Source organism: Streptoverticillium olivoreticuli subsp. olivoreticuli, assembly GCF_003391135.1.
Lineage (GTDB): Bacteria > Actinomycetota > Actinomycetes > Streptomycetales > Streptomycetaceae > Streptomyces > Streptomyces blastmyceticus.
The window spans coordinates 455,086-568,806 of record NZ_CP031455.1 but is presented as its reverse complement, the minus strand read 5'-3'; the positions used below and the strand labels follow the sequence as shown (position 1 = coordinate 568,806).

The following is a 113,721-nucleotide window of genomic DNA, read 5'->3' as shown; positions in this document are numbered from 1 at the left end:
GTTCTGGTGACGATATTGGTGTAGGTGACGCCGGGCTCGGTGTCACCCTTGGCGTACAGCCGCTGGAGCACTGGGGAGCCGATCGTCTGGTCCTTGGCCGCGGGACTGTCGAGGCCGAGCGGCTTGCCGGCATGCCCCGCTACGTCAAGTACCGCATCGAGGAGGTGGATCAGGCCGGTTGCGGTGGTGCCGTGACTGCTGGGGTTGATGCCCACCAGCTGGTGTACTTTCGCGGCGCCGCCGTCGAAGCGCAGGTACCACTGGGGCATCAGCCCGCCGCCTTGGGAGTGGCCCACGAGGTCGACCTTCTCCGCCCCTGTGGCGGCCAGTACCTTGTCGACATAGGCGGCCAGTTCTCCGGCCGAGGCGGGGACCGGGCCGACCGCCTTCATCAGGGCGTGAGGTTTGGTCTCGCCGTAGTTGAGAGCGAAGACGCAGTAGCCGGCGTCCCGCAGTACCGGGGCGAGCCCGCTCCAGTTGTCGAAGGCGTTCTCGAAGGTGCCGTGGACCAGTACCACCGGGTAGGGGTGGGCAGCCGTCGGCTCGCAGGTGAAGTCGTTGGCGCCGGCAGGGGAGCGGTCGGGGTCGGGCGCGGAGGCGATCAGGGCCGTGCCGAAGCTGGCCGCCCCCAGGTCGCCGGACGCGTTGGCGGACGGCGCGAGCGGGGCCGCGGCGGCGTACCTCGGCGTGGGGGTCGCGGCGGAAGCGGTCTGGACGACGGCGGCCATGCAGACTGCTGCGGCCAGGGCAACACCTGAGGTCTTCAGGAGCAGGGCGACGGCAGCGGTACGCCGCAGTCTGCGGAAGGTGGTCACGCCCTGACCAACGGGGGCGGGAGGCCCGGGGTGCGCGAAACCACCCGGTGGGGTTGCGCAGCTCCGGTGCACCTTGCTGCAGGTTGACCTCGACGCCGACCCGGTTCACGCAACGTGGTCCAGGCTGTCCTGCCGGTCCCTCTCGGCGCGACGGCTGGACCGGTTCGGCGACACCCCGTCGGTGCCGGTGAAGGCGAGCAGGCGGTAGCCGTCGTACTTCGGCTCGAGCACTGTCCCCCCTCCGTGCAGTGCGCCTGGTCCGGGTAGCCGGGTGATCGCCCGGGCGGGCATCGGCTCCACGGGAGGAGGGCATCGGCTCCACGGGAGGAGTGAGGGGCGCCCGGGGTCTATATCAACTCAAACTGGATCTTTTGCCTGATGTTCGAACGTTTGAGCGAATGGATGGGCTAGGGTGAATATCGAGCCAGGAATGGCGAGATTCGGCCAGGGGGTGGCGAGGAGCGGAAGGTAGGTGCGCGATGTCCATGGCCGTGCATCTGCACGTGGCCTCCGGCTACTCCGCCCGCTACGGCGCCTCACACCCCATTGACCTGGTGAAACGTGCCGCCGAACGCGGCATGGACACACTCGCCCTCACCGACCGCGACACCGTTGCCGGCACGGTCCGCTTCGTGAAGGCCTGCGCGGACCACGGGGTACGGCCGGTCCTCGGCGTCGACATCGCCGTCGCGCCGCACACCCCCGCTCCCGAGCAGGCCCGGCACCGGACGCCGGTCCGCGGTGGCGCCCGCGTCGTCGAGCCCCCGCTGCGCGTCACGCTGCTCGCACGGACTCGGACCGGATGGGCTCACCTGTGCCGGCTGGTCTCGGCCGGACACGCGGCAGCCGCCGGCGGGCCGCCCGTGATCTCCTGGCCCGCCCTGAACCAGTACGCGGGGGAAGACCTCACCGTCCTCCTCGGACCGCTCTCCGAACCCGTCCGCGCGCTGTCCGCCGGACGCCCCGACCTCGCCGAGCAACTCCTGGCCCCCTGGCGCGAGCTCGCCGGAACGTCCCTGCGACTGGAAGTCCTGTGGCACGGGCGCGCCGGTACCGGGCCGGGATCACTGCGGCTGGCCGCCCACACCCTCACCCTCGCCGACCGCCTCCACATCCCCGCGGTCGTCACGAACGCCGTGCGCTACGCCGACCCCGGCCAGCACCGCCTCGCCGACGTCCTGGACGCTGCCCGCCTGCTGCGCCCCATCGACCGGCGCCACCTGGATGCGGGGGAGCGCTGGCTCAAGGACCCGGCCACCTTGTCCGCGGCCGCCGAGCGCATCGCCGCGGCCGCCGGCGCCGGGAGGGGCCGGGCGCTGCGCCTGATGGCGGAGACCGTACGGACCGCCGAGCAGTGCACCCTCGATCCGGTGGCCGACCTGGGGGTGGGGGCGGGGATCCCGTACTTCCCCGAGCCCGACGTCGTGGGCGCCGACCCCGGTCCGGGCGGCGCGGCGCGGCTGCTGCGCGAGCGCTGCGAGGCCGGGATGATCCGCCGCGGCCTGGACCGCGACCCGGGCGCCGTCGCGCGCCTGGACGAGGAACTCGCCGTCATCAGCCGGCTGGGCTTCGACAGTTACTTCCTCACCGTCGCCCAGGTCGTCGCGGACATCCGGGAGATGGGGATCCGGGTGGCGGCCCGAGGCTCGGGCGCCGGCAGCATGGTCAACCACGCCCTGGACGTCGCCCGGGCCAACCCCATGCAGTTCGGGCTGCTCTTCGAACGCTTCATCAGTGAGCGACGCCGGAGCTTGCCCGACATCGACATCGACGTGGAGTCCGCCCGCCGCCTGGAGGTCTACGACCGCATCTTCGAACGGTTCGGCTCCTCGAGAGTGGCGGTCACCGGCATGCCCGAGACCTACCGCGCCCGGCACGCCCTGCGCGACACCGGCCTGGCGCTGGGCATCGCCCCACAGACGGTCGACCGGATCGCCAAGAGCTTCCCGCACATCCGGGCCTGCGACATCCCCTCCGCACTCGCCGAACTGCCGGAGCTGCGCCGGCTCGCCGCCGAGGCCCGGACCTTCGGGCCGCTGTGGGAGCTCGCCGCGGGTCTGGACGCCCTTCCCCGCGGCTACGCGATGCACCCGTGCGGGGTGATCCTCAGCGACGCCGGCCTGCTGGACCGCCTGCCCGTTCAGCCCACGCCCGGCGGCAGTTATCCCATGGTCCAGGCCGACAAGGAGGACGTGGAGGATCTCGGCCTGCTCAAGCTGGACGTGCTGGGCGTGCGCATGCAGTCCGCGATGGCGCATGCCGTTGCGGAGATCAGCCGCACCACCGGCAAGGACATCGTCCTCGACGAGGTCCTGCTGGACGACTTCTTCGCCTTCAAGATGATCCAGGCCTCCGACACCATAGGGATGTTCCAGCTCGAGAGCCCAGGCCAGCAAGATCTTCTCGGCCGGCTCCAGCCCCGCGACGTCGCCGATGTCATCGCCGACATCTCCCTCTTCCGGCCCGGCCCGGTGGCAGGCGGCATGCCCGAGCAGTACGTCGCCGCCCGCCACGGTGCCGCCCCCGCCTACCTTCACCCCGACCTCGAACCCGTGCTCCGCGACACCTACGGCGTCACCATCTGGCACGAGCAGATCATCGAAATGCTCTCGGTCCTGACCGGCTGCGACCGGGCGCTGGCCGAGGTCGCCCGCCGCGGCCTGGCCGACGCCGACCGCCTGCCGCGCCTCCACTCCTGGTTCCGGCGCAGCGCCGCCGCCCGCGGCTACGACCCCGAGACCCTGGAGAAGATCTGGGAGGTCATCGCCTCCTTCGGCGCCTATGGCTTCTGCCGGGCCCACGCGGTCGCCTTCGCCGTCCCCGCCCTGCAATCGGCCTGGCTCAAGGCCCACCACCCCGCCGCCCTCTACGCCGGCCTGCTCGAGCACGACCCGGGCATGTGGCCCAAGCGCGTGATCACTGCCGACGCCCGGCGCCACGACGTCCCCGTCCTCGGCGTCGACATCAACCGCTCCCGCGCCGCCCACATCGTCGAGAACACCCCCGACGGAACCCAGGGAGTGCGCCTGGCGCTGTCCGCGGTCAAAGGCATCCACGCCGAGGAAGTCGAACGGATCGTCACCGGCCGGCCCTACACCACCCTGCAGGACTTCTGGCAGCGCGCGCACCCCTCCCGCCCCACCGCCGAACACCTCGCGGAGATCGGTGCCTTGGACCAGCTGCGCGACGGCCGGCTCACCCGCCGCGACCTGCTCCTGCAGATAGCCGAACTCCACCGCCACGCCCACGCCCGCACCACCGACGGCCAGCTGCCCCTCGACGACACCCCCCTGACCGCCCAGCCCAGCGGACTGCCGGAGATGACCAACCGGGAAGTCCTCGGAGCCGAACTCGACGTCCTCTCCATCGACGTATCCCACCACCTCATGGAGCACCATCACCGCCTCCTGAAAGAGATCGGTGCCACCGACGCAGCCCACCTCACCACGCTGCTCCCCGGGCAGAGGGTGCTGGTCGCGGGCGTACGCGCCTCCACCCAGACACCGCCGATCCCCTCTGGCCGCCGCATCATCTTCGTCACCCTCGAAGACGGCTCCGGCTTCGTCGACCTCGCCTTCTTCGAGGACTCCCACGAAGCCTGCGCCCACACGATCTTCCATTCTGGGCTGCTGCTGGTCCGCGGCACCGTCCAGGCCCGCGGCCCGCGCCGCACCGTCGTCGGCACGATGGTCTGGGACTTGGAAGAGATCGCCGCCGCCCGCCGCGACCACGGCCCCGAAGCAGCCCTGCGCCTCCTGGGCGCCGCCCGCCTCCGGCCCACCCCGGCCCAGCAGCCACAACGGACCCTCCCCAACGGCACGGGCGGAGCCGAACTGCACCCCTGGGCCGACCTCCAGCCCGCCGGCACCCGGACCGCCGACCTCACCAAACTCGGCCACACCAGCCCCGGAAGCGCGGGGTGAGAACCATGAACCAGCCTCAGCGGACCATCCTCCACGTCCACTTCGACTCGCCCGCCGACGACTCCGACGTGTATCAGCAGCTCCTCAGCCTCCTCGAGGGCATCACCCCACGCGTCCAGGCACTGCCCCCCGACGCGGCAGATCTCGACCTGAGCGGGGCCGGCCGGTACTGGGGAAGGGACGCCCGCGGCCTCGCGCAACTGATCAAACTGCGCGTCCTCGCGCACTACGGCATCCACACCACGATGGCAGCCGCGCCCAACCGGCTCCTCGCCTCCATGGCCACCGACGCCACCGAGCCGGGCGGCATCGCAGTGATCGATCCACACCCGGACGCCATCCGCAGCTTCCTCAGACCGCGCCCCGTCGCCGCGCTCCACGGGGTGGGCCCCGCCACGGTCAAGGTCCTCACCCGCCACGGCATCCACACCATCGGCGACCTCGCCGACACCCCACCGCTCACCCTGCAACGCCTCTTCGGCACCGCCACCGGCCGCAACCTGCACGAACGCGCACACGGACGCGACGCCCGGCCCGTCGTCCCGCAAGCACCCGCCCGCACGATCAGCACCGAGCACCGCTTCGCGCACGACGAACTCGACGCGGCAGAACACCGGTGCGCCCTGCTGGCACTGGCCGAGCAGCTCGGCATCCGGCTGCGCAGCGAAGAGCAAGTGGCCGGCGCGGTGACCATCACCGTCCGGTACGCGGATCGCTCCACCACTACACGCAGCCGCACGCTGCCCGAACCCACCGCTCACTCCGCCACTCTCACCAGCACCGCATACGTCCTCTACGATTCCCTGGGCCTTCAGCGGGCGCGCGTACGGACCATCGCCGTGCGAGCCGAGGCCTTGTCACCGGCCGAACATGCCCCGCGCCAGCTGACGCTCGATCCCGCCGACGACAAGGCCCGCCGCATCGAGGCCGCCGCTGACGCCGCCCGTCGCCGCTTCGGGCCGACAGCCGTCAAACCCGCCAGCCTGGCCATCCTCGGGGGTACGGGCGGCGGCACCCCATGACGAAGGCCCCACAGGCAGCAGGGGGCGTACCTTCCATCGGTGCGTAGGCCGGGCCCACCAGCACGCCGCTGGTGCGCCGAAAGAAGGGGATCTGCAAAAGGAGCCGCCCGGCGGCATTGCGGTAGAGCCGACCGATCACGGTCCCGGACGTTCCCGGGGTGGGCTGACCACCAAGATCCACCTCGCTGTCGAGCAGGGGCAGAAGCCGCTGTCGGTGCTGATCACAGCCGGGCGGCGGGGTGATTACCCGCAGTTCGAGCCGGTCCTGGAGGCGATTCCGGTCCCCCGGCTGGGGCGCGGGCGGCCCCGCAGGCGCCCGGACCGGGTCCGGGCCGACAAGGCGTATGACTCTCGCCGCAACCGGGCCTACTTCCGCAGACGGGGGATCAGGGCAACCATCCCGGTCCCCGAGGACCGAGTCCGCAACCGCCAGAAGCTCGGCTCCCGAGGCGGTCGGCCACCGAAGTCCGGCAAGAACGAACACCGCGAGCGCCATGCCGTCGAGTGCGGGATCAATCGCCTCAAGTGCCACCGGGCCGTGGCCACGAGATACGACAAGCCTGCCGTCCGCTACGAGGCGACCGTGCTGGTCGCAGTCCTCAGCGAGTGGCTCTGACCAGCACGGATCCGATACGTCCTAAGGCGTGTCCGACAGGTCGGGCGACTGGCCGACCGTCAGCTCCGGGTCGGCCGAGATCCGACCGGAAGGGAAGGAACGGCGGCGCTATGCAGCATCCTGTTTGAGGGCCAAACGCTTGTGCTCGCGCCAGCGCCGTACATCTTGTTCGCGGCCCAGCGTCCGGTGCAGGTCCATGACGAGGTCGTAGATCCGGCCTTCGGGCAACGCGTAGAGGTAGAACAGCCGTAGAAGGCGATTCTCGGCGCCGGAGATGTCCCCGCCCTCGGCGAGCCTTCGGGCGGTGATCTTCGCCTCGGCAAGTTGATCAGCGGTGATGTCCGGAAGCTGCTCAACGTCGCCGTCGAGGAGCTCGGCAGTCGCGGCGCGGCTTCGGTAGGCGTCGTCGGCGTAGCAGTCCAGGAGCAGGTGGATGCGGTCCGGGCCGTCGAGGTTGCACACCCCGTGCTGGTGGGTCGGGGTAAGCCGCCACATGTGACCCGCGTACATGTGCACCTTCGCTCCGCGTGTCACCAGATAGGCGGACGGATTCGTATGGAGCGGGATATGCAGCCGGTGGCGTTCGGCCTCGCTGAGATTGCCGTAGTCCCGGTGCTCCCACAGGAAGGACTTGGCCTCCAGTCGCGCGAGCCGTGCCCACATATAGTGCAGTCCCAGCGATTCAAGCAACGTCCGGGTGGCAGGCATGCGTTCGAGCAAGGTCGTGGGGGCCGGGTCGCAGTCCTGAAGCGTCACATCGCGCGGGTCTCCGGAGGCGTTGAGCAGCGAGCAGGTCCACCAGCCTCCCGACTGGTGTTCGCCGGAGTCCAGCACCCAGTCCTGCGGCTGGGGCAGGGTCATGACCTCTTGGGCCACGGCCTCAGTGGGCTGTGCGCCCAGTCGGCCGATTCGGGCGACCTGGCCCTCGATGGCCTTGACGCGATTGCTTGTCTTGCCCATGGATCTTCACCTCACCAGTGACCGGGCCAGGAGTGGGCGGCTTCGGCAGGCGGGTCCGCGCGTAGCAGGGCCGCCGTTTGTTCCAACAGGTTCCGGTCGGGAGCGACGGGGTCGCTCTGTCCTGTGGCACGGACCAGGGATTCGAGGGGCACCTGGTAGGCATGTGCCACCTCGCGTGCGAGGTCAAGGCGCTCGGAGTGGAACCGGCCTTCCCCCATGGCGATGTCCAGGAACGAGACGCCACGGTCACGGAGCCTGCGCTCGGCGATGAGTTCCTCCGAGAGGCGGCACAGCGCGTCGCCGTCCACTTCGGTCAGGGAGCCGTGCTGCTGAGCAGCTTTGACCAGCACTTCCAGCTGGGCATTGCCTGCGCTGCGGCCGATGCCCCTGAGCGTTCCGTCCGCAGCGATCGCGCCGGCGTCGAGGGCCGCCAGGGAATTCGCCACCGCGAGGGCCAGGTTGTCGTGTCCGTGGAAACCGACCTGGATGCCGAGGTCGTGGAGTGCGGCCGTGCGTCGGTGCACAGTACGAGGCAGCATGGAGCCTGCGGAGTCCACCAGGTAGAAGACGTGGGCGCCTGCGGCTGTGACATCTTTGGCGATGGACAGCAACTGTTGCTGCTCGACTGCGTAGCACTTGATGGCATTGAACGTCACCGGGACGTTCCAGTCGGCGACCGCCTCGATGAGCGGCAGCGCCGTGGTCGAGTCGGTGACCGCCGCGGCAACTCTGATGAAGCCCGCCCCCGCGTCCACCACCCGGCGCAGGTCGTCGACCGTCGTCGAGGAGGCGCCGGCTATGACGCCCACTCGGGTGCCCGGGGCCGCGGCGGCGACCGTACGGATCTGGTCGATGTCGTCAACTTGCGGGTTGGTGCCCAGTCCGGTCTCGGCACCCACCTCGATATGGGTGATACCGGACTGCTGGAGCTGCTTGGCGATGATGGCCATCTCCTCGGAGCCGAATCGGCATTCATAAGGGCCTTCGCGCAAAGTGCAGTCGAGCAGGGTGGGCACGCGGCTGGTCCACTTCGGGCTCATAGCGCACGCAATCCTTTCTCCAATCGGGACAGACCTTCGATCAGGTCCGTAGTGTTCGTGGAGAACGAGATCCGCAGATGGTGCTCTCCGCCTGGGCCGTCAAAGGCACCGGCTCGCACGCATACGCCGTACCGCAGCAAATGCCGGACCATTTCCACGGATCCGATGGGGTGCGGATAATGGGGGTAGGCGTAGAACGTGCCTTCCGGGACTCGCCCGCGGAGCAACCCGGTCTGCCGCATCCAGTCCACGACCAGGTCACGACGGTGCTGGTACTCCTGGAGCATGGGCATCACCAGCGATGTCCCAGTCCGCAAAGCGAACAGCCCGGCCCGCTGAACCGCCGAGTTCACACCGCAGTTGTAGATGAGGTGGATCCGCCGAATCACCTTCGCCAGTTCGGGCGGCGCGATCAGGTATCCCAGCCGCCAGCCGGCCATGGCATAGGTCTTGGAGAAACTACGGCAGTTCACCAGGCGCGGGCGCAGTTCGGGGATACCCATGGTGGAGATGTAGGGCCGGTGGTCGTAGACGATGTCCGCGTGGGCCTCGTCGGCGAGGACGATGGTGTCGCTTCCTTCGAGCACAGCGGCGAGCCCGCGCAGATCCGCTTCGGAAAACACTGCGCCGGTGGGGTTGGACGGATGGCACAGCACGAGGAGGCGGGCGCCCACGACGGATTCCTGCAGTGCCTCCAGGTGCAGGCCGCCGTCCTCTCGGAACGGCACGCGCACCACAGTGGCACCGGCCAGCGCGGCCTGCTCGGCGTACGCGGGGTAAGTCGGGTCGAACAGTACTATCCGGTCGCCTGGCCCGGCAATGGCGTAGATGGCAGTGGCCAGACCGGCCGTCGAACCAGGTGTGATGAGGACCTGCGAGTCGTCGTATCTGTCACCCGTATACGCGCTGGCTCGCTCTGCTATGTATGCGCGGAGTTCGGGATCTCCGTTGAGGTCTCCGTAATGCGTGTAGCCGTCTCGCAGAGCCCGGTCCATGGCATCGACGATGGGGGCAGGGGTGGAAAAGTCCGGGTCCCCGCGATCCAGTGAAACCACGTCCTGGGTTGGGACGCCACCACTGATGCGCACTGGAAGCCGACCGAGCCGAGCTGCCGCCTGGGATATTCGCTCCACCTCAGTCCCACCTTCCCGGCAAACCCAAGCGCCCTACGGCGGCCGGGCCTGACTGGGGTAACGATCGACCGGTACTCTCAAATCGGATCTACTAAGCCAAACCGCTATCGCCGAAACGGGCAACCCGGCGAGGTCCGTATGAACCCTGCCTGGGAACTGTTTGGAAAGTCATGAGCGAAGCCATAGGCGAAGGGCAGCAACGATGACGGTGCTGTGGAAGATATACGCCCTTTTGTCGAAGCGGGTGGCTATGGCGCGGAAGCCCTTGAGGGCGTTGATCGTTCGCCTGGCTTCGTTGCGGCGTTTGTAGATCGTCTTGTCGAAGCCGGTGGGACGGCCGCCCGCGCTGCCGCGGCGCCGGGCGGTTGGCCCGCTGGTCCTTGCGTTCGGGGATGGTGTGCTTGATCTGTCGGCGCCGTAGGTACCGGCGGTTCTGTCGGGACGGGTACGCTTTGTCGCCGCCCAGGTGATCGGGGCGGGTGCGCGGATGACCGCCGCCGGGCCGTGGGACGCGGATGCGTTCGAGGACCGGGATCAGTTGCGGGGCGTCGCCCCACTGGCCTGGTGTGATGACGGACGCGGGCGGACGTCGGCCGCCCTCACCGGCGAGGTGGATCTTGCGGGTGAGCCCGCCACGGGAGCGGCCCGGGGCCTCGTCCGGACGATGCTGAACAGGCTGGCCGCGTTGTCCAGGGGTACGCGGCGCGCCGGTGCGGGCGCCCGCGGCGTGCTGATGGGCACGGCCCGAGGCCCCATGCTCCAGTCGATCCGGCCTTCCGCATCGGCATCGGCCTGGACAGCCCGCAGGACCCTCTCCCACGCGCCGTCCGCCGACCACCTGCGATGCCTGTCGTGCACGGCCTTCCATATCCCGAACCGTGCCGGCGGACCACGCCACGGGACACCGGTCCGCTGCCGGAAGAGAATGCCATTGATCACCCCGCGATGACTCTTCCAACGACCGCCCCGCCCCACCTTCCTCGGCAAGTACGGCTCCAGCCGAGCCCACTCCCGATCCGACAGATCGCCCGCCCCACCCTGCCCCACACCGAGCGGAACGACATGAACGCCAGCCGGTCACACGACCTATCGGACAGTGCCTAGCCGTCGATGTCGAGCGCCGTTCCGTACAGCCGGCTCACCTTCAACCGGATGACCACCCGGCGCTCGGCGACCAGCTGCTCCAGAAACGCACGTTCATCGTCAGGTTTCGCGGCCTGCGGGATCATCTCCAGCAGTTCCCGGCCAACCCCGTCGCCTGGAACCGTCGTGATCTCTGAGACTTCGGCCTCGCCTTCGGCGACAGCGAACGACCATACGTCGCCGCCCTGCACATGCAGCGTCGCACGTGGGTCGCGCCGCAGGTGCCCGACCTTGATGCGATCGGCCGTCGTCGAGAACCGCAAAATGCGGGCCTCGGGGTCCCAGTTGTACAGCATGGTCGTCAGGTGGGGGTGGCCACTGCGCTTGACGGTGGCGAGCGTGCCGAACTGCTGCTTCCCGAGCAGCCCGGAGAGGGCTTCGTCGGACAGTGGGCGAGGCGCTGGTCCTTGGGTCATGGCGTGATCAACGCCCTTGGCCGCCCAATAATTTCATGGATACCGAGTCCAACCCCCACTCTCGCAGCGGACCCTGGCCCAACCGCGTCCTTCCCGAAGCCTCCTGCGCGCGTAGGTGCTGCCGGGGGAGGGGCCGCCGGAGCCAGTCTCGCGAGGCGTCGGCGTCGACCATCGCAGCCGCTGGGTCGGCCCCGCTCCGACAGCTGGGACAAGGAGCAGCATCCGAGCAGGTGACGTGCGCTGTCAGGACTCGGAGGGGTTGTTCTCGATGTCGGAGATGAGCTTGGTGGCCAGGTCGCTCTGCACCGCCAGTTGGCTGTGCCCGGCGCCTGGGCCGGTGCCCCAGGTGAGCGTGACCGTGGTGAAAAGGTGCCCGGCACCGGAATCGTGGTAGCGGACTTCCCAGCCAGTGGGCACGTCCTGGGCGCGCAGGACGCCGTCGGCGTGGTTGGTCTCCTCCCAGGCGGCCAAACGCTGCCGGAGGTCTTCTGTGAGGTAATGGGCGCGGAGATGCTCGGCCAGGTCATCGGTGCCGTCGGAGACGGCATCGATGTAGGCCCCGTAGAAGTCGGCCACGCGGTCGACTGCGGAATCCGGGCTCCCGCTGCGAACAACTCCGTCATATACCGAGTTCGGCTGGTTGTTCGACATGAATCCCCCCTGAGGTGAATATCGTTCAGTTCACGTCCTTAGTTCCAATCTGCCCTGTCCTGCTGAAGACAGTCCTGGATCCCGACTCTCGCCACCATCCGGGACAAGGCGGCGCCGAGGGCGTCGCCAGGTCCGGGTCCCGCCGCGCCGATCTGACGTGCCGGACACGGAGGCCGGCGGTGCGTCTTTGGGGCGTCCCGGGCCGGGGCGGGGCAGGGCCGGAGTGTGTATCCGCAGCTGAACTGGCCGTGTTGGTGGAGTGCGGGACGCATGTGGTGTGCGTTTCACGAGCAACAGTTGGTGCCTGGTCCGCGAGTGCGAGGGCCGCAACGCGAAACCTTCCCCCTGCGTCCTGGACTCCCAGATCATCAAGATCTCCGCCAACGTGCCGTTGTCCGGCCCGTGATGGTGCGGTCATGGCCCCATGACCGTGAGTCCACGCAATCTCCCGCGCAGTGCGCGGGGTGGGCGGGGGGTGCCGACGGCGGGGCCGGCCAGCCAGAGCAGCCAGTCGGCGAGGCCGACCAGGTGGCGTACCGAAGCGGTTGTGCCGGGAAGGGTGGGTTCCGCGCGGGCGAGATCCGTCAGCGCATTGGCCGTCACGTGTGCGACGACATCACAGAAGGCGCTCCGGCGCTCGTCCCGCATGCCCAGCAGCCCCAGGACGAGGCCCCGTTGGCCGGGGTCGCGCCGCCAGAGATCGAGGGCCGCCCGGCGCAGGAGCAGGGATGCGGGGTCGGCCCCGGTCAGGGTGCGGTGGAGTGCCGCGCCGAGGCGTTCGGCGGCCCAGGAACGGGCGGTCCGTTCGGTGGCGTAGGCGTGGATGTCCGGGCTCCGGCGGGCCAGGCACTCGCTGTCCAGCAGCGCGAGGCTCATGCCCAGCGCGGCCAGTGGGTGCCCGTGTCCGACCGCGTCACCGACCAGGGCGCAGCGTCCTCGGCCGTAGAAGGACCGCCTGCGGAACCGGGCGGCCGCCCACTGGATCTTGCCGCCGGTCAGCACGTCGGCGAAGGCCGGGCGCAGCTCGGCGGGTAGGGCGGTTGTGTAGCCGTGCAGCAAGTAGCCCCGGATTTCGGAGGGCGTGGGGCGGGGGACGGGGACGTCGAGGCAGAGGCGGACGGTGTCCGGTGCCACTTGATAGGCGAGTACCGGGCCCGGGCCGCCGAGGAAGACATGGCCGTATCCGCCCCGGGGCAGCCGGACGCCGTGCAGCAGCAGCCCGGCGGTGTGGGACAGCGGTGCGGGTGCCGGTTCGCCGGGGCGGAGCAGGCGGCGCACTGTGGAGGCGCGGCCGTCCGCGCCGACGATCAGGCCGGCGCGTATCTCTTCGCAGGTGGTGTGGGCTCGTCCGGCTGTGGCGACAGCGGTCACCCGGTCGCCTTGGCGGAGTGTGATGCCGGGATCGGCGCGGACCGTGCGGAGCAGCAGGGTGCTGAGGACGTGGTGGTACATGCTCAGGGCCACGCCGTCGGGGTACGGGCAGTGCAGCGGCGGGTTTCCGTCGCCGGTGTGCAGTTGGAAGCCGTGGTTCGTCGTGAACTCCCGGTCGGCCGGGGTGATTCCCATGCGGCGCAGTGCCGTCACCCCGGCCGGATGGAGCCACTCGCCGGCGAGCCGTCGCGTGGGTTCCGTGCCCGGTTCCACGACCAGGACCGTGGCGCCCTGCCGGGCGAAGGCCAGCGCGGTCATGCAGCCCGCCGGTCCCGCTCCCGCCACCAGCACGTCCACGGTCTGCACGGAATCCCCCTCGAGGTCCCCGTCGTTGCGTCCCTGGGCATCTACTGCTCACGTTGCGGAGCCGCTAAACTACTATATGTGCATGTGATCGCATATTCATGACGCCCGTGGGAGGGCTCATGAAGGGGGCGGAGATGATCCTTGTCACGGGCGCCACCGGGCATCTGGGAGCCAATCTCGTACGCGGGCTGCTGGCCGAAGGCCGAGAGGTGCGTGTGCTGGTCAGAGGAGAGGCCGGCCCCGCGCTCGACGGCCTGGCGGTGCACCGGGTGCCGGGCGATCTGAGGGACCCGGAAGCGGTGGGGCGCGCCGTCACCGGCTGTGAGGAGGTCTACCACTGCGCCGCACAGGTCTCGACGGCGAACGGTGGGAAGCGTGAGATCTACGAGGTCAATGTGCTGGGCAGTCATCATGTGCTGGCCGCCGCATGGCGGGCGGACGTCCGGCGGGTCGTGGTCACCGGGTCGTTGAGCGCGACCGGTTGGCGGCGCGGTGTTCCGAGCACGGAGGAGGACCTCTTCTACCCGTTCGGGCAGCACACCCCGTACACCGTCAGCAAGGTGCTGATGGAGCACGAGTGCGCCAAGGCTGCTGCCCGGGGACTCGACGTCGTCGTCGCGACGTCCACCGCGATCATCGGGCCGCACGACTATCTGCCGTCCCGGATGGGCCGGCTGTTGCTGGACTTCGCGAACGGACGGCTGCTGGCCTACGTCCCGGGTGGTTTCGAGTTCGTCTCCGCCACGGATGTCGTCGCGGGCCACCTGCTGGCCATGCGGCATGGATCCGCCGGGCGGAAGTATCTGCTGTCCACTCAGTACCACACGGTGGACGAGATGCTCGACCTCTACGGCGAGGTCTGCGACCGCCCCCGGCCACGGCTGCGGGTGCCGCCCGCGGTGATGTCGGGCGTCGCCCGGGCCGTCGCCCCCGCATTGTCCCTGCTGGTCCCGCATCATGAGCCCCGGTTGACCCCTGCGGCGGTCGGTTTCCTCCGCTCCCAGCGGCGCGCGGACTGTTCCCGGGCCGTCAGCGAGCTGGGCTACCGGCCGACGAGTGTCGCCCGCGCCGTCGAGCAGGCCTACGCCTGCTTCGCCCGGCGGGGGCTGATCGGCCGCCGCCGGGCCGTCGTTCCGCCACCGCTCCGCGCCCGGCTGCCCCGACGGCGCCCGACGGGGCCGTCATGACCGGCCCGCCCGGCTTCGGACAGGCGCGAGGCAGGCGCCAGAAGGTCCTGGCGACGGGCATGGACCCCGATTACTGGTACCCCGTCGAGTACGACAGGGGCCTGCACCCCGGGAAGGCCCTCGCCACATCCTTCTGGGGCCACCCGATCGTGGTCTGGCGTGGTCGCGACGGCTTGCTGCGCGCGCTGGAGGACCGCTGCGCGCACCGCCAGCTGCGACTGTCCGCGGGCGTGGTCAACGGCTGCCACCTCACCTGCGAGTACCACGGCTGGACCTATGGCGGGGACGGCCGCGTGGTGCACTACGCCCACGATCTCTTCGGCCGCGCCGAACCCGAAGTGAAGGTGCGCGACTACCCGGTGGCGTCCCGCCACGGCATCATCTGGGTCTTCCCGGGCGATCCTGCCCGGGCGACCGAGCGGGACGTCCCCGGCATCCCCGAACTGACGGGTCCCCGGCCCTGGCCCCGGATGGACATCTCCTACGTCTGGCACGCCCACCATTCCATGATCATGGACAACACGAACGACTTCACCCACGCCTACCTGCATCGCCGTTACCGTCCCTTCTGGGACGCCAGGCTGACCCACCACGGTATGACGGAGGACGGGGAGGGCGTGGAAATCTCCTACGACGCCTTCATCGGAGGCGGCCGCTTCGTCCGGCACCTCGTGGACCGCAGCCGGGCCGACACCACCTCCATCGACCTCGCCTACCGCTACCCCTACCAATGCTCGGACACCGGCGGCTTCATCAAGCACTGGCTTTTCCTGCTGCCCATGGACCGCCGCACCACACGGGTCTTCTTCATCTTCTACTTCAACGCCGGCGGGATCCGGATCCCCGGCATCAACCGGACCGCCCCTTACCGGCTGACGGGCCCCCTCATGCGCGCGGTCAGCGCACTCACCGCCCGCCCGACGCTGTCCCAGGACGGCGCGGCCGTGGAGGAAGAACAGCGGGGGTACGAGCGGCACTTCGCGACCACCACCGTGGAACTCAACCCGGCCGTCCGGCTCTGCCAGGATCTCACCGTCCGCAAGTGGGAGGAGCACCTTGCCCGCGACGCACACGCCCGACGAGACCCCGGCTCCCCACCCGGTCGTCAGCCCGGCACTGGCGCACCGCAAGGCCCTTGACCGGCTGCTGTCACTCCAGCACGAGGCGGGTTGCTGGGAGGGCGAGATGGTGTGGAACACCATGATCCTTTCCCAGTACGTCATCGTGTGCCGCATCGTCGGGCGGACCCTGCCGGAGCCGACCCGTGCGGCGATGACGCGGCACTACGGCTCCACGGTCACCCCCGAGGGCGGCTGGGGCCTGCACGCGGAGTCCGGCCCGTCCCCGTATTGCACGGTCCTCGCCCACATCGCGCTCCGGCTGCTCGGCAACCGCGCCGACGATCCGCTGTGCGCCGACTCGGCGGCCTGGTTGCGCTCGCAGCCGGGCGGAGCGCGGGCGGTGCCCACCTGGGGCAAGCTCTGGCTGGCCGTCGCAGGGCTCCACGACTACCGGGCCATCAATCCGCTCCCCCCGGAACTCTTCCTGCTGCCTCGCCGTCTCCCTGTCCACCCCGACCGGCTCTACTGCCACACCCGCTCCATCTACCAGGCCATGGCCTACCTCTACGGGATCCGCTTCTCCGGGGACCTCGGCCACCCGCTCACCGACGAATTGCGCCGGGACCTGCTGGGGGAGAGCCGGCCGGGAGCGCGCCCGCCGTGCCGCTCGGACCGTCGGCTGCTCGGCGCCGACGCCCAGGTGCCACCGGGCCGTGCGCTGCGTGCCGCGTTCGACGTGCTGGCGGTGTACGAGCGTCACCCCCTGCGCCGGACGCGCGCCCGCGCGCTCGCCCGATGCCTTGCACGCGTTACCCATGAGCAGGAGGTGACGCGCGAGTTCGGCCTCTCCCCGGTAAGTTCGCTGTTGAACGTCCTGGTGCTGCACGCCTCCGGGGCGGCCCCGACCGCCGTGGACCGGGCCCTGACGGCCGTCGACCACTGGCGCTGGACAGACCAGGAGCGCGGCATCCGCTACGCGGGTGCCCGGTCGCAGACCTGGGACACCGCGTTCGCCGTCGAAGCCCTGCTCGCCCACGGGCCCACCGACACCGGTGACCCCACCGACGCGGCCGTACTCACCGCTCTCCGCCGAGGCTGCGGATTTCTGCGCGACGCCCAAGTCACCGACGAGGTCCCGCACCCCGAGGTCACCGCCCGCGCCCCGGCCGCCGGAGGCTGGTGCTTCTCGGACGGCGCCCACCGCTGGCCGGTCAGCGACTGCACGGCCGAGGCGGCAGCCACGCTCCTGCACGCCCGTCACCTCCTGCCGGAAACAACCGTCCCCGACGAGGGGCGGCTGCGGCAGGCGACGGCGTTCCTGCTGCACCGGCAGAACCGGGACGGCGGATTCGGATCGTACGAACCACGCCGGGGCAGCCGCTTGCTGGAGGCGGCGAACCCCTCCGAGATGTTCTCCGACTGCATGGTGGAGGGCTCCTACACCGAATGCACCGGCTCCGCACTCGTCGCCTTCACCGCGCTCGCGCGACCGGAAGACCCGGAGCACCGCGAGGAGATGGACCGGGCCATTCGGCACGGCGCCCACTTCCTGCTTCGGAGGCAGTGCAAGGACGGCTCCTGGCCCGCCGCATGGGGAGTGAACCGTATCTACGGAACCCTCTTCGCCGTCCGGGGACTGCGCGCCACCGGAATGCCACCGACGCATCCCCGGCTGGCCCGGGCCGCACGCTGGCTGGAGTCCGTGCAGCGCGCCGACGGCGGCTGGGGCGAACACCACCAGGGCTGCACCGAGAATCGCTACGTCGAACATCCGGACAGCCAGCCCGTGATGACCGCCTGGGCGCTGCTCGCGCTGCTGGACATCACCGGTCCCGGATCGGCGTCCGTGCGCGACGGCGTCCGCTGGCTGTGCGAGCGCCAGGCCGACGACGGCTCCTGGCACCAGAAGGCGGTGACCGGCGTGTTCTTCGGCACCGCCATGCTCGACTACCGCTTCTACGCCGAGTACTTCCCCCTCTGGGCGCTCGGTGCCCACCTCGCAGCCCTCGGCCGGGCCGGCTGACGGCGATGCGGCCCCTTCACCCCGTACACCCCTGTCGCGCCAGTGCCTCGACCACACTCGCCGTCTCCTGCCCCGCGGGCACCGGCGGCAGGAAGACCCGGCCCCGCGACGCCTGGCGTTCGAGGGCCTCGGCCAGCTCCGCGGGGGTGCGGGGCCAAGGGGCGAGCCCGGCGCGGGCGAGGGTGGCGGCGTTCTCCCTGCCATGGCCCCCCAGCATCTCGTAACTGACCGCAGGCAGCCCTGCGACCAGTGCCTCGGTCATCGACAGGCCCCCCGCGTTGTGGACCAGGACATCGGCCGTGGCCATCAGGCGCGGCACGTCGTCGCGCCAGCCGAGCGCGATCACGCCCCGCTGGGCCGCGGCCCTCCGCCGCAGACGGTCGTTGCGACCGCACAGGACGACCGCGACGGTGCCGGGCACCTGCCGTACTGCCGCGATGCCCGCCATCACGTTGCCGATCCCCAGCGCACCGCCCGTCAGCAGCACCATCCGTCGACCCGGCGGCACACCCAGTTCGGTGCGTAACGCTTCGCGGGCGGCCTTGTCCACCGGTTCACGGAACGCGGCGGCCACCAGTGGCCCGCCGACCGCCATCGCGACCCCGTAACGCTCTGCGGCCTCCACCACAGTGGCCTGAGTAACCGTCAGGTACAGATCGATGCCGGGGTGCAACCACAGCCGGGTCGGCGCCGGGTCGCTCAGACAGCAGACCGCGCGCACGCCCAGAGCACCGTCCCGCCGGAGCATGCCCAGGGTCTGCGACGCGAGGGGAAAGGTGGTGACGACGACGCCGTATCCCCCCGCCGCCCACCGTGCCACCTCGCGACGAGCCACTCGGCATATGCGAAGCGTCAGCCTGCGGACGACCGAGTCGCGCTCCTCACTGCGGGCCATCCAGTCGAACACCCTGGGGGTGTGGCGGATGGTGAACGCATGCTCGGCTCTCAGCAGTTGCCGGTACGAGCGCGGCAACGCGTCGAGAAAATCACGGAAGTCGGCTCCCACTGCGCGTTCCCGCAGCTGGTGGATGAGCCCTCTCGCGGCACCGTCGTGACCCGCTCCCATACTGCCCGAGATCACCAGCACGCGCGGCGGCCCTTCGGCTGCGTCCGTCGCCATCAGGCGGCGCCGAGTGCGGCGAGGAGGTCGATTTCGTGGGCGAAGGCGTCCGCCAGGTCGCGGGCGTCACCGGGGAGACGGTGGGTAGTGACGGCGATGGCGGAAGTGTCGGCATAGCCGCTGAGGACGAAGGCGCAGCCTCCGGCGGGCTGTACGACGGGGAACGCGACGACCCGGGACAGGGGATGCCCGCCGAGAGTGAGCTGAGCACGCCCCCAGGGCAAGGCCGTGCAGCCGACGGCCACGAATGGGGGTCCCCCGGCACGGGCGAGGACGGCGTCCATGGCTCGTGGCCCCAGAAGTGACACGAGCCGGGCGAGCAGCTCGGGCACCGCCAGCGCGCGGGGGCCGAAGGCGTCCACGAGACCGCGGCACGCCATGAGGCGTGCCGCGGGTGTGTCGGTATGGAGAGGGAGGGGTACGCGGACGGTACTCGTGATGTTGCCCAGTTCATCCATGGTGTCGGCGGTGCGGAGGCTCACCGGGATATAGGTGAAGACCTGGCCCCGGCTCCGGGTATGCCTCAAGGACCGTCCGGCCGGGTCGCCGAAGCAGGAGCGCAGTGCGCCGGCTGCGGCCGCCATCACCGTTTCCGTGGTGGTCGCCGTGTGCCCGGGCAGGGCCTGGCGTGCCGCCCGGAACCTGTCGGCGTCGATCGGTGACCAGGCATGGCCCGGCTGGGCACGGTGGCCGGTAGGCAGCGGAATGGCCAGCCCGGACCCCAGGTGGCTCTCCAGAACGCGGCGCGGGTTACTGCGGTTGGGGCGTCGGCGGGACTTCGCGACCGCGGGCGACGGTCCGTCGAGGAGCAGACGTATCAGTGCGACCGCTGATTCCCCATCGAGAAGGGCGTGATGCAAGCGCAGCAGGAGCCAGTATCCCCCCTCCGCCGGAGAGGGCATGAGGTGGAGCTGCCACGGTGGCCGGTCCGATGGCAGCGGGCGCAGCAAAAGGTCGGACGCCCAGGCCTCGAGGGTGGGTTGGGGCGGATCCTGGACGACATGATGTTCCGCGGAGAAGGCGGTCTGCACCGCCCAGTGGTGCCGGCCTCCACGGGACGCCGCAGGGGGCGGTATGAGCACCCACCGAAGGCGCGCCAGATGGCCCCACCTCGCCGACACACGGTGCCGAAGGTCGTCCAAGACGGGCGGGCTGCCAGAGAGGAGGAGAGTCACGCACCCGACGGGTGGCACACGGGTCCGCCGGGCCACGAACTCATCTGTCACCGAGAGGGGGAAGGAACTGCTCATCGACCTGATACTGCCTAAGCGGCGGGCCCGCGAAACGTCGACTACCGGATACAATAAGCCGAAACTGTTAGGTTCCTGCTGGATCGTGCAACAGATGCCGCTTACCTTTGTAGTTGCAACATCCTGATTGTTCTGAGCAGCAGTGTGGCGGTTCTGCTGGTAGAGATGCGATGGGCCTTCTGCACCGCGAGGACGCCTACGAGAAGGGCTCCCCTCGCGCGGGCGAGGCGGACCTCCTCGTGACCAAACACCGCAACGGCCCCACCAGCCACCATGACCGTCGCTTTTCAAAGCCACTACAGCCGTTTCGTGGACATGGCATAGACGACGTGCAGGTCGTACCTGTGTACCTCGTTCGGATGGAAACGCCGACGTCTGGAAGGTCGGGCGGCCGTGGCGGGAACAGCCGGTCCGGCCGCAGCTGTTGCATCGACGAAGGGACCGGCGCCGCACGGGCGGGGGACACGGAGACCGTAAGGTCGTCCGCCCTGGCAGGATCCGGGCCCGGGGATCGCGGTACGCCCGCCGCGCTCCCGGACCGAGACGATTTCTGCAGGAGGACTGTTTCATGACTGACCGGCCCTTGACGCTCATGGCAGTGCACGCCCACCCCGACGACGAGGCCACCGGTACCGGAGGGATCCTCGCGCGGTACGCGGCGGAAGGCATCCGCACGGTTCTCGTGACGTGTACCGACGGCGGTTGCGGTGACGGACCGGGGGGTGTCAAGCCGGGCGATCCCGGGCACGATCCGGCGGCCGTCGCCTTGATGCGCCGTCAAGAACTCAAGGCGAGCTGTGACGTCCTGAAGGTCGGCGATCTGGAGATGCTGGACTATGCCGACTCCGGGATGACGGGCTGGCCGAGCAACGACACCCCCGGATCCTTCTGGCGGACCCCCGTGGAGGAAGGCGCCGCCCGACTCGCGCAACTCATGCGGCACTACCGGCCCGATGTGGTCGTCACTTACGACGAGAATGGTTTCTACGGCCACCCCGACCACATCCAGGCCCACCGCATCACGATGGCGGCGCTGGAGATGACCGCGCTGACACCGAAGGTGTACTGGACGACGATGCCCCGCTCGATGATGCAGCGGTTCGGTGAGGCCATGCGCGAGTTTCATGAGGACATGCCGGAGCCGGATCCTGCCGAGGCCGCCGCGATGGCCGAGATCGGCCTCCCCGACGACGAGATCACCACGTGGGTGGACACCACCGCATTCAGCGGTCAGAAGTTCGACGCGCTGGCCGCGCACGCCAGCCAGGGCGAGAGCATCTTCTTCCTCAAGATGGGCAAGGAGAGGTTCGGCGAGCTGATGGGCACGGAGACCTTCCTACGTGTCCAGGACACCACCGGCGCGGCCGTACCCGAGAACGACCTCTTCGCCGGACTGCGCTGACCCGCCCGTCCGCCTGGGGCCCGACGCCGTGAGGCTGGGGGAGAAGCCGCAGGCCACGAGGACGGTCTTCGACAGTAGCCGCGAGACCCTGCAATTCCGCCGCCGATTGATGGCGGCGGAACACAAGTCGTTCACATGCCCATCATGTAGGGATCCGTAGCTGTTTCCAGCATGACGAGGGTATTTCCGTTGCAGCTGCTGCCGATGGTGCAGTCGTAGTGCTCGCAGCCCGGCCCTTCCAGCGTGCCGCTGGACACATGGCTGCCCGGCGGGCCGCCCGTCGCGGTGAAGGTGACGGGGGTGTCGGCCATCTGGTAGCGGACTACGGCTGTGCTGGACTCCCAGGGGAAGCCGGACTCCCCGAGGAAGTGGACCGAGGTGACCCGGAAGGTGTCCGATTCCCGGGGACGGAGGACGTGTCCTTCGTCCGGGGCTTCGTCGAACGCCCCGGACACGGCCTTTGACGTCAGTACCAGCGCATGCGTCGACTGGTTGCTCACGGTGATCTCATAGTGCTCACGCCCCAGCATGGGAGTTCCGGTCGCGACGGCTGTATCCCTGGGCTCCTTGGCGAATTCCTTGTTCATGACCTCCAGCGTGCGCGCGGGAGCGTGCACGCAGGGTCACCCGACCGTCGGGATGAGCGGGGGAGCACCGGTCCCCTGATCAGTGGGTGAGTGCCCGCTTCCGGCCTGGGGAACTCCGGGTCGAAGGTCATCCGTATGGGCGTACTGCTCTGTATCCGGGGTGCCGCCGGCCTGGGGGTACGTGACGCTGTCGGAGGCATGGCCTGCGCGACAGCAGTCCCGGGATCGCGAGGCTGGCCACGCAATGCCTTCGACAGCGGCAGGAGGTCCGCCATGGTGAAGAAGGTCTACACCATCACCCGACCACTCCACGTGGAGGCAGGCACCTGGCACTACGTGAAGTGGCACTGGATTTCGGAAGACGTCGCCCACAAGGAGATCGATCAGGGCTTCGCAGATGTTTTCCAGGGCACGCCGGAGCAGCGGCGCTGGTTTGCGGCGGCTGTGGCCTCGGGGCGGAGCATTCCTTCGCTCTACGTGGCGAAGACGGGGAAGGTCTACTTCCTGCACGGCGACACGTATGTGCGGTGCACGCAGGAGACGCTGACCGTCGATGAGGGCTTCCCGAAGTCGATCGGTTCGTACTGGCCGGGGCTGAAGGCCGTGGGCTTCGACAGCGGGATCGACTCGATCCTGTCGTGGGACGAGAAGACGGTCTACCTCTTCAAGGGCCTCCAGTACGTGCGCTACAACCTCGAAACCAACAAGGTCGACGACGGCTACCCCAAAACGATCGCCGTCTACTGGCCGGGGTTCAAGGAAGCGGGCTTCGACAGCGGCATCGACGCCTTCGTCCGCTGGGACACCGACCGGGCCTACGCCTTCAAGGACGACCAGTACATCCGCTTCCACATCCCCACCAACAGGACCGACCAGGCACCCAGGAAGACGATCAGCTACTGGAACCCGCTCGCCAGCCTGGGTCCGAGCCGTCTCATGGCCATGTACCTGACGGGCGAGGTTGGGTGAGACGGTCCCGCGCCCCCTGGTGTGCGCGCCCGTCCATTCACTTGCACGGCGCTTTGAGTTTCTTGGCGAGGAAGACAACGGCCCGGCTCAGCGCCCGGCATGTACGGGCGAGAGTGTCCGGGGCGGCTCGGACGCTCTGGAGCGCGGCGAGCGTGCTGTCGAGCCCGTCCGCCAGGTCGGTGACGGCCAGGTAGGCGTCGAGGGCGCGGGCTTGCGTCGTGGGTTTCGGTGCGTTGGTCATTGCGGCGAGTCCGTGTAGGTGACCAGCGCGTCGTCGCGGGCCTGCACGACAAGCTCCTGGAAGCCGTTGAGGGCGGTCATCGCCCACATGCCGTTGTCCGCGCTGTATCGGCGGTGGTCGGCTACCAGGCGGTCATGGGCAGGGCTGAGCAGCTGGTCGGCGCGCTGTAGGTGGGAGCCGGCCGACGTTCTCCGCAAGGACCCATTTCAGGAATTCGCGGGCGAAATTGTTGTCGGCTAAACCATGCCTTTCGATGTTAAAGTCACCTTTACTAACGCTTGACCTAGCGATAATGGACGCGGGAGTGCAGTGCAGGTGCCGGCCGGTGCGGCCGGCACCTGCGCGTTGGTGTCCCCGTGTGCGGGTTGCTGCCCGGGCTTCCCTGGCAGCCTTTCCGCCCTTTTCGCGGTCTCGCATCCCCTCATGAGTATTCCCGTCACGCGGGTGATGCCGCCTCCTGTTCTGGAGAGGCAGGTGGCATTGGCTGTCGGTGTGACGGATCCGAGAGAAATAGATGAGAACGGTTTTTAAGAGATCGACGCGAGTGTCACTGGTGGCGCTCGTCACAGCCGCCCTTCTGGGAGCCGCCGCCCCCGCAACGCTGGCCGCACCACCTTCCGCGCCCCGGCCCGTAGCCGGCCTGCCGGCTGCAGGCCAGACCATTGCGGGCCATGAAGTCATCAAGGTCAGAGGGATGGGAGGGGTGGAGCTCAGAGCGGTCCGCATACCGATTCCCGGCTCGGAGGTGGCGTCCAGTATCGCGGTCGCCGTGGACCGGCACAGCCTCGAGGGGCATGCGATGCCCTACGAGAAGGAAGCCGGCGGGGCGGAGAAGGCCGAGGCGTTCGTCAGGCGGATCGAGGAAAACCTCGAAAAGCTCGCCGCCTTCCCCAAGGGAAAGGATTTGCTGAAGGGCATCAGCCGGATGCGCCCACTGGACGTAGCGACCGGAAAAGCGGGCCCGGCAACGGGACGCACGGATATCAACACTATATTCTTCCGAGGCCTTCCTGGGGACCGGAAGGCCTGGCCGGATGACATCAGGAAGGATTTCGAGAAGCGCTCCCAGAAGCAGCAGCTTGAAGACGGCTTCGCGTTTGTCATGGACGGCCCTATGGCGGTACCTATCGATACGGAAACGGACCGCAAAAGCGACGGGAACGGCTCCGAGAGCATGATCGGGATGCCGGACGACCCCATTGTGGTGATTGGCCGCCAGCCGGACACAAGCCGATTCGCTCTTGATGAATCTCTCGCGGTCGGGCACGAGCTGATCCACGCCGCCCACAACCTGCAGGGCGCGGATGCCACCTTGCCGGACGCTGGAAAACTCCCGGTGGAGGTGCCGTACAAGGATCCCAGCGGCAAGTCCAGGACCGAAACCGCCTATATCGACGCCGAAGAGGTATCGACACTGGGCGGGAAAGACCGCAAACGCTATCTCACCAGCGTGACATCCGAATCCGGCAAGGGCCGGTTCGGATACAAGCACATGAACAACTCATGGAAGCTCCTCAAGGAGGCCGAGGAGGCAGCTAAGAAGACTTCAGCAGCGGATCGGAAGGCCCTGCTGAAGGAAGTGCGGAAGGGGCGCGAGAAGACATTCGACATCACCGAAACCGACCTGGCCAAGGAGCGTGGTGTGCCGGCCCGACAACACTATGCGCTCCCCTATGAGTTCGAGAACGACTGGGGCAAGCAGCTGGGGAAGATTGAGGACCTGTTCACAGTTCCGCCGGGCCTGGCTGTCACCGACAAGGATCTCAAGAATCCAGACCGTCTCATGGAAAGGCTCCAGCAGGCGGAAACGGCCGCCCTGCACTCCTGCTCGCCGGGCAGGCGCTCGATGATATGCCGCCCCAGCGGTCGGCCTGAGGATGTGTCGGAGGAGACGAAGCAACGGATCGAGGAGGCCGGCCGGGTGCTGGAGGAGCAGCCGGACACACCGGTCTGGCTGCCCTGGGAGGAGGACGCCGCCGCGGAGCGGCAGCAGGCGCGTTCCGAGGCGGAGGCTGCGGGCAAGCAGCTGGAGAAGCGTCTCGGGGAGCGGGCGAAGGAGCTGTGCGCGGCGTCCGGTGAGGCGGCGTGCCTGGGGAAGGTGGACTGGGAGAAGGCCCGCAAGGAGCTGCGTGCGGACGCCGAGGAGCTGGTGGAGAAGAAGCTCCTGGCGGTGGAGAACGTCAAGGACATCAAGCTCGACAAGGACTTCGCGGCGGCGCTGGGGGATGCGTCCGGCTTCTATCTGCCGTATGACAAAACACGCGAGGCGGTCTCCGGGCACACCGGAGAAGGCGGCGACCACACGGGCATCAACGCCTCGAAGCTGGCGGACAAGGCGGGCAAGGCGATGTGGCTCGCCGGCATCGCCCAGGCGTTCGTGGCCGACAGCAGCAACCTGGACAAGGCTGCTGCCGTCACCGCGATGATGCCCGCGGTGGGCAACCTGATGCAGCTGTCCGCCGATGCGGTCAAGCAGGACTGGACCCACCTCGGCTTCGACGCGGCCTTCGTGCTGCTGGAAGGTGCCGAGTTCCTGGGCCTGGAAGCGGCCGGCCCCGCCGGATGGGCCGTGATGGGGATCGAGCTCATCGTGGACCAGTTCATCAACTTCGCCAAGAAGGAGGCCGAGAAGGGCGCGATGCTGGACACCATGGCCAAGCAGGCGCATGACGGCGCCCTGCGCGCCGTCTCGGACACCAGCAGTAAGGGATGGATGGCCCACGGCGGTTCCACGACGGTCCTCCAGATGGCCCTCGCCATGATGCAGACGGTCGAGGTCCAGCGGGCCAGCGTCAAGGGCGTGGCCCGTGCCATCGGCGCCGCCGACTCTTCCTCGACCGTCCCCGACGGCACGGACCTCCGCAAGGAGACCTGGGCCGCGGACAAGCAGTTCGCCGATGCCGATGCCAAGGCCGACGCTCTTGCCACGCAGTCTCTCGCCGAGATCCGCAAGGCGGTGGCCCGCCGTCTTGCGGACCAGCTGAACAAGCTCTGGGACGATGAGAAGACCCAGAAGAAATTCGTGGAGCCTTACGCGTCGAGGTACGCCGAGCTCGAGTACGGAGACGGGTACACCGGCGAATACAGCCGCGGCAGCAAGGTCCTCGCCTGCGCGGGTCGCGACTCTTCCTGGCCCAACGAGACGCTCTGCGGCATCTGGAACTTCAAGCCGAAGCCGGTCGACGCCGCCGAGGTCGAGGAAATCCTCAAGGCAATGGGCCTGCCCGGCACCGCGGCACCGCAGCGGGACACCGTACTCGCCGGCCTTCTCACCGCACAGGGAGCCTCGGGACAGGTGGACGCCGTCATGCCCGTCCCCGGAGCGGACCGGGAGTACTGGGCGTTCTCCGGCGGGCAGTACGTGAGAATGCGCCTGGACGACAAGGCCGACGGCAGGAAGCTCGCCGCGACACTCACCGGCAAGGGCGGACCCGCTCCGGTCAAGAGCAACTGGCGGTCACTGGAGGCGCTGCTTGCCGTGTCGAAGACCGGCAGGATCGATGCGGCCATGCCCGTTCCCGGTGCCGACCGGGACCTATACGTCTTCTCCGGCGACCAGTACACCCGTATTCGCCTCGACGGCGACCTCAAGGACACCGCGGTGGGCGGGTACGACAAGCCGCGGAGCCTGCCGGAGAAATGGTCTTCGCTGGAGGACCTGTTCGCCAAGTCCGGAGCCCAGCGGGTGGATGCCGTGCAGGCTGTTCCGGGCAACAACACCGAGTATTACGTGTTCTCCGGCTCCTGGTACACGACGATCCGCCTCGACGACAACCTCAAGGACTGGCAGATGGTGGGCTCCCGGCGGATCTCCAGCGGATGGCCCATGCTCGTCGGCGAATCCGGACAGGACCAGGTCCAGGGCCTGATGCCGGTCCCCGGCACCGACCGGGACTTCTACGTGTTCACCAATGGCGGCTACGCCAGGGCCAACGCCAAGACCCTCAGACTGCAGACTCCCAACGCCGCGGCCAGCGCATGGGTGATGTCGAAGCAGGCTCAGATCTTCTGGAGCAACGGCGCAGACCTCCCCGCGGACGCGAAACTGATAGCCCGGGAACAAGGCAGCGACGAGGAACACTCCTACCCGGCGCGGGATGGCAAGAGCGACTACTGGACGGCGCCGACGGTGAATCTCTGGGAGTCCGGCAAGCAACGGGTCATTGACGTCCACTACCGGTACACGCACCCGGACGGAACCGTTGAGTGGTCCCCCAGCTCGACGGTCAAATTCGAGTGCTCGCCCGCCGTGTGCAAGGGCATCCCCCAACACTGATCCCCACCCGGCCGGGTGTACCGCGCTTGCCCTGTCCTGAGCCCGGCCATCCCTGAGTGAACCCGGCAGTGGTGAACAAGGTCCTGTCCCGGTCCCGACGGACCGGGACAGGACCTTCGTTGCTCCGGGCCGGCCCGCCACCGTTCCGGCTGGCGTACCAGGCACACCGATCGGCACGCTGTGCCAGACCTGGTCGGCGTACACCGCTACGAGTACGTGATGCCTGCTTCACCAGCGTGCCGGCTTCCGACCCCACGTCGCACTGGACACGGCGGCACGGGCAGCCCGCGCCCCGGTCGAAGAGCCGAGCGGGAGGTGAGGGAGGTTTCATATTCCTGGTTTGCGTAGGATCGTCGTTATGAGTGGTGAGACGGACCTGCAGAAGCTGCTGAGTGGTATGAGCCCGGAGCTGAGGCCGGGCCGCTATGTGTTCACCGTCGTCGAGGCCGGTATCCCGCCAGGTCTCACGCCCGTCGTCACGGTCGCCGAGCAGGAGGGTCTGACTTTGGTCCTGCGGCTTGAGGACGCCGATGCGGCAGGGCTCGCTTATGACTACGTGGCGGCCTGGATCACGCTGCGCGTCCATTCCTCCCTGGATGCCGTCGGACTCACTGCCGCTGTTGCGCAGGAGCTCGCTGCGGCGGGCCTGAGCTGCAACGTCGTGGCCGGTTTCCATCACGACCACCTTTTCATTCCCTATGAGCGCGCGGCCGAGGCAGTCGTGTTGCTGGAAGACCTCACGCAACGGTCCGTCTGACCTCGGCAACCGGCCTGGCCACAGCCATTCGTTGATAGCTGAGACGAGAACGGTCGTTTTGTATCGGACGGCGAGTTTCTCGTATCGGGTGGCGACCGTCCGGTGTCTCTTGAGGCAGTTGATGCCGCACTCGACGGCATGCCGCTCGCGGTAGTCGGCCTTGTCGAACTTCGGCGGACGGCCCCAGTTCTCGGGGTGCTCACGCTGGTCGTGGGCGGCAGCCTGCGGAGTGGATCGCCTGTCAGCCGTGTCTGGTTCTTGCGTGACAACCGGCGTCGTGCCACAGCCAGGCCGGGGCGGGGACTATCTGACCTTCGGCAGTGGCCAGAAAAGGTACGTCCTGTTGCTCCGTCAGGATTCCTTCGCGATGATCATCTCCGATTTCTCGGTCATCCGACATTTCAAGGAGGCACTTCATGGCGGTCGGGATTGCTGGTACGGGCTATGCGCTCGGGTCGGACATAGTCGACAGCACCAAGCTGGCCCTTTCCCACGGCCTGGAGCCTGACTGGTTCGTGCGCCGGACCGGTACGCGGCAGCGGCGCGTCTACGCCGAGGGCGAGAGCCTGCTTTCCCTGGCGGCTGACGCGATCGGCAAGGCCTGCGCGGATGCGGGGGTTGCCCCGCAGGAGATCGGCAGCGAGACCCTGCTGATCTTCCCCCAGGTCGGCATCCCCACGTATCTGGTTCCCTCCCAGGCGGTCCTGCTGGCCGAGCGCGCAGGCATCCGGTGCGCGAAAACGATGAGTGTGGACGGCTCGTGTGCCGAGGTGATCCCCGCGCTGGAGACGGCGATCACCATGCTGGAGGCGGGCCGCTGCGAGCGTGCGATCGTCGTGGCCGGCCAGGACGCGGTCAACCTCTCGAGCCACGAGGACCTCAGCCTGGCCGGCCTCTTCGGGGCCGGCGCCGCAGCCGTCGTCCTTTCCCGCGACGCGTACCATGGGACGCGGCTGGACGTGCGCGGCAGCCACTGGGAGACCCACCCGCAGCACTGGGAACTCGGCACCCAGCCCGTCCACTCCAACCGCAGGTCCGACGAGGGCTTCGAGGTCAGCATCGGCTACTACACGATGCAGGGCACCGAGATCGTCCAGGCCTCCCGCAGGCTCGTCCCCCCGGTCGTGCACACTGTCCTCACCCAGGCCGGCTGGACCACCGATGACCTCGACGCGGTCTTCGTCCACCAGCCCAACACCCGGTTCCTGCAGATCGTCATGAAGGCCTGCAAGATCAGCATGGACATCGTCCCCAACCCGTGTGCCGACATCGGCAACCTCGGCCCCGCCAACGTCCTGGCCACCCTCGCCATGGCCCGGGAAGAAGGCACCCTGCAGCCGGGCACTCGGGCCCTGCTCTTGTCCTTTGGTGTCGGCTTCTCCTGCGGAGCCATCGCCGCCATTCTGTAGAACCGCATGCCCGCACCGGCACCGCTGGGCCACACCGCATCAGATCCTCGACACAGACACCCCTGCGGTCGCAGGCTGCGGACGACACACGCGATCGAACCGGAACAAAAGCGGCCCATCGGATGACGGGCTGACCGATGCGGTCCCGCCTCAGCCGATCTTGCCGGTAGCCGAGCCTGTGAACAGCGGTGATGCGAGGTCGGATGAGACGCGTCTTCGGCGGAGTCTCAGTTGATGTTGCCGGTCGGGTTCTAGACACGACGGCTTCTCCGGCCTGATGTGCCATGGTCGGCTCGTCGCGCCGCAGCCATGCGAGCGCTTCCTCCCGCTCCATGCGGGGTGCCCCCATGGACCACTCTTCGCGGGGCCCCCAACTCTGGTCGCCGCCCAGTCGAGCATGCGCTGTACTGGCTCCGTATCGCCCGGGTTGGGCACCGCGAGGGAGCTGATGCCTGCCTCCCAGGTCGTCCCGAGCACGACGGCGGTGCTGTCCAGGGAGAGCATCGCGAACTCCGTTCGTCCGGCGCGTGAGCCGAGCAAGTGCTCAGGGTAGCCGTGCTCGCTCATCCCCAGGCGGATCGCGCATGCGGCGCCCATGACGTCCCAGTTGTCGAGCAGGCGGACTCGGCGCCAGAGGGAACGCCGGTGTCGGGAGGCTGCCTTCGCGCTGTAGCGGTTGGCGGGCAGGGCGAGCAGGAACTCGCGGTCGGTGCCGAACAGGCCAGAGGATGTCGCCAGCTCGTACCATGCGTGGTTGGCGCGCTCGACGAGGTTCGGGGAGTCGTAGTCGAAGTAGGCGTCCCGTCGGCCCGTCTCGGGGCTGCAGCTGATTGCCGCGCCCACCGCGAACGCCGGCAACGGAGTCTCCGGAGCCCCTCCTTCGAGCACCTCCAGGCCCGCCCTCCGCAGCGGTGCATAGACCTTGCGTCGCATCTCCAGCCTTACAGCCGGGGCGCCCCGGCCTGTGGCCAGCGGACCTGCACGTTGGTGCCGGACTCCCATCTGGGCGCCAGTTTTTCGATCAACTCGCCGAGATTGCTCGAGAGAGGCCCAATCAGGGCAGGACGGGAACAGACCGCACGGGCCCAGCCAGTCTTCACAACCTGCTGAACCTGTGCGGCCGTTGCCCAGTTGCGGTCACCGCACCTGTTCCTCCCGGGGTTGCCGCCGATCGGTGTCCTCCCATGGGAACGGGATGAGGTCGGGCTCAACCCAGCCAGTCCTTGCCTGTGAGCCGGCCAGCGTCGCAGGACGGTAGAACCGGGTCAGAAGGCGCTTGTCGAGCAGGACGGGGTGGTTGTCGGCGAACGCGGTGAAGTCGTCGTCGCCGTGTTCGGCCGCGTGGTGGGCTATCAGTTCCACCCAGGCCCGGCTGACGGTCGCGTGGTACTTCTGGGGTGCGCCCGCGTAGCGGGCGGTGCGCTGGATGCCGTCGCTGACCAGGCCGACCGCTGCGGGCATGCCGAACCGTCGCACGGCCAGCCACGTCAGTTGTACGTGCTCTCGGTGGCCGAACATCCCCGAGGCCGCGGTCACTTCGGCCATCAGCGTGTTGAAGTCAGCGGGCTGGGCGGTCATCAGGACACCTCGGTCAGGGCTTGCAGCGCAGCGCGCAGGCAGGCGATTGCGTCGGTCGGCAGGCCGTGGAGTGCGCGGCGCTCCAGGTCGGTGATGGCCTGGCGGATCGTGGCGGCGGCCACGCGGCCGGAGGCGGTGAGTTCGATGAGCACCGCGCGGCGGTCTCCCGGGCGGGTGCCGCGGGTGATGTGGCCGCGTCGTTCCAGGCGGTCCAGCACGCTGGTCAGCGTGGTGGGGCGGGTGCCCACGGCCGCGCCGAGCTCGGAGACGGTCCGGCCCTGGCCGTCGGCAAGATTGGCCAGCGCGTTGATCTCGGAGGGGGTCAGGTCCAGGTCGACGAGCTCCGCGGCGAGTACTTGCAGGGTGGCGTGGGTAGCCCGCTGCAGCGCGAGCAGGGCCGACCATTCAGATGGCACGGATTCGAACTTCACGATTTGGGATTATACGAATTCGTACGACCTGCTGCAAGTCGGACCCCGGCTGCGGCCGACCTCAATCGCTCCCCACGTCGTCGGCATCGGGAAGGGGCGGTTGGGCAGGGCGCGGTAGTAGCGCTCTTCCTCGATCCAGCGGACGAGCGGGTCCGCGACACCGGTGCCCTCGTATCGGTGGGCCGGGTGCGGTTCATGTTCGGACGTCGCGGATGAATCGGCCGAAGTCCTGAGGGCTGCCGGTGAAGGGGAGGTTGCGGAGCTCGGGCGAGGCCAGGAGAGCGCTCAGAGCCACGATGTCGGGGTAGGCGTCGGCGATGAGGTGGGGGTCTTCGCGGTAGGTGCCAGCTCCTGACAGGATGAAGTGCCGCAGTCCGCGGTCGCGCTGTTTCCGGAACCTCCGGCTGTCCCACCATCGCCAGCACCAGTCGGCAGCTTGGCGCATGGCGAGCACAGCGGTCTGCCAGCTGTGTTCGCAGGCCAGGCGGTGGTGGTCGCGCTGGGCCTGGACGATCTCCGGAAGCGGCCGGATAAGGGGTGTGTTCCGTTCGTGAGAATATCCATGATCATTGAGAGCGCCTGACCACCCTCGGCAGCCGCACTGCACGCGAAGGAGCACCCATGGGCCGGGTCACCGTCGTCGAGGACCTCGCCTTCGGGGAAATCACCATCACCCTGGACACCGCCGAGGGCTTCGTTGAAGTCAACGGTGGCTGGCTGCCCCGGACGATGCTGCGCCGCGATCCCGGCAAAGAGCCCACGGCATGGCCTCCTATAGGCACCAGTGACCCTGACGCGCTCACCCTCACCCTCGACGGCGAGGGTGGGTCGCCGACCTTGGGCAGGGGGTACGTGAACCGCCGCACGTACACAGTGCGGTTCCCCGACGGCGGCCGGACGTACCGTCTCGTCCCCTACGACGAGACGCAGAGCTGCCTCATGCGGGACAAGGACCGTCTCGGTAAGCTCCTTGTCTCTCCCGGAGGCGGGCACGTCGCCCCGGCCACGTGGCGGAGCGCCTCCAAGGTCCTCCCCGTCGAGGCGGCCCTCGGCTATGCCTGGCGGTGGCCCTCAGTACGGGAGGAAAAGCGGCCCTCGGTTCGGGCGGAAAACGGTCCGAAGGCAGCGGCGGCTCAGCGGTGGAATCGGTACTCGACATACTCTCGGCCTGGCCGTAACGGCCGGACGGCGGGAGTTGAAGCAGGTTTCCTGGCTTTCGACCATGTGCTGGCGAAAGTGGCCAAGGACCCGCGGTGGCGGGAGACCTACGACATCCTCCGGGGCGTCGTCGGCCGCGTCGTACGGGACGTAGAAACCGGATATGCAATCGCGCCCCGGGGCCTCGTCCCCCGCCTTACTGAAGCGTTCGCCCGGCATGACGTGGGCAAGCAGCTGGACCTTCGAGGCCGGTGAGCGTTCCGAGCAGGGGCACAGCTCGGCCGATGGAGGCCGCGCTCAATGCGCAGGAAGCGGCGCAGGCGCTGGAGAAGCAGCGCGAGGTAGTCGGCCGCGAGTGCTGACTGCGCTCGGTATCTTCCAGCGCGCCACCCGTGGCTCTTCCTCCGGCCAAGTTCGAAGAGCCCCTTTGCCAGTCCCGGTGGTCGGCAGATGATCGACGCGGTCAACGCAGGGAGCGGATCGCTGGGCTCGCGGCGACCAGGCCGGCGCACGCCAAGACGGCGCTGCCACAGGTCAGAAACAGCGTCGTCGTGCCGTATGGGAGCATGACGCCGGCGACCACGTAGGAGAACGGATCGAGCGCCAACGTGGCCAGCACGACGAGGCTCATCACTCGGCCCAGCAGTTGCTTGGGCACTCGCTCCTGCAGAGTGGCCACGACGACCACTCCGAGAAACGCGGACCCGAGGCCGATGAGTGAGACGACCGCAGTTGCGGCGATGACATGGGTGACGGCGGCGAGTCCGGCCGTGCCTGCGCCGATCGCCGCGACCCCGCCGACCACGGTCCAGCCGCGCCGGGCGGGCGGCCGCCAGCCGGCCATGAGTGAGCCGGCCAGTGAGCCGGCACCGAAACCGGAGAGCACGATGCCCAGAGATCCCGCGCCACCGAGGCGTTGATCGGCGAGCACCGCGCCGCCCACGAGCACGGGGCCCACGACCGCAATGTTGATCAGGGCGATGGCTGCCAGCATCCCTCGCACCAGCGGGTCATGCCAGGCGTATGTCAAGCCCGCGCCGAGGGCACGCGCACTGCTGAGCTGCTCACCGTCGATGGCGTCCGGACCGGCGTCGTCCCCGGCACCTTCGCCACGTCGTACGACGCGGATGGGCGCGCTGAGGGCGACGGCGGCCAACGCGGACATCGCCGCGATCCCACCGAGCGTCGCGTCGAAGCCGACTGCGGCGATGACTCCGGCGGCCACCGCCGGGCCGACCAGATCGCCCCCCGATTCCGCGCCCTGCACCAGCGCGTTGACCCGGGGGAGCTTCTCGGCCGGCACGACGGCGGGCAGCAACGCCAGAGCCGCCGGGAAGTATGCGGCGTCGGCGGCGCCGAGCAGCCCGGCGAGCAGCGCGACCGTCGTCACCGATGGTGAGGTGAATGTGACCAGGGCGCCGAGGGCGAGCAGGACGGCGACCCGGAGCCAGGAGGCGCTGGCCGCGACACGTGCGGGACCGAGGCGGTCGACCAGTACTCCCGCAGGAAGCAGGAGCGCCGCTCGCGGCAGCGCCGCGGCCACGAGAACGAACCCTGCGATCCCGGGTTCCGACAGCTCGAGCACGAAGAGCGTGAGCCATATCAGGAACAGCGCATCGACCACGGCCGCCAACCCTTGGCCCACGATCAGGCGGCGCAGATGCGGATCGCCGAGCGGTTCGCGCGGAAGGGAACGGGCCGTCGGTTCCGTCGTCATCGCCGGCTCCCCAGGGCGCCGAGGATCTGCCCGCGGCCGACGCCTCCTGGGTCCTGCCCCCTGGAACACGGACGGGTGATCGCGTTGAGCAGTTGCAACGCCTGCGAGCCCGAGCCCGGTGATGCGGTGCACGTCCGCAGCACCGATGAAGTGAGCGCGCCTTCTGCGCCGTTGAGGGACAGCTGGGATCGGCAGGGTTCGGTATCGTCAATGTCGGCATGAGTGGCCAGGCCAACTACGCGGCATCCAAGACCGGACTTGTCGGGCTCGCTCGCACGCTGACCCACGAGTTCGGTACTCGCAATGTCACCGCCACCGTGGTTGCGCCCGGTTGCACCGAGACGGACGTGACCGCATTGCTCACTGATCATCAACATGAACACCTCCGCTCGCTGCGTGTCACTATGCGATGTGCGTGCCCCCGTCGACCGTCAGGGTGGTGCCGGTGATGTAGGACGCCGCGTCGGAGACGAGGAAGACCAAAGCCGCAGCGAGCTCCTCGGGTTGCCCGATGCGGCCTGAGAGCACCCGCGGCATCATCGCCTCGAGGTAGCCCTCGGCGTAGCCGTCGGTCATCGCGGAGGTGAAAAGGCCCGGCGCGAGGGCGTTCACGCGGATGCCCTTGCTGGGGGTCCACTGCTGAGCGAGGTCGCGGGTGAGCCCGAGGAGCCCGGCCTTCGACGCGGAGTAGGCGGCCTGCGGCAGGCCGCCCGTGACCAGCGCGAGGATGCTCGAGACGTTGACGATGGCACTGCCGGGCAGCATCACCGCGCCCGCGGCTTGGGCCATCCAATAGGAGCCGTTGAGATTGATGTCGATGACCTCGCGGAACTGCTCCGGTGTCTCCTCCGTCGCGGGTTGTTCACTGCTGATTCCGGCGTTGTTGACAAGAATGTCCACCCGCCCGAATGCGTGCACAGCCGCGTCGACCAGCGCGCGGCAGTCCTCCGGCTTGGCAACGTCGGTACGCACGGCGACGGCACGGCGGCCGAGCTTCTCGACGGCCGTGCGCGTAGCCTCCAGTCTTTCGGCGCGCCGTGCCCCGAGCACGACATCGGCGCCGGCCTCGGCTATCGCGGTGGCGAAGGCGATACCCAGACCGGAGGAGGCGCCGGTGACCACGGCGACGCGGCCGTCGAGCCGGAAGCGATCGAGGACGCTCATGGCCGCCCGACCCTACGGGGAGCGATTCTGGGCACGGTGTATCTCCCGAAGTGAGTCTTGTTCGGTGCGGGGGAACGGTCCTGTGACTGATCGAGCCCCCGTTGATCACTTATGCGCCCCGCGCATCGTGCTTCGCGGACGGCGAGGACAGGTGACCAGCCGACGACGGCCGGCACGAGCCGAGCAGTGCCACGGCTGGGCGATCCGGCAGCAGTCACCGGTGGTTGGCGATGTAGCTCACTATGTCGCCGACGGTTGTCAACTCCGCGACCCGGTCGTCGGGGATCTTCGCCTCGAACCTGTCCTCGACCGCCACGGTGATCTCCACCATCGACAGGGAGTCGATGTCGAGATCGTCGGTGAAAGACTTCTCGGTGGTCACCTCGGCGGAGTCGACGCCGGTGACCTCTTCGACAATCTTGGCAAGGGCGTTGAGGATGTCGGTGTTGCTTGCCACGGGGTTTCTCCTTATTGGGAGTTGGCGTGAGTCGGCCACCGCGCGTGTTCCGCGAGGATGCCTACCGGGGTCAGTGGGCCGGCTCGGTCGGTCATGCCGGTCGGTCATCGGTCGGTGTGGCGAGCCTCGGTGGGGATGTCAGATCCCGAGGCGCCGTCGATAGGTGAGGAGGGTGCGCAGGAAGCCGTCCATCTGCTCCTCGGTGTGGCCCGCGTGCGGGAACAGGCGCAGTAGCGCCTGGTTGCGTGAGACGGCCGGGTAGGAGAAGACGGGTACGAGGTAGCCGTCCTCGACGAACCACTCCCGCATCTGCAGGGCGGCGGCGTCGTTCCCGATCGGCACCGAGAGCATGTACGACTCGGTCGGCGTCGTCGGCGTGTCGGCCTCGTGCATCTGTCGGCGAAGGCGGGCGGCATGAGCCAAGTAGTCGTCGACGATCGCCGGATTGCAGGCGAGGGCGTCGATCGTGCGCTCGGCGGTGTAAGCGGTGGGTGGCTGGATGGCGGCCGTGAACATCGAGGTGCCGGAGAGCAGTTCGAAGGCGTCGATGGCCACCGCCGGACCGGCGATCGCGCCGCCTTCCAGACCGATGGCTTTCGACAGTGACACCATGACGAAGTCGGCCCGCTCCCGGATCGCAGCCGCCTCCCGGGCGTACGGACGGTTCTCGGGCCCGTAGACCATGAAGCCGTTCGCGTCGTCGATCATGCTGATGGCGCCGTGACGGTCGCACTCATCGAGAATCTCCACGATCGGCCCCATGGTGCCGTCGGCCGAATAGATGCTCTCGGCGATCACCACGGTCTTACGGGCCCGGACCCGGTCCAGGACGCGTGCCAGGTCGGAGACGTCGTTATGCCGGAACGCGTGGACCTTGCGGCCGTAACAAAGCCCCTCGAGGCCCTTCCAGATACTCCAGTGGACGTCACGGTCGACTACGAAAACCGTGTCGCGATTACGCACCTCGATCCCGGCGTCGAAGCGCGCGGAATTGCTCATGGCGTGGACGAACCCGATGTTGGCCAGTAGCCCCGTGGCGAAGCTGATGGCTCGCTCCTTGCCGGTGTGGCGGGCGATCGTCTCCTCCAGCACTTGGTGCGGGCGGCAAATCCCCTGGGTCATCCTGGATCCACTGGTGCTCAAGCCGTGGGCGCGCGCCCCCTCTGCGAAATGACGTCGTACCGGAATGTGGCGCTCCAGATCGAGAAAGCTGATGCTGGCGAAGTTCACCAGCTCGCGGCCGTCGCGGACGATGGTCGGCCCGACGGGACCGTCCACCACCGGCGGGCGGTACGCCGTGTCGTGAGTGTTCGCCTCGACGAAAGCGGCGAAGGCCCACGGGGCCAGACGGTCCACGGGCGGCGCAGGGGTGTGGGACGCGGTCATGGTGAGGTGTCTCCTCCACGGTGGGCGCGGGGCGGTAAGGGCTCCAGGGCTGCGGCAAGGTGGCCGAGCGAGGCCGTTCCGGCCAGTTCGTCCGACGCGATCCCGGTGAAGCCGGACCGGTGGAGCAGCGCCAGTAGACGAGGGATGGCGATCAGGGTGACTCCGTGGTCGGCGAGGCACCGGTTCATGTCCACAGCGTCAGGGCTGTCGAAGGAGCCGGTCGGCGGACCGCCGGGTCCGACAGCGGCCACGGCGGCGGCCAGAGCCCGTTCGGCGTCCGTCGCGGGCGGGCGCGATGGGACCCGCAGGGTTCCCGTGCCGCCGGTGGTGGTGCGGGACCGGTCGGACAGACGGCCGGATTCGAGGCCGGCCGGGGACAGGACGTAGCGGCCCGGGGTCAGGACACCGGGCACTTCGCCGAGGTGGTCCAGGACGTGGCGGTGCAAGTCGTCGGGGGTGACATCAGGGGCGACGCGGGCGTGCGCGACAAGGTGTGGTTCGTCGCCTTCCCCTGCGGCGTCCCCGCTGGGCGCCACCGTCACGTCGAGCACGCCGGGATGGCCGCGTAACACGTCTTCGACCTTGGTCAAGCACACCCATCCCTGCGGGGCGCGCCACCATCCGGAGGCGGCCGGTGCGAGCGAGCGTGCTGGAACCGGGCACTCGGCGCCGTCGGCGAGCGCGCGCAGGAGACCGCACAAACGGACGGGCAATGCCGCGGCCTGCCCGGCGTCGAGCAGGTGATCCCCGACGGTGACATCGAGGGTGACGACCCCCGCGTCGCGGCTGAGGTCGACGTAGAGCGTGTCGCAGGGCTCGTCGGGCGCGCTGCTGATCCAGGTGGCGGACCCGTCCGGGGGAGTGTTCTGCGCGGGGACCAGGTAGTCGCGTGGCCACGAGTAGCAGTTGTACTCGATGGTGGGTACGGTCACGACACCGCGGCGACGGTCCATGCGCGCCTGGGCGGCGACCAGCTCCGCGGGGCGCCACTGCCCGTGCCGGTAGGCGGCGGCGGAGGCGGCGGCGACCGAGGCGACCACCTCGCCGAACGCCGCGCCCGGGCGGAGATCGATCTGTACCGGAACCGTCAGGGCCCGGACGCCGATGCTGCTTTGCAGAACGGCCCGGGCCCGGTTGGAGACCACCACTGACGCGAGGAATCGGTGTTCGCCGGTGCGGGTGGCGACGTCGTGGGCCAGCGCCGCGAGCACAGCGACCTCCGGGCTGACCCGATAACGCCGGGCGACGCGGTCGAGGTCGTCGTACGCGTCCGCCGAGCGGTGCTGGAGGCGGTGGCGCCCCTCGCCGTTGTCGGTCCCGCCGAACGGGGCCAGTACGCCGGTCGGGTTGCTCGCGAGGCGCATGAGCCACTCACGCTCCGCTGCGCGGGCGCGTTCCGGGGGCTGGGCGGCGACCATGTCGAGCGGGTGCACGGATGCCTCCGCCGGTGCGTCGTCGCCGCGCAGTTGATAGTGCAGTTGGTTGATCAGTACCGCCAGCCCCCATCCGTCGATCACAACATGGTGGGCGGCCATCAGGACCGCACGCGGCTTTCCTGCCTCGATCAGAACCCTGGCGAGCCAGGGCGGATTTCGCTCGGGATCGATCGGGCGGGCGGCCAGCGCTGCTGTGGCAGCCTCCAGGGTGTCGGCATCGGTGGCGGGGACGTCGACGTAGTCGACCGGCAGCGGGGCCCAGTCCGCGCGGTGGACGTGTTGTATCGGGTGGAGCGGGTCGACAGTGGTGCGCAGCGCCTCGTGGCGGGCGGTGAGGGACGCGAGCGCCACGTGAATGTCGGCGACGGTTGCCGGGGGCGGGACGTGGCAGTGGTCGGCGAGCGGCGTCGGGTTCACCCGCCGTGGTGAGGGAATGGTGCGTTCGAACCAGTGCCACTGCTGGACCCAGGTCAGCGGCCCGCTGCGGGTGACGGTGGTGGGGCTCGGGGTCGGTTCCGGAAGGTGATTCACGGCCGGGACCTCATACTGCTCGGACCACGAGAGCGGCATTGTGGCCGCCGAAGCCGAACGAGTTGCTCAGAGCGATCCGTATACGCTCGTGGTGCTGCGTCCGGTGCGGTACGAAGTTGATGTCCGGGTCGATCGGCTCGTCGCAGTTGATGGTCGGCGGGACGTCTCCCGTGCGGAGGACCTGGATCGAAGCCACGAGCTCCACCGCTCCGGCGGCACCGATCATGTGCCCGGTCATCGACTTGGTGGAGCTGACGGGGATCCGGGTGACACGATCACCCAGCACCTTGTGCAGGACGGCCGTCTCGATGGCGTCGTTCAGCAGCGTTCCGGTGCCGTGCGCGTTGATGTAGTCCACGTCCGCCCCTGTTATCCCCGCGTCGCGCAGCGCTGCCTCGACGGCAAGGCACGCGCCCCGTCCCTCCGGGTGCGGGGCGGTCCAGTGATGGGCGTCGGAACTCGCTCCGTATCCCGTGAGTTCGGCCAGGGCCGTCGCCCCTCGCCTGTCGGCCACCTCGGCGGCCTCCAACACCATCACGGCGGCTCCCTCACTCATCACGAACCCGTCGCGATGCACATCGAACGGCCGGCACGCCGCGGTCGGATCGTCGTTGCGTTTGGACAGCGCGCGGGCGTTGCCGCTGCCTGCGAGGTCGACGGCGGTGACGCAGGCGTCGGCGCCGCCGGCGAGGACGATGTCGGCCTCCCCATTGCTGATCATGCGCATCCCCGCGCCCACCGCGTCGGCGCCGCTGGCGCACGCCGTGCTCTGGGCACGGCTGGGCCCCTGTGTGCCGAGACGCATGCTGATCTCGCCGGCAGCGCTGTCCATGGCGGTCGTGACCTGGGTGAACGGGCTGATGGCCCGTGGCCCTTTATCGCGCAGCGTGTTCGCGGCGCGGTAGATCGACCCCACCGGGCCGTAGCCACTTCCGATGATCACGGCGACCCGCGGCGCCAGGCGGTCGTCAACGACGAGTCCGGCGTGCTCGCAAGCCTCCAGTGCCGCGGCGAGGGCGTACTGCGCGTACGGGTCGGCGCGACGGCTGACCATCGGGGGCATGTAGCGGCTGGGTGTGAATCCGCGGACCTGGCCGCCGATCCGGACTCCGAGATCGGTCACGTCGATCGCGTCCACGGTGTCGATGCCGCTGCGCCCGGCCAGCATCGCCGTCCATGTCTCGTCGACACTGTGGCCCAGCGGCGTTACCGCCCCGTACCCGGTGACCATCACCCTGCGCCTGGCGTCCTCTCGCTCTCGTGCATCTGTCACTGGGGGACCACCCCGGCGTCGCGGAGGGGCGGGGCGATGTCGTCGGGGGCGACCGGCACCATGAGCACGGCTGTGCCTCCCTGTGAGCAGAACCGTCGTGCGGCAAGAACCTCATTGGTCAGCGCGGCCTTGTCGCGCAGCACCCGGTAGCGGATGTCCGACCCGTCCACTACGGGCGGCGGCGCGCCCGGGCGGGTGAAGGGGTGGCGTTCGGCGTCGAGGCCGAGGCGGGCGCGTTGGGCGTCCAGCCAGCCGTAGCCGCCGTTGCACAGCACCACGTACAGAACGCCGCCGTGGGCCGGGGCGGTGACGGCGATGTCCGCGCGGGCCGCGAGGAATGCTCCGTCCCCGATGAACGCGGTGACCTCGTGGTCCGGGGCGGCCCGCTTGACCCCGATGGCCGCGGCCGCTCCGAAGCCCAAGGGGGTTTGTTCCGACGGCACGATGGACCCGCCACCGACGTGGAAGGGGAAGCAGTAGGACCACATGTCCTGCAGCCCGTTCTCCTGGACCAGCACGCGGGGCTCGCCGGCGGTGGCGTCGAGCGCGGCGAGCAGCTCGGCGATGCGGATCCCCGGCAGCGTCGCCGCGCGGGCCAATTCCGCTTCCACCTCGAGCGACATGGCCTTACGGGCGATGGCGATCTTGTTCGCCCACACCTCGGTCGCGTCTGCGTGCTCGGCCTCGCAGTCTTCATCCAGCGCCCGCGACCAGCCGAGCACGGCGTGCCGGGCGTCCCCGAGCACGCGCGGGCCCGAGAACTCGGCCGACAGCCCGCCCGGATCGATGTTGACCTGCACCACCGCGACCGGGGGCCACGGAGTTCCGCCTTCGACGGCTGTCTCCTCGAGTCGCCCGGCGAGCGACACCACCAGGTCACAGGATGACCACAGCTCACGGGCGGGGGCCGCGGCGTAGAGGCCTGCCAGGCCGCAGAACAGCGGGTGGCGCTCGTCGACGGCACCGCGGCCGGACGCGGTGGTGAAGAGCGCCGCGCCGACGCGTTCGGCGAAGCGCTCGACCACACCATCAGCGTTGCGGTGCCGCATTCCGCCGCCCACCAGCACCACCGGACGCCGGCTCGCGCGGATCGCCGCCAGTGCCGGTCCCGGTGTCACGGGGACGGACTCAAGGACCAGTGGTTCGGGCAGAGTTGGCTGCGGTCCGGTGACGAGGATCTCCGCCGTGCGGACGTCATCGGGTATTTCCAGGTACACGGGTCCGGGCGGCGGCCCCACAGCTCGGGTCAGCGCCGTCACCGTCGCGGGGACGACCCGGTCCGGATGCCCCACCCGGTGTGCCCACCGCACGAGGGGCGCTGTCACGGCGACCTGGTCGAGTTCCTGGAATCCGCCGCTGCCCCGGCGCCGTTCGGGCACGCCGGCGGCGAGAACGAGGACCGGTGCACCGGATTCCCGTGCCTCGAGCAGCCCCGTGGCCGCGTGCGTGACAGCCGGCCCTTTGCCCAGTGCGCATACGGCGAGTCGGCCTGACTGCAGTGCGTAGCCGGTCGCCATGTACATCGCGTTGCGCTGGTCACGGCACGGCACGAGGTCCAGGCCGGCGGCGTCGAGGGCGCGAAGCAACTCCAGATCATCGCCGGGTAGCCCGAAGCAGGTGTCCACATCGTTCGCCACCAGCAAGTCGACGATCGCGGACCACGCGTCGGCATACCGTTTGCTCACCGGGGTCACTTCCCACCCACCGCGACAGGAGCAGCCGTCGGGAGATTCTGCGCCACGGCCTGCGACATGAGCAGTGGTTCGGCGTGCCGTTCGCCGCCGTAGGAGATGTAGTTCGCCATCATCCCGAATCCGCCGAACGGGCGGTTGCCGTCCTCGGCGTCGAGCAGTGTGTGGTTGACACAGGTTTGGTGACGCTTGGACAGAACGTTCACCGTCTCCGGATCGTTTCCGTAGACCATCGCTCCCAGCGCGCGTTCGCTGAAGTAGGGGTTTGACAACCGTTCACGCAACCGCCTCGCACTGGGATAGGCCACGACGTTGAACACCGGGGCGAACATCTCGTCAAGGGGGATTTTGTCGTCGAAGTCCCACAGCAGCACGGTCGGCTCGATCCTGCGGGCCGGCAGGTCGATGCGCCCGCCGTGGCGGATGCGACTCACATGACGCACCAGGTAGTCCGAGCAGTTCACCAGCGCCGAGGCGTAGTAGATCGGACCGTAGTCGACGGCAGGGTCGTTATTCTGCCCGAAACGCAGCGAAGCCAGTTTGGCGGACAACAGGTCGATGAATTCCTCGGTGCGGCCCTGCGGTACGAACACGACGTCGGGACCGAAACAGTCTTGGCCCGAATTGTAGAGCCGGATCCTCGTGACATCGTGTGCGGCGCGCGTAAGGTCGGCGTCGGGTGCGATCACGAAGGGGTTGATTCCGCAACCGAAGAAGAGGAAGAGTTGGTCTTCCGACAGCCCTTCGCGGATGGTCTCGGCATTGAGGTAATTGCCGGTGAAGACGATGAGGTCCGCCTCGCGTACCGGTCCCGTCACGAACTTGCGCTGGCTGAGTTCGGAAAGCTTGATGGGTAAGCCGTGAACCGGCGCCAGCAGGGCGTGCAAGCGTTGCATCTGGCTTTTTATCTCGGAGGACGGGCGAAAGGTGATGCTGTCGCTGTAGAGGGACGCCACGAGCGTGTAAAGCGCGTAGGAATACAGCGGGATGTTGGAGGGCATGAAGACGGCGGCCAGAGGCACGCGGCCGGGCCGGACCCGGCGGATCTCCTCCTCCGCTCCGTCGAGGGTGGTGAGGAACGAACGTATCTCCGCACTGGCGGTGTGATGGGGAGAGATTTCGGTCAGAATCCCCGTCACCGCGTCTTCGTTGTCGGCCACATACCGGCGCACTGCGCGCAGGGCATCGACGCGGTTGGCGAAGGGAATGCGGTAGTCGGTCGCACTGACGGTCGAGCCGGATGCGGTTGCGTCGGTGTTCGTGTTCTGCGACGCGGGCAGCGCGGTCATGGCGATCTTCTCCAGAACGGCCAGGTTGGGCTTTCCGGTGCTGGTGAGAGGCAACGTGGGAAGCACGACAATGTGGTCGGGCTGCTCATAGCGGGCGAGCACAGAGCGCAGTATCCGTTTCCAGTGCGCAGGCTCGTGATCGTCCGGGTCCGCGATCACGAACACCAGGCGACAGCCCAGACGTTCGTCGGGGACGGCGACGACCTCCGTCTGTGCGCCGGCCGACTCGGCCCGCTCGGCGAGGTGGTCGGGGTAGAGCGTGTGGCCGTCACGGTGCACGGCGTGCTTGCGCCCGACCGGGAAGACGCGGCCGGCGTCGTCGAGCAGGCCGATGTCGCCGGTGCGGTGAACGGGGCCCGAAACCGGAACAATCTCACCGTCATCGCCCAGATGGCCGGTCATCATGCCGTCGCTGCGTACGACGAGCTCGCCGAGTCGGCCGTTGGGAAGCGGCCTGCCGTGGTCGTCGTGGACTTCGACGACCACGCCGGGCAGCGGCGTGCCGCACCCGACCGGATCGGCATGGGACGCCAGCGCGATGTTTCCCACCTCGGTCGCCCCGTAGCCGTCGAGCAAGTGCCGGCCTGTGCGGGCGTGGAACCGGGCTGCCAGGTTGCGCCCCAGCGGCGCGCCGCCCACGCACCAGGCTCGTACCGTCTCCAGCGCGTCTGCGAGAGCGGGACGACGGTCGAGCAAGTTCAGCAGGCCGTAATAGGTCGACGGGGCCCCGTCCACGATGGAGAGGCCGTGGTCCACGCCGACCGCAAGCGCACGGTCCAGGCGCGTGGTCGGCCCGTAGACCACAAGCGTGCCTCCGCCCAGCCACCAGCAGAGGACCAGCGACAGACCATATTGGTGGGAGTACGGCAGGACGGGCAGGAAGACGTCGTCAGGCCGGTACCCCATTCGTTCCGCGCTGAGTGCGAGGTTGTCCAGAATCGAACGACCGGAGCGAACAATGCCTTTGGGGCTGCCTGTCGTACCCGACGACCACGAGATCGCGGCGTCCTGGCGCCGTGCCCAGGCCGCCACATCGGGCACGGCCGCCGTGTTCGAGGAGGGCCGTGGCGCCGCGGTGTCGCCCGTACCGTCGCTGATTTCGAGCACCACGCGCGCCCGAGCGCGGATCTGCGATCGCTGTGACGGGGTGGCTCGATGATCGGCCAAGACCACCGAAGCGTCGAGGTGAATGAGCGCGAGCAAGTCAACGACCCATTCCGGGGAATTGGCCCCGCTCATCATCACCCGCGAACCGGATTCGATGCCGCGGTGTGCAAGAAGTTCGGTGGCACCGAATATGCGGGCCGCTATTTCTTCTGTCTCCCAGATGTGCCCCTCGGGCGAGATTAAGCGCCTGGAAATGGGCAACTCGTGCTCCTTAATGCCAGGGGGTGTCTTCAACTTCCTGGACGTACACGTTTGTAAACCCGAAATCCCGCGATAGCATCTGCTTCTGTTTAACACGATACATCTAAACGACTATCCCATACCTGTAGAACGGTGTCGAGTACGGCAACGACACTCCGTGACATGTGTGGGGTCGTTGAGTATGCAGTGACGGAAGAGATATGTGACGAGTGGCCAGTTCTGATCGGTGAATTCGTGACGAGGTTGTTGTCCGCGTACAATCGAACGTCGCCCCCGGTCGAGTACGGATCTTGTGCTCCACCAAGTGCAGGCATTCGTACTCAACTTCTGTCCGGAACTGGTGCCGCCGCGGGATATCGACGTGGGCGTGGGGTTGGATTTCCCGCGAGGCTCCACCGACGCCGTCCGTGTCGCCACGATGTTCTGAAGCTCCGTGAACCGCCGCGACCTTCTGGCCGGATCCGGCTTCGCCGCCTCCGTCACCAGAGTGTGTCCGGCGGATCGTGTCGGCGGGCGACAGGGGGTGTTGCTGAGGGTCCGATTCGGACGGTGAGGGATCCTGTGACCTGAATCAGTACAGATATAGGGAGGTCACAGGTGGCGACCCCGCCGTGGTGGGAGGAACTGGTCGGTGTCAGCGAGGTTCTGTCGGGTGCCGACTGCGCCGAGGTCGAGGGCTGGCGAGGCCCTGCGGCGAACATCGTTGAGGAGGACGAGGATGACGTTCCGCCGCTGACGGTTCGGCTGGGAACTCTCGGGAGGGTCTTTGGTGAACAGTCGGCCGAGTTCACTCCGGAGCAGAGCCGGCGGGTGCTCCGACTCTTGGAGCTGATTCAGGCGGAGGGCAGTGATGAAGACGGGACGGCTGTTGCTACCGGGTTCTTCGAGGCACTTCTGAACGCCTGGGACAAGGGGTTTGACCTCCGCTCCATCTGGGCGGACGTGGGCCCGAAGTCCCGTGCCCACTGCCGTGCCTGGAATGACTTCACGGGTGTCGAAACACCTGGCTGGATGCGCTGAGCTTGTCGGGCGGTCATGCTCGGAACCAGAGCCGGGTGGCTGCGACGGTGACGGTGCTGTGGAACACATAGGCACGCTCGTCGCATCCCGTAGTCACGGCACGGAAGCCCTTGAGCTTATTTATGGTGCGTTCAACTTCATTCCGGCGTTTGTGCGCGGCGCGGTCAAAAAACAAGAGGGGCACCGATCCAGCCGTGACCAGCTGAGGCACTGTCATCAGCTGCCGCCGATACCGTTCAGGGCCGACGGTCCAGGGGCTGCACGAGTACCTCCGTGCATCGTGTTCGCCGAGGCCGGTCCCGTGAGACGGTCCGTGACGCACCTGGTCGGACGGGCAGGTGTGAGCTGCATAGGCTGTGTGCATGTCACGCACTCGCACCACCGTCCTCGCCGTTGTTCTCGGCGCCACCGCTCTGACCGCCTGTTCCTCCGGCGACTCCGATGAAGCGGGCAAGCCGATCACGAAACAACTCGAGCAGGGGGACCTCACCCAGGCCCTGCCGGGCAACAACGAGATGCCCAACGGCTGGAACCTGCGCCACGACAAGGGCGTGTCCAAGTCGGGTGAGTACTGCGCTGGAGGAGAAAGCGATAAGTCTCCCGAGGGCTGGACGCGGGGCGGCTCCACCATGTACGAGTTCAACGGGTCGACGGACAACATGATGTTCGTTGAAATCTGCCAGTTCGACAGCCCTGAGCACGCGAAGAACGCCTACGCGTCGTGGAAGCGAGGCAAGGGCGGCGACGACCAGAAGGAACAGGCCACCAAGGCCAAGGTGGGCGAGGAGTCCACTGTGGTCCTCCGCGAGCCTTCCGCCTACGCTTACAGCCGCTCCGGCACCGTCAATATCGAGGTCAAGGTCGAGGAGTCCAAGGGGGACACGACCGGCGTCGAGGACACACTCGCCGCAATCGTCAAGCGCTTGCAGCAGGTCCAGGACGGCAAGCGCGCCACGGCCACGGCCGGTGAAGAAGCGGCCAAGGCCGCTAAGAAGTAGACGACGCTCGCCCCCGGCCCACCCGCGGCCGCCGGAGCGGTTCCGCCTGCCCCTGCGAGAACTGCCGACTGGCCAGTCCAAGCCAGGAGTCGTCGGGGCCGCTGGCGCGCTGACGATGACGTGCGGCATTCTGCCGATGTCCCTTCGGTGACCGGCCTCACCCCGGGACGGCACCCCGGGAACAGGACTCCGGAGCAACGGTCGGCCCGCCCTCGGTGTGAACAGCGAGGGCGGCCAGGTTTGTTGACGGATCGCAGCCCGCCGGCCGAAGCCAGGCACCGGGTGACGGGCGGCCGTCACCTCCTACGAGCTCAAGCCTTCGGTGCTGTGGGCGACCGGCATGCTTCCCGACAGGGGGTGTGCGCCTCGCGGAGCAGGCGACAGAATGCCGGAAGCGTGACTCTGTGCCTGCACCTGGCGATGCGCAGTGCTACCGCTGAGAGGTCGGTGCCGGTCACGGTATAGCCGTCGGTGTGCAACTTCCGGTGCCCTCGCCGTACCAGTCGTCTCAGTGCGCAGCCGGCACTGGCGTGCCAGCCGTCTTCCGCGCGACATCTTCAAGGCTGGGGGAGAAGGACCTTCCCGGTGGTCGGAGCGGGTCCATGACAGCAAGCTCCTCTGCTTGACGACCAAGTGGCGTGTCCTTGGGGTCGTCCCTGGCGCGGTGCCATGCCCGTGTACGCGGTGTGTGTGGGCCGCTTACCCGCGTCAGGGACGCACGTGGTCTCGGGGGTCTCCCTCCGACCGGCGGAGCTCTCCCGGTGACGTCCGACCTGCTGCTCCGGCTGGCAGCTGCGCTCAATGTCGCGGTCGATGTTCACCTCGCACCGGCCGGGAGCGGCGGTCACCTTCGAAGCGGATGCCGCGTAATCCATGGCACGACAAACGGAGGAAGACCCTCCGGGAACTGGCCCAGCTGCCGCTCCGACTGCCTAGCTAGGCCGTCTCTTCCGGATCTTTGTTCGGAGGAGTCCGCATGCGGCCTGCCCGCACATATATTGGCGAGGTGGACGAAGTCGAAGCGAGCGGTCAGGTGTGGAGGGACGAGGTTCGCGTGCGTCCGACGGCTGAGCAGGATCGGGACGCGTTGGCACAGCTTGTCGAGGTGGACGCAGACCCTTTCGAAGTCGAGTTGTACGAGCGCGCGGCAGATCCCCAAGTGCTTTTGATCGATCGAGCTCAGAGGTCGCGGGCCGGGCAGTACGCCAGGCATGTGCAGCGGCTTCGAGAGCGTCAGCAGCGCCAAGGCCGTTGAGCAGTACCCTTCGGATCATCTGATCGTTGGTCGGGTGTGTCGTTGACTGACGCGCAGTGGGCGCGCATCGAGCCGTTACTGCCGGAGCGGACGCCGAAGCGGGGTGGTCGGTGGCGTGATCACCGGCAGGTGATCGACGCGATCGCGTTCAAGTACCGGACGGGCACGCCGTGGATGGACCTGCCCGAGCGGCTCGGGTCCTGGAAGGGCGCCCACAATCGGCTGCGGAAGTGGGCTGCCGACGGGACCTGGGAAAAGGTCTTCACCGCTCTGCTCGCTCAGGCCGACGCCGAAGGCGACCTTGAATGGGTCGTCGCGGTCGATTCCACCGTCGTCAGGGCCCACCAGCACGCCGCCGGGGCCCGTCAAAAAGGGCCCCGGCCGGCGAGCCGCACGATCATGCCCTCGGGCGCTCCCGTGGCGGACTGACCACAAAGATCCACCTCGCCGCCGACAGTCGCTGCCGGCCCCTGGCCTTCGTGATCACACCTGGACAGGCTGGTGACGCACCCGCGTTCCACCAGGTCATGGCCCGCTTACGGGTTCCGCGACCGGTCGGCGGGCCGAGAGTGACACCGGACGTGGTCCTGGCCGACAAGGCCTGTTCGTCCCGCGCGATCCGCTCGCAGCTACGCCGACGCGGGATCCGGGCGGTGATCCCACAGCCCTCCGACCAGGCTGCCCACCGCAAACGTCTCGGCAACCGTGGCGGCAGGCCACCGGCCTTCGACCGCGACGTATACAAACAACGGCACACCGTCGAGCGCTGCATAAACAAGCTCAAGCAGTGGCGCGGCCTCGCCACCCGCTACGACAAGTCCGCCACCATCTACCTCGCCGGACTCCACCTCGCCGCCATCTAGATCTGGTCAGCGAGGTGATCCAAAGGAAACGGCCTAGGTGATCCTCTGCCAAGGGAGTTGTTTCGACGATGACTTCGAGCTCAGGCCCCACCCGTCGCAAGGTGCTCGGCACGGCAGCGGCAGGTGCCCTCGGCGTTGGGCTGGCCAGTGTCCCAACCGCTGCTTCGGCTGGGCAGCGCGAGCGGGTCCGCGTGGTCATTCTGCTCTACGACGGCTTCACCGCACTGGATGCCGTCGGCCCGTACGAGGCACTGTGCCGGGTCCCGGGCGTGCGCGTGGTCATGGTCGGCCGCAAGGCCGGTCCCGTACGCACGGACACCGGGCAGCTGGCACTCACCGCCGAGCGGGCCATGGCGGATGTGCCGCACGCGGACGTCCTCCTGATACCCGGCGGCGGCAACCGCGGCACGATCGCGACGATGAACGACTCGTCCGTACTGGCCTGGGTGCGCCGCATCCACCAGCACTCGGCGTGGACCACGTCCGTCTGCACCGGCGCCCTCGTCCTCGGCTCCGCCGGCCTCCTGCGCGGCGTCCCGGCCACCACGTACTGGGCCTCGCGGCCCTACCTCGCGGAGAAGTTCGGCGCGGTCATCACGCCGGGCCGCTTCGTCGAGTCGGGCAAAATCATCACGGCGGCAGGCGTATCCGCCGGCATCGACATGGGCCTGCACCTGGCCGCTCGCCTCTCTGACGACAAGGTCGGCCAGGCCATGCAACTGGCCATCGAATACGACCCCAAGCCGCCGTATGACACGGGTAGCCCAGGAAAGGCGGACGAGGCCACCAAACGACTGGCCCTCGAGCTCGTCGCCGACGCGGCGGTCTGAGCAGGCGAGTGTGGATGTCCGGTGCGAGAACCAGACTGCCTGACGTGGCTCCCAGTTGCGCGCCTTGACCTCCAGAAGCTGAAAACGATCTCTCGCCACTGCGCTCAACCACAGGTCAGTGCAGGCTGGCCCTTCCCTCCAGAGGAGCTACACCCAAGCAGGAAAGGGGGCCAGCTGGACAGACATCCCATGAGCCGGCGTGCCAAACGGCGAGTGCGTGGTGCGCCGGGACCAGCTGGTCGCCTTGTCGCACAGCTGCCGGTCGCTCAGCCCGGACGCCACCGGCCCGTCGGTGCACAGCACCGGCTGCCTCGGCGCGAGTTGAGCGTGGCTCAAGCCCTCCTCCTGGCGGACCAGTCGGAACAGGTTCTCGGGTTGTGGGGTGCTCGGTCACGCCGGATGCGCTGTTCGGCTGCTACCACGCTATCCCGCGTTGCGCGGCGAAAGCCGCCGTGTAATCCGGTCGAACAGCTCCGTCAGCGGCTCGCCGACGTCCCGACCGAACTCGGTCAGCCCGTAGGTGACCTGGGGCGGTGTCGTCGGTTCGACCTCCCGCCAGACCAAGCCGTCCTGGACCAGCGCGCGCAGGGTCTGGGCGAGCATCTTCTCGCTGACGCCCTGGATGCTCTCGCGCAGCTCGTAGAACCGGAGGTCGTTGCTCCGCAAGGAGATCAACACCCAGATGCCCCACCTGCTGGTCACGTGGTCGACCACATCGCGCGCGGGGCAGTCGGTGTGAAACACCTCATACGGCTCTCCCGCCTCGGCCCGTATGTGCTGCACGCTTCCCGTCACGTGATGAGCTTACCTAAAGGTATGTCCTTATCAAGAGTTAGCCCGGCTCCTAGCGTGAAGGCCACAGAAGACATACGACAAGGAGCTGAACATGATTGTGGTGACCGGGGCTACCGGGAATGTGGGCCGGCCGTTGACGCGGGCGTTGGCCGAGGCGGGTCAGCAGGTGACGGCGGTGTCACGGCACGCGGCGGCGGTGCCGGACGGCGTCCGCCACCTGGCGGTCGACCTGACTGAGCCGACAGGCCTTGAGCCTGCGCTGACCGGGGCGAAAGCTCTGTTCCTGCTGCTGTCCGGCGACTTGCACGCCGCCGGAGCCGGCCCGGCCGACATCATCGGCGCAGCCAAGGCCGGCGGGGTCCGCCGGGTCGTCCTGCTCTCCACGCAGGGCGTGGCGACCAGGCCCTTCGGCGCAACGCGGATCGCGATGCGCGCGCTGGAGGATGTGCTGCGGGAGTCCGGCCTGGAGTGGGCCATCCTGCGGCCGGGCGGCTTCGCCTCCAACGCCCTGTGGTGGGCCGAGTCCGTCCGCGCGCAGCGGGTCGTCGCCGCTCCCTTCGGCGACGTCGGGGTGCCGGTCATCGACCCGGCGGACATCGCAGAGGTCGCGGCGGCCTGCCTGCTGGACGACCGGCACACCGGCGGCGTGTACGAGCTGACCGGCCCGGAGGTGATCACGCCGCGCCGGCAAGCGGAGGCCATCGCCGCCGCGTTGGGCTCGCCAGTGCGGTTCCACGACCTCACCCGCGACGAGGCCAAGGCCGCCATGGCCCGGAGTATGCCGGCGGAGCTCGCCGAGGACACCCTGACCATCCTCGGTTCCCCGAACCCGGCCGAACTGCGCGTCAGCCCGGATGTCCGGCAGGTCCTCGGCCGCGCCCCGCGCCCGTTCGCCGACTGGGCCGCCCGCAATATCGCCGCGTTCCGCTGAAACCGCTCCGCCGCCTCGGCGATCAGACCCCCGGCAGGGCCTCGAAGACACCGGTGTCCCGCCACTGCCGGAAGCGGTTGTGGACGGTCCGGACTCCTTCGGCCTCGCCCGCCGCTGCCCGCCTGCCTTGAACTGCCGGATCACGCACCCTCGAACTGCTGCCGGAGCGGCTCGGGGTACGGGCCGTACCTGCTGATCGGCAGGTACGGCCCGACGAACTCCCATTCGTTGTCTCTCAGTTGAACTCGCGTCACGCAAGAAGGTCCGGCATCCTCGCGTGAGATCTCCCCACGGCGAATGCCCCGGGTCTTGAATAGCTCTCGGAGCGGGTAAGGCCCCGGCCGCCAAGGAGAGGAGCGGCGAGCCGGGGCCCGGAGTGCGGACCGCGGTCTGCATGAGACCGTCTGCGGGCTTCAGCCTTCTGCAGCGTGTGCCGCGCCCCTTCGGATGCGCTGGCTGAGGAAGAGAGCGGCGCGATCCAGTGCCTCGTCGGCCTCGTCCAGGGTGTCGGCGAATGCCTGGAAGACATGTGGAACGTCAGCGGTGATGTCGAGGATGACGTCCACTCCGGCTTCCCTCGCGCGGGTGGCCATGCGTGTGGAGTCGTCAAGGAGCATCTCGTTGGTGCCCGCCTGCAGGAGCATCGGGGGGAAGCCGGTCAGATCGGCGAGGGTGGCGGGGCTGAGCATGGGCTGGTGCGGGTCCTGTCCCGCGAGGTACATGGCCCCGGTGTGTTCCAGGCCCTCGCGCGTGAAGAACGGGTCGGTGGCCGCCTTGGTGTCCATGCTCTCGCCTGTCCGGGTCATGTCGAGTCCGGGGGAGAACGCCACGATCGCGGCGGGCATGGGCAGGCCCGCGTCGCGGGCGGCGAGGCAGGCGGTGACAGCGAGTCCGCCGCCGGCGGAGTCCCCGGCGAACGCGATCGCCGAAGGGGCTTCACCGCTGTCGAGGAGTGCGCGGTAGGCGCTCAGACTGTCCTCGATCGCGGCCGGGAACGGGTGCTCAGGGGCGAGCCGGTAGTCCAGCGAGAACGCCCTGAACCCGGTTCTGGTCACCAGATTCCCCGTCAGCGACATCGCCGTCTCCGGTGAGCCGACCACGTAGGAGCCGCCGTGAAAGTAGAGGACCGTCCCGGCCTTCGGAGTGCCGGCTGTCTCGACCAGTACCGCGGGCCGGCCACCGAGCGTCGTAGCCCGGGTGCGGATCCCGGCCGGAACGATCATTTTGGCCATCATTGCCCTGAACCCGGCGCGGAGCTCCTCCACTGACCGAGGACCCTCGGGCCGGGGCCGCCGGATCATCGCGTCGATTTCCGTGCGCTGTTGCCTGCTCATGTGTTTCCTCCATCGAAAGTGCATGTCAAGGAACTATATGCTCAGGCATGTATATTAGGATAGATGCCATGGCATCCAAGTCAAGCGGTGGCCGGGCACATCTCCCGGGCTTCTTCGCCGATCTCGTCCGCTGCGAGACGCGCCTCTACAACGCACTGAACGACCGTCTTCGCGAACGGCACGGGATCGTCACCTCACAGTTCGAGTTCCTGTGCTTCCTGCGCGACCACCCCGGGTCCCGGGTGGCGGACCTCGCCGCCGAGTTCGCCGTCGGGATCGGCGCAACCAGCAAGGGCATCGACCGCCTGGAGAAGCAGGCATGGGTCATACGGCGAACCAACCCGTCGGATCGCCGCTCATCACTGCTCGACCTGACCGATGACGGCCTGCGACTCGTCGGGGCGGCGGAGGCGACCTTCACCGAAACGCTGACCGAGCTGACCGCGGGCACCCTCGACGGCCCCTCAGGGCTCGCCGCCGTACAGGCCCTTTCCGCACTGCGCTCCGTGCTCGAACGCGACCGGATCGGCCTGCCCACAGGCTGACCGGCATGCGCATCCATCGCGACTGACCGTTGACCGTGTGACCAGCCTTTGTTGCGAGGGTGAATCCCGCAGACTGGATCACGACTCAATACACCTGGCTGCTCAGCCAGCGCATATGAGGTGCTCGGACTTGGCGCTTGAGAACGCGCAAGTCCCGGTCTCTGGCGGCGAAATGAAGCGCAGACGCAGGCTGGGCCCCGCAGCGGTCCCTGCCGTCCGCTGTCTGTACCGACCCGAACAGTTCCGGCTGCGGTTCTGGACAATCGGGAGCTCGGACCGCTCTTCGTGCGAACTGTTCGCGCTCAGGCGGGTGCCGCGGGCAGTCGGTACTCGGTAACGGCCGCCGGAATGCGGACGCCGGTGGCCCGCAGGTGGCCGGTCCGCGTCTGGTAGGCGGCTCCGCGCATCAGGTGCCCCATCACCACCGCGACCTCGCGGCAGGCGGGCGCCGCCAGGGCCGTGCCGGTGGTCCAGGCGTTGAACGCTCCCATTGCCGGGCCGCACCAGACCTGCCAGTCCCCTGCGCGGTCCGGTGCACCGGTGGCGGCCCACCGGGAGGTCATGCCGAGGTACCAGCGGAACACCAGGGCCATACGGTGCTTCGGATCGTGCTCGGCCCGGGCCAGCCAGTCCGGATGGTGCTCCCTCAGGTAGGCGGCCGTCTCCTCCCACGTCCGGTCCAGCGATCGGCGCAGCACACGCTCCTCCAGGCGCCGCCGCTCGGCGTCCGGCAACTCGTCGAGGCCGCCGTGCTCGTGGTAGAGGCGATACAGAAGGCCGGCCCGGGCGGGAAACATTGTGCCGCGCCCCAACACCTGCACCTGGATGCCCTGTTCGAACATGTCGGCGGCAGGGGCCATGACGCAGTCGGCGATCCCCGCTTCTGCCAGCAGCCGCTTGACCGCCGCCGCCGTGTCCGCCTCCACCGCGGCCTGGTTCACGGAGCCGGTGACCACGTAGTCGGCGCCGAGGGCGAAGGCCCCCGCCACCGCGTGCGGCGAGCCGATACCGCCGGCCGCCCCCAGGTGCACCGGCGGCACCTCGTCACCGTACTCTCGCGCGACCCGCGTACGCACCCTTGCCAGCGCGGGCAACAGCACGGCCAGCGGCCTGCGGTCCGTGTGGCCTCCCGAGTCGGACTCGACCGTGACAGCGTCGGCCATCGGCACCGCACGGGCCAGCTCTGCCTGCTCGGCGGTCACCCGCCCCTGCTCCCGGAGCGCGCGGACCAGCGTCTGCGGCGCCGGCCGCAGGAACATCTCCGCCGTCTCCTCCCGGGACACCTTGCCGATGACGCGGTGCTCCGCGCACACCCCGCCCATCCGGTCGCGCCGCAGCCCGGTGAGGCGGTAGCGCACCAGCTCCGGCGTGAGCTGGATGAACGCCGACGCCTCCACGCACCGCACCCGGTGTCGCAGGCACAGGTCCACCACGATCCGTTCCAGGTGCGGTACCGCCGGGCTGTGGATGAGGTTGCACGCGTACGGCCCGTCGCCCAGCTCCCGCGCCAGCTCGCCCAGCGCCGCGTCGATCCGCGCCTCCGGCAGTCCCGCCGCGCCGAACGCCGCGAGAGCGCCGGCCCGGGACAGGGCGGCCACCAGACGAGTACCGGCGATACCCCCGGCCATGGCCCCCGCCATGTACGGCAGGCGCACGCCGTGCCGGCGCAGGAAGCCGGGGGAGCCGAGCCGCTCGGGCGGCATCGCTCCCGCGGTGGCCAGCACCTCCGCTCCCCGCGGCGGCACATGGCACATGCCCAACCTGCCCCCGCTGCGCACCAGGTGGCAGGGCACCTCCAGCGACGACAGCACCCGGTACACGCCCTCCGGGTCGCTGTGCACGTCAGTCGTGCGGTCCATCAGGCACCGCCCTTGCGGTCCGTCGACCGGTTTCCGAGGACGATGTTCCGCACCTGGTAGATCCGCAGGTCGTCGCGCCACACGCTGCCGTCCGCGCGGATCAGCAGCCGGTCCCGCTTCCGGGTCACCTTGCGGATGTGCACCTCACCGCGGACCTGTTGGTGCTCACGCAGGATCTGCGCGCCGTAGTTCCAGCTCAGCCGCTCCCCGGCGACCAGCCCGAGCTCCGGGTCCGGCAGGTCGTCGATGAGCCCGGTGTGCAGCGCGAACGCGTGCACCGCCTGGAACAGCATCTGCACGCCGGCCGAGCCCGGCATCACCGGGTCGCGGAAGAAGTGGTGGTCGAAGTACCAGTCGTCCGGGCGCACCGGTTTGGTGCACAGCGCGTACCCCGCCCCGTGTTCACCACCGCCGGGCACCAGGACCAGGTCCTCCAGCAGCGCCAGCCGTCCGGTGCCCAGCCGTGCGTCGCCCCGCGCGTCCAGTCGGCGCAGCCCGGCCGGCGTCGCCTCCTGCCGGTCCAGCCACGGCGGGACGCAACGGCCTTTGTCCATGCCTTGCTGGAGATCCAGCACCCCTTGGGTGAGGTAGCCGTGCAGCGCCTCGCCCGCGTAGAACACCTCGCCGCCGGTGCTCAGTTCAAAGCGGTAGCGGTGCAGCGTCGCACCGGGCAGGTCGGTGACCGACAGGACGGTGATGCGTTGGGTGACGGTCGTGCCGCGGGGGTCGGCGTCGCGCAGTAGCGTCGCCTTGCCGTTGAGGTTGCGGCACACGTAGGGCTCGTCGGGATGCTGGAGCGCCACTCCCAGGGCAATGGCGCTCAGCAGGCCCGCCGGTTGCAGCGAGATCTCCATCAGCGCCAGCGCCGGTACCGACCGCGTTCCGTTCTCCCGGCAGTACCACGGGGCGTGCGGCATGTCGTACTCGGTGACCCCGCACGCACCGGTCCGGTCCGACGCCGTTCCCTCCGCCACCTCCACAGCACGGTCGATCATCAGGAAGTCGCCCCTGGGCAGGCGAGGGCGTACCGGGCACAGTGAGGCGTCGTACTTCCCACTCGCGGCGGCCAGCAGCGCCATGTCCCCCTCGGACGCGTGTGCCATGTGCAGTTCGGTGAAGTACGCCGGGCTGCCGCCGGAGGTCAGCCGGATGTCCGCGTCGTCGATGTGGAGCCGGGGGTCGAGCTCGGGCCTGCCGTACAGCGCCACGCCCACGTCCCGCAGCCGGGCCACCACCTCTCCGTCCGCGGACGTGACTTCCGCGTCGGCGGTCACGAAGGGGCGCGGGATCCAGCCCGCGCGGGTGACCTCCGCTCGCAGTCCCAGCGGTCCGCCGAACGGGCCGAGCAGCTCCACGTGGGCCGTGCCGCCCGGCAGGGGGACCGCGTGTGCTCCCGGCAGGCACAGATGGACGCCCCGGTGGAAGAGATACACCCGCAGCGTCTCGGTGACGGCCTCCAGCAGGAAGGGCCAGGTGTCCCAGTCACCGGTCGGCAGGGTGGTGGCGGTCATTAGTCCTTGCCCCCAGCGTCCGCCGCTCGGCGCGATCCCGCCCACCTCCTCCAGCAGCCGTTCGGGCCACGGTGCGGGCCGGAGCTCCGGCGCCACGTGCTGCTGGCCGAAGGAACTGCCGAGGACCGCCGCCACCTCACCGCGTGCCAGCGCGTCGAGGTCACCGGCCGACAGCCGGCTTACGGGCGTATGGGCCGGTGGCTTGAACTCCCGTGGGTGGCAGGGGACGTCGGTCTGGTCCACCGGGCCGCCGCTCACCGCGCCGGCGGACACGGTCAGGAGCGTGCGGTTGTCCCCGTCACGTACGTCGCAATGTGCCGGGCTGCCGTTCCAGCCGGGGCGGCACAACGCGCGCAGGGGCATCGGACCGGAGGGCGGCAGCCTGTGCCAGGTGACCTCCACGTGCCCGGACGTCAGGGGCCCGGCCTCGCGCAGCCGCGCCGCCGCCGCCCGCATGACGACGGCCGGTCCGCCGAGGCGGGACCAGTCGGAGGGGGACGGGGTGAGGGCGGCGTGAGGAGGGGCCACGGGTTCCGAACTCCGTGCGCTGCTGTTCGCGTTGGCCGTCCGCTCCGCCTTCAGGTCGCTCAGGACGCGGCCGAGATCCAGGCCGCCGCGGACCTGTGACGGCGGCGCGGGGTGCTTCGGTGCCTGCCGGGGCACCGCAGGCGGGAGAGCGGCCCGGGGCGGTGCCTCCTCCGGTGCCGGCTCCCGGGGCGCGGTGTACGGCGCGGGAGAGGCCACGCGTCGCACCTGCCAGGCGCTGATCGCCCGATGGGCTTCCACGACGGCCGCGTGCGCCCGCTGCACCTGCTGCGCCATGCGTACGGCGAGGGCGTCCGGGGCCACGAAGTCGCCGCTGACCCGCCCGTCCGGTTCGGGTGCCGGTGTACCGGTGTACGCGGGCGTGGCAGGGGTGATGGGCTCGGGCACGCGGCCCACGGGCGTGCCCTCGAAGCCGAGTTCGTCCATGACGGCTGCCTCACCCGGTTCCCGTACGGCCGGGCGCCGCCGGAGTGGAGGTGGAGATGTAGGTGGTGAGCAGGCGGACCGCCTGGACCTCGTTCACGTCCAGCATCCGCAGTCCGGTCCACTTCTGCAGGACCCGGCCGCCGGGTTCGCACGCGGTGACGGTGCAGTACGTGTCCAGCACGGACGTCCTGCCGGCCTCGGCGACGACCACGAACGACTCGTCGTCGGGCAGGGGTGCGTACAGGTCGACGCGCTCGGCGCTCACCGGGATTCCGCCGCAGCCCTTGATTCCGTGGGTGACCAGCGCGGCTCCCTGCAGCAGGAGGTCGGAGAGCGCGGGGCTGAACAGCTGTCCGGCATACGCCCCGGAGGCGAACGCCGGGTCGCGCAGCCGCGCGGACAGCACGAGACGTTCCGCGTCCTCGTCGAGGACGTCCCGCAACCCGGCCAGGGACGGCCCATGGAAGATGGTCCGTTCCGTGTAGCAGGGGTGGGGTGTGCCGGTGGGCTCGTAGCGGGGGAGGTCGAGGCGCGGTGCTTCCCCGGGCTCCTCGGCACACACCATGAGGGCCTCGAAGTGCGTCTGGCCCTCGTTCCCGTCCGCGTGATGCATCCGGACCCGGACGGTGTCGCCCTGTTCGTCCGGCACCAGGTGGAGGCCCACGGCTCGCGGGTGATGGCCGTCCAAGTACAGGCCGCGAGCGATGCGGAGGTTCTGGCACCGTACGACCGGCAGGCCGCTGCCCCGGGCACGCTCCACGGTGTGCAGGACCGCTCCGAGCAGACCGGTCATCGGCATCAATGGATGGCCCGCCACGCGGTGGTCGCGCAGCATCGGCTCGTCCTCCAGGCCCGTGAGCGAGCGCACGGCGGTCAGCCCCTTCGCGGGCAGGCTGTCGGTCCTGCGCAGCCAAGGAGCCACGGGGCCCACCACGGTCACCTCGCCGGCCGGGTGCTCCGGTCCCATCAGGCCGCGGAAGTAAGCCGTCCCGGCCTCGCGGGAGAGCACGGGCACGCCGGCCTCGGTGAACAGCCGGTGCACGCCCTCGGCCATGCCGCCCTCCCACGGCCCCCAGACGACGGGGGTCACCCGCAGAGCCGGGTACGCCGCCTGCGTCGCGCAGACGTGGCGGACCATGGCCTCGCTGGCGAGGGCGTAGTCGGCCTGCCGTACGTTGCCCCACAGGCCCGCCACCGAGGCGAACACCACCAGGTGCCGCAGCCGCTCCGGGCCGAGGGCGTCGAGCACATGCTGCAGGCCGGAGAGCTTCGTTGCGATCACTGGTGCCGCGGACTCGGCCGTCATCTCGGCCAGTGGCCGGTCACCCAGCACACCGGCCGCGTGCAGCACGCCCGTGATGCGGTCCGCATGCGGTGCCAGTGCCGCCCGTACGGCGGTGGCGTCCCGCACGTCGGCGCTGACGTAGTCGGCTTGGACGCCGCGCGAGCGCAGCGCCTCCAGCGCCGACCGGACACCGTCGTCCTCCCCGGGCCGTCGGCCCATGAGCACGTACCCGCACCGGTGGTCCTCTGCCAGGGCCTCCAGGCACCACGCCGTGATGCCGTTCGCGCCGCCCGTGACCAGCAGCGTGTCGTCCTCAGTGAGACGGGGCGGGCCGCCGGGGGCGTGCGGCAGGAGCCGCTGCGGGGCGTCCGACAGGGTCGGAGTGCGCCGGTGCTGTCCGTCCCGGCCCACCTCCAGTACGTCGGTGGCCACGTCCGCGATCTCCTCCAGCAGTGCCTCTCCTGCCGCGTCCGGCGGCATGTCCGGGGCGAGGTCGAGTGCACGGCAGAAGACCGGGGACGCCTCCAGGGCGAAGGACTTGATCAGGCCCGCGAGACCTCCGGCGAGTGCGGCCACGGGCTCTCTGCCTGCGCCTGCGTACCCCGAGAACCCGTCGAGCTGCGTCACCGTGACGAACGCCGCCCGGCGGCCCGTCCGTGCGGTGTCCAGCAGCAGCGCCCTGGCGCGCTTGGCGAACAGGAGGCCGTGGGTCAGTCGGCCGACAGCCTCGTCGGTGTTCGTGATGCGTGAGCGGCTCAGCGGCAGCAGGCACAGGTCGATGCGGGATGCCTTGCTGAGGGCCTCGGCGACGCGGTCGCGCAGCTCACCGTCCGACCAGCTGTCCAGTGGCTGGGTGTCCGGGCCGCCGGCGGGCACGCCGGGCACGGTCAGGCGCAGCACGCTCCAGCCGCGGCCGGTCAGGGCTTGCCCGAGGGCGGCGCAGAGTTCGCCGCCGTCGTCGAGCATCAGGGCGCGCGGCTGTTCGTGGTGGACGCCGGTGAGGACGTCCACGGGCGGCAGGGTCCGCAGCGAGACGTACGCCCGGCCGAGCGGCACTCCGCCGGTGTGCCGCAGGCCGGACCGCGGGGAGCTGAACAACTCCTTGAGCATCGTGCTGAGGTCGCCGACCGTACGGGCCTCGCTGAAGCGGAAGAGCTCCTCGCGTTTGATCACCGGGTACCGGCGCCATACCTCGGCACCGATCTCCACCTGTTTGAGGGAGTCGATGCCCAGGTCCTCCTGGATGTACATGTCCGGTTCCAGCATGCCGACGTCGTAACCGGTCTTGTCCGCGACGATCTGGCGAAGGGCCTGCTCCACTTCCATCGGGTCGATGTCCGAGAGATCCTGGACGGGGCGGTGGAGCATCCTGTCGTCGGCCATCAGCGCGGCCAGGGCCGACCGCTCGTTCTCCTCCGGGCCCGTGCCGGGCCTGCCGTCGACGGCAGGCGCCCGTTCCGCAGCATTCGTCGCATCCACGGTATCCGTGACAAGGGGCGGTGCGCCGGGGACCGGTACCGCGCCGGGGGCGGGGGCGGCATCCGCCTGGCCGTTCGTCATCGGCCGTACGGGTGGCGCCCCTGCTGCCGCGCCCGTTCCGCCCAGCAGCTCGGCCACCACCTCGCCCGCCCGGGTGTGGGCCTCGCCCACGGCCAGGCTGTGCTCGGTGATCGCGCCCACCGCCGCGGCCAGGGCCGCGTCGGGGCCCTGCCCGTTGCTCGTCCGGGAGCGCAGCAGCTCCACCAGCTCCCGCTGGGTCGCCAACTGCCCGTCGAGGTAGCGGACGTGGGCGGCGAGGTGGTCGGCGGCGGCTCGGGCCAGCGGGTCCGGGCCGTTCCCCGCGGGGGCCGGCACGCCGTCGGCTGGGGATATGAGCAGCTCGGCGGCGGGCGCGCCGGCCCGGCTCTCCCCTTGCCGGAACCGCTCCTGGCGGGCCTTGAGCGCGAAGTTCGGCCCCTCCAGCAGCCTGGCTACTGCCGACGGGGCCGGGCATTCCTCAGGCGCCGGGGCGTCGTACCGGTTGATGCCGACGACCGGCAGTCCCAGCACGGCCAGGCGCAGGGCCGCCTCCTTGAGCACGGCGGCGCTGTCGGGGCCGTTCTCGCCCCGGTCGCAGGGGACCGCCACCACCGCGTCGGCGCCGAGCGTGCGCTTCACCAGGCGGGTCAGCGTGCTGCCGGGCCCGAACTCGACGAAGACCCCGAAGCCGTCGGCCCGCATCTGCCGCAAGCGCTCGGCGAAGTCCACCGGCCGCAGCAGCTGTCCGACCAGGGTGAGCCGGTCTGCCTCCGGTCCCTGCCCGTAGCGCGCACCCGCCGCACCGGCGAACACGGGCACCTCGGGTGCGGCGAAGTCCACCTGCGCACAGGCGTCGGTGAACGGGCGGGTCGCGTGCTCGACGAGCGGCGTGTGGAACGCGGCGGCCACCGGCAGCCGCTTCGCCGGGACGCCCTCCCGCAGGCAGTGGGTCACGAAGCGTTCGACGGCATCGGTGCGACCGCCCACGACCTGCTCGTCGGGGGCGTTCCGATGACACACCGACAACTCCGGGTGGGCTGCCAGAATGCCGGCGACCGTTTCGTCCGCAGCCCGGACGACGGCCATCGCCCCCGGGTCCGACCCCGCCTCCGGCCGTTCCTCCATCGCCCGCCCCCGGGCCCGTGCCAGGGTCCGGAACGCGTCGTCGTCCAGCGCGCCGGCCGCCCACAGCGCCGTCAGCTCACCGAAACTGTGCCCCAGGACGCCGTCCGGGGCGAACCCCAGCTCCCGCAGGAACCGGTACTGCCCGACCGCCAGGGCCCCGATGGCCGGCTGGGCATAGGAGGTACGGTTCAGCCGCTCGCGGGCCGCGTGGGCGGTGTCCTTGTCGCCCGGGGGCGGGAACACCGTACGGGCCAGCGTATCCCCGGGCGGGGACAGGGCGTTGGCCTCGTCGAAGGCCGCACGCAGGGGCGGTACCGCCAGCAGCGCCCGCAGCCCCATCTCCGGGTACTGGTTGCCCTGCCCTGTGAACAGCGCCGCCACCTTGGTACCGGCCGGCAGCGCCGTACGGCGGTAATGCACGTCTTCGGGGAGCTCCCACGACTCCTCCTGCGCGCCGCCCGTGCGGAGCCGCTCGATCGCGGTGGCCAGTAGGCGCTCCCGGTGCTCCTCGTCCGCCGCGATGAATCCCAGCCGGGCGTGCTCCGGGGGTACACCGCTGCCCTCGGCGGGCTCCGTGCCGGCTTCGAGGAGCGACAGCAGCTCCCTGGGGTCCGGGGCGTGCCACAGACAGGCCCGCGGCACGGGGTGCAGCACGCGCTCCTGCGGTATGCCGGCGTGGTGTTCCTCCAGCACGGCGTGGTAGTTCACCCCGCCGAACCCGAAGGCGGACACGCCCGCGCGCCGCACCGAGCGGCCGGGGTCGCGCACCCACGGCCGGGCAGTGGTGTTGACGTAGACGGCACCGTGCGGAGTGACGGCCGGCGCGGGTGATGCCACATTGATGGTGGGCGGCAGCACCTTGTGGTGCAGGGCCAGCGCCGCCTTGATCAGTCCTGCCGCACCCGCCGCTGCCTTAGCGTGGCCCATCTGCGACTTGATGCTGCCCACGGCCACGTGCCGGCTGTCCCCGGGCACGCCCATGATCTCGTTGAGCGCCGTGACCTCCACCTCATCGCCGGTGGGGGTGCCCGTGCCGTGCGCCTCCACCAGCTCCACCGAGTCCGGCGGGCACCCGGCGTCGTCGTACGCACGCCGGAGCGCCGTCAACTGGCCGTCCTTGCTGGGCGCGTAGATGCTCTTGGCCACGCCGTCACTCGAACTTCCGAGCCCGCGCAGCACCGCGTAGACGCGATCCCCGTCGTGCCGGGCGTCGGCCAGCCTCTTGAGCGCCAGCATCCCGATGCCCTCGCCGATCAGCGTGCCGTCGGCCTCGGCGTCGAAGGGACGCACCCGGCCACTGAAGGACAACGCCGGTGTCTTGCTGAAGCACATGAACGAGATGATGGAGTTGTCGGCATCACAGCCGCCGGTGATCATCAAGTCGGCGCGGCGGCAGACCAGTTCGTCGACCGCGGCCCGGACGGCAGCCAGCGAACTGGCGCAGGCGGCGTCGACGGTGTGGTTGGCCGCCCGCAGGTCCAGGCGGTTGGCGACCCGTCCGGAGACGACGTTCCCCAGGATCCCGGGGAACGAGTCCTCCGTCCACGGCGGAAGCTCCCGCACGTAATCGCACGCGGCCTGCCGCGCATCCTCCTCAGCGGTGCCGCGGGCCCGCATCGCCTTGACCAGAAGGGGCGCGAGCAGCCGGGCCGCGAGCGGCATGAGCGTGGTGTTGGTGCCGCACACGCCCAGCACCACGCCCGTACGGCGCGGGTCGTACCAGCCGTCGCGACCTCGCGCACCGTCGCGCAGCACCTCGCGCGCCACCACAAGACTCAGCAACTGCACGAGCCCGGTGGAGTCGAGAGACTTCGGCGGCAGGCCGAACTCCATCGGGTCGAACCTCACCGGGGTGAGGAAGCCACCGCGCCGACCGTACGTCCTGTCGGGAGCGAAGGGGTCGGGGTCGTAGTGGTCCTCCAGCTCCCACCAGGCGGAGGGAACCTCCTCGGTGCAGTCACGGCCCGCCACGATGTTGCCCCAGAACGCGCGGAGGTCAGGGGCCTTGGGGAACATCCCGGCCATGCCCACGATTGCCACGGGGTCCCGGGAAAGGCGACGGTCGGGTTCCTCCAACATGACGCGATCCCCTGTCTCCCGACAGTCCCGTACTACCGCCGTAAGACTGCCCGCCCGTCAGCACGAAGAAGCCATCCCCACCCTTGTGAGTGAAGGCCCGGGCCTCCTTCGGACTGTCGAGCATCTCGGACTTCACACGGGCGCCAGAAAGCACCGTTCGTCTCAGTCGATCTCCAGGACGCGGGAGCGGCCGGCGGACTGGCCGTTGTCGAACACGAGGACTGTTCTGCCTGGGCGCGCGGAGGGCTGGTGCTGTCCGGACAGTTCCCCCCCCGGGCCCCAGAACCAGCGCACCGCGTGGCCTTGCAGGTCGAGAACGGCGATGAGGTCGAGGCTGCGGAGGGAGACAAGAACGTTGCCCTGCCTCCAGAGCCCCTGGGGGTGGCCGTTAAGAAGTTCGACGGTGTTGGCGTGGAGGACATCACAGGGGGAGCCAGGCATCTCCCGCAGCAGGCGGGAGCCCCTCCGGCCCGCGCATCGTCAGCGCGGCGGACCCGTTCCGCCGTTGAACATTGGGGGTGGAGAAGACGGATTCGTTGTTGATCGCCCGGCGCGCGTCCGCCCAGGAACGCGACGTACTGCTTGAAGATCGCCTTCCTGGGCAACGACGCCGCGTCATCAGCCGCCGAACCGGTCATCGAGTTCCTTGTGAAAGTCGAATCCCACGAGTTGGGAGAACTCGTCGTAGGTGTGCTGCGGCGGACCGCCCGCGGGGGTGCCGGCTGACCGAAGATGCGTGAAAGCGTCGGCGACGGCGCGGGTCGCGGTGAAAAGGGCCGTCACCGCGTAGAAGGCAAGGGAGAATCCCAGCTCTTGGAGGTCGGAAGCCGTCAGCGCGGTCGTCTCGTTCCCGTCCACAATGGATACCGCTTTGAGGCCTTCGACACCCGCCGCGACCGCCTCTAGTTCCTCGATCCTTTTGATGCCGTCGACGAAGACCAGGTCGGCACCGGCGTCCTGGTAGAGGCGGGCTCGTCGGATCGCCTCCGTAATACCTTCCGCAGGCAGGGCATCCGTGCGCCCGATGACCAACAGGTCGGCGGACCCACGTGCCCGGATGGCGCATCGCAGGCGCTTGACGCTGCTGTCCGTGTCCATCAGCCGCACACCACTCATCTGTCCGCACCGCTTCGGCGCGACCTGGTCCTCGAGATGGATCGCTGCCACACCGGCCTGGAGGTACTCGCGGACGGTGCGGTCGATGTTGCTCGGTCCCCCGTATCCGGTGTCGGCATCCGCGACCACCGGGATCGACACCGCGCGCGTCATATTCCGCGCATGCTCGGTCATCTCCGTCTGGCTGAGCAGACCGATGTCCGGCATGCCCAACCGGCTGGCCGTCGCACCGAATCCCGTCATATAGACAGCGGGAAAGCCCGCCGCTTCGACCAGGCGAGCAGTGACCGAATCGGCCGCGCCCGGCGCCAGGACAATCTCCGGGGCCTCGAGAAGACTCTTCAGGGAATCGCGGTGGGCCAACAACGGAACCTCCGATGACAAATGACGAGTGAGCGCTGCCAACGGTACCGAGCCTGTAAAGATCTACTCTCCACAGGCTCGGAAGTAACGCTGAATTTCCTTAGAGGCTGTCTCACGTGGTGCTACAGCTACTCGACCGTGCTCGTGAGAAACGTGTGGAACTCAGCGGCGAGGTTTCGCATCTCCTCGCCAGCCGCGTGCACGGTGGTGGTCTCGAAGTGCCACTCCTCGGACAGAGGCCGGTCGTGGATGCCCCATGTCAGGTGGACGTAGCCGCCTGGGCGGTGTTCCGCTGAGATCGTCAGGTCGCGTTCCAGGGAGCGCCAGGCGCGCGCTCCTTCCCAGCCGGGGAAGTCCTCGGCCAGCGAGGCGAGGAAGGTGTCGAGGCCGTCGCCGTCCCAGGTCCGCACCAGGGTCTCGACGTTCACCCATTGCCCGCGAGCTTTCACGAGGAAGTCGAGCATGGGGTCGTCCCCGAACGGTCTTGCCGGCTTGGAGAAGAGCAGGTGGACCGGTCGTGGTCCGGGCTCTCCCACGCGTACCGCGGGATCATCTTCGATCATTTGAGCAGGTTAGAAGTCATGAGCCTCGATGACCAACTGCCATCCTCACAGAGCCCGGGCACGGGCCGCAGGCGCCGCTTGAAGCATGTTCGTCCACTATGGCTGTGGATCTTGCGCGGAAACTGGTACCCGATGGGCTGTGGAAGGTAGCCGCGCCGCTGATACCGCCGTTCCGGCCCAGGCAGCAGGGTGGCGGGACGGCGCCGGTGGCGGACCGGAAGGTGTTCACGGCGGTGGTGTACGTGCTGACCGGCGGTTGCGCCTGGCGCTACCTGCCGCCGACGTTCGGCACCTCGCCTGCCACTGCGCACCGCCGGTTCACGACGTGGACCAAGGCCGGACTGTGGCGCCGGCTACACGGGCCGTCCTGGACGAACTCGGTGCCAAGGGCGAGCTGGACTGGACCTCAGCGATCATCGACGCCGCGTCCGTCCGTGCGAAAAGGGGGGGCGCGCTGACCGGACCGAACCCGGTCGATCGCGGCAAGAAGGGCAGCAAACTGCATGTGCTGTCCGAAGCCCAGGGCATCCCGCTTGCCGTCGCGGTCTCCGGCGCGAATGTGCACGACAGCCAGGCGTTCAAGCCGCTGCTCCTGGGCCTTCCCGCCATACGCTCTCGGCGCGGGCCACGACGACGGCGACCGGTCAAGGTCCGCGCCGACAAGGCGTACTTCTCCGCCGAACACCTCGCCTGGCTCCGCGCACGAGGGCTCATCCCGCGTATCGCGCGCCCGGGTGTCGAGTCCGGCGAGCGGCTCGGCCGACACCGCTGGAAGATCGAAAGATCGATCGCCTGGCTGTTCGGCTACCGCCGTCTCACCGTCCGCTATGAACGCAAGGGCAGCCACTTCCTCGCCTTCCTGGGCCTCGCCGCTGCTCTCGTCTGCTACAAGAAACTCGCGAAACTCACCACGTGAGACAGTCTCTTAGTACTCCAGTTGTAGTTCGCTATTCCTGCTGGTCAGGAGCCTGTTTCTGGGTGTGGTGAGCTGATTGGCCGTCATGTGGCAGGAGTTCGTGACCGGCGTAGAGTGATCGTTGTTGTACTGATCGTGGGAGATGGGGCTCTCCCCAAGGCCGGGTAGTTAGCATATTTCCGCTGGCGGCAAGGGGGTTGGTGGGGTTCTCGGGCTGCTGCATGTGGCGGGTCTGGTCTTGGTGATGAGTCCGTGTGCGGCCCACCTGTCGAGTTGGCGGTACATGGTGCTGAGGGTGATGTCGCCGAGGTGGCGGGCGAGGTCGCGGGTGTGCCACTGGCGGTCGGGATCTGCGTGGAGGAGGTCCAGGACGCGCTGTCGACGCCGGTCGGCGGGCGGTGTGTACCAGTCGTCGTAGGAGACGGTCGGCAGGTCGGGATCGGGTTCGAGGATGGTGACGTCGAGGCCGGTGACCAGGCGGCTGATGTCGGGGCGGCCGTCGTCCTGGTGTTCGGTGTAGCGGGAGACCGATGACCTGACTTTTCGGGTGCTGATGCGGGGCGCCGGTGCGGGAGGAGCCCGGCCAGGATCCGGTTGCCGATGACGCCGGTGGTGTCGACGCCCGGGGCGCCGGGCTTGATGACGTCGGCGGCCTGGATTTACGAGGTCGCGGGCAGTCTGGATGGCTATGGTGAAGCCGCAGCGGTCCGGGTCGATGCCCGGCCGGGACTCGGCGGCCTCCACCATCACGGTCCGAAGTGTCTGGTAGAGGGTGAGCAGGGACCACATTTCCTGCGCGTCCCTGCCAGGGGCCTCCGGTCACCGCCGGCCCGGGCTGTCGAACTGTGCATCGATGTGTCCGACGCGGACGGTGACCCGGCTCGGTACGACCGCTGCCACGGGGGCACCAGCCTGACCGGCGACGTCTCACCGGCAACGGCCTGACATGGACCGTACACCAAGGGGGTCGGAGACCGGAGCCGTCCTGACAGGCGTTGATGACCTCACCGTCGCTGCGTCTCCGGCGCGACCGTGATGGACGCCATCGCCCGTCGGGTGTTCCAGGAGCCGTCCGGGCCCGTCGACATGATCCGCGAGTCCGTCTAGGGCGCGCTCGCCGAGCACCAGGGCGACGTCGAAGCTGCCACCGCGGCATTGCTGAGTCACCCCAGCTCATGCCGCTGCCGGATGCTGTACCACGCATCCGCGCTCTGTACGGCCGGCCCCGCCACCGCCCTCGGCGGATCTTCGCCGACCGCGGCTGCGGCTACGGCTTCGACAAGTGTCGGCTGTTCATCCGGGTCCGCGGGATCACATCCAAGATCGCCCGCCGCGGCAAACCGCACGTCTCCGGCGCGGGCAGGACCCGCCGGGTCCTCGGGCGCATCTTTGCCTGGCTCCACCAGTTCAAACGACTCCGCATCCGCTACGGGATACGCGCCGACCTGCACCTCGTCCTGCTCCAACTCGCTTGCAGCACCATCTGCTTGAGACGAGTCCGAATCTCATTTTGAAGCGATCAGTCAGTCCCAACCGGTGGGGGTGACCCTCGGTGACCGGTCGGCGTCGTTGTCGGCTGCGAGGGGAAGGACGAGCTGATCGTGTCGAGCATGCGGAGGCGATCCGCTGAGTCGGTTCCGGGAGCAGCGCCCTGGAAGATGATGCGCTGGCCCGGGTCGTCGGACACGCGCAGGCTTTCTTCGTGCAATTCGAGGGGGCCGACGAGGGGGTGGTGGTAGTGGCGTGTGGAGTGTCCACATTCGGCGACGGGCTGGGTGGCCCATATGCGGGCGAACTCGGGACTTTTGATGCTGAGTTCGCCGACGAGGTCGGCGAGCATGGGATCGTCGGGCATGTCGCCGGTGGCCATGCGCAGGTAGGCGGCGGTGTGGACGGCCTCGGTGTGCCAGTTCGGCATCAGGTCGGCCATGGCCGGGTCCAGGAACATCAGCTTGGCCAGGTTGGTCGGCCGGCCGGGGGTGAGGCCGTAGAGCGCATAGCCGAGCCGGTTGGCGCCGAGCAGGTCGAAGTAGCGGCCCACGACGATCGCCGCCTGGTCGATGGTGCTCTCCACCAGCGCGAGCACGGACGGGCGCAGATGTTCGGGGCCGTAGGGGTGGCGTGTCTGCCGGGCCTGGGCGGGGCGGGCGAGGCGGAGCAGGTGGGCCCGCTCGTCCACAGTCAGCTGAAGCGCGGTGCCCAGCGCTTGGAGCACGGAGTCCGACACCTGGTGGCTCTCGCCCTGTTCCAGGCGCGTGTAGTAGTTCACGCTGATGCCGGCCAGGCGGGCCACCTCGTCGCGGCGCAGCCCCGGCACTCGGCGCGGCGTCCCGTACGTCGGCACGCCACTGTCCTCGGGGGCCAGCGCGGCACGGCGGGCCCGTAGGAACTCGCCCAACTCCTCAGCCATGTACTCATTGTCGCCCCGCGGGCCGACGCGCTGCCACCCCCTGCCATGGGTACCCGGCGCAGGGGCACGCGCGAGGGGAGAAAAAGTGTCAGCGTGGAGGAATGAGCGAACACAAGACCATTGCAGTGGTGGGCGCGACCGGTGCGCAGGGCGGCGGCCTGGTGCGCGCGATCCTCGACGCCCCCGACAGCGGTTTCACGGTCCGGGCCCTCACGCGGGACGCCGACTCTCCGAAGGCGCGTGCGCTGGCCGAACGCGGTGCGGAGGTGGTCCGGGCCGACCTCGACGACGAGGCCTCAGCGCACCGGGCCTTCGCGGGCGCCTACGGCGCGTTCGTGGTCACCAACTTCTGGGCGCCGCTCACACCGGAGCAGGAAGCGGCCCGCGACCGTGCCCGGATGGAGATCGACCAGGCCCACGTCGCCGCCCGTGCCGCGAAGGCGAACGGCCTGCGGCACGTGGTGTGGTCCACCCTGGAGGACACCCGGCCGTACTTCGCCCACCTCGGCCGTACGGTGCCGACGCCGCTCGGCGCGTACGCGGTGCCGCACTTCGACGCCAAAGCGGAGGCCAATGCCGCCTTCACGACGCTCGGCGTGCCGACGACCTTCCTGCAGACCACCTTCTACTACGAGGCGTTCACCCAAGGGCAGGGCCCGCACCGCGACGCCGACGGCAAACTCGTCCTGGCCACTCCCATGGCGGCCAACCCGCTGGCCATGATCGCCGCCGATGACATCGGCCGCACCGCACTGGGCGTCCTGCGACGAGGCGTGGAGTTCGTCGGCCGCACCGTCAGCATCGCCGGTGAGCATGCCACGGGCGATGAACTGGCGGCCAAGTTCACTGAGCTCCTCGGCGAGCAGGTGACCTACCGGCCGCAGACCTATACACAGGCGCGCGCCGCCGGATACCCGAGCGCGGTGGAGGTGGCGAACATGTTCGAGTTCTACTCCGAGGCGTCCGCCTACTTCACCGGCGCGCGCGACCTGGACCTGGTGCGCCGGCTCAACCCGAGCCTGGAGCCGCTGGACGGCTGGCTGGCGCGGCACCGTGCCGAGATCGTGGAGGCGATCTGAGATGAAGTTCGGTGTGCACAGCTTGATGACCGACGAGGGCATTCGCCCGGACCGGCTGGCCAAGGCGTTGGAGGAACGCGGATTCGACGCGATGTTCGTCCCCGAGCACACACATATCCCGGTGCACTCGGAGGTCGAATTTCCGCAGGGCGGCCCGCCGCCCCGGTCGCTCCTGCGGATCTACGACCCGTTCGTCGCGCTGTCGATGGCCGCGGCGGTCACCGAGAAGCTGCTGCTGGGCACCGGCATCGCCATCCTGCCGCAGCGGGACGTGTTCCAGACGGCGAAGGAGGCGGCCAGCCTCGACCGGCTGTCGGGCGGCCGGTTCCTGTTCGGCGTCGGCGCGGGCTGGCACACCGACGAGATGCGCGACCACGGCGTCGACCCCCGCACACGCGGTGCCCGTCTCACCGAGCAGCTGGCCGCGCTCAAGGAGATCTGGACCGAGGGCGAGGCCGAGTTCCACGGCGAACACATCGACTTCGCCCCGGTCTACTCCTGGCCCAAGCCCCTGCGTACGCCCCCGATCTACCACGGCGGGGAGGGGCCCCGCGTGCTGGCCAGGGTACGGACGTACGGCGATGTGTGGATGCCCACGGCCGTCGCGGACCCCGCCGACGTCCCGGCGCAACTGGCCGCCGCCGACGGCGTACCGGTGTCGGTCTACAAGGTCCCGGGAGACGACGAGCGCCTCATCGACGCCTACGTGGAAGTCGGCGTCGAACGGCTGACCCTCTTTCTCGACGAACTTCCCGAAGACCGGATCCTCACCAGACTGGACAACCTGACGAAGCTGATCGGGCGCTACCCCGACTGACCGTGAGGCCCCGCCTCCTCGACCACGGCTTCGGCCACCAGCTTGTCGGGCCAGCGATAGCAGAGCTGTCCGGCGAGCTTCAGGACCCGGCACGTCACCGTGCCACCTGGGAGATCAATGTCGACTCCACCGTCTGCCGGGGTCCACCAGCGCGCCGCCGGGGCCAGGAAAATACATCCGATGCAGCCATGCGCGAAGATGACGGCCCGGCTGATCGGGCGAGCTGCTGTACCTGGCTTCCCGGTGGCGCCTGGCCCGCAGGAAGTCGGCTTTCTCGGCCTGGTCGCCGTCCTGGTCGCCGCCCTGGTTGTCCTGGGCCCGTGACCGGCATGTGGCCCAGGCCTGCCGACGGAAGGTCACCGGTCCCCGCTCTCGTACGCCCGGCTGACTCCTGCCCGTCGGCTCGTCGTAGGCCCTGCCTGCCAGCGGTGCGCGCGTTCCGCCGCCCCTCCGGCCGTGAGGACGGAACCACCCGCCCCACCGGACCATCTGTTTGATCAACGGGGACCTCGGCAAGGCGCACCGCGCACACGCAAGGGCATCAAAGGGGCGGAATCGGCATGGCCATCGGCAGGCGCACACTTCTGGCAGCGGGTACCGGACTGGCGGCGACCGCCGCCTGGGGCATCACGACCACGACGAGCAAAGCGGGCACAGCGGGGGCAGCCGCGAAAAAGGCCGGCAACAGCGGCTGGACCGCCCTGGGCAAGGGCCTCTCCGGCGGCCTCGTACGTCCCGACGACGCCGACTACACAGCTGCCCGTCGGCTCTACAACACCCGCTTCGACGCGCTGCGCCCGGCCGCGATCGCGTACGTCGCCGGCACCCCGGACATCGCCGCGGCTCTGGCGTTCGCCCGCCGCTTCTCCATACCCGTTTCCATAAGGAACGGCGGTCACAGCTACGCCGGGTGGTCCAGCGGCAACGGCCGACTCGTCATCGACGTCTCGCGGCTGAAGAGCGTCCGCACCCCGTCGGCGTCCACCGCCGTCATCGGCGCCGGCGCCAAACTCATCGACGTCTACACCGGCCTTGCCGCGCACGGCGTGACCATCCCGGCGGGTTCTTGTCCCACCGTCGGCGTCTCCGGGCTCACTCTGGGCGGTGGGCACGGCATCCTCTCCCGTGCCTACGGCCTCACCTGCGACAGCCTCACCGGCGCCACCGTCGTCACCGCCGACGGCAGGAGCGTCGACTGTGACGCCGCCCGCAACCCCGAGCTGTTCTGGGCCCTGCGCGGTGCGGGCAACGGCAACTTCGGTGTCGTCACCGAACTCCGCTTCCGCACCCACGCCGTGGGCGAAGGGACGACCGGTTACCTCTCGTTCCCCTGGTCCAAGGCCGCGGCCGTCGTGCAGGCGTGGCAGGAGTGGGGGCCGAGCCGGCCGGACGAGATCTGGTCCGCGTGCGACCTGTCCGCCGCGACAGGCGGCACCCCCCGAATATCCGTCGCCGCGTTCTCGATCGGCTCGCGGCAAGACCTGGAGAACGCCTACGACGAACTGACCGGCAAAGTGGCCAAAGCAAGCGGCGGCAGCGCAGGCATCGGGACTGTCAGCCTGCGGCGCCACTCCTACCTCGACACCGTCCGCGCCTACGCCGGCTGCGGTCAGAAGTCCGCCGAGCAGTGCCACCTCCCCGGTAGGACACCCGGCCGCGAGCCCTCGGGACAGCTGGAGCGTGAGACGTACGCGGCCCGCTCGGACTTCTTCGACCGCCCGCTGGACGCGGCGGGCACCCGGGCCCTGCTCGACCAGCTGGAACGCTTCGGGCGGGGAGTCAAGGGCGGCGGTGCCTCGGTGCAGCTGACGGCCCTGGGCGGCGCGGTCAACCGCGTACAGCCCCTGGCGACGGCCTTCGTCCACCGGCGCCACCGCGTGCTGGCGCAGTACCTGACGTCGTGGGCGGCGGGTGGGACGGGCCAGGCGCAGACCGCCTGGCTCGAGGGCATGCACGCGGCCATGCGCGGCCACGCCTCGGGAGCCGCGTATCAGAACTACACGGACCCGGGTCTGAAGGATTGGCGCACCGCGTACTACGGGGACGCGGCCGGCCGACTGGCGAAGCTGAAGCGGCAGTACGACCCCCAGCGCGTCTTCGACTTCCCTCAGGCGCTGTGACGCCTGCCCGTCAACTTGACCCGGCCCTGAAGGGCCGAGTTTGGAGGTAGCGACCAACTGGCTGCTGGGTGGAACTCTTCCGTCCTGCCACCCCTATGGGGTGGCAGGGACGCGTGACTCACGCCCCGCGATCCACACAGCCTCGCCCTTACAGCCGATGTTATGGGACGCATTGTCGTCCGCGTGCATCATGACGCCGCAGGCGCGGCACGCGAACGTTGCCTGACCGGCACGGTTCTTCCGGTCGGTGTGACCGCACGCGGAGTATTGCCGGCTGGTGTACGCCGGATCGACGTACACCAGCGGTACTCCGGCCCGCTTCGCTTTGTACTCGGTGAAGGCGGCGAGCCGGTGAAAGCTCCACGAGTGCAAAGAGGTCCGCTGGTCCTTGCGGAGCCGTACCCGGTCACGAATCCCGCTCAGGTCTTCGAGTGCGATGCCCTGACCGGTGCATTCAGCGGTAGTGACGATCTTCTTGGAGACGATGTGGTTGACGTTGGCGGCGTGACGCTGTTCGCGCCAGCTGCGCTCCCGAGGTCGTGAATCAGCTTCCGTGCGGCGGGCAAGGGCTCCTCCGGGGCGTTCGGACGCAGAGCGATCGAGAACGACGCGTCCGGGTTGTCCAGGGTCGGAATCATTAGCCCCACCCCCACGAAGGGGGTGTCCTGCGGCAGCTGTTCAGCCAGGCGAGCTGCCCAGATATGGGGTGGCCGGATCCAGGCCATACCAGTTCGAGCCGCGTCGACGAGGAGGATTGTCGGCATGGCATGGGCTTGCCGAACCTTCTGCTCGTCGGTGAGAACCGCCAGGACCTTGGCCTCGACATCCTGGAGGTGTCCAGACAGGGTCCAGCCGCTGGAGACCTGTACCGCAGGGGTGTCGGTGAGGGCCACCCCTTTACCGTCTTCGGTCTTGAACATATCCCGCTGGTCGCTGATGCTGATCTCGACTGCTACCTGAGCCGTTGCCGCCCAGGGTTGATCCAACTGGGTGACGAAGGAACCGAACTCGCCGTTTTGGATCCGGTTGAGTATCGCCTCGACGATGGTGTCGCGAGAGGCCGCCTTGGTCGTCAAGGGGCGCTCGTCGCACGAGACGTTGACGATGGGAGGAAGCTCCAAGTCGGCCAGAGCTGATTCCAGCTGCTTCTCGAGATCGTTCAGGGCGTCCAAGCGGCGAGCCTTGACCTCGATGCCCAGGTTGGCCTCGCGGAGAATCAAGTCCGGCTGCGGAGTCGTGCCGCGCATGCCGAAGTCGAACCCAACTCTGGCCTTCGACAGCTTCGCGCCGGCCACGAGCTCCGCTCGGACGATCATCAGATCGTCCTGCGTCCTGGCCTGCTGGAAGTCCCCGCGCACGCTGTCGAGCCGGAGGGGCTGGCCTCCTTCAATACCCCGATCAAGCTCTCGAAGGCTCCGAGAGTGGTCCGGCGGAAGCTGTTGGGATCGTTGGTGTCCGCCGCTGCGGCAAGCAACCCGCGAAGGGGATGGGCCGCGTTCGCGCGGGCCATACAGCTAGCCAGGCGAGGAAAGAGACTCATAGGTTGCCCTTCGGAATCACGTCGGAGGTTGGAACCACTTCGCGACGGCTCCGCAAGACTATCTCCCGGCCCGGACGATCCCCCCCCCGTTTTCCAGCCCCGCGTGGACCACTCACTTACCCTGATCCGCCGATCCCCAGGGGTTAATTCCGTAACTTCGAATTTCCGGGCTTCCCAGTAGAGGCCATCGTTATTCCTCGCAGTTCATCGCGGCTCGTGCGAATCGAGTGTGGTTCACACCCACGCATACGTCTCGTCGGTGACAGCAGGTAGGGCCGCATCACGCACTACAGCAAGGGGGCTGGACAGCCCTGCGAGTGCCGGGCCGATCGGCGGGAAGATGGGCAGCTGGCTCGTCTTGCGGTAGTCCACCCACTCGATGACTCCGACCTCGTGGGAACCGTCTTCCAGCTCGTCGTGCTCCTCGGTGGCCAGGGTCGCCCGGACGTCCTCACGGATGTGAAGCCGGTAGAGCAGGTGGAGCTTGCGCGGGGGCGGGGTGGACCCGGGGCGGGAAACGCGCTGGTCGACAACCCACAGCAGCTCCGGCTCACTTGCCTGGACGATGTCAAGATGGAGCTCTTCGAGGAGCTCGCGCCCTAGGGCAACGACCAAGTCCTCGCCGGGCTCGACGTTGCCGCCGGGCGGGGTGTAGTGGACGGAGTCAGCGCGGTCGCGGCGGATAAGGGCAACGTCGTTGCCGCAGAAGATGATGGCGCCGGTTCGGATTTTGAGGCGGGAGAACGGTGCTGAGGTCGTCATAAGGGCAGTATTGCGGCGGGGCGGCTGGTGCCGGGCGGAAACCGGGCAGGATCCCGCCCAAGAGCGCCGACCGCCCCGCGGAGGGCTGATCAGGCTGTCGCCAGGCCGGGCAGGGCAAAGTCCTTCTGTCCCTGCTTCAGGCCGACGTGCTCGATTGTGTTGCTGGGCAGGGTGAGAACGTGGCGGCGCAGACGGCAGCCGGTTGTACGCATCACCGGGGAAAGGTGGCAGGGGTCGAGTTCTTCGACCAGCAGGCTCGGCTCCGCCGTGGCAGGGTTCTTCTTCCCCGTCACGGCGAGGGGCAGGCGGCCGTCCGGGACGAGGGGCAGCGGGGTGATGCGCCAGATGGGGCCGCGGGCCGTGGACAGGCTGACCTGCCCGAAGCCGCGCTCCTCGCGGGGGGTCATCGGCTCACCGTTGGTGGCGGCGAGCCCGCGGAAGAGCCTTTGGGCGCGACCTTGATTGACGATCTGTCCGGTGTCGATGGTGAAGCGACGAGAGAAGAACATGCATGGCGGGTATCCCGCGCGCTCCAACGCTGCCGCATAGGCGGCGACCTGCGGGTAGACGTGCCCGCGCAGGTGGGCGGTGGCCCGGCGGTCCACACGTTCCAGGGCGTCGGCCTGGTCGGTGAGCGCGCCGAGGACCGCGTCGACGTCTGCGCCGGTGGCGGTCTGGTCTTCGTCGCGTCGACCGAGGCCGCGCCGGGCTTTGTGGGCGAGCGTGACGTTGAGGAACCAGCGGGTGGCGTCGGTGTAGCCGGAGGTCTTCCGCGCGTCGGTCTTGGGGTACAGGTGCAGGGCGGTGAAGGTGCCGTCGGGGTGGAAGTCGGGGTCGGCGGCGTAGTACGGGCCGTCGGCGTTGGCGAACTGATGCAACCGCACCATACGGGCCCGGTGCGGCACCGTCAGTTCCCCGGCGAGCGCCGCTCGGGCCACCGCAGCGGTCGGCTCGGCGGCGTCTGCGGTGACGTGCAGATACGTGGCGCCGGAGCGGGAGAAGACCGGCTGTGTGTTCTCGTCCAGCCGTTCGATGACCGTTTCCGGCAACGGCACTTCGCCGTCCTGTTGGTGGGCGATGAGCAGGTGCGGGCCGCAGTGCAGGACGTGCCGGCCGTCGATGACGGTGTCCGTCAGCTCCCTGGTGCCCAGCAGCGGGGCGAAGCGCAGCTCGCAGGCGGCGCTGGCGGCGCCATGGCCGAGCCGGTCCAGCAGCGGCCGGTACGTGGCCAGCGCCGCGGCGAGATCCTCGACGTACGCCTCCCTCGACATCCCCGGCCCTTGCTCGGTGAAGCCGAGGGCGTAGGGGGTGATGGAGAAGCGGATGCCGTCGAAGACGGCGCCGTGCTCGGCGACCAGGCGCCGGTGCATGGCGGTCAGATGCGGCGAGCGGGAGGAGTAGCCGACGGTCGAGACGCGCAGCTTGACCTGCAAGACGTCGCGGGCGAGCTGGGCGTAGGTGTCCAGGTGCGGGTAGGAGCCGATGTCGTTGTCCAGGTAGGGGAAGATCACGCCCGGTCGGTGGATGCGCCCGCCCGCGATGGTCAGTCCTCGCTCGGTAGCGACGTCGGCCAGGGTGGTGAGGACGGTGACGAGCCCGGTCCGGGTCAGCTGCCACACGTCGCGGCCGGCGGACTGGGAGCAGAAGGCGCACCGGTTGAAGCAGCCGATGGCCGGGGCCAGGTATTGGAGGCGGGCGAAGGCGTCGTCGGGCAGGGCGCGCAGTTGATCGCGTAGCCCGGGGGTAACGGTGGTTGCGGGCACGGAGGGTTCACCTCGCTGTGGTGGGTTCGGTTGCAGGTTCGAGCTGGTGGCTGAGGGCGTTCAGGACGCTGCGGCCGAAGGACGACAGGGCGTGCGGTCCGGCGAACGGCGAGCCGTATCCGGTGGTCAGGGCCTCGGCGGTGCCGAGTTCGGCGCCGGGCAGGCACACCACGCGCTCGTCGGGGAGGCTGGCCAGCAGCACCTCGCCGACATCGGCGTCCGCGTCCGCCGGGTGCGCCCCGGACCGGGCCCAGGCCAGGCGCCCACTGGTGAACCGGTAGACCCCGGGGCCGTGCAGCCCGCCCACGCGGACAGGCGTGTGCCCGCGGTGGCGCAGCTTGAGGTAGTAAGGGCCCGGCACGCTCCGCCTGGCCGTGGCGATCGTCGCCGCGTTGAACTCGTCTGCGTCGGGTAGCCAGTTGGCCCGGCCGCCCAGCAGCACCGTCAGGTGTGCCACGACGAAGGGTGGCAGGCCCCGCAGCTGCTGGTTGACGCCGGAGACCTCGGTGGTGCCCTGGTTGCGCAGGTTGATCTCGTTGAACATCACGGCGCCGTCACCGGTGAGAATCGCGTCCAGGCCGAACAGACCGGCCACCCGGTGCTCACGCCAGAGGAACTCGCCGACCCGCACCGCGGCGTCCACCAGGTCGGTCGCTGCGCGGGCAGGCCACGGCCTCGACCAGTCGTTGCCCGCGCTCTTGCCCGGCCCGATCCCCGCCTCCGCCACCCCGACCGCCTTGTGCGACGGGCGGTCGACGTAGACGGCGACCCCGCGGCCGGTCGGGACGGACAGGACGGTGGTGTTCGACGACCAGCCGACCACGAACGCCGCCACCTTGTACGGGCCTGGCAGCCGCGCGGCCCTCTCCAGGTCGGCGCCGGTCGTGACGAAGGTGGTGCCGCGCCCGCCGGAGTCGGCCCCGCACTGCACGACCAGCCGCTGCGAGCCGACCATGCGCTGCAGTTCGGCGAGCGCGGGCAGCGCCCCATCGACGCGGACGGCGGGAATGCGCATACGCTGCGGCACCCCGGCGGCTGTCAGCAGCACGGTGAAAGCGGCCTTGCCCTCAACACGGGCCCGCAGCGGTCCATCGATGGCCGCCACCGTCCCGCCCAGGCCTGCCCAGGCACGGAGCTGGTCGGTGGCATACCAGGCGGAGATCACCGGCGGCCGGGCGAGTCCGGCCAGCAGCGCACGGGCCGGGCCGTCGAGCGCATCCGCCCAGAATCGGCGCTGCTCCGGGCCCCGCACGCCGGTGCGCTCCTCAGCGGCGAGCACCGAACCCGGTGCCGCTGCCGTCCACGCCGGGTAGCAGCCAATCGCCATCACGGGCCGGGCGGCCTCGACCGGGCCAGGCCCGGCGTAGGCGGTACGCAGGGAGCCGCAGAACCGTTCGGCACTCACCAGCGGCCGGCCCGCCAGCGCATCGCGCAACGCGTGGTCCGCAGCCGATACGACACCTGCCTCGATCAGGACCTGAGCGGCCATCAGGCGGCCCTGCCCCACTCGGCCGGGACCACGGTGTCCTGCGGAGACGGCGGCGTCGCGCCGAGAGCGGCCTGTACGACCTGAGTGGCCATCTCGTGGGGGGTGTGGCGGGAGGTGTCGAAGACCAGCAGGTTGTGGTGCCTGCGCCCCATGCCGCGGACCAGCATGGCGGTGAACGTGGCGGCGAAAGCCGGGTCCTCGACGCCGCGGATGTCCATCGCGTCCGGCTTCTCCCGCGTCGCCAGGCGCTCGCGGCGCACTTCGACGGGGGCGTGCAAGTAGACCGCGACGTCGAACGTGGCGAAGATGCGGGGCCAGCGCAGGGCGAGGGCGGCGCCCAGGTAAGGGCCGCCGGCCATGCCGAACGCCACGGTCCGGTCGACGTACCCGTCCTGCACGATGACCGCGTCCGCAGGCCGGGGAGGGTCGTGCTCGACCAGGGCGGCGTCCAGCACGTACCCGGCCAGCAGGTAGGCGCTGGTGACGAAGGCGCTGTCGGGCTGGCGCACCAGCGGCAGCTTCTTCAGCAGGCGCCGGGCTGGGTGATGCTCGGCGAGCAGGCCCCGGTGCCGCACCGCACGGTGACCGCGGCCAGAGAACTCTTCGACGAGCGCACCGACCAGGCTGGTCTTGCCGGACAGGTCCAAGCCGTCGACGAGAATGCGCATGGGCGTTCCCTTCTTGGTGTTCCTACGGTGCCGGACGCCCCGGCGGGCGTGCCGACCGGTCGCTCATGAGCAGACACCCGGGTTCCGTGGCGCTTCGAGCCGTTGCCTGGCGCGGTTACGGGCGGATGCCACAGACCGATCCCTGTGGCGTGCCGTGGCGTGCTGTGGCGAAGAGCGCGCATTCCTCGTGCAGTTGGCGGCCCGGCAGTAGGCTGGCTGGTGCGCCACTGTCCATCGACCGCCCACGCACCCTTGAGCGAAGGGGGCCCTGGTGACGGGACGACCGGCACGCCGCCGCAACGTCGCCCTCGCCTACTGGGTAGACGTCGCCGACGTCACCTACGAGGAACTCGGCGAGGAAGTCACCAAGACAGCACGTGCCCACGGGTTTCACGACATCGAGCCAGACCGGTCCCGCGTCGGGAAATGGATCAAATACAGCGAGCAGCCGCGCAGGCCCCTACCCGCCTTGATCGCTGAGACCCTGACTCGCTTGTGCCACCGCCCCCGGCCGCTGACCCCCGCCGACCTTGGACTGCACAGCCCCCCGGGAACAGGGCCCACCGGATCGTGGAAGGCGGAAGCCGTCGTTGCAGCCATCATCGACACCGCACGGAGCGACGCAGTGACCGACGAGACCGGCCCCTCCACCGCCCGGATGCTGACCGGCTCCGAGCTGATCAGCGCCGTCCAGCCCTGGCTGCACCTTCCCGACGAACCGCTGCCCAGCCCCATCCGGCCCGGCCGCCTGGGCATGAACGACGTCCAGAACATCATGGCCACCACCGACGCCTTCCGCGGACTCGACAGTGCCCATGGCGGCGGCCTCTCTCGCCGCGCCGTCGTCGGCCAGCTCCACGACGTCACGCTCCTGGCCACCCACGGCCGCACCAGCGACAACGTCGGGCGCGCTCTGTTCGTTGCCATCGCCGACCTCGCCTCCGTCGCCGGCTGGATGAACCACGACGTCGGCCGCCACAGCGAGGCACAGCACTACTTCCTCCTCGGACTGCAGGCCGCCAAGCAGGCGGGCCGGGACGGCGCCGGGATCGCTGGACACCTGCTCAACTGCCTGAGCCGCCAGGCCAACCACCTCGGCCGCGCCGAAGACGCCCTCGACCTCGTCCAGGCCGCCCAGTACGGCACCCGTAAACACCCGCCCGGCCAGCTGCGGGCCTTCCTCTCCACCCTCGAAGCCCGCTGCCACGCCGTGCTCGGGCACCTCCCCGAAGCCGAGCGCGCCCTGGGCACTGCCGACGACGCCCTCACCGCCGACCACGGCGAACCGGTTCCTAGCTGGGCCGCATGGTTCGACGAGGCCGAGTACCACGTCACCGCCGGAGTCTGCGAGTCCATCGCAGCCACCCACGACCCACGCCGCGCCGTCCGGGCCATCGAGCTGATCACCACGGGAACCGCCCAGCGACCGGCCGAACGGGTCCGTTCCCGTGCCTTCGACCACATCGCGCTCGCTCGCGCCCAAGTCCAGGCAGACCAGCTCGAAGCAGCCGACCACACCACCGCCACCGCGCTCGACCTGCTCGGGCGGGTGACCTCGACACGGGTCACCGACCGCCTCCGGGAACTCGACACCGAACTCGCGGCGTCATCCGCCACGGCCACAGCCGAAACCCGCGACCGCATCCGGACCGCACTCACATGACCCGGCGCCCACGAGGTAAAGGACGGGCCAGGCAGGCCCGTCGACCTCTCGGCCCAGGCGCGGTCACCATTGGGCCCGGCGCCGCGGGCCGAAACGGACGCCGGCTTGTGCCTGCTCGCCATATCCCGTCAGTGCGTGACCTCCCTGCCTACGCAGCCTGAGCCCGAGGTGCCGACCACCGGGACATCGAGCAGTCGATCAGGCTGCCGCTGCCCGAGGACCCGGAAGGCGGGGCCGCCGCCTTGGCCTGACGACTGGATCGGTCAGGGGGCCAGCAGAGGACCGAACGTCTGCTGCGCCACGTCCAGAGCCTGCCCTTGATCGATGACACGGCCAGGCACCTGTGGGTGCTCCTTCGCCCAGGTGCGGGCGGAAGCGTCGCTGGTGAAGAAGTTCAGCGCGTCGCAGCATGTCGTGGCCGCGGGGCCGCCGCCGGGGCGCTGTCCGACGAACACCACTGCGTTCTTCGGCTCCCAGATCATTGCCTTGCCCTGAACAGCGACGGTGAGCGCCTCGCGGGTCACCGGGTCCGTGGAGGAGATCACCACGTTGCGGCCGAGCATCGGGGCGATGCCGAGTGCGTCGATGGCGCACATCGACCACACCTCGGTGCCGCCCTCGATCCGTACCCGGTGCCGGGTCGGCACGGCGGAGAAGGGGTAGGCCGCGCGAATGCGTCCCTGCTCGTCCAGGGTCAGGAAGTCCTCGGCGGCGAGTTCGTCCAGCACCTCCCGGGCCGTCCGGCCCGCCTCGGCCGCGACCGGCTCCAGCACGGCGGGTTCCGGAGCGGCCCCGCTGGCGGCGAAGTGGCGCAGCACGGCCTGGTGCACCGCCCGCAGTCCCCGCTCGGCGGGCGCCCTGCGGCCCCGGCCACCCCGGCCGACCACATCGAGCGCATCGGCATCGCAGCAGCCTCCCGGCATGGCGGGCCGCGGCAGGGTCGCGCCTGCGAGCGCCTCGCGCAGGGCGGCCACGCTCGGGGCACCGGACACCGTGCCGTCCGCCTCCCGGTACAGGCGGCAGGACACGCTCGGCGCCGCGCCTTCGGGTGTGAAGGGGTCAACGCCGTCGAACAGGATCGTCGGCGAGCCGGTCATGCCCCAGCGCGCGGCCTCCGCCTCATCCCGCACCTCGACCAGCTCCACGTCGGCCGCCCGGCCCTCCAGCGCGGCGGCGATCCGTTCCTGCACGAGGGGCACGTTCGGGCAGTCAGGGACTGTCAGTACGGTGATGCGCATGTCGTGGCCTTTCAGCTCAGGGTCTGTGCACCCGACACTAGAGATTCCAGTGCACTGGAAGGTCAAGGCGTAGCCTGGAGCCATGCGCATCGGGGACCTCGCCACCGCCAGCGGACTGACCACCAAGACCATCCGCTTCTACGAGCAGGCAGGACTCCTGCCCGAGCCGCCCCGCACGCCGGCCGGATACCGCGACTACACCGGCGACGCCACGAACCGGCTCGCCTTCATCCGTGACGCCCAGGGCGCCGGCCTCACCCTCGCCGAGATCCGCTCCGTCCTGGCCCTGCGTGATGGCGGCGAATCCCCCTGCGGGCATGTCACAGAACTGATCAGCCAGCACCTCGCCGACATCGAACGGCGCCTGGCCGAACTCCGCAAAACCCGCACCGCACTGCGTGAGCTGGCCCAGCGGGCGTCCCGGACCAACCCGGACACCTGCGGAGAGAACGGAATCTGCACCATCCTGTCGCCGCACTGACGATGCCGGACGCCCGCTCGCACAAATGACCATCTGTGCGAGTTCTGCAACCGCCCTGGAGCATGATCCGTGGATCTGACGCCCGATCAAGCCGCAAACGAGGTAGAACGCAACGACTGTCCCAAGTACGAGGTCCCCGCCGGGAGCGCCTGCCGAACGTGCGGCGGGAAGACCGTGACGAAGTACCACACGCCGCGCTTCGTCCTCATCGCCGCGCTGCGCGAGGAACTTGAAGTCCTCGTCCCCGCCGACCGCTCACCCGGCCGCCCCTGGAAGCAGGGACCGGCCCCCGCCGCGGTGCCCGCGCAGCGCACCGCGAAGCCCATCCGCATCGGGTACGCGAGGACATCGACGGCTCGCCAGGAACTGGCGAGCCAGCTCGAAGCCCTCCACGCGGCCGACTGCCACAAGATCTTCTCCGAGTAGATCAGCACCCGGATCAAGGTGCGGCCCGAGCTGGAGGCCGCGCTCAAGCTGGCCCACCAGTTCAAGGAGGCCGCCGTTGAATACGAGAGCCCACCAGAGAAGGCCATGCTCTAGCAGAGGCGGGCCAGCAAGTGGGCGTCGAGGAAGCCCCGCTCGGAGGCCGGGTCGTGGAGCAGCCGGGCGAACGTGACGAGCCCGGCCTGGGTCAGCAGCTCGGCGAACCGGTCGGCCGGCCAGCTATAGGCGGGCGTCACCTTGTGGTCGAAGCGGACCGGCTCGGGCGCGTCGGTCGCGAAGAACGAGGCCAGGAGCAGGCCCCCTGGTGCCAGGACGCGCGCCTGCTCGGCGAGCAGCGCGGGGAGTTCCCCGGGAGGGGTGTGGATCATCGAGTAGTGGGCCAGCACGCCGCCGAGCGCGCCGTCCTCGACCGGGAGGGCCTCCATCCGCGCCTCGTCGAACCGCAGCGCCGGATGAGCCCGCCGGGCGTGGTCGACCATGGCCGGGGAGAGGTCGAGCCCGAAGGCGTCCAGCCCCAGGTCGTGCAGCATGGCCGTCAGATGTCCGGGCCCGCAGCCGACATCGGCTGCCTGCAGGTTCCCCGTCCCGCGCACCAGCTCGGCAAAGATGCCGATCATGTTCCGTGAGAACGGCTGCGTCTCCAGCCGATCAGCGAACATCGACGCATACAGCTCGACGACCCCGTCGTAGGCCGCCCTGGTCTCGTTCTGATGCTCCACCACGGGAAGGAAGTTAACACCCGCCGTTCGCAGCTGTTCTCCCGCCCCGTGCCGAATCCCGCGCCCATCGCCGCGGACGCTTTCGGCTACCACGACAAGACCACCACCCCGCTCCGCAACGAGGCCGGTGGGACCCGGAGCCGATACGCCGCCGGCGACCACAGTCGGTCACCGGCTGGCTGGGTTCCTCCGGGAACCGGCGACAGTTGATCAGGCGATCACACCAGTAGAGGCCGGCTCCCTGATCGGGACCATTTCCCGCACGGCGCACTGGGTGGAGCGGTGGCGGCGCCCCCGACTGACCCCCGGCCCGCCGCGAGGCCAGCGCTGGCGGGCCCCGCGGCGGTCACGGGTGATGTCATATCAGGCGGTGCGCCCGGAGATCGGCCACGTACTTGGTGATCAGGTCCGGTGACAGACGGGGGATGTCGTTGTCGTCGTCGAGGGCTGCGGCCCGGACCGCCGCGCGGAACCGGTCCGCCGGCAGGGCGGATCCGGCGAGTGGCTGTGCCGGCTTGGCGAAGGCGTGCAGCAGCGGGAGCAGCGAATGCTGCTTCCGGCGGTCGGGCAGGCCGCGCAGGGCGGTCTCGAAGCGGTCGGTCCACTCGGCGTGGCCTGGACACGTGTCAGGGGATGTCCGGCTGCCATCAGCCAGTCGACGACCGTGTCGAGTGAGATGCCGTTCTCGTGCGGGTTGACCACGTTGTAGGTTCGGTAACCCTCTCGTGCGTCGTCACCGAGCGCGGTGATGGCTCGCGCGGTGAAGTCCACCGGGAGTGCGTCGAAGTGTCCGTGGCCGTCGCCGGTGCCCCGGGCGTAAGACAGTTCGAGCTCTGCGCGGGACTGCGGCACGGACCTTCCCCAGGCGCGCTGGGCGCGGCACCCCGAGGGCATGGCGCTGTGGCAGTCCACCGGCAGGTTGTGGTCGCTGACCGAATGGGCGGCCGACGCCGAGTGGCGGTCACCGGCCATTCCGGAGCGGGTGCTGTTCTCCGTGCACCTCGCGGATCTGAACTGACGTCCGCGTTCCGAGGGGTGAGGGGTGTCGACGTGACGTGGAACGGATGTCTCTCGATACGGTCTCGCCGGCCGATCGGAATACGGATCGGCAGCGAGCGGCCTTGGCATCGGGCTCTACGCGGTGCCGGGCGGGAGCACCCGCTCCGCAGGCGTGCTCGGGGCCGGCGGTTGGCCTGATCGGTGCGCTCGGCGCGCGCCCCGTCTTCCCCTCGCAGCGCGGTCCTGACCGAATGAGAGCATCACCTCTCGCTCGTCGTCGCCTCGCCCGGAGGTCTTCTGCCATGCGGCTCGCCTGTCTGCACCACGGAAACGTTCCCGCCGTCCCTGCCGAGAGGGTGCGTGTCATACGGATGCGCGATGTCGTCGCCGCGCGCGCCGCCGCCGGGCGGCCGTGATGCGCGCGGTCGTGACCGGCGCGGCCGGCTTCATAGGCTCTCACCTGTGCGAGCACCTTCTGGCGGCCGGCGACACCGTCGTGGGCATCGACTCCTTCACCGACTTCTACGACCCGGCCCTCAAGGAACGCAACCTGCGCGGCCTCACCCGTCGGCCCGGCTTCACCCTCCACCGCGCCGACCTGCTGGAGGCGGACCCCGGCCCGCTCCTCGACGGCGCGGACGCCGTCTACCACCTCGCGGGCCAGCCCGGGGTGCGGCCCTCCTGGGGAGCGGAGTTCCCGGTCTACAACGCCCGGAACGTGCTGGCCACCCAGGCTGTGCTGGAGGCCGTACGCGCCCGGCCGGTCGGCCGTTTCGTGTATGCCTCCAGTTCCTCGGTCTACGGCGACGCGCGGAGCTGTCCCACCCCCGAGGCCGCCTGCCCGCGGCCCGTCTCCCCCTACGGGGTCACCAAACTCGCCGGCGAACACCTCTGCGAGGTCTACCGTGCCGCCTACGGCCTTCCCGTCGCGTGCCTGCGGCTGTTCACTGTCTACGGGCCCCGGCAACGCCCCGACATGGCCTTCGCCCGTCTTCTCGACGCCGCGTCCGGGGGAGCTCCCTTCCCGCTGTACGGCGACGGGGAGCAGACCCGCGACTTCACGTACGTCCTTGACGCCGTCGCCGGCATCCGGGACGCGGCGTGCTCCGGATTCACGGGCCTCGCCAACCTCGGCGGTGGCTCCCCGGTGTCCATGAAGCAGGCCATCGCCGCCGTCGAGTGCACGGTGGGGCCGGTGCGCGTCGTCCCGCGCGCCGCAAGGCCCGGCGACGCACGCCACACGGGAGCCGACATCACGGTCGCCTCGCGCGCGTTCGGCTTCCGCCCCCGCACGCCGCTGCACGATGGGATCGTGGCCATGGCCGGAGAGCGCCGGTGAACGTCCTCGACGACCGCCGCACCGGCCCGGGCGCGGCACAGCCGGTCCAAGGTGCGTGCTGTGGCCCTGAGTTCGAACGCGGTGGCCGCCCGGGATGGCCATGGGCGCGGGCAGGCGTACGGGCCAGGGTCCGTTTCTCGGCCAACCTTGCCGCCGGCCGCCCTGCCGGATGAGCTCGAAGAGAGGCTTGTGTGCCACGAGTGAGGGGGACGGCGAGAGGGGGGAGACGCCGTCACCACGATCGAGCCGGCCCTGGCTGCACCGGCCTGCTGCGACAGGCCGGAGCCAGGGGTTGCCCCACCCCCGCCCGGGAATTGAGACGCTTCGCGGAGCGCCGACGCACTGTTGAACGAGTCCCGGCGATTGGGCACGGTGGCAGCAGCCGAACCGGCCCAGGACGTGCCGGAGCCGTGTGCCTTGTTCCGTCCGCCGAGGAGATCTGACCGTGACAGCCGACGGCACAGAACGGCCTTACCCCGCACGCACCGCCGCGTCCCTCTCGCGCCGCACGAAGCCGAAAGTCTTCGGCATCGGCCTCTCGTGCACCGGCACCACCTCTCTCACCAGCGCCCTGCACACCCTGGGCTTCGACGTCGCCCGCTACCCCTCCGACCCCACCACCTACACGACGCTGCTGGCCGGCACCGCCCGCTTCCCGCTGCTCGACCGGTACGACGGGATCACCGACATCACCGCCGTACCCGGCTACCAGGAACTGGATCTCCTGTGGCCGGGCGCGAAGTTCGTCCTCACGGTCAGCGAGGAAGAGAGCCGGCTGCGCTCCTGCCGGAAGCACTGGGAGCGGCCCGTCGACAGCAAAGTCGACAGCAAAGCGGACCACGGACAGACCTGCCTGGACCTCCAGCGCTTCCTGCGGGGCGCGGTCTACGGCTACTACGCCTTCCACCCGGAACGGTTCCGCCGGATCGCCCGGCAGCACGCCGCCGAAGTCGCACGCCACTTCGCCGGCCGGGACAACCTACTGGTCCTCGATATCGCCGCCGGCCAGGGATACGAGCGGCTCGCTCCCTTCCTCGGCCTGCCCGTCCCCGGCGAGCCCTTCCCACGCCACAACCGCGGAGCCACCGCCGAGAACACCCCCTGGACATGACCGACAGGAAAGGACCACCGTGGTACTCCCCACGCCCTCCGGCGGGCCCGCGAAACCCGCCGACGCGGAAGGCGACGTCTACGTCATCTCGTTCCCCAAGTGCGGCCGCACCTGGCTGCGGGTGCTCATGGCCAAGGCCATCTCCACGGCGCGCGGAATCCCCATGGAGGTCTGCCGGGACCTGGCGCTGACCGAATTCAGCGCGGTGGACTCCACCGTCCCGCGCGTCGTCTTCTGGCACGACGACCGGGTCCCCTGGCGAACCCCGGCCGGACTGTCCTGGAACAAGGCTTTCTACCGCGACCGCAAAGTGGTCCTCCTGGTCCGCGACATCCGGGACGCCGCCGTATCCCGCTATTTCCAGGTGCGCCACCGCGGTCTCCTCCCGTACACCGCGGGAATCGGGGACTTCCTGACCGAGGAAGAAGGCAGCGTCAGGACCTGCCTGACCTTCTGGAACATCTGGCACGCCCGGCAGGACATACCCGCCTCGTTCCTGCTCACCTCGTACGAGCGGCTGACCGCCGACACTGCCGGCGAACTCGCGCGCGTGCTCGACTTCTGCGGACTGCCTCCGACCGGCCAGGAGGCGCTGCGCACCGCGGTCGACTTCGCAGACTTCAAAGCCATGCGTGTCATGGAACTCTCCGACGCGCTGGACACGGACAGGCTGCGCCCCGCCGTTCCCGGAAACCCCGACTCCTACAAGACCCGCCGCGGCGTCATCGGCGGGTTCCGCGACTACCTCACGTCCGGGCAGATCGACTACGTGAACGACGCCACGCGTCGGATCCTCGCACCGCCGTGGCAGCCCGCGGCCTTCGCGGCGGACGCCGCCCCGCACCGCCCCGACCGGACACTATGACGGGCCTGCCCAGCAGCCGTACCTCCGGCAGCAGCACCACCAATACGGCGATCAGTGCCGCGCCCAGGCCCAGCACATGGGCGGCGGGGGACGCCGCGAGATAGTCGAGCGGCAGCGTCACCGACTGGCCGAAAGCCGTATCCGCTGTCACGCGGTCCAGGGGGATCACCTCCTGCAACCACCCCGTCATCGACAGCGACACCGCGGCCCCTGTCGATGCGGTCGTCACCACGAGACCGGTCGCCCCCGTGTGCAGTGCCATCGTCGCAGGCGGAGCCGCCATCGCCCCCGTGCCCGCGCACCCCACGATCCCGACGCCGCGCGGCCGCCACCACAGCGCCGCGTCGGCACCGCTGACCAGGCCCGCCGCGAAGGCGGACATTACCGTGCCCCAGGCACTGGCGCCGCCCAGCACACGCTGCCCATACAGCGGCCCCAGGAGCTGGTGGCCGGCCATCCTCACAGGGACGGCCAGAGCGGCCTGCCGGGTCATGATCGCCAGCCGACGCCGTGATCGGAAGCCCGCCCACCCGTCGCGCAGTTGGTGCCGGAACTCCGGCTGACGTGTCACAGTGGCACCGCGGACCGTGAGCCGTGAGAGCAGCACGGCCGACCCGGCGAACGACAAGGCGTCCCAGGCGATGCCCCATGGCGGGCCGACGACCGCCACCAACGCCGCGCCGGCCGCCGGGCCGCCCACCTTCACCGCGGTCTGCCCGAACCGCAGCAGTGCGTTCGCCGCCGACCGCGTCTCCGCCGGAACGATGTCCGTAAGGATGTCCGAGGACGCCGGCATGAAGAACGTCGAGGCCGCCCCGCACACTGCGCGAGCAGCGCCAGCTGCACCGGTGAGGAGGCCGAGACCGGATCGCAAGTCCGCATCACGGCGCTGCTCGACCCGCCGATCTCGTTCGTCGCCAACCGCCCGCGCCGCGAGGTCTACGAGAAGTGTCTGCGGGCGGCCGGATTCGGCGAGGTTGCCTGGGTACTGCTGGAGGTTTCCGACGCCGGTGTACGCGAGTTCGGTACGGACTTCTACGCCCCCCGCTGGAGATGCTCCACTGCCGTATCAGGAGCGTGCCTCCGGCGGTGCGGTCCGTGGTGTCGGCTCCCGGGCCCGGACGAAGTGGATCGCCTCCATCGGGCACAGGGCCGCGGCGTCCTGTGCCCGGTCGTCGGCGGGCGGTGCGTCGGGCCGGGCGCGGGAGCGCGCGTCCATGGTCGGTTCGAAGTGGCGCGGGGCGGTGGCGAGGCAGATGCCGGAGCCGACGCAGAGCTCCGGGTCGATGTGGGCGCGGAGCGTCCCGTCCGAGGCCGTGGCGGGGTCGTCGCCGCTGGGCATGGCCGGGTCACCAGGTGACGGGCAGGGTGCGGGGGGCCCGGGTCTTGAGGCCGGTCTTCCAGCGCGGTGGTGCCGCGGCGCGCAGGTCGGGCAGGCGGTGGACGAGTCCGGCCAGGGCTTCCTGGAGCTGGACACGGGCGATTTGCGCGCCGACGCAGTGGTGGACGCCGTAGCCGAAGCTCAAGTGGGGGTTGTGGGCACGGTCGAGGTCGAGCCGTCCGGGGTCCTCGAAGACCGTTTCGTCGTGGTTGGCCGACGAGTTGACGGCCATCACGGCTTCGCCTTCGGCGATCGTGACACCGCCGAGTTCGACGTCCTCGGTGGCGACGCGGAGGTTCGCCTGCACATTGGTCTGGGCGTAGCGGAGGAGTTCCTCGGCGGCCCGGGGGATCGTGTCCGGTGCGCGGCACAGACGGCGATAGCGGCCGGGTTCGTCGAGCAGGAGGTGGACCATGCCGGCGAGGCGGTCCGCCGTGGTGCCGTACCCGCCGACGAGCAGCACGAGGCAGAAGGAGATCAGCTCTTCCTGGGTGAGCCGTTCGCCGTCGTCGTGTGCGGCGATCAGGGTGCTCACGACGTCGTCGGCGGGGTGGCGGCGTTTGGCGGCAACGAGCGCGGCGAGATAGCCCGTCATCTCGTCGACCGCGGCGGTGACCGCGGCGTCGGGGGCCGCGGTGAGGTTGCGCAGGGTGTCGCACCAGGCGTCGAGCCGGTCGCCGTCCTGCCGGGGCGTGCCGAGCAGGTCGCAGATGACCGCCAGGGGGAGGGGCCGGGTGAACAGCGGGACGAGGTCGGCCGGCCGGTCGTGCGCGGTGAGCGCGTCCAGGAGGCCGGAGACCAGTCGCGCCATGTCCCGTCGCATGGCCTGGGCGCGGCGGGCGGTGAAGGCCGGGGCGATGAGCTTGCGCAGCCGGGTGTGCTCGGGCGGGTCGGCGGCGAGGATCGAGTCGGGCAGGGTGGGCACGGAGGCCATGCGGGGTCCCGTGCCGCGGGTGGCGCGGGTGCGGCTGAAGCGCGGATCCCCCAAGACGGTGCGTACGTCCGCGTACCGGGTGACCAGCCAGGCCGGATCTCCGCTCGGCAGGCGGATCCGGGCGCAGGGTGCGTCGCGGCGGAGCGCGGTGAACTCCGGCAGGGGACCGAGCCCGTCACGGTGCGGGAGAGGGAAGCCGGTGGTGGGGCCGGGGTCGGTGTCCGTCATGACTGCTCCGGAGGCTGTGGGCGGCCGTGTGGCGGCAGGGCGGGGTCGACGTCAGCGGGGTCCGTAGACGGAGACGTGGTAAGTGCTGTCCTTGGTGAACGGCCCTCCTGCCCAGTTGCCTTGACGCTGTATCAGGCGGAGGCCGGCCCGTTCGGCCATGAGGTCGAGTTCGCCGGGTGACACGTAGTGGAAGTGGATCCGGAGGTGGCGGGTCCGGTCGGTCTCGTGGATGACGTAGTGGGACCGGTAGGTCTGGGTGGATGGGTCGATCCGGCGATGGCAGAGGACGAGGTGCTCGTCGGTCTCGGAGACGACCTCGGGTACGCCCGACGCCGCCGCGACGGCAAGGGCCTCGGGCACGTGCGAGTCGAGGACGAGGGCTCCGCCGGGCGCGAGACGGTCGGCGACCGCCGCGAGGCAGCGTTGTTTCGCCTCGCGGTCCGCGAGTTCGAAGAACGTGCCACCGGCGGCGTAGACGAGCGAGAACGTGCCGGTGAGCGGCACGTCGGCGAAGTCGCCCATCGTGACTTTGATTCGGGTCCCGCCGGGTTTCTCGCGCAGCCGCCGGATCATTGCGTGCGACGCCTCGACGCCGTGGACGTCGAGGCCGCGCTCGGCCAGGGGCAGGGCGATTCTGCCGGTGCCGACGCCGAGTTCGAGCACGGGTGCGTCGCCCGCGAGATTCGCGAGGGTGTCCACGGTCGCGCCGGTGATGCCGGGCTTGGAGAACCAGCGGTCGTAGTCGGCCGCGTGGGCGTCGGCGTATCCGGGGCCGCACGCCGCGGGGGCGGGGTGTCCGTTCCCGGTATGCGCGGCATCGGGGTTCGTCGCTGTCGCCGGGGCGGTGAGGTCCTGGGACGTGGGCATGGTCGCGTGTCTCTCCTCGTCCTGTGATGGGCCCGGTCGTCCTGCGGCCGGCCGGGCCGCGTGGCCGGGGCCGTGACCGGGCCGTGGTCTCAGCCGAAGGGGTGCGGGCCCGGCGGGACGGGCAGGCCCCGTTCGCCGTCGGGTCCGGTGGGCAGGGCACGGGCCCCGGGAGCCACCACCCGTACGACGGTCGCGCCTGCGTCCCGTGCCGGTCCGCAGGTGGTGTCCACCAGGACGAGGTCCCGGCCGGTGTGGGCGGACAGCGCGGCGATGCCGGAGCGGACCGGTTCGCCGCCCGCCGTCGCGGCGGGACGGCGGCCGTGCGCCGGTGCCCGTGCGGTCCACAGGCCCAGGCTGTCCTGCCGGTGATAGGCCCAGAGCGCGTGCTGGACAGCCGAATCGGGCGACCCGCGGCCGTGCCAACGCGCCCAGGTGCCGCGGGCCACCGGGGTGTGGACGCTCCAACGCACCATCAGGGCCTCGTAGGCGGCCTTTTCGACCAGCGGGGCGAGGTCCCCGTCGTCCGGTCCGCAGCGGGCGCCGAACGCCTGCCGCGTGCGGTCGGGTGCGTGCAGGCAGACGACGACGCACCGGGATCCGCCGGGGGAGGGGAGGCAGAGGGCGGTCGCCGTCGTCCCGATTCCGTCCAGCAGCTTCGCCAGCGGCGCGGGCAGGCCGATCGCTGCCGCTGGAAGGGCGGTGGGGGCCGGGGAGATGCCGTACCAGCTCCTGCGGACGAGGTCACGTTCCAGCGTCTCCCATGCGGCGTGGTCCGCGGCCGACCGTGGATCGGGGTGCGAGGCGACGCCGGTGGACCCGGCACCGGGGCCGGGGGCGCAGCCGACCGGCGCCCGGTGGTGGAGGAAGACGGCACCGGCGGGTACGAAGGTCTCGTCGCCGGTACGGGCCCACCGGCCGAGAACCCACAGCCGCCGGGCACTGCGGACGGTGTCCGGAGAGTCCGCGGGGGCGAGCTCGGCGGGATCCAGTGCGGGTATCCCTTTACGGCGCAGTTCCCCGTGGGCCGCCACGACCGTCGCGTTCGCTTCGGCAGCGCGGCCCGCCAGGATGTTGCCGACGCGTTCGAGGAGTTCGCCGCGCGCGCTCGCGACGACGTGTTCCGTACGGTGCCCGGCCGCGCTGCCGACGACGACGGGCTGGTCACCGGCGGCGCAGACGCCGTCGAACTGCGGCGAGCGGGCGGCGACGCGCGCGAAGACGACCTCGGGCCAGGGGGCGTACGGGGCGAAGACCTGTGGCTCCCACCGCGGCGTGGACATCAGGCGCGCACCCGGGGCAGTCCGGCGGCGTCCTCCAGGACGGACGCCCCGCGGTCGGTGAGCGCGCCGCGGTGCTCCGACAGGGCGCGCACGCCCTGAGCGGCGGCGCGGGCCACGTGGTCGTGACGTGCCCGCACGGCCGCCGACGCCGCGGCCGTCGCGTCCGTGTCGAGCATGCGCCGGTACAACAGAAGGCTCCGGGCCAGGACCACGACCTGCTGGAAGAGCCCGTTCAGCGGCCTGGGGTCGATCCGCAACGGCGTGGTGACGAGCGGTTCGCTGCCCCGCGCGGGCCGCAGGAAGGGCTCCCCGGCCACGGACGCCGCGTTGCACCGGGTGTGGGCGCCCTCGTGGACGAGTGCCTCCGCCAGGCGGACGGGGCCCGGCAGCGCGTCTCGCCCCGTCTCCAGGCGGTCGCGCCGGATGAACACGGCACCGTGCACCACGAAGTCGGTGAAACCGTCGATCGCGGGTCCGTCCAACAGGGCGATCTGGACGAGGGTTTCCCGCAGTTCGGCGTGTGCCTCGGGCCAGGCCGCCGCCAGGAGCGCGATCGTCTCGCGGAGCGTGGAGATGTCGCGCTCGCGCCATGCGACGACCGCGGAGCCATGCGGGCTCTCGAAGTCGCCGTCCCGCTTCGGTACGGACTCCAGGGCCCGGGTGACGCTGCGTTCGAGATGGGGGTGGGGCGCGGCGAGGTCGACAGGCCAGGGGAGTACGGATGGTGGTGCGGCGGCGATCCCGGCTCTGGCCCGATCGAGCATGCGGCGGAGCCCGTCGAGGCGTTCCCGGTCAGGACCGGCACGCAGGACACGCTGGGCGGCATGCGCGGTCTCGACGACGGCGGGGTGCGCCGATTCCTTCTGGGTGACCGTCAATTCGGCTCTCGTCAGGGCCGATCGGGTCATGCGCGCCAGAACCGAGCATTCCTCGGCGCTCTGATGCGCGTCGGGCGCCACTCGCACCGCGAATACCTCCGTGATCCCGGGAACAGGTGGGCGTTGGGTCGGAACGCGCCAGCCCAACGCCCGGGAGTGAAGCGGCGTCAGTCCGAGGGTATGTCGATCATCAGCGCCAGCTCCGGCAGTTCTTCCTCGGGGACCTGCTCGATGTCGTTCCCCATCTCGATCTCCCTTCGATTGACCGGCTCCACCTGTCGACGGGGACACCCGGCGCCGCCAAGGTAGATACGGAATCGATTCGATCACAAGGTGTAATTAAGTCATCACTTTATGTGGAGAGCGTGGTTGTTTGCTGCTGCCGAGGGGTGTGCTGTTGTGTCAACCCCTGCCTGTGTGGGGGGCTTTGGGCGTGAATGGCGCGTAGCCGAAATCCACCTTCTCCTGCGCAGTCGCTCTTGGATGCCGATCGCTGACGCGCGATGATGCCCCACGTCAACACGCGTTCTTCAGGGTTGACCGGCGATCCGGGAAGGCGGGATCGCGAGCGGCAGTGTCCCCCGTCCGTCCCCTCCCAGACCGCTCACGGCCTATCGCGAGGAGAGCATGCGCATCGCGTATCTGCACGGCGGAAGCATCCCTTCGTTCTTCGCCAACGGCGTCCACGTCATGCGCATGTGCGACGCGTTCACCGCCGCCGGGCACGACGTCACCCTGTACGCCCTGCCCGGCTCCTGGCCGGCCAACGACCCGTACGCCTACTACGGCGTCCGCCATCGCTTCCCCATCCGCACCGTCCCCGCCCCGGACTACACCCCGGCCGGATACTGGAAACGCGCCGAGCGCATACGCGACCTGCTGATCCGTGACACCGTCCCCGACCTCGTCTACGGACGCGAGCCCTACAGCCTCACTGTCGCCTCCGACCTCGCCCCCTTCGTGTACGAGGCCCACCAGATCCGCAGGGACCTGCCACCCGGAACCGAACACGCGCTCCTCGGCCTGCCCCGGCTCGCCCGCCTCGTCGTGATCACCCACGCACTGGCGCGTGACCTCCGGAGCACCCACGGCGACCTGGGCGCGCTGCCGATCCTCGTCGCACCCGACTGCGCCGACCCGCCACCGCCCGCCGGTGCAGCCGCCGCGCCGCGGCTGCCGGGCCGCCCGGACGTCCCGCGGATCGGCTACGTCGGACACCTCTACGCCGGCCGCGGCATCGGCCTCATCCTCGACCTCGCCGACCGCCTCCCCGGCCTGGAGTTCCACCTGGTCGGCGGCACCTCCGAGGACCGGGCCCACTGGGAGGGATCCCGCCCGCTCCCCAACGCGCACTTCCACGGGCACCGGCCGCCGGCCGCCCTCCCCGCCTACTTCCCCCTCTTCGACGTGGCCCTCGCCCCGCACCAGAGAAAGGTGTACACGTGGGGCAAGCTCGACGAGATCGGGCGCTGGACCTCCCCCATGAAGCTCTTCGAGTACATGTCCCACGGCCGCCCGATCATCGCCTCGGACCTTCCCGTCCTGCGCGAAGTCCTCCAGGACCGCGTCAACTGCCTCCTGCGCCCGCCCGACGAACCGGACGCCTGGGCCGACGCCCTCACCGAGCTCGTCGGCGACGAGACGCTGCGCCGGACGCTCGGTGACGAGGCCCGACGGCAGTTCCTGGAGCGCTACACCTGGCGGCGCCGCGCCGATCTCGTCCTCGAAGGCCTTGGGGCGTGAAACTCCTATAGGTCGTCAAGTGGTTTCAGGCATCGCATGATTCTTTCTTCGTCAGCCCCTGGGTGGTCCGCCGGGCGACGTATTCCCGGGTGCAGTGGTCGAAGGACATGCGGACGAGGACGATCGTGTGCAGAGCGGAGTTCGGGTGTCGGTTGCTGCCGTGGTTGAGCCTGTGGCGGTCTGTGCGTCCGGAGGACGCGGAGACGGGAGCGGTGGCGCACGGGTGGGTGAAGGCGGCTCCGGAGACGAGGCGGTCGGGATTGTCGCCCGCGGTCTCCAGCAGCTGGCCGGCGGTCTCGGGGCCGACGCCGGGCAGCGCGACGAGTGCCGGGGCGGCCTGGGTGACGGTGACGCGGCGGACAGCCTTCACGAGAAAACCCTCCTGTTGAGACGGGGGAGGCGCCGGATGACGCACACCTCGTCCAGGAGGTTTGCCACTCCACTCAGTCAGTACCTCACATCCACCCTTGCGGCAGGGCGCACGGAGGCCAGTCAGGGGCGGCCGCCAATTGGATGCCAGGCGTGACCGGCTGAATGCCGAGCAATGGGCTGCCCTCGCCGAACTGGGCTACGCCTGGGCACTTCCCTGTCATTCGGAGCTCACGGTGAAGAGATCCACTCCGAAGCGTCGGGTGATTTCCGCGTAGTCGCGATCGTCGAGAAACCGGAAGCCCTGTTTCTCGAAGGCGGCTTCCTCTTCCGTTGTCAGCTTGCCGTAGTACCGGCGCCGGGAGTTCTCCTGCCGATGTGCTGTGATCCGGGTGCACTTGGTCAGGCCGGGCAGCACCTGCAGGAACAGCTCGATCCCCAGCACGTACAGCCTGGGCAGATGCCAGAACAGTGAACGGTTTGGCTCGACTGGCAGATGTCCGCTCGCGATGACCGGTCCGGTGTCGATGCCCTGGTCGACCACGTGCAGGGTACTGGTAAACCTGCGCTCGCCGGCAAGGAGGGTGCGGACGGGTGCCCACAGGCCCGCATACTGCGGAAGGGCCCCGGAATGGGTGTTGAGGATGCCGAAAGAAGGGAGGGAAAGGATCGGCTCTTTGAAGATCTGGCCGAACTTCACCGACAGGATCAGGTCCGGCTGGAACTCCCGTGCGACCCGGCTGCCGTGACCGGTATTGATGTTCTCGATCTCGTGGAACGGTACGCCCAGGTTGCCTGCGAGGTGGTGAAACGACATCAACTCGCCTGGTGGGTAGTCCAACCGGTCCAGCACGGGGAAGAACTCCTTGTCAGGAAGGTCCCGCAGGTGCCACCGCAGGCGGTCCAAAGAGCTGCCCGACCTCAAGTCGACCGGGGGCAGCCTCAGCAGTGCGACGGCAGTCGTATGGTCTTGGAGCGCAGGTAGCAGCCGGTTCAGTGCCACACAGGTCACCAGGTCACGTCCTGTGCAAACAAGAATACGCACCGGAACCCCGCTCACCAGACCAGGCCGGTGCTCAGGCCCGGGTGGATCAGCTGGTGTCGTGGCCTGCCCTCGCCGCGGAGCGTGAAGCGGTCGATCTGCAGGCTGCGGATGTGGCAGGCGAGGGTCTCCATCGTGCCCCGCTCGAGCAGCAGACCGTGGAACTGCTGGAGGAAGGTCCCATGAGAGGACACCAGGACCGACGTCGTGGACAGGGACAGGACGGCCATCAGGAAGCGGTGGGCCCGGGCCCGGAGCTCGGTGAGCGTCTCCCCGCCGGGCGGATTGACTGAATGCCGCGTCCCGCCCGCTTCCACATAGACGATCCGGGCTACGTATGCGGACACTTGCTCTCGGTCCAGGCCTTGCAAGGCTCCGTAATGCCGTTCATGGCAGCGTGCGTCGAGGACGATGTCCTCTTCCGGCAGCCCGGTGACGAGCCTGGCAGTGTCGATGGCTCGCCGGGCAGGGGAGGAGAGCACGACCTCGGCCGACAGTGTGCCATGGGCCCGGGCAAACCCGCTGGCAGCAGCCCGCCCCTCGGCGGACAGGGGCTCGTTGAGGCGGCCAGTGATGATGCCGGCCGTGTTGTGAGCCGTCAGCGAGTGCCGCACCGTGGTGATGGTGACGGATCCCACCACGCTGCCGGTCATGCCGCACCTGCGCGTAGCAGCTCGTTCGATCGCATCACGGAGCTGAAGTCCTGGTACGGGCCCGCCTTGAGGTAGTCCAGGCAAAGCTCCGTGGCGACGTGGCTGATCAGCGGGTTGTCGGTTTCCACGGACCGGGCCGAGGCGATCAGCGGCAGCCCGTGGTCCCTGGCCAGCGAGGCGAACTGGTACACCCCGCTCATGAGGCCGATCTGGTCGGGCTTGAGCAGAACGCCGTCGACGTGGCGCGCTTTGGCTGCCAGTTGCGTGGAGCAGGTGGAGGTGAAGTTGTCACCGAGCAGACGGCAGCCGGACGGGCGGGCGTCGTGCAGCGCGCTCCAGCCGTCCATGTCCGTCTCAGCGAGAGGATCTTCCAGCATCACCACGTCGAAGCGGATGAGCAGGTCGAGCCAGTAGTCGACGAGGCCGTCCCGGTCGAAGCGGCGGCCGCTGACCGGGAGGACGTACCGACCAGTCTCGTCGAACCAGTCGCCCGCGCTGGCATCAATCATGATGCCGAATGCTTCAGCGAGGCCGACCCGTTCCAGCAGGGTGCTCACCAGCGACAGTGCCTGCGCATTGGGATCGGGCCCCAGGTCGTGCACCGGATTACCACCGACGGCCCGCAGGGGGAGGCGCGCCACTGCCGTACGGGCCTCGCGCAGCAGGCGCCGGTAGCCGTCGATCGCCCTCACGGTGTCGATGCCCCGGGGAACGAGGAGAAACTCGGTGAAGTCCGAGGTCACCGGGAGGCTGTAGGCGTGGAGGCCGCCGTTGAGCAGGTTGAACAGCAGCCGCGGACACGCTTTCCTGCCCCCTGTGCTGCCGCGGAAGCGGTGGAGGCTGGCCTCGAAGAAGGCGGCCGACAGGGCGTAGCAGGCCGCGTGTCCCCAGCGAGAGCGACGACGGCTCAGCTCGTCGTCGAAGGACTCCTGGTCGAAAGCCCTCCCAACGAAGGCGGCCCGAGCCTCGGCCGCCACCTGATCGCTATCGCCGGCCGGGCGAGGCACTTGCTCCTCGTACATGCTGGGAGTCTCGGCCCGGGGCGCGGCCGCTTGCCCGGTCCGTCCATCCGAAAGGCGGAGCACGAATTCCGGTGTCCACTCCAGATGGGTGTTCAGGACTGATCGGTGGTCGATGTCATCCACGGCGGATTTCTCGTCCGGCGCGAGCGGCGGAAGCATGCGGTTCCCCGGTTACAGCCAGCTGAGACGGGCTCGGTCGAGCTGCTGCCAGTCCGGTGGCCGGGCGCGCGTCCCCTTCGACGCGATGTCGAGAAGGTTCCGCACCGTGGCCATGATGCCCGGCGCCGAGTCCCGGAGGTCCGCGACGTCGTCCGGCCCGACCTCGTGTGCCGCCACCCCGGCCTCGCCCAGCAGGTCCTCGGGATTCGTGAGCTTTGCCTCCAGCCATGCCAGGGGGGCCGCGGTCAGTTCCACGGTGAAGACGTCGTCCACCGGGCCCCACCCGTTGAACCGCGGATGGTAGTGGGCGCGGTCGAGGCTGCCGGGCACGCTGAACACGGACTCCAAGAGGTCCGCCCGCCAGAGCGGACGGCCTACCGTGATGGGAAACGCCCTGTACAAGGAGCCTTCGGCGTCACCCGGTTCGAACATCCGTATTTCCAGGCGAACGCCTCGTTCCGGTCCCTCCCGCCCCGCTGGAAGTGTGGGATCCACTAGGTAGAGGTCGCTCACCACGACGCCCACGCGCTCGAACCCGTAGGCGTACAGCATGACACTCCAACGGCAGGCGGCAATGGGGCGGGCGGCAACGGGACGGGGTCCGCCGTCAGGCCCACACACCACCCTGACACTGCGGTTCGACGAGGCGCTCGACAGCGTGCTCCGAACGGGTGGTGTCGCCGCGCGTTCTCGCTGTCTTCGTCATCGCGCTTGCAGTCGTCGCACAGGCACGAGCGGGTGTACCGGGAGGCCGTCGACAACACCCGCCCGCGCCCACACACGGCAGTGTCTACTGCTCGATTCCTCAAAGGCGGTACTGGAAACGGCGCCGGAGGCGGCGGGTTGGTGGTGCGGGACGGCCTCGGATCCAGGGTTTGGCGCGTGCGTTGAGCCGGGCTGTGGCGACTCTCGTCGCGTGGTCGATCTCGTCGGGGTCGGCGAAGACTGTCCAGCCAGGGCCGCCTTGCGGAAGAGGCGCCACCAGCCTTCCTGGCGGTTGAGCCAGCACGCGCCGACCGGGATGAACGTGTGGCGGATGCGCGGGTGGTCCTCCAGCCATTCACGGGTGGACTTGCTGTTGTGGGAGGAGAGGTTGTCGGTGACGACCACGATGTCGCCTGTGGGGTTGGCATCCTCCAGCAGCAGGAGGAACTGCTGGTAGTTGACGCTGTTGCGGGAGGCTGCGGTCATGGTGATCTCCTGGCCGTCGGCCGGCCGCAGGCCGCCGTGGACCCAGGTCTTCTCCGGCCCGCGGCTGTAGTCGAGCTCGGCCTTGATGCGGTGTCCGTCCGGCGACCAGCCCGGCGCCGGCGGGAACGTGCGCGGGATCACCGGGCCGGGCTCGTCCGCGCAGACCACCGTGGCACCCTCCGGCGGGTCCGTGTACAGGCCGACGATCCGGGTCCTTTTGGGGAGAACTCCGGATCGCGGCTGGTGATCCAGGACCGGGTGCGGCGCCAGCGCACTCCCTCGGCCAGCAGGATCCTGCGGACCTGGGAACGCTGGACGTCGATACCCTGGCGCCGGGCCGCCTCGGTGAGGGCGTCCAGAATCCACACGCCCGGGGCCGACTCCTCATCGGCCGCCAGGTCACCCCGCGGCTAGCACACCAGCCGGTCTGGCGGAACGCTCGCGGACCAGCTCGATGATCCGCGAGCGTTCCGCCTCGGTGATCCGCCGCTTGCGGCCACATCCTGGACGGTCGCCGAGCCCGACCAGGCCCTGGGCGTTGAACCTGTGCAGCCACTTGCGCACCGTCTTGTGATGACACCCGAGCCGGGACGCCATCACCGGAACACGGTTCCCTTCCCAGCCCAGCGTGATGATCCTGGCCCGCACGATCCAGTCCGCCGGCGCATGCCGGGCACCAGCCAGCCTGCGGACCTTCACCTCTTCGGCCATGTCCTTTCCCGGGCAGGCAGGGCAGCGTTGGCGCCGGACCTGGCGCCAACGCTGCCCTGCCTGGCGCCGCTCCCGGCCTCGGACTTCAGCGGGAGAGGAGGTCTCGAAGTGCCTTGGCGATGTCGGCGGGGGCTTCTTCGGCCATGAAGTGGCCGCAGGTGACGGTAGTGTGCCGCAGATCCGGTGCCCAGGCGCCCCACAGTGCTGCCGCGTCGAAGCCGAGGGCGGCGCCCCAGTCCTGTTGGAGCACGGTGACCGGCATCCGTAGACGGTTGCCGGCGTCCTGGTCGGCCTGGTCGTGGGCGACGTCGATGCCGGCAGAGGCGCGGTAGTCGGCCACGATCGAGGGCACCGCGTCTCGGCAGGCGTCCAGGTAGGCGGCGCGGACGTCTGCGGGAATCGCCTGCGGGTCGTTGGTCCAGATGTCGAGGAAGTGGCCGAAGAAGGCGTCCGGGCTGGCGGTGATCATCTGCTCGGGCAGGCCCGGAGGCTGGGCCATCAGGTAGAGGTGGAAGCCGACGGCGGCAGTGACACCGCGCATCACCTCCCACATGTCTACCGTCGGGAGCACATCGAGGCAGGCCAGGTGAGTGATCGTCTCGGGGTGGTCGAGCCCGGCGCGGAAGGCGACCAGGGCGCCGCGGTCGTGTCCGGCCAGCGCGAAGCGATCATGCCCCAGCGCGCGGGCCAGGGCGACGATGTCAGCGGCCATGGTGCGCTTGGCGTAGACGTTGCCATCGGTCTCGACGGGTTTGTCGCTCGCGCCGTAGCCGCGCAGGTCGGGGCAGATCACGGTGTGGTCGGCCGCGAGGTCGGCGGCGACATGCCGCCACATCAGGTGGGTCTGCGGGAAGCCGTGCAGCAGCACGATCGGACTGCCCGAGCCGGAGACGGCCGCATTGAGGGACACGCCGTCCGCGACGGGGACGCGTTGGTAGGTGAAGCCGGCGGTGGCAGGCGTCATGGTTTCGCCCTTCCTCCTATAGGTGACCAGGTGCCTCACAGCCTGCCGGGCGCGGATGAGCATCGAGTGAGCGCGTTACGGTAACCAGGGGCGATGCCCGGGAAGGGAGTGGTCGAAGATGCAGGTCGCGTTCGGGGTGCTGGGGCCGGTGGTGGCCTGGGACGGTGCCGGAGGCGCGATCGCCTTGAAAGGGCCGCGGCACCGCGCCGTGCTGGCCCGGCTGATCGTCTCCCGCCGCCGCGTCGTCCCGGTCACGCGCCTGGTCGAGGACCTGTGGGAGGACCCGCCTGCTGATGCGGTGGGCGCGGTGCGTACCTTCGTGGCTGCGCTGCGCCGCGCTCTGGAACCGCAGCGCCCACCCCGTGCTCCGGCCCGGCTGCTGGTCACCGAGGGCCCGGGGTACGCGCTGCACGCGGAGCCGGACGCGGTGGACGCCTGGCGTTTCGAGCAGGCGGTGGCCGCCGCCGCGACACTGCCACCCCAGCCTGCGCTCGCACGGCTGGAGGAGGCGCTGGGATGGTGGCGCGGTCCTGCCTACGCCGACTTCACCGAGGAGATCTGGGCCCGTGGGGAGCGCTCCCGCTTGGGTGAATTGCGGCTGCAGGCCGTCGAGCGCGGGGCCGAGGCCCGGCTGGCCCTGGGGCTTGCCGCCGAGGCAGTGCCGGATCTGGACGCGCACGTGGCGGAGCATCCCTGGCGTGAGGACGCCTGGCGGCTGCTGGCCCTCGCGCTGTACCGCACCGGCCGCCAGGGCGACGCGCTCGCGGTGCTGCGCCGGGCGCGCACGCTCCTCATCGAGCAACTGGGGGTGGATCCGGGCCCGGGTCTGCGCCGCCTGGAGGCGGACATCCTCGACCAGGCCGGCCACCTCGAGGCCGCGTCCGGGCCAATGGGTTCGGCGGGGCGGGTGTGGGCGCAGGCAGCCGCCGCCTACGACCGCACCGTGGCATCCGGCGCCCGGGCGCGACTGGAGTCGACGGTGGGTCTGCTGCGCAATCTCGCTGTGACCGGAGGCGGGGGCCTTCAGGCCGCCCGCCAGCACCGCTTGGAGGCCATCATGGCGGCGGAGGAACTGGGCGACACGGAACTCACCGCCCGCGTGATCGGCGCCTACGACGTCCCGGCGATCTGGACCCGGGTCGACGACCCGCAGCAGGCCGCGTCTGTCGTGGCAGCGGCCGAGCGCACCCTGGCCGCCCTCCGGCCGGATGCGCACCCGACGGCACGAGCCCGCCTCCTGGCCACGATCGCCCTGGAGACACGCGGCACCCGCTCAGCACTCGGGCCCCATGCCGCCCGGCAGGCAGAGCAGATCGCCCGCAGCCTGGACGACCCCGCGCTGCTGGCGTTCGCCCTTAACGGCGTGTTCATGCAGACCTTCCACCGAGCGGGTCTGGCCCCGCGCCGGGACGAGATCGGCGCCGAGCTCGTCGACCTGTCCGCCCGACACGGCATGGCCGCCTACGAAGTGCTCGGACACCTCATCCGGCTCCAGGCCCGAAGCGCGCTCGCGGACTTCGCCACAGCCGACGGGCACGCGGCCTGCGCAGACCGCCTGGCCGAGCGCCACGAGCTGCCGCTGGTCGGCGTGTTCACCCATTTGTATCGGGCGCTGCGGCTCGCCGAGAGCGGCGGGACATCAGTTGCAGAGGCGGAGGCGGCCTACCAGGACGCCGCAGCGCAACTGAACGGAGCCGGCATGCCCGGACTGGAACGCGGGCTGTTGCCACTCGCCCTGCTGTCCCTGCGCCTGCGGCACGCACAGCCCGCCCAGGCCGACGAACGCACCGACTGGGGACCCTTTGAGCCTTGGACCCGCCCCCTGGTGCTGCTGGCCCAAGACCGCGGCGCTGAGGTCACGACAGCCCTGCGCCAGCTCCCGGAACCGCCCCGCGACCTGATGTTCGAAGCCCTATGGTGCCTTGCCGCACGAGCCGCGATCGCCGTCGGCGACCGGAAGACGATGGAGCGCGCCTTCACGGAGCTCACCCCCGCAACGGCGGAGCTGGCCGGGGCAGGCAGCGGCCTGCTCACCCTGGGCCCAGTCGCGAAGCACCTCGACGACCTCGCTACCGCCCTCCAGCATCCTCGGTGAGCAGATCGCACCCATTCGTCCGGGACCCATGACGCCGAGTTCGCCACGTGCGGCGTCGTCGGCCGAACGTCGCAGGCCAGGCCGAACTCGACCACCGAGGCGCCGTGCGTGTCCTGACTCCTTGCCCTCTGCGACGACAACACACCGCGACCACCGCACAGGGCGACACGAAGCAGAATGAGCATTCCCAGCAGACGCGTTCAGCGCGCGTCAAGCCCGGATTCCAGCGTTTCCGCAGGCCTCGGTGCGCACGAAGCCACGGACCCTACAACGACGACGTGATCTTGGATAGCAGTCGGGTCGGCGAAGGCGGTCTTCCTTGCCTTCGCCGACCGTGTGATCTGAGTCAGGTGGACCGGGGGCCGTTCGGCACGGCGAGATCATCGCCGGGATCTCCGCCGGCCCGTTGAACGGCCGCTACCAGCTCGTGCCCAGCGGCAACTGGTCACCGTGGGCACCGGTCGGCGGCCCATCCTTGGCGTGAGTCCGCTCGGGCCCTGCGGGTTTCACAGGGATTTCATCGGCCGCTGCCACTGTCGTCCAGCGAACTCGGCCGACCGACCGTGCACCGCATCGGACGGCAGACGCGTAGGCCCACTACATGGGGAGAATCGAATGCGAAGAGGAAGGATCGCGGCCGCGTTGGCCGCTCTTCTGCTGACATCCGGGCTTTCACTGGCGCAGGGGTCCACAGCGCAGGCGGCAGCAGCGCGGGTGGCAGCCGCTCCGTGCGAGGGCACGTACACGATTGTTGTCGGGGGCACGTGGAGCAGGTGGAACAACGACCGCTTCACCGGCAACATCCAGCAGCACGTAGGGTACATGAGTGATGTCCCCACCGGCCTGGGCGTCCGGTCGGGCGTCAACGAGCTGAACCGGCTGGTCCGAGACCAACGTGCCGCGTGCCCGGGACAGCACGTCAAGATGGGCGGGTACTCCTTGGGCGCCGCGGTGGTGCACGTCTGGATCAGCGAGAACTGGAGGACGTTCGACAACGTCAACGCCATTCTCCTCGCGGACCCCAAGCGTCAGGGCGGGCCCGGCACCAACGGCAGCACCACGCCTTGGGGCCCCCTCGTCGGCTACCCGCTCGCAGGCGCTGACCGGAACTTCGGCAACGTGCCGGTCAAGTCGATCTGCTACTGGGACTACATCTGCGACGAGTCCGCCGGCATCGGGACCTACCCGAAGAACCACAACGACAACTACTGGCCGGACTTCAACATGGATCACCACAACGACGACGCCAACGAGCAGTGGTACAACGGCGCCTGGTATCCCTGGTAACCACGGGAAGGCTTGTGATGGTGACGCAGCAGGGCCTCTTGTCGCCGACGTGGTGATTCCAATCGCCGCACCGGCTCCAAGGGGCTCTGTTGGTTGCTACTGGCCAGGCATCGCTGCCACAACGGCCGTATCCGGTGGTGGAAGCGGGTCGGCATCATTGACCGGAGCCTGACAGGCAGTTGACTGTCCGCGCCCGCGCGTCTCCTCAACCGGGCGGATCCGTGCGCCACTTCAGACCCGTTGTCATCCTGGCCGCCGCTCTGGGCCTCTGTGCCGCAGCGGTTCCGGTGGCCTTGTCGGGCCTGGGGCGCGCCCAAGCATCCCGGCACCGTCCGCGTCAGCGTCCGCGCGGACGGCACCGAGGCCAACGGCGACTCGTTCGGTCCCCGCATCAGTGCCGACGGGCGCTTTGTCGCCGTTCGGCCCGACGGGCCGTGATCAGCTCACGAAGGTCCACTCCCGCATCCTGGGTCACCTTGATGCACCTCCTGCCCGGATCGCAGGGACACCCGCCTCGCGCACGCCGGGGAACCCGCAGACCTGTGATCGCAGGAACGGCAGGCGATCTTGAGCTACGACAAACGCCCCCGGGTCAGCACAAGTACACGAGCACCGGCTCACACCAGCCCTACGACCAGCGACTTCAAGATGGTGGATCTTCGATGCGGGAGCAGCCGTTGGTGCCGCGTTGCTTGCGTTCGTCGGCGTCGGCCAGGGCGGTGATGAGGGCGTGGGCGAGGTCGTCGAGGTCGTCCGGCTTGGCGAGCCAGCTGGCGGCGTGGGGTCCGGCGGGGACGATGGTGTGGAGCGGGCTGCCGGTGGTGGTGGCGATGGGCGGGGTACCGCAGGCCATGGCTCTGAGGCAGATCATGCCGAACGGCTTGCGCACGGCCGGTGCGACCATGAGATCGGTGCAGCCGAGGCCGGTGGGCAGTTCGTTATGTCCTCGCCCGACCCACTGCTGAACTCCCTGGGTGGATTGATGGCGGCGCCGGATGGGATCGGTGCAGGTACTCCTCTCAGCTGGCTTCGTCAGTGCCGCACCGTTGGTGCGCTGAAGGGGATCGGTCACAGGTGTCCAGGGCGGGGGTGAGTTCTTGTTCATGCTGTCGCCCGCGCGAGGCTGTGGAGCGATGCTCGTACCGCGGCCGCGCTGCGCAGCGCTGCTGCCACCGCGGCGCTGACCTGCTCGGGCTCGCCCTCAGCTTCGGCTGTCTCGCAGCGGCATTGTCGGCACAGCACTTCATCGGCCACCGGCCGGAACAACTGCGTCCGCGTGTGCGCACCCTGGCACTCCCGTGTCCCGGCCAGCCGCGACGACGGACCAGACATCTGATGCTCGTCCGCGTGCTGTTGAGGACGTGTCGGTGGGTCCGGCATCTTGCGGGTGAGGCGGTTGTGGGTCAGGCCTGCGGGGGAGTGGATCTCTGGGGGCAGTCCGGAGGTGAGGGCATCGCGGAGGTCGGTCATGTAGGCGCCGCGCTGGAACCATTGGCCCGCGATCGGTGCGAGTGCGGCGATGTCGTGGCCGGAGAGCCGGAGTTGTCGCTCGCTGTGGGAGATCGCTGCGAGGGCGAGTGCTCCCTGTGCGACCAGTGGTGCCGGAAGGGGCGGGGCGGGTGCCTGTGGTACTGCCGTCGGCTTGAGAGGGGGTTCTTCCTCCCGCTGTGCCGCAGCCTCGGCGTCTGCCTGCTTGTCCGGAGGGGAGGGTGGGGTGGGAGGGTTGGGGGTGTTCTCTTCGGTGTTCTTCTGGGAACGGCCGACGGACCGGCTTCCCGGTCCACCGGCGGCCGGGATCCCGACCGCCGGGCATCCGTCCCGCACCAGGGCCACGTTGTCCGCGGACAGCGGCACGCTGGAGAGTAACTGTGCCGGAATCAGAAGGCGGGCGCCCTCAGCACACAGGGAGCCGCCGGGGCTGAGGGGGCCAGGGCCCGCTTGACCAGTCCGATCGCACGCGGGCTGTACGACATGCTCAGATGGGCGGAGAAGTCGACGACGCAGCCCTCCTGCAAGGTGATGTTCTGTACCGTTGCTCCGGGGCCCGCCGTCATGAACGTGCTCTGCCAGGGGGTGGTGATCTCGTCGTACTTCGTGCCGATCACGGTGTAGTCGATCCCGGGAACGGTGTCCCCGTCGGCGTTGAGCTCCTTGATGAAGTCGGATTTCTCGTACTGCTGGATGCCCGCCTTCCCCAAGAGCTTCTCCCCGGGGCCCAGCATGTGGAGCTTGTCGGCGAGAGTCTCGATGCCGCTCATGGTGGTGCCGTGGTTGGTCGCGCCGAGCTGGACGACCTTCTTGACCTTGTTCTTCGAGGGGTCGGTCGGGGTCGCGCCTCCGTCGGCCTTGAGATACCAGCGGGCCAGGGTCCCGCCCTGGGAGTGGCCGACAAGGTCCACCTGGCCGGAGCCGCTGGCAGCGAGCACCTTGTCCACGAAGGCGGCCAGCTCCTTGGAGGACTTCCTGATGTCTCCGTAACCCTTGACGGTGGGAGCGAGAGCCACTCCGGCGTCGTCGGTGTCGCCGTAGTCGAGGGCGTAGACGCAGTAGCCCTGGGTCTTCAGCTCGGGGGACATCCGGGCCCAGTTGTTGTAGCGGTTCTCGTAGGTCCCGTGCACCAGGACGACCGGACGCGGGTGGGCGGCGCTGGGACGGCAGTTCCAGTCATTGGCGCCCGGCGGATCGATGTCGAGGCGGAGGATGGAATGGACCATAGCGGGAAGGAAATTGTCCTGCTCAGGGCCGGTCTCAGCGGCCGCGGACGTGGAGGTGGCCAAGACCGTCGCCGCGGCGGTGGCACAGACGGCGGTGACATATTTCGGTATGTGCAAGACGGCTCCTGAGAAGTGTGGAACTCGGGCCACGCGCGATGTTTCACATGGGTGCCGACCGAGGAGGGAACCTCGGGTGACCTCCTCCGACGTCCCACCGGATGACGCACCGTCAGACTCCGGCCCTGGTAACGCCCGAGGAGAATCCCGGACCGTCGGCCGCGTGCCCCGGGTAACTTTCCGGGCCCCCAGTATGCACGCGAGGCGGGAGGTTCTGAAGGGAGGAAACACAAATCTCGAAGGGGGTAGGTGGGGCTGCCGACAAAGCCCCTCTCCGGGGTCGTGCGGCCGCGAGTGACCTCGAGGCCCCCCGGCACGCCCCGGAGTTGAGTTCCGCGGAGAACGCCTTGGCCGTGGCCCCGCCCCTATCCGCCGAGATCTCGCGCTGGGCGAGGACGTCGCCGCGGTGTACGACTCGGACCGGCCCCGGGGCCATCATCGGATGCTGATCCGCCGGCGTAGCGAGGTCGTGTCGGACATTCAGCAAGACCGCCGTCGTCATCACCGCGAAGTCCGCCGGGCACAAGGTCTTCGGCCTCGCCACCGCAGGCGTCCGTCTCGCTTGACCTCTTGCGCGTCAGTCCGGCAGCCAGTGCAGCTCGTGCGCCAGGGTTTTGGCGACGGCACGGATGCGGTGGTGTAGCGGCGACTGCTCGCGTGGGAGGACCAGGTGGATCGTCAGGCCGGGCGCGCCCCGCAGCGGTCGCCAGGTGAGACCGGCCGGTTGTGCCGTGACCGCGGCTTCTCCGGCCGGGGCGAGGGTGACCCCGTCGCGCAGGTCGCGCTGAGACATGTCGAAAGAGACTGCGGGCGTGTGGAATCGGGGCTGTGGTCGGGTGTCTCGGAACAGTGCGGACAGCTGATCGTGGATCACGGGGTTGGCCGCACGGTCCGGGAGTCGCAGCGGATACGCGGCCGCGTCGGCGATCTCGATCTCCGGGTGTTCGGCCAGCGGATGGTGCTGCGCCAGCTGGACCCCGACGCGCTGACGCCGCAGCAGGAACCGGCGCACGCCACGGCCCGGCTGTTCACCGCGGGTGATCCCGGCATCGATGCGGCCGTCGGCGACCGCGGGGGAGATCTCCGGTGTCGCCATCGGGACCGCGCCGACCTCGAGTCCGCTGCTGTCGCGAATCAGCCTGTCCACCAGGGCCGGTGCCGTCTCGGCCCCGGCGCTGAGGCTGTATCCGATGCGCAGCGTGCCCAGTTCACCGGCCGCCGCGCTCCGGGCGGTGTCCCATGCCCGGTCCAGCGCCGCCAGCGCGGGCGGCGCGGACTCCGCCAAAGCCGCACCGGCCGTGGTCAATACGACGCTACGCGTGTTGCGGACCAGCAGGGCCGTACCGAGTTCCGCCTCCAATCGGCGCATCCGGGCGCTGAGTGCGGGCTGTGCGATACCGATCCGTGCGGCCGCGCGGGTGAAGTTCAACTCCTGCGCCAGCACCAGGAAGTACCGCAGGCTCACCGTATCCGGCGCCACGTGCCCTCCCTGCCGATTGATAACGATCCGTTCTGAGTCTATCCCGTACCGGTCTTTCCCTCGACCGCACATCAAGCCCTAACCTGCGCATATGACGATTCCACTGACCGCAGCAGTACCCGTCGCCGGGATCGACCGATCTGAGTGTGAATTCGAAGTCGGACGTGTCCGGCCGAACACAGGAGGTTTCCATGGCTAAGGGCTACTGGGTCAGTGTCTACCCCGCCATTTCTGACCCTGAGAGGCTGACTGCCTACGACAAGCTGGCCCGTCCGGCTGTCCAGGCTGGGGGCGGGCGCCTCCTGTCCCGTGGCGCTCGAGTCGTCGCCCACGAGGCCGGAATCACGCAACGCGTCGTTCTGATCGAGTTCGACAGCTTTGAACAGGCCGTCGCGGCATACGAGAGCGAGGCATACCAGAAGGCGCTGGTGGCCCTCCCCGACGGCGTCGAGCGCGACTTCCGCATCATCGAAGGCATCGACTGACCGGCGGGCCCAGCCATCGCTGAGCATCCGTCACCTGATACGCACACGGTGCTGAACGACGACTCACGAGACGAGTTCGAAGCCATGCCCTGCGTCCCAGTTCGTCGTCCACGTCCTCGACGGCCTGATCCCTGTCGGGCGGGCCGCAGGCAGCCCTCGGCCTGTGCGAGGCGGGCGGCAACCTCGGCGACGGCCCGCTCGTCGGCCTGGCGGAGCGCGGAGCGGATGATCGCCGCGACCTGATCCGGGGTCGGCGGCTCGATCAAGTCGTGGCCCATGCGCTGAAAGAGCTCGGCGCGGACCTGTTCCTCGCGCCGCTCGTCGTGCCAGATCGCATCGACCAAGTGGGAGGCGAGCTTGATCTGGTCGGTGACCGAGCACTCGTGCCAGCCGGTCAGCTCCCGGATCTCGCTGCGGTGCCGCTTGGCCGTACGGGAGGTGAAGTCGTACAGCGCCATGTCGGCAGCCGGGGCACCGACCTGGTTGGCCACGTGAGCGACCGCGTCCGCGGGCAGCTCGATGCGGGTCTTGGGGAAGCGGCCGCGGAAAAGGAGGAACTTCAGCTGGACGGCGAAGCCCAGGCGGGTGGCCCCGCTCTTGTTCCGCAGCCAGTCCACCTCGTCGCCAACGAGCGTGAAGTGCTCGACCGCCGCGTCCAGCCCCAGATCCCTGCTCACCCGCACCCGGCCCTTTCTCGACGCCCCGGGCCGGGCGACGGGCTGCCGCCAGTGGTACCGCGTGCGGCGTTCACTCGTTCAGCCCAACGACGTGATCCACTTCCAGGCAACGGCCCGTGCCGACGGGGTGAGGAAGATGGCCATGGCCATCTCGACCTCCCGGACCGGCCGTCCAGGACTTCCCGAGCGTCGTTGTGCTGGCCAGCGAGCCGAGAGCGGACTATTCCGGCGGGAGGCTGTGTCCTTCCGCAGAGGGACACAGTCTCCCGCCGGGCTCTCCGCCCGTGGTCAGGCAGTGCGCTGCTCGGCGACTTCCCGCAACTGATCGTAGAGGTGTGCGGGTGCGGCCCAGGGGAGCGTCTCTCCGGGCTTCGGCGGCGGGTACTGGACGGCCACGGCCTGGACTCCGGCCTTGAAGGTCAGCCCGTTGCTGTCGGAGACCGGGGAATGATTGACGTCATTGCGCACGGCGTGGATGGTGTGGGTCTCCGCGTACAGGGCGGTGGTGTGCCGTGCCTTCGCATCGGCCTTGACCGCGACCTCTTCCTCCCGCATGGTCGAGACCGAGTGCGAGGTCTCATACCCCATCTCGTGGGAGATTTCCGTGCTGGCGGTGGCGTGGACCTTGGCGCCGATGCCTTCGAATTCGACCCCAGCCTCGACGCCCACTTCGAAGCCCACCTTCGTGCCAGTGGACTCGTGGAAGGACTCGGACTGGGTCTTGGTGATGCCCCACCTGACGGCCTGGCTGATCTCGCCCGGGGAATCGGAGTCCTTCAGGTTCAGCGAGGCCACCAGGGTGTAGAAGCGTTTGCGCCGCAGCGTGTAGGTCGGGGAGTTCACCACGATCCACTCCGGGGTCTTCCCCCGGTCGTAGACGGCGGTGCACGGGACGATGACCTCCCGGTCGATGGCCTCCGGCGTGGTCTGCGGAACGATGTCGTAGCCCTGGAGGACCGGGGCCGACGGGCCCTGTCCCTGGCTCGCCCGGACCGGCAGGTCCAGCACGTACACATCACCCGGGTCCTTGCCGACCACCATCCCTCCCACGCGCATGCAGTTCCACGTGCACTTTCCCGGGGCGACCAGTACCCCCGGCGACTCCGGGAACACTCCCGGCGGAACCGTCTCCAGGAGCAGGGCGTACAGCTTGGCGCCCAGGGCCACGTAGCCGCGCCCGTTGATGGTCTCCTTGACGCAGCGCATCAGATGCCGGGGCACCGGGGTGAGTCCGAGCTCCGCGCTGGAGAACGCGTCACTCAGGCCCCGGTAGCCGGAGGGCGCGACCGGCCTCCAGGCTTTGATACTCCCCCAAGAGACATCTTCCCATTCCACAGGTTCTGCCAGTGCTCCCGAGCCGGGGTGGGTCTCCTTGACCCAGGTCATCGTCACCGACTCGTCCACCATGCCCGCCAGGGCGTAGTAGCCCTGCGGAGGAGCGGTCTCACCCGCACTGAAGACCAAGGTCAACTCGCCGAACTCCTGCGGTTTCGAGTACACCACTGCTCTACCTCCCGGAACGCTCCAGACCACGGAACGGCGGAGTCAGCGAGAAGGCCGCGCACGGCGCTCCCACGCTCAGCTCGCCTGCCCGAGGTACCGCTGGCCCGGCGATCCTGGCGGTCGGCAGCCAACTGCCACAAGGACACAGGAAGACAAACCGGCCAGGCCCCAGACCCCAGGAAGAGGGGTCCCGTCGATGCCGCTCTAGGGCCGCTGAGGAGTCCGTTCTGGTCAGATGCCTTCGGTCACTGCGTCCGTGGCCGTCTGCTCGTCGTGGTTGCGGAGCATGCGCATAACGGTGGCGGGTGAGGGCTCTGGCCCTTCTTGAGGCCCGGCCAGGTAAGCCGAAAAGTGCAGCGGGAGAATCCTGGCTGGGCGAGGAGCGCCGGATCAGCCCTGCGTTCCTTCGAGCTGGCGGGGCACGCGGCTGCGGCGAAGCTCCTGAAGGTCGGGGATATGGTTGTAGAGGGTGCCGACGGAGACACCGAGGATCTTGGCGATCGACGTCACGCTGTTCGCCGGGTTGGGCAGCATGTCCCGGGCGGCCCGGATGAGCTCCTCGTTGACGACGGTGGGGCGTCCTCCGACCTTGCCGCGGGCGGCGGCAAGGCCCTCGTGGGTGCCGGCGACGATGAGTTCGCGGATGAACTCGGCGAGCGCGGTGAAGACATGGAAGATCAGGCGCCCGCCGGGAGTGGTGGTGTCCAGGGCCTCGTGCAGGGACTGGAAGCCGATCCCGCGCTCACGCAGCTCGGCGACCATGTTGACGAGGTCCTGGAGCGAGCGGCCGTACCGGTCGAGCGAGGGGACGACCAGGGTGTCGCCGGGGGCGAGGAAGGCATGACACGCCTTCAGCTCCGGCCGTAGGTCGTTCTTGCCGGACTTCTTGTCGGCGAAGATCCGGCGGCAACCCGCCGCGTTGAGCGCATCGATCTGACGGTCGAGCTTCTGCCCTCCGGTCGAGACCCGCGCATACCCAATACGGATCTCGGTGAGCACCAAGGGCGAGGCAGCGAGGAGCTCGGACCGCTCCAGGGGCGCATTCATGCCGTGATCTTCTCAGAAAACGGTGTCTGGAGGCTCTTGAAGCCCTCAGGTTTCTGAAGGAGTTTTTGAAGGCTTCCCACATCTTTTCGATCTTGCTCGACCGATCTTCAGCAAACGTTTTTTTGAAGATCACTGCGCGCCTGCAGCTACCTTCCCTCCTGTACAGCGCGGGCCTGCGCATCACGCTGAGCTACTTGTCACCTGGTTCGCCGTTCGTTAACGACACCCCGTGTTCGCGGTTCTGTTGCGGGGGCTGACCATCGTAGGGTTCGATTCCCCGCGGTCGGCCCGC

The 113,721-nt window shown here is 69.5% G+C and carries 100 protein-coding genes and 6 pseudogenes (1 of these 106 only partly in view); 38 read left to right on the top strand and 68 right to left on the bottom strand.

Annotation, left to right across the window (positions count from 1 at the left end):
• Window positions 1-728, bottom strand: partial view of an alpha/beta fold hydrolase gene (locus DXZ73_RS02600; protein WP_116209419.1) — the 5' portion only. 214 nt of this gene lie to the left of the window's left edge; only the first 728 of its 942 coding nucleotides appear in the window; it begins with the start codon at window positions 726-728; the stop codon falls past the left edge of the window.
• A gap of 192 nt (window positions 729-920) precedes the next feature.
• Complete coding sequence (locus tag DXZ73_RS40005; RefSeq protein WP_275898564.1) at window positions 921-1,046, bottom strand: hypothetical protein; 126 nt, start codon at window positions 1,044-1,046, stop codon at window positions 921-923.
• Between the two features lie 248 nt (window positions 1,047-1,294).
• On the opposite strand from DXZ73_RS40005, the gene DXZ73_RS02595 reads away from it, so the two are divergent.
• The 3 genes from DXZ73_RS02595 to DXZ73_RS02585 are packed head-to-tail and all read left to right on the top strand — an operon-like array spanning window position 1,295 to window position 6,376.
• Complete coding sequence (locus DXZ73_RS02595) at window positions 1,295-4,738, top strand: DNA polymerase III subunit alpha (protein ID WP_116209418.1); 3,444 nt, start codon at window positions 1,295-1,297, stop codon at window positions 4,736-4,738.
• A gap of 5 nt (window positions 4,739-4,743) precedes the next feature.
• On the top strand, window positions 4,744-5,760 hold the full coding sequence (locus tag DXZ73_RS02590; protein WP_116209417.1) for a DNA polymerase Y family protein: 1,017 nt from the start codon (window positions 4,744-4,746) through the stop codon (window positions 5,758-5,760).
• Window positions 5,672-6,376: an IS5 family transposase gene (locus DXZ73_RS02585; protein ID WP_275898611.1), complete on the top strand. Its 705-nt coding sequence runs from the start codon at window positions 5,672-5,674 to the stop codon at window positions 6,374-6,376. The genes DXZ73_RS02590 and DXZ73_RS02585 overlap by 89 nt, the downstream gene beginning before the upstream one ends.
• Before the next feature lie 108 nt (window positions 6,377-6,484).
• Here DXZ73_RS02585 and DXZ73_RS02580 read toward each other — a convergent pair whose 3' ends face one another.
• The 7 genes from DXZ73_RS02580 to DXZ73_RS02555 all read right to left on the bottom strand — a co-directional run bounded on the left by DXZ73_RS02580 (window position 6,485) and on the right by DXZ73_RS02555 (window position 11,644).
• Window positions 6,485-7,336, bottom strand: a complete 852-nt coding sequence (locus DXZ73_RS02580; RefSeq protein WP_116209416.1) for an aspartyl/asparaginyl beta-hydroxylase domain-containing protein — start codon at window positions 7,334-7,336, stop codon at window positions 6,485-6,487.
• Window positions 7,337-7,347: 11 nt separating this feature from the next.
• Entirely contained in the window at window positions 7,348-8,376 is a 1,029-nt protein-coding gene (locus DXZ73_RS02575; protein ID WP_116209415.1) for a hypothetical protein, read from the bottom strand.
• Window positions 8,373-9,509: a pyridoxal phosphate-dependent aminotransferase gene (locus DXZ73_RS02570; RefSeq protein WP_116209414.1), complete on the bottom strand. Its 1,137-nt coding sequence runs from the start codon at window positions 9,507-9,509 to the stop codon at window positions 8,373-8,375. The genes DXZ73_RS02575 and DXZ73_RS02570 overlap by 4 nt, the downstream gene beginning before the upstream one ends.
• A 91-nt stretch (window positions 9,510-9,600) precedes the next feature.
• The gene (locus tag DXZ73_RS40475; protein ID WP_425315901.1) at window positions 9,601-10,125 is read right to left on the bottom strand and encodes a transposase; all 525 of its coding nucleotides are present in this window, start codon (window positions 10,123-10,125) and stop codon (window positions 9,601-9,603) included.
• On the bottom strand, window positions 10,044-10,556 hold the full coding sequence (locus DXZ73_RS40470) for a transposase (RefSeq protein WP_425315811.1): 513 nt from the start codon (window positions 10,554-10,556) through the stop codon (window positions 10,044-10,046). The genes DXZ73_RS40475 and DXZ73_RS40470 overlap by 82 nt, the downstream gene beginning before the upstream one ends.
• 53 nt (window positions 10,557-10,609) lie before the next feature.
• Window positions 10,610-11,068 carry a pyridoxamine 5'-phosphate oxidase family protein gene (locus tag DXZ73_RS02560; RefSeq protein ID WP_116209413.1) on the bottom strand — a complete coding sequence of 153 codons (459 nt, stop codon included), beginning with the start codon at window positions 11,066-11,068 and terminating at the stop codon, window positions 10,610-10,612.
• Window positions 11,069-11,311: 243 nt separating this feature from the next.
• Window positions 11,312-11,644 (bottom strand): hypothetical protein, encoded by a 333-nt coding sequence (locus tag DXZ73_RS02555; RefSeq protein WP_240351100.1) that lies wholly within the window; start codon window positions 11,642-11,644, stop codon window positions 11,312-11,314.
• Between the two features lie 352 nt (window positions 11,645-11,996).
• On the opposite strand from DXZ73_RS02555, the gene DXZ73_RS40000 reads away from it, so the two are divergent.
• Complete coding sequence (locus DXZ73_RS40000) at window positions 11,997-12,125, top strand: hypothetical protein (protein ID WP_275898563.1); 129 nt, start codon at window positions 11,997-11,999, stop codon at window positions 12,123-12,125.
• A gap of 8 nt (window positions 12,126-12,133) precedes the next feature.
• Here DXZ73_RS40000 and DXZ73_RS02545 read toward each other — a convergent pair whose 3' ends face one another.
• Window positions 12,134-13,456, bottom strand: a complete 1,323-nt coding sequence (locus DXZ73_RS02545) for an FAD-dependent monooxygenase (RefSeq protein WP_116209411.1) — start codon at window positions 13,454-13,456, stop codon at window positions 12,134-12,136.
• Between the two features lie 134 nt (window positions 13,457-13,590).
• Between DXZ73_RS02545 and DXZ73_RS02540 the strand changes: the two genes are divergently transcribed.
• The 3 genes from DXZ73_RS02540 to DXZ73_RS02530 are packed head-to-tail and all read left to right on the top strand — an operon-like array spanning window position 13,591 to window position 17,727.
• Window positions 13,591-14,643, top strand: coding sequence for an NAD-dependent epimerase/dehydratase family protein (locus DXZ73_RS02540; RefSeq protein WP_162889984.1), 1,053 nt, complete (start codon window positions 13,591-13,593; stop codon window positions 14,641-14,643).
• Window positions 14,640-15,782: an aromatic ring-hydroxylating oxygenase subunit alpha gene (locus DXZ73_RS02535; RefSeq protein WP_116209409.1), complete on the top strand. Its 1,143-nt coding sequence runs from the start codon at window positions 14,640-14,642 to the stop codon at window positions 15,780-15,782. The genes DXZ73_RS02540 and DXZ73_RS02535 overlap by 4 nt, the downstream gene beginning before the upstream one ends.
• Window positions 15,700-17,727, top strand: a complete 2,028-nt coding sequence (locus DXZ73_RS02530; RefSeq protein WP_162889983.1) for a prenyltransferase/squalene oxidase repeat-containing protein — start codon at window positions 15,700-15,702, stop codon at window positions 17,725-17,727. Before DXZ73_RS02535 ends, DXZ73_RS02530 begins: the two co-directional genes overlap by 83 nt.
• 16 nt (window positions 17,728-17,743) lie before the next feature.
• On the opposite strand, the gene DXZ73_RS02525 is transcribed toward DXZ73_RS02530, so the two are convergent.
• The 3 genes and pseudogenes from DXZ73_RS02525 to DXZ73_RS40465 form a co-directional block, all read right to left on the bottom strand.
• On the bottom strand, window positions 17,744-18,847 hold the full coding sequence (locus DXZ73_RS02525) for a glycosyltransferase (RefSeq protein WP_116209407.1): 1,104 nt from the start codon (window positions 18,845-18,847) through the stop codon (window positions 17,744-17,746).
• Window positions 18,847-19,431 (bottom strand): WS/DGAT domain-containing protein, encoded by a 585-nt coding sequence (locus DXZ73_RS39110; RefSeq protein WP_240351098.1) that lies wholly within the window; start codon window positions 19,429-19,431, stop codon window positions 18,847-18,849. The genes DXZ73_RS02525 and DXZ73_RS39110 overlap by 1 nt, the downstream gene beginning before the upstream one ends.
• Window positions 19,432-19,611: 180 nt before the next feature.
• A pseudogene (locus tag DXZ73_RS40465) lies at window positions 19,612-20,097 on the bottom strand (wax ester/triacylglycerol synthase domain-containing protein); the annotation flags it as partial.
• 170 nt (window positions 20,098-20,267) lie between these two features.
• Here DXZ73_RS40465 and DXZ73_RS02515 point away from each other — a divergent pair.
• A pseudogene (locus DXZ73_RS02515) lies at window positions 20,268-20,421 on the top strand (DnaB-like helicase C-terminal domain-containing protein); the annotation flags it as partial.
• Between the two features lie 244 nt (window positions 20,422-20,665).
• The gene (locus DXZ73_RS02510; RefSeq protein ID WP_116209405.1) at window positions 20,666-21,499 is read left to right on the top strand and encodes a PIG-L family deacetylase; all 834 of its coding nucleotides are present in this window, start codon (window positions 20,666-20,668) and stop codon (window positions 21,497-21,499) included.
• Between the two features lie 131 nt (window positions 21,500-21,630).
• Here DXZ73_RS02510 and DXZ73_RS02505 read toward each other — a convergent pair whose 3' ends face one another.
• The gene (locus DXZ73_RS02505) at window positions 21,631-22,086 is read right to left on the bottom strand and encodes a hypothetical protein (RefSeq protein ID WP_162889981.1); all 456 of its coding nucleotides are present in this window, start codon (window positions 22,084-22,086) and stop codon (window positions 21,631-21,633) included.
• Between the two features lie 273 nt (window positions 22,087-22,359).
• Between DXZ73_RS02505 and DXZ73_RS02500 the strand changes: the two genes are divergently transcribed.
• On the top strand, window positions 22,360-23,055 hold the full coding sequence (locus DXZ73_RS02500) for a hemopexin repeat-containing protein (RefSeq protein ID WP_162889980.1): 696 nt from the start codon (window positions 22,360-22,362) through the stop codon (window positions 23,053-23,055).
• Window positions 23,056-23,092: 37 nt separating this feature from the next.
• On the opposite strand, the gene DXZ73_RS02495 is transcribed toward DXZ73_RS02500, so the two are convergent.
• Both DXZ73_RS02495 and DXZ73_RS02490 read right to left on the bottom strand, forming a co-directional pair.
• A complete protein-coding gene (locus DXZ73_RS02495; protein ID WP_116209402.1) occupies window positions 23,093-23,296 on the bottom strand; it encodes a hypothetical protein in 204 nt (67 codons plus the stop codon).
• Complete coding sequence (locus DXZ73_RS02490) at window positions 23,293-23,493, bottom strand: hypothetical protein (RefSeq protein ID WP_116209401.1); 201 nt, start codon at window positions 23,491-23,493, stop codon at window positions 23,293-23,295. The genes DXZ73_RS02495 and DXZ73_RS02490 overlap by 4 nt, the downstream gene beginning before the upstream one ends.
• 347 nt (window positions 23,494-23,840) lie before the next feature.
• Between DXZ73_RS02490 and DXZ73_RS02485 the strand changes: the two genes are divergently transcribed.
• The 3 genes from DXZ73_RS02485 (at window position 23,841) to DXZ73_RS02470 (ending at window position 29,738) form a co-directional block, all read left to right on the top strand.
• A complete protein-coding gene (locus DXZ73_RS02485) occupies window positions 23,841-27,572 on the top strand; it encodes a hypothetical protein (protein ID WP_162889979.1) in 3,732 nt (1,243 codons plus the stop codon).
• Window positions 27,573-27,930: 358 nt separating this feature from the next.
• Window positions 27,931-28,329, top strand: coding sequence for an ACT domain-containing protein (locus DXZ73_RS02480; protein WP_116209399.1), 399 nt, complete (start codon window positions 27,931-27,933; stop codon window positions 28,327-28,329).
• A gap of 416 nt (window positions 28,330-28,745) precedes the next feature.
• Complete coding sequence (locus DXZ73_RS02470; protein WP_116209398.1) at window positions 28,746-29,738, top strand: 3-oxoacyl-ACP synthase III family protein; 993 nt, start codon at window positions 28,746-28,748, stop codon at window positions 29,736-29,738.
• Between the two features lie 150 nt (window positions 29,739-29,888).
• Here the strand turns inward: DXZ73_RS02470 and DXZ73_RS02465 are convergent, their stop codons facing one another.
• From DXZ73_RS02465 to DXZ73_RS02450, 4 genes are all read right to left on the bottom strand, one after another.
• Window positions 29,889-30,671 carry a hypothetical protein gene (locus tag DXZ73_RS02465; RefSeq protein ID WP_162889978.1) on the bottom strand — a complete coding sequence of 261 codons (783 nt, stop codon included), beginning with the start codon at window positions 30,669-30,671 and terminating at the stop codon, window positions 29,889-29,891.
• Between the two features lie 204 nt (window positions 30,672-30,875).
• On the bottom strand, window positions 30,876-31,316 hold the full coding sequence (locus DXZ73_RS02460; protein WP_205519088.1) for a hypothetical protein: 441 nt from the start codon (window positions 31,314-31,316) through the stop codon (window positions 30,876-30,878).
• Entirely contained in the window at window positions 31,316-31,747 is a 432-nt protein-coding gene (locus DXZ73_RS02455) for a MarR family winged helix-turn-helix transcriptional regulator (protein WP_116209396.1), read from the bottom strand. The genes DXZ73_RS02460 and DXZ73_RS02455 overlap by 1 nt, the downstream gene beginning before the upstream one ends.
• A 193-nt stretch (window positions 31,748-31,940) precedes the next feature.
• Complete coding sequence (locus tag DXZ73_RS02450; protein ID WP_162889977.1) at window positions 31,941-32,192, bottom strand: hypothetical protein; 252 nt, start codon at window positions 32,190-32,192, stop codon at window positions 31,941-31,943.
• A 176-nt stretch (window positions 32,193-32,368) separates the two neighbouring features.
• On the opposite strand from DXZ73_RS02450, the gene DXZ73_RS02445 reads away from it, so the two are divergent.
• Window positions 32,369-33,160 (top strand): hypothetical protein, encoded by a 792-nt coding sequence (locus DXZ73_RS02445; protein ID WP_116209394.1) that lies wholly within the window; start codon window positions 32,369-32,371, stop codon window positions 33,158-33,160.
• 208 nt (window positions 33,161-33,368) lie between these two features.
• Here the strand turns inward: DXZ73_RS02445 and DXZ73_RS02440 are convergent, their stop codons facing one another.
• Entirely contained in the window at window positions 33,369-34,622 is a 1,254-nt protein-coding gene (locus tag DXZ73_RS02440; RefSeq protein WP_116209393.1) for an MFS transporter, read from the bottom strand.
• A gap of 218 nt (window positions 34,623-34,840) precedes the next feature.
• Here DXZ73_RS02440 and DXZ73_RS02435 point away from each other — a divergent pair, with 218 nt between their 5' ends.
• Window positions 34,841-35,071, top strand: a complete 231-nt coding sequence (locus DXZ73_RS02435; RefSeq protein WP_116209392.1) for an SDR family NAD(P)-dependent oxidoreductase — start codon at window positions 34,841-34,843, stop codon at window positions 35,069-35,071.
• Here the strand turns inward: DXZ73_RS02435 and DXZ73_RS02430 are convergent.
• The 7 genes from DXZ73_RS02430 to DXZ73_RS02400 all read right to left on the bottom strand — a co-directional run bounded on the left by DXZ73_RS02430 (window position 35,025) and on the right by DXZ73_RS02400 (window position 45,217).
• A complete protein-coding gene (locus DXZ73_RS02430; RefSeq protein WP_116209391.1) occupies window positions 35,025-35,786 on the bottom strand; it encodes an SDR family NAD(P)-dependent oxidoreductase in 762 nt (253 codons plus the stop codon). The genes DXZ73_RS02435 and DXZ73_RS02430 overlap by 47 nt on opposite strands.
• 214 nt (window positions 35,787-36,000) lie before the next feature.
• Window positions 36,001-36,243 carry an acyl carrier protein gene (locus DXZ73_RS02425; RefSeq protein WP_116209390.1) on the bottom strand — a complete coding sequence of 81 codons (243 nt, stop codon included), beginning with the start codon at window positions 36,241-36,243 and terminating at the stop codon, window positions 36,001-36,003.
• Window positions 36,244-36,381: 138 nt separating this feature from the next.
• Window positions 36,382-37,629 (bottom strand): aminotransferase class I/II-fold pyridoxal phosphate-dependent enzyme, encoded by a 1,248-nt coding sequence (locus DXZ73_RS02420; RefSeq protein WP_116209389.1) that lies wholly within the window; start codon window positions 37,627-37,629, stop codon window positions 36,382-36,384.
• Window positions 37,626-39,596, bottom strand: a complete 1,971-nt coding sequence (locus tag DXZ73_RS02415) for a condensation domain-containing protein (protein ID WP_205519086.1) — start codon at window positions 39,594-39,596, stop codon at window positions 37,626-37,628. The genes DXZ73_RS02420 and DXZ73_RS02415 overlap by 4 nt, the downstream gene beginning before the upstream one ends.
• Window positions 39,597-39,606: 10 nt before the next feature.
• Window positions 39,607-40,869 (bottom strand): beta-ketoacyl-ACP synthase II, encoded by a 1,263-nt coding sequence (gene fabF, locus DXZ73_RS02410; RefSeq protein WP_240351096.1) that lies wholly within the window; start codon window positions 40,867-40,869, stop codon window positions 39,607-39,609.
• Window positions 40,866-42,554, bottom strand: coding sequence for a thiamine pyrophosphate-binding protein (locus tag DXZ73_RS02405; protein ID WP_116215369.1), 1,689 nt, complete (start codon window positions 42,552-42,554; stop codon window positions 40,866-40,868). Before DXZ73_RS02405 ends, fabF begins: the two co-directional genes overlap by 4 nt.
• A gap of 5 nt (window positions 42,555-42,559) precedes the next feature.
• Window positions 42,560-45,217, bottom strand: coding sequence for an aldehyde dehydrogenase family protein (locus DXZ73_RS02400; protein WP_116209386.1), 2,658 nt, complete (start codon window positions 45,215-45,217; stop codon window positions 42,560-42,562).
• 597 nt (window positions 45,218-45,814) lie between these two features.
• On the opposite strand from DXZ73_RS02400, the gene DXZ73_RS02395 reads away from it, so the two are divergent.
• On the top strand, window positions 45,815-46,237 hold the full coding sequence (locus DXZ73_RS02395) for a hypothetical protein (RefSeq protein ID WP_116209385.1): 423 nt from the start codon (window positions 45,815-45,817) through the stop codon (window positions 46,235-46,237).
• A gap of 13 nt (window positions 46,238-46,250) precedes the next feature.
• On the opposite strand, the pseudogene DXZ73_RS02390 reads toward DXZ73_RS02395, so the two are convergent.
• Window positions 46,251-46,406, bottom strand: a pseudogene (locus tag DXZ73_RS02390) (IS5/IS1182 family transposase); the annotation flags it as partial.
• A gap of 193 nt (window positions 46,407-46,599) precedes the next feature.
• Here DXZ73_RS02390 and DXZ73_RS02385 point away from each other — a divergent pair.
• The 3 genes from DXZ73_RS02385 (at window position 46,600) to DXZ73_RS02370 (ending at window position 50,183) form a co-directional block, all read left to right on the top strand.
• A complete protein-coding gene (locus DXZ73_RS02385) occupies window positions 46,600-47,235 on the top strand; it encodes a hypothetical protein (protein ID WP_116209384.1) in 636 nt (211 codons plus the stop codon).
• Between the two features lie 1,291 nt (window positions 47,236-48,526).
• A protein-coding gene (locus DXZ73_RS02375; RefSeq protein ID WP_425315810.1) for an IS5 family transposase occupies window positions 48,527-49,353 on the top strand; the annotation gives its coding sequence in 2 pieces (ribosomal slippage) (window positions 48,527-48,856 and window positions 48,859-49,353; 825 coding nt in all).
• A 68-nt stretch (window positions 49,354-49,421) separates the two neighbouring features.
• The gene (locus tag DXZ73_RS02370) at window positions 49,422-50,183 is read left to right on the top strand and encodes a DJ-1/PfpI family protein (RefSeq protein ID WP_116209383.1); all 762 of its coding nucleotides are present in this window, start codon (window positions 49,422-49,424) and stop codon (window positions 50,181-50,183) included.
• A gap of 423 nt (window positions 50,184-50,606) precedes the next feature.
• On the opposite strand, the gene DXZ73_RS02360 is transcribed toward DXZ73_RS02370, so the two are convergent.
• Window positions 50,607-50,978, bottom strand: coding sequence for a winged helix-turn-helix transcriptional regulator (locus tag DXZ73_RS02360; RefSeq protein ID WP_116209381.1), 372 nt, complete (start codon window positions 50,976-50,978; stop codon window positions 50,607-50,609).
• Window positions 50,979-51,069: 91 nt separating this feature from the next.
• Here DXZ73_RS02360 and DXZ73_RS02355 point away from each other — a divergent pair, with 91 nt between their 5' ends.
• Window positions 51,070-51,909 carry an SDR family oxidoreductase gene (locus DXZ73_RS02355; protein ID WP_116209380.1) on the top strand — a complete coding sequence of 280 codons (840 nt, stop codon included), beginning with the start codon at window positions 51,070-51,072 and terminating at the stop codon, window positions 51,907-51,909.
• A 413-nt stretch (window positions 51,910-52,322) separates the two neighbouring features.
• Here DXZ73_RS02355 and DXZ73_RS02350 read toward each other — a convergent pair whose 3' ends face one another.
• The gene (locus DXZ73_RS02350) at window positions 52,323-53,243 is read right to left on the bottom strand and encodes an alpha/beta hydrolase (RefSeq protein WP_116209379.1); all 921 of its coding nucleotides are present in this window, start codon (window positions 53,241-53,243) and stop codon (window positions 52,323-52,325) included.
• Between the two features lie 68 nt (window positions 53,244-53,311).
• Here DXZ73_RS02350 and DXZ73_RS02345 point away from each other — a divergent pair, with 68 nt between their 5' ends.
• Complete coding sequence (locus tag DXZ73_RS02345; RefSeq protein WP_116209378.1) at window positions 53,312-53,788, top strand: MarR family winged helix-turn-helix transcriptional regulator; 477 nt, start codon at window positions 53,312-53,314, stop codon at window positions 53,786-53,788.
• Between the two features lie 302 nt (window positions 53,789-54,090).
• Here the strand turns inward: DXZ73_RS02345 and DXZ73_RS02340 are convergent, their stop codons facing one another.
• The 6 genes from DXZ73_RS02340 to DXZ73_RS02315 form a co-directional block, all read right to left on the bottom strand.
• Complete coding sequence (locus DXZ73_RS02340) at window positions 54,091-55,647, bottom strand: PfaD family polyunsaturated fatty acid/polyketide biosynthesis protein (RefSeq protein ID WP_116209377.1); 1,557 nt, start codon at window positions 55,645-55,647, stop codon at window positions 54,091-54,093.
• Window positions 55,647-58,130, bottom strand: coding sequence for a 3-hydroxyacyl-ACP dehydratase (locus tag DXZ73_RS02335; RefSeq protein WP_116209376.1), 2,484 nt, complete (start codon window positions 58,128-58,130; stop codon window positions 55,647-55,649). The genes DXZ73_RS02340 and DXZ73_RS02335 overlap by 1 nt, the downstream gene beginning before the upstream one ends.
• Before the next feature lie 10 nt (window positions 58,131-58,140).
• The gene (locus DXZ73_RS02330) at window positions 58,141-64,137 is read right to left on the bottom strand and encodes a type I polyketide synthase (protein WP_116209375.1); all 5,997 of its coding nucleotides are present in this window, start codon (window positions 64,135-64,137) and stop codon (window positions 58,141-58,143) included.
• A 162-nt stretch (window positions 64,138-64,299) separates the two neighbouring features.
• Window positions 64,300-64,578: an arylsulfotransferase family protein gene (locus DXZ73_RS02325; RefSeq protein WP_240351094.1), complete on the bottom strand. Its 279-nt coding sequence runs from the start codon at window positions 64,576-64,578 to the stop codon at window positions 64,300-64,302.
• Between the two features lie 177 nt (window positions 64,579-64,755).
• Window positions 64,756-65,616 carry an isocitrate lyase/PEP mutase family protein gene (locus DXZ73_RS02320; RefSeq protein ID WP_116215367.1) on the bottom strand — a complete coding sequence of 287 codons (861 nt, stop codon included), beginning with the start codon at window positions 65,614-65,616 and terminating at the stop codon, window positions 64,756-64,758.
• Window positions 65,617-65,744: 128 nt separating this feature from the next.
• Window positions 65,745-66,179 carry a DUF6228 family protein gene (locus tag DXZ73_RS02315; RefSeq protein WP_116209374.1) on the bottom strand — a complete coding sequence of 145 codons (435 nt, stop codon included), beginning with the start codon at window positions 66,177-66,179 and terminating at the stop codon, window positions 65,745-65,747.
• Window positions 66,180-66,277: 98 nt separating this feature from the next.
• Between DXZ73_RS02315 and DXZ73_RS02310 the strand changes: the two genes are divergently transcribed.
• Window positions 66,278-67,095, top strand: a protein-coding gene (locus tag DXZ73_RS02310; RefSeq protein ID WP_116209373.1) for an IS5 family transposase whose coding sequence is annotated in 2 segments (ribosomal slippage) — window positions 66,278-66,539 and window positions 66,539-67,095 — 819 coding nt in all. Because the reading frame shifts where the segments join, the coding sequence is not laid out codon by codon here.
• Between the two features lie 168 nt (window positions 67,096-67,263).
• Here the strand turns inward: DXZ73_RS02310 and DXZ73_RS37840 are convergent.
• Entirely contained in the window at window positions 67,264-67,884 is a 621-nt protein-coding gene (locus tag DXZ73_RS37840) for a hypothetical protein (RefSeq protein WP_162889976.1), read from the bottom strand.
• A gap of 380 nt (window positions 67,885-68,264) precedes the next feature.
• Here DXZ73_RS37840 and DXZ73_RS39100 point away from each other — a divergent pair.
• Window positions 68,265-68,609 (top strand): annotated as a pseudogene (locus tag DXZ73_RS39100) (IS5/IS1182 family transposase); the annotation flags it as partial.
• Between the two features lie 5 nt (window positions 68,610-68,614).
• Here the strand turns inward: DXZ73_RS39100 and DXZ73_RS02295 are convergent.
• Window positions 68,615-69,505, bottom strand: coding sequence for a helix-turn-helix transcriptional regulator (locus DXZ73_RS02295; protein ID WP_116209370.1), 891 nt, complete (start codon window positions 69,503-69,505; stop codon window positions 68,615-68,617).
• A gap of 101 nt (window positions 69,506-69,606) precedes the next feature.
• On the opposite strand from DXZ73_RS02295, the gene DXZ73_RS02290 reads away from it, so the two are divergent.
• The 4 genes from DXZ73_RS02290 to DXZ73_RS02280 all read left to right on the top strand — a co-directional run bounded on the left by DXZ73_RS02290 (window position 69,607) and on the right by DXZ73_RS02280 (window position 73,521).
• Window positions 69,607-70,584, top strand: coding sequence for an NmrA/HSCARG family protein (locus DXZ73_RS02290; RefSeq protein WP_116209369.1), 978 nt, complete (start codon window positions 69,607-69,609; stop codon window positions 70,582-70,584).
• Between the two features lie 13 nt (window positions 70,585-70,597).
• Entirely contained in the window at window positions 70,598-71,401 is an 804-nt protein-coding gene (locus tag DXZ73_RS02285; RefSeq protein ID WP_240351093.1) for an LLM class F420-dependent oxidoreductase, read from the top strand.
• Window positions 71,402-71,581: 180 nt separating this feature from the next.
• Window positions 71,582-71,725, top strand: a complete 144-nt coding sequence (locus DXZ73_RS37830; RefSeq protein ID WP_162889974.1) for a hypothetical protein — start codon at window positions 71,582-71,584, stop codon at window positions 71,723-71,725.
• 242 nt (window positions 71,726-71,967) lie between these two features.
• Window positions 71,968-73,521: an FAD-binding oxidoreductase gene (locus tag DXZ73_RS02280; RefSeq protein WP_116215366.1), complete on the top strand. Its 1,554-nt coding sequence runs from the start codon at window positions 71,968-71,970 to the stop codon at window positions 73,519-73,521.
• Between the two features lie 93 nt (window positions 73,522-73,614).
• On the opposite strand, the gene DXZ73_RS02275 is transcribed toward DXZ73_RS02280, so the two are convergent.
• From DXZ73_RS02275 to DXZ73_RS02250, 6 genes are all read right to left on the bottom strand, one after another.
• A complete protein-coding gene (locus DXZ73_RS02275) occupies window positions 73,615-73,992 on the bottom strand; it encodes a zinc ribbon domain-containing protein (protein WP_240351678.1) in 378 nt (125 codons plus the stop codon).
• Window positions 73,941-74,879 carry a hypothetical protein gene (locus tag DXZ73_RS02270; protein ID WP_116209367.1) on the bottom strand — a complete coding sequence of 313 codons (939 nt, stop codon included), beginning with the start codon at window positions 74,877-74,879 and terminating at the stop codon, window positions 73,941-73,943. The genes DXZ73_RS02275 and DXZ73_RS02270 overlap by 52 nt, the downstream gene beginning before the upstream one ends.
• 416 nt (window positions 74,880-75,295) lie before the next feature.
• The gene (locus DXZ73_RS02265) at window positions 75,296-75,823 is read right to left on the bottom strand and encodes an NUDIX domain-containing protein (protein WP_116209366.1); all 528 of its coding nucleotides are present in this window, start codon (window positions 75,821-75,823) and stop codon (window positions 75,296-75,298) included.
• Between the two features lie 89 nt (window positions 75,824-75,912).
• A complete protein-coding gene (locus tag DXZ73_RS02260) occupies window positions 75,913-77,586 on the bottom strand; it encodes a hypothetical protein (RefSeq protein ID WP_116209365.1) in 1,674 nt (557 codons plus the stop codon).
• 7 nt (window positions 77,587-77,593) lie between these two features.
• The gene (locus tag DXZ73_RS02255; protein WP_162889973.1) at window positions 77,594-79,075 is read right to left on the bottom strand and encodes a hypothetical protein; all 1,482 of its coding nucleotides are present in this window, start codon (window positions 79,073-79,075) and stop codon (window positions 77,594-77,596) included.
• Window positions 79,075-79,743, bottom strand: a complete 669-nt coding sequence (locus DXZ73_RS02250) for a hypothetical protein (RefSeq protein ID WP_116209363.1) — start codon at window positions 79,741-79,743, stop codon at window positions 79,075-79,077. Before DXZ73_RS02250 ends, DXZ73_RS02255 begins: the two co-directional genes overlap by 1 nt.
• A gap of 271 nt (window positions 79,744-80,014) precedes the next feature.
• On the opposite strand from DXZ73_RS02250, the gene DXZ73_RS02245 reads away from it, so the two are divergent.
• The gene (locus DXZ73_RS02245; protein ID WP_162889972.1) at window positions 80,015-81,406 is read left to right on the top strand and encodes a transcriptional regulator; all 1,392 of its coding nucleotides are present in this window, start codon (window positions 80,015-80,017) and stop codon (window positions 81,404-81,406) included.
• A 263-nt stretch (window positions 81,407-81,669) separates the two neighbouring features.
• Here the strand turns inward: DXZ73_RS02245 and merB are convergent, their stop codons facing one another.
• Complete coding sequence (gene merB, locus DXZ73_RS02240) at window positions 81,670-82,596, bottom strand: organomercurial lyase (RefSeq protein ID WP_240351092.1); 927 nt, start codon at window positions 82,594-82,596, stop codon at window positions 81,670-81,672.
• A gap of 130 nt (window positions 82,597-82,726) precedes the next feature.
• On the opposite strand from merB, the gene DXZ73_RS02235 reads away from it, so the two are divergent.
• Both DXZ73_RS02235 and DXZ73_RS38700 read left to right on the top strand, forming a co-directional pair.
• The gene (locus DXZ73_RS02235) at window positions 82,727-83,125 is read left to right on the top strand and encodes a heavy metal-responsive transcriptional regulator (protein ID WP_116209360.1); all 399 of its coding nucleotides are present in this window, start codon (window positions 82,727-82,729) and stop codon (window positions 83,123-83,125) included.
• A gap of 174 nt (window positions 83,126-83,299) precedes the next feature.
• The gene (locus DXZ73_RS38700) at window positions 83,300-83,551 is read left to right on the top strand and encodes a hypothetical protein (protein ID WP_205519085.1); all 252 of its coding nucleotides are present in this window, start codon (window positions 83,300-83,302) and stop codon (window positions 83,549-83,551) included.
• Between the two features lie 110 nt (window positions 83,552-83,661).
• Here DXZ73_RS38700 and DXZ73_RS02225 read toward each other — a convergent pair whose 3' ends face one another.
• Window positions 83,662-84,291, bottom strand: a complete 630-nt coding sequence (locus DXZ73_RS02225) for a class I SAM-dependent methyltransferase (RefSeq protein WP_116209359.1) — start codon at window positions 84,289-84,291, stop codon at window positions 83,662-83,664.
• Window positions 84,292-85,180: 889 nt separating this feature from the next.
• Between DXZ73_RS02225 and DXZ73_RS39995 the strand changes: the two genes are divergently transcribed.
• The 4 genes from DXZ73_RS39995 to DXZ73_RS02205 all read left to right on the top strand — a co-directional run bounded on the left by DXZ73_RS39995 (window position 85,181) and on the right by DXZ73_RS02205 (window position 88,602).
• Window positions 85,181-85,306, top strand: a complete 126-nt coding sequence (locus DXZ73_RS39995; RefSeq protein ID WP_275898562.1) for a hypothetical protein — start codon at window positions 85,181-85,183, stop codon at window positions 85,304-85,306.
• Between the two features lie 396 nt (window positions 85,307-85,702).
• Entirely contained in the window at window positions 85,703-86,626 is a 924-nt protein-coding gene (locus DXZ73_RS02215; RefSeq protein ID WP_116209358.1) for an NAD-dependent epimerase/dehydratase family protein, read from the top strand.
• Between the two features lie 445 nt (window positions 86,627-87,071).
• On the top strand, window positions 87,072-87,737 hold the full coding sequence (locus DXZ73_RS02210; protein WP_116209357.1) for a sulfotransferase family protein: 666 nt from the start codon (window positions 87,072-87,074) through the stop codon (window positions 87,735-87,737).
• A 19-nt stretch (window positions 87,738-87,756) separates the two neighbouring features.
• Window positions 87,757-88,602: a sulfotransferase domain-containing protein gene (locus DXZ73_RS02205; RefSeq protein WP_162889971.1), complete on the top strand. Its 846-nt coding sequence runs from the start codon at window positions 87,757-87,759 to the stop codon at window positions 88,600-88,602.
• Here the strand turns inward: DXZ73_RS02205 and DXZ73_RS02200 are convergent.
• The 6 genes from DXZ73_RS02200 to DXZ73_RS02170 form a co-directional block, all read right to left on the bottom strand.
• Window positions 88,484-89,425 carry an MFS transporter gene (locus tag DXZ73_RS02200; RefSeq protein ID WP_275898610.1) on the bottom strand — a complete coding sequence of 314 codons (942 nt, stop codon included), beginning with the start codon at window positions 89,423-89,425 and terminating at the stop codon, window positions 88,484-88,486. The two genes, DXZ73_RS02205 and DXZ73_RS02200, sit on opposite strands and share 119 nt — an antisense overlap.
• 246 nt (window positions 89,426-89,671) lie before the next feature.
• The gene (locus DXZ73_RS02190) at window positions 89,672-89,944 is read right to left on the bottom strand and encodes a ferredoxin (RefSeq protein WP_116209355.1); all 273 of its coding nucleotides are present in this window, start codon (window positions 89,942-89,944) and stop codon (window positions 89,672-89,674) included.
• A gap of 7 nt (window positions 89,945-89,951) precedes the next feature.
• Window positions 89,952-91,145, bottom strand: coding sequence for a cytochrome P450 (locus DXZ73_RS02185; protein ID WP_116209354.1), 1,194 nt, complete (start codon window positions 91,143-91,145; stop codon window positions 89,952-89,954).
• A 51-nt stretch (window positions 91,146-91,196) separates the two neighbouring features.
• Window positions 91,197-92,012 carry a class I SAM-dependent DNA methyltransferase gene (locus DXZ73_RS02180; RefSeq protein ID WP_116209353.1) on the bottom strand — a complete coding sequence of 272 codons (816 nt, stop codon included), beginning with the start codon at window positions 92,010-92,012 and terminating at the stop codon, window positions 91,197-91,199.
• 89 nt (window positions 92,013-92,101) lie between these two features.
• Window positions 92,102-93,292, bottom strand: coding sequence for a YcaO-like family protein (locus DXZ73_RS02175; RefSeq protein WP_116209352.1), 1,191 nt, complete (start codon window positions 93,290-93,292; stop codon window positions 92,102-92,104).
• Window positions 93,292-94,200 (bottom strand): aKG-HExxH-type peptide beta-hydroxylase, encoded by a 909-nt coding sequence (locus tag DXZ73_RS02170; RefSeq protein WP_162889970.1) that lies wholly within the window; start codon window positions 94,198-94,200, stop codon window positions 93,292-93,294. Before DXZ73_RS02170 ends, DXZ73_RS02175 begins: the two co-directional genes overlap by 1 nt.
• Window positions 94,201-94,797: 597 nt before the next feature.
• Here DXZ73_RS02170 and DXZ73_RS02165 point away from each other — a divergent pair.
• Window positions 94,798-95,913: a glycosyltransferase family 4 protein gene (locus DXZ73_RS02165; protein WP_116209350.1), complete on the top strand. Its 1,116-nt coding sequence runs from the start codon at window positions 94,798-94,800 to the stop codon at window positions 95,911-95,913.
• A gap of 23 nt (window positions 95,914-95,936) precedes the next feature.
• Here DXZ73_RS02165 and DXZ73_RS02160 read toward each other — a convergent pair.
• From DXZ73_RS02160 to DXZ73_RS02125, 8 genes and pseudogenes are all read right to left on the bottom strand, one after another.
• Window positions 95,937-96,256, bottom strand: a pseudogene (locus DXZ73_RS02160) (transposase); the annotation flags it as partial.
• 246 nt (window positions 96,257-96,502) lie between these two features.
• A complete protein-coding gene (locus tag DXZ73_RS02155) occupies window positions 96,503-97,135 on the bottom strand; it encodes a formyltransferase family protein (RefSeq protein ID WP_162889968.1) in 633 nt (210 codons plus the stop codon).
• Between the two features lie 203 nt (window positions 97,136-97,338).
• Window positions 97,339-97,977: a histidine phosphatase family protein gene (locus DXZ73_RS02150; RefSeq protein WP_116209347.1), complete on the bottom strand. Its 639-nt coding sequence runs from the start codon at window positions 97,975-97,977 to the stop codon at window positions 97,339-97,341.
• Window positions 97,974-99,158, bottom strand: a complete 1,185-nt coding sequence (locus DXZ73_RS02145; RefSeq protein WP_116209346.1) for a hypothetical protein — start codon at window positions 99,156-99,158, stop codon at window positions 97,974-97,976. Before DXZ73_RS02145 ends, DXZ73_RS02150 begins: the two co-directional genes overlap by 4 nt.
• A gap of 12 nt (window positions 99,159-99,170) precedes the next feature.
• Window positions 99,171-99,710: a hypothetical protein gene (locus DXZ73_RS02140; RefSeq protein ID WP_116209345.1), complete on the bottom strand. Its 540-nt coding sequence runs from the start codon at window positions 99,708-99,710 to the stop codon at window positions 99,171-99,173.
• Between the two features lie 150 nt (window positions 99,711-99,860).
• Window positions 99,861-100,517 carry a transposase gene (locus DXZ73_RS02135; protein ID WP_240351091.1) on the bottom strand — a complete coding sequence of 219 codons (657 nt, stop codon included), beginning with the start codon at window positions 100,515-100,517 and terminating at the stop codon, window positions 99,861-99,863.
• Between the two features lie 231 nt (window positions 100,518-100,748).
• Window positions 100,749-101,060: a helix-turn-helix domain-containing protein gene (locus tag DXZ73_RS39090; RefSeq protein ID WP_240351090.1), complete on the bottom strand. Its 312-nt coding sequence runs from the start codon at window positions 101,058-101,060 to the stop codon at window positions 100,749-100,751.
• An 85-nt stretch (window positions 101,061-101,145) separates the two neighbouring features.
• Window positions 101,146-102,024 carry an alpha/beta fold hydrolase gene (locus DXZ73_RS02125; RefSeq protein WP_116209344.1) on the bottom strand — a complete coding sequence of 293 codons (879 nt, stop codon included), beginning with the start codon at window positions 102,022-102,024 and terminating at the stop codon, window positions 101,146-101,148.
• A gap of 118 nt (window positions 102,025-102,142) precedes the next feature.
• Between DXZ73_RS02125 and DXZ73_RS02120 the strand changes: the two genes are divergently transcribed.
• Window positions 102,143-104,119 (top strand): AfsR/SARP family transcriptional regulator, encoded by a 1,977-nt coding sequence (locus tag DXZ73_RS02120; protein WP_116209343.1) that lies wholly within the window; start codon window positions 102,143-102,145, stop codon window positions 104,117-104,119.
• Between the two features lie 615 nt (window positions 104,120-104,734).
• On the top strand, window positions 104,735-105,406 hold the full coding sequence (locus tag DXZ73_RS02115; RefSeq protein ID WP_116209342.1) for a cutinase family protein: 672 nt from the start codon (window positions 104,735-104,737) through the stop codon (window positions 105,404-105,406).
• A gap of 643 nt (window positions 105,407-106,049) precedes the next feature.
• Here DXZ73_RS02115 and DXZ73_RS39990 read toward each other — a convergent pair.
• The 4 genes from DXZ73_RS39990 to DXZ73_RS02095 all read right to left on the bottom strand — a co-directional run bounded on the left by DXZ73_RS39990 (window position 106,050) and on the right by DXZ73_RS02095 (window position 109,717).
• A complete protein-coding gene (locus DXZ73_RS39990) occupies window positions 106,050-106,511 on the bottom strand; it encodes a glycosyltransferase (RefSeq protein WP_116209341.1) in 462 nt (153 codons plus the stop codon).
• A complete protein-coding gene (locus DXZ73_RS37825; protein ID WP_162889966.1) occupies window positions 106,508-107,260 on the bottom strand; it encodes a hypothetical protein in 753 nt (250 codons plus the stop codon). Before DXZ73_RS37825 ends, DXZ73_RS39990 begins: the two co-directional genes overlap by 4 nt.
• Before the next feature lie 23 nt (window positions 107,261-107,283).
• The gene (locus DXZ73_RS02105) at window positions 107,284-108,120 is read right to left on the bottom strand and encodes an esterase/lipase family protein (RefSeq protein WP_116215364.1); all 837 of its coding nucleotides are present in this window, start codon (window positions 108,118-108,120) and stop codon (window positions 107,284-107,286) included.
• A 694-nt stretch (window positions 108,121-108,814) separates the two neighbouring features.
• The gene (locus DXZ73_RS02095) at window positions 108,815-109,717 is read right to left on the bottom strand and encodes a LysR family transcriptional regulator (RefSeq protein ID WP_116209339.1); all 903 of its coding nucleotides are present in this window, start codon (window positions 109,715-109,717) and stop codon (window positions 108,815-108,817) included.
• A 191-nt stretch (window positions 109,718-109,908) separates the two neighbouring features.
• Here DXZ73_RS02095 and DXZ73_RS37820 point away from each other — a divergent pair, with 191 nt between their 5' ends.
• Entirely contained in the window at window positions 109,909-110,202 is a 294-nt protein-coding gene (locus DXZ73_RS37820; RefSeq protein ID WP_162890491.1) for a DUF1330 domain-containing protein, read from the top strand.
• Window positions 110,203-110,432: 230 nt separating this feature from the next.
• Here DXZ73_RS37820 and DXZ73_RS39080 read toward each other — a convergent pair.
• From DXZ73_RS39080 to DXZ73_RS02080, 3 genes and pseudogenes are all read right to left on the bottom strand, one after another.
• Window positions 110,433-110,879 (bottom strand): annotated as a pseudogene (locus DXZ73_RS39080) (DUF4158 domain-containing protein); the annotation flags it as partial.
• Between the two features lie 288 nt (window positions 110,880-111,167).
• Window positions 111,168-112,382: a hypothetical protein gene (locus DXZ73_RS02085; RefSeq protein WP_116209337.1), complete on the bottom strand. Its 1,215-nt coding sequence runs from the start codon at window positions 112,380-112,382 to the stop codon at window positions 111,168-111,170.
• A gap of 390 nt (window positions 112,383-112,772) precedes the next feature.
• Window positions 112,773-113,429 (bottom strand): recombinase family protein, encoded by a 657-nt coding sequence (locus DXZ73_RS02080; protein ID WP_116209336.1) that lies wholly within the window; start codon window positions 113,427-113,429, stop codon window positions 112,773-112,775.
• Between the last annotated feature and the right edge of the window lie 292 nt (window positions 113,430-113,721).

Bases quoted from the DNA above. Each gene is read 5' to 3' on its own strand.
- DXZ73_RS02595 (WP_116209418.1), top strand. From the start codon at position 1,295: ATGTCCATGGCCGTGCATCTGCACGTGGCCTCCGGCTACTCCGCCCGC.
- DXZ73_RS02590 (WP_116209417.1), top strand. From the start codon at position 4,744: ATGAACCAGCCTCAGCGGACCATCCTCCACGTCCACTTCGACTCGCCC.
- DXZ73_RS02580 (WP_116209416.1), bottom strand. From the start codon at position 7,336: ATGGGCAAGACAAGCAATCGCGTCAAGGCCATCGAGGGCCAGGTCGCC.
- DXZ73_RS02575 (WP_116209415.1), bottom strand. From the start codon at position 8,376: ATGAGCCCGAAGTGGACCAGCCGCGTGCCCACCCTGCTCGACTGCACT.
- DXZ73_RS02560 (WP_116209413.1), bottom strand. From the start codon at position 11,068: ATGACCCAAGGACCAGCGCCTCGCCCACTGTCCGACGAAGCCCTCTCC.
- DXZ73_RS02540 (WP_162889984.1), top strand. From the start codon at position 13,591: ATGATCCTTGTCACGGGCGCCACCGGGCATCTGGGAGCCAATCTCGTA.
- DXZ73_RS02535 (WP_116209409.1), top strand. From the start codon at position 14,640: ATGACCGGCCCGCCCGGCTTCGGACAGGCGCGAGGCAGGCGCCAGAAG.
- DXZ73_RS02525 (WP_116209407.1), bottom strand. From the start codon at position 18,847: ATGGCGACGGACGCAGCCGAAGGGCCGCCGCGCGTGCTGGTGATCTCG.
- DXZ73_RS39110 (WP_240351098.1), bottom strand. From the start codon at position 19,431: ATGGCGGCCGCAGCCGGCGCACTGCGCTCCTGCTTCGGCGACCCGGCC.
- DXZ73_RS02510 (WP_116209405.1), top strand. From the start codon at position 20,666: ATGACTGACCGGCCCTTGACGCTCATGGCAGTGCACGCCCACCCCGAC.
- DXZ73_RS02505 (WP_162889981.1), bottom strand. From the start codon at position 22,086: ATGAACAAGGAATTCGCCAAGGAGCCCAGGGATACAGCCGTCGCGACC.
- DXZ73_RS02500 (WP_162889980.1), top strand. From the start codon at position 22,360: ATGGTGAAGAAGGTCTACACCATCACCCGACCACTCCACGTGGAGGCA.
- DXZ73_RS02495 (WP_116209402.1), bottom strand. From the start codon at position 23,296: ATGACCAACGCACCGAAACCCACGACGCAAGCCCGCGCCCTCGACGCC.
- DXZ73_RS02480 (WP_116209399.1), top strand. From the start codon at position 27,931: ATGAGTGGTGAGACGGACCTGCAGAAGCTGCTGAGTGGTATGAGCCCG.
- DXZ73_RS02470 (WP_116209398.1), top strand. From the start codon at position 28,746: ATGGCGGTCGGGATTGCTGGTACGGGCTATGCGCTCGGGTCGGACATA.
- DXZ73_RS02465 (WP_162889978.1), bottom strand. From the start codon at position 30,671: ATGCGACGCAAGGTCTATGCACCGCTGCGGAGGGCGGGCCTGGAGGTG.
- DXZ73_RS02460 (WP_205519088.1), bottom strand. From the start codon at position 31,316: ATGACCGCCCAGCCCGCTGACTTCAACACGCTGATGGCCGAAGTGACC.
- DXZ73_RS02450 (WP_162889977.1), bottom strand. From the start codon at position 32,192: ATGCGCCAAGCTGCCGACTGGTGCTGGCGATGGTGGGACAGCCGGAGG.
- DXZ73_RS02445 (WP_116209394.1), top strand. From the start codon at position 32,369: ATGGGCCGGGTCACCGTCGTCGAGGACCTCGCCTTCGGGGAAATCACC.
- DXZ73_RS02440 (WP_116209393.1), bottom strand. From the start codon at position 34,622: ATGACGACGGAACCGACGGCCCGTTCCCTTCCGCGCGAACCGCTCGGC.
- DXZ73_RS02435 (WP_116209392.1), top strand. From the start codon at position 34,841: ATGAGTGGCCAGGCCAACTACGCGGCATCCAAGACCGGACTTGTCGGG.
- DXZ73_RS02430 (WP_116209391.1), bottom strand. From the start codon at position 35,786: ATGAGCGTCCTCGATCGCTTCCGGCTCGACGGCCGCGTCGCCGTGGTC.
- DXZ73_RS02420 (WP_116209389.1), bottom strand. From the start codon at position 37,629: ATGACCGCGTCCCACACCCCTGCGCCGCCCGTGGACCGTCTGGCCCCG.
- DXZ73_RS02385 (WP_116209384.1), top strand. From the start codon at position 46,600: ATGTCACGCACTCGCACCACCGTCCTCGCCGTTGTTCTCGGCGCCACC.
- DXZ73_RS02370 (WP_116209383.1), top strand. From the start codon at position 49,422: ATGACTTCGAGCTCAGGCCCCACCCGTCGCAAGGTGCTCGGCACGGCA.
- DXZ73_RS02355 (WP_116209380.1), top strand. From the start codon at position 51,070: ATGATTGTGGTGACCGGGGCTACCGGGAATGTGGGCCGGCCGTTGACG.
- DXZ73_RS02350 (WP_116209379.1), bottom strand. From the start codon at position 53,243: ATGAGCAGGCAACAGCGCACGGAAATCGACGCGATGATCCGGCGGCCC.
- DXZ73_RS02345 (WP_116209378.1), top strand. From the start codon at position 53,312: ATGGCATCCAAGTCAAGCGGTGGCCGGGCACATCTCCCGGGCTTCTTC.
- DXZ73_RS02340 (WP_116209377.1), bottom strand. From the start codon at position 55,647: ATGGACCGCACGACTGACGTGCACAGCGACCCGGAGGGCGTGTACCGG.
- DXZ73_RS02335 (WP_116209376.1), bottom strand. From the start codon at position 58,130: ATGGACGAACTCGGCTTCGAGGGCACGCCCGTGGGCCGCGTGCCCGAG.
- DXZ73_RS02330 (WP_116209375.1), bottom strand. From the start codon at position 64,137: ATGTTGGAGGAACCCGACCGTCGCCTTTCCCGGGACCCCGTGGCAATC.
- DXZ73_RS02325 (WP_240351094.1), bottom strand. From the start codon at position 64,578: ATGCCTGGCTCCCCCTGTGATGTCCTCCACGCCAACACCGTCGAACTT.
- DXZ73_RS02315 (WP_116209374.1), bottom strand. From the start codon at position 66,179: ATGATCGAAGATGATCCCGCGGTACGCGTGGGAGAGCCCGGACCACGA.
- DXZ73_RS37840 (WP_162889976.1), bottom strand. From the start codon at position 67,884: ATGTGGTCCCTGCTCACCCTCTACCAGACACTTCGGACCGTGATGGTG.
- DXZ73_RS02295 (WP_116209370.1), bottom strand. From the start codon at position 69,505: ATGGCTGAGGAGTTGGGCGAGTTCCTACGGGCCCGCCGTGCCGCGCTG.
- DXZ73_RS02290 (WP_116209369.1), top strand. From the start codon at position 69,607: ATGAGCGAACACAAGACCATTGCAGTGGTGGGCGCGACCGGTGCGCAG.
- DXZ73_RS37830 (WP_162889974.1), top strand. From the start codon at position 71,582: ATGCAGCCATGCGCGAAGATGACGGCCCGGCTGATCGGGCGAGCTGCT.
- DXZ73_RS02265 (WP_116209366.1), bottom strand. From the start codon at position 75,823: ATGACGACCTCAGCACCGTTCTCCCGCCTCAAAATCCGAACCGGCGCC.
- DXZ73_RS02255 (WP_162889973.1), bottom strand. From the start codon at position 79,075: ATGGCCGCTCAGGTCCTGATCGAGGCAGGTGTCGTATCGGCTGCGGAC.
- DXZ73_RS02250 (WP_116209363.1), bottom strand. From the start codon at position 79,743: ATGCGCATTCTCGTCGACGGCTTGGACCTGTCCGGCAAGACCAGCCTG.
- DXZ73_RS02235 (WP_116209360.1), top strand. From the start codon at position 82,727: ATGCGCATCGGGGACCTCGCCACCGCCAGCGGACTGACCACCAAGACC.
- DXZ73_RS39995 (WP_275898562.1), top strand. From the start codon at position 85,181: ATGGCGCTGTGGCAGTCCACCGGCAGGTTGTGGTCGCTGACCGAATGG.
- DXZ73_RS02215 (WP_116209358.1), top strand. From the start codon at position 85,703: ATGCGCGCGGTCGTGACCGGCGCGGCCGGCTTCATAGGCTCTCACCTG.
- DXZ73_RS02190 (WP_116209355.1), bottom strand. From the start codon at position 89,944: ATGCCCAGCGGCGACGACCCCGCCACGGCCTCGGACGGGACGCTCCGC.
- DXZ73_RS02185 (WP_116209354.1), bottom strand. From the start codon at position 91,145: ATGACGGACACCGACCCCGGCCCCACCACCGGCTTCCCTCTCCCGCAC.
- DXZ73_RS02180 (WP_116209353.1), bottom strand. From the start codon at position 92,012: ATGCCCACGTCCCAGGACCTCACCGCCCCGGCGACAGCGACGAACCCC.
- DXZ73_RS02175 (WP_116209352.1), bottom strand. From the start codon at position 93,292: ATGTCCACGCCGCGGTGGGAGCCACAGGTCTTCGCCCCGTACGCCCCC.
- DXZ73_RS02170 (WP_162889970.1), bottom strand. From the start codon at position 94,200: ATGACCCGATCGGCCCTGACGAGAGCCGAATTGACGGTCACCCAGAAG.
- DXZ73_RS02165 (WP_116209350.1), top strand. From the start codon at position 94,798: ATGCGCATCGCGTATCTGCACGGCGGAAGCATCCCTTCGTTCTTCGCC.
- DXZ73_RS02150 (WP_116209347.1), bottom strand. From the start codon at position 97,977: ATGACCGGCAGCGTGGTGGGATCCGTCACCATCACCACGGTGCGGCAC.
- DXZ73_RS02145 (WP_116209346.1), bottom strand. From the start codon at position 99,158: ATGCTTCCGCCGCTCGCGCCGGACGAGAAATCCGCCGTGGATGACATC.
- DXZ73_RS02140 (WP_116209345.1), bottom strand. From the start codon at position 99,710: ATGCTGTACGCCTACGGGTTCGAGCGCGTGGGCGTCGTGGTGAGCGAC.
- DXZ73_RS39090 (WP_240351090.1), bottom strand. From the start codon at position 101,060: ATGGCCGAAGAGGTGAAGGTCCGCAGGCTGGCTGGTGCCCGGCATGCG.
- DXZ73_RS02125 (WP_116209344.1), bottom strand. From the start codon at position 102,024: ATGACGCCTGCCACCGCCGGCTTCACCTACCAACGCGTCCCCGTCGCG.
- DXZ73_RS02120 (WP_116209343.1), top strand. From the start codon at position 102,143: ATGCAGGTCGCGTTCGGGGTGCTGGGGCCGGTGGTGGCCTGGGACGGT.
- DXZ73_RS02115 (WP_116209342.1), top strand. From the start codon at position 104,735: ATGCGAAGAGGAAGGATCGCGGCCGCGTTGGCCGCTCTTCTGCTGACA.
- DXZ73_RS39990 (WP_116209341.1), bottom strand. From the start codon at position 106,511: ATGAACAAGAACTCACCCCCGCCCTGGACACCTGTGACCGATCCCCTT.
- DXZ73_RS02105 (WP_116215364.1), bottom strand. From the start codon at position 108,120: ATGGTCCATTCCATCCTCCGCCTCGACATCGATCCGCCGGGCGCCAAT.
- DXZ73_RS37820 (WP_162890491.1), top strand. From the start codon at position 109,909: ATGGCTAAGGGCTACTGGGTCAGTGTCTACCCCGCCATTTCTGACCCT.
- DXZ73_RS02080 (WP_116209336.1), bottom strand. From the start codon at position 113,429: ATGAATGCGCCCCTGGAGCGGTCCGAGCTCCTCGCTGCCTCGCCCTTG.